The sequence below is a fragment of the Parvularcula oceani genome, from assembly GCF_000733125.1.
Lineage (GTDB): Bacteria > Pseudomonadota > Alphaproteobacteria > Caulobacterales > Parvularculaceae > Parvularcula > Parvularcula oceani.
Genome location: NZ_JPHU01000003.1, coordinates 1 through 110237, shown reverse-complemented (window position 1 = coordinate 110237; position 110237 = coordinate 1). Strand labels below are relative to the sequence as shown.

Here is a 110237-nt window from a genome sequence, read left to right as displayed (position 1 = left end):
CTCGGCGACGCGGTCGTCGTCGAAGACCGACACGGCCACGGGAACGTCCTGAAGCGACTCGGCGCGCCGCCGCGCGGTGACCACGATCTCGTCGATCTCGATCTCGTCATCCGGCGCTGCGTAAGGATCTCCGCGTTCCTGCGCCGCGGCGTTCCCCGGAACGCTCAGCAGGAGCGCGAGCACACCCCATGATACGCTTCGCGCCAGTTTGCTGCCGCGTCCGCTCTGCCTTGATCCCCTCATCATGCCCTCCCTGGAGCGGCCTCTGCCGGGCCGCTTGACCGAAGGGGAATGCTAGGCACGAGAGGAGAGCCGGGTCGATGACGCCTTGGCGCAAACTGAATGGACAGTTTCGCTCAGGCGCGGCAGCCTCGCTGATAGCGCCCGGGGCTCGTCCCGTACCAGGCCTTGAAGGCGCGGTTGAAGCTGCGAAGATCGGCGTAGTGGAGTTGCAGCGCGACCTCTTCGGCGTGCAGTCCCTGCTCCAGCAGGCGCAGCGCGTGGCGGCCCAGCACCTCGTTCCGGAGCGCGCGGAACGACGTGCCGCGTTCGCAGAGGCGCCGCCTCAGCGTGGCGATGCTCATGCCCCTGTCCCGAGCGATCTCCGCCTGGCTGCGTCCTTCGCCGAGGAGGAGGCGCACCCGTTCGACGAGATCGACCTGGCGGCTCTGCCGTTCCCGCCTCGCTATCAGCGCATCGATCGTGTCGAAGACCTCGCGCAGGCGCAAGCCGCGCCGGACCGGGCGCTGCGCGGCGGCGGCATCGTATTCGAGCGCATAGGCCTGCGCGCCCCTGCGCACGGGACAGTCCCAGAAATCCAGGAGGCCGTCCCGTGCGCAGGCGCGTGCGCGCACGAGGCGAAGATCCCGTGTGAGCTCTTCGCCGCAGGCCGTCGCGAGAACGCCGTGAACGAAGATCAGAAGGCTCTTCATCACCGCCTGCTTGACCGCTTCGTCGGCGGTAGGCGCGTAGGGGAAGCTGCTGTCGTCGATCTCGAAGACGAGATGCGCGCCGCGCTCATGGACGGTGTTGAAGCGGCCATTGTGGACGAGGTTGTAGACCCGCGCGAGCGTGCGCAGCGCCTCCTCGAAGCTCCTGGCCTGCGCGAGGGTCTCGACCACGAAGGCGCTGGTGCCCTGCGCTATGGGACGGGCGGAGAGAGAAAAGGCCTCGTCGTCGGCATCCAGGCTCCGCCGACCCATCATCCGGAAATGTTCGGCCAGGCAGACGGTGTCATCGGGCCGGAAAGCCGTGGGGTCCTCGCCAAGCAGGGCAGCGGACAGCCCTCGGCGGATCTGAAGAGCGTCATGGATGGAAACGGAGTCCACTCGCCGAACACCTCAGTCGATAGGAGCGGCAGGATAATGCTCTTCTGTGTTTCCGAGCAAGAGCGCCAGGCGAGGCTTGCCCGGTGCGCGTCGCCCTCTTTCCCTGGCGGCACCTGTTTCAGCCGGCAGCGAGCATAGCAGGCTTTGCGCAGGTGCCGGGCCCCGCGGCGCCTTGCTCGCGCCGGGCATCGCGGAGGCGGACCGCGCGGGATGAGGCTTCGGCTTGGCGAACCGCTGGCGGCAGCGCTGTCAGGACGCTTCTCTCGTCCGGCCCGATGCCGCTTTCTTGCGTCCGCTCCAGGCCGTCAGCGTCTCGGTCAACACGTCCCGCCGAATAGGCTTGGTCAGGAAATCGTCCATGCCGGCAGCGAGACACTCCTCCCTTTGCCCGCCGATCGCATGGGCCGTCAGGGCAATGATCGGTGTCCGCTCTATGCCGTTCGCCTCCTCATAGGCCCGCAGGCGCTTCGTCGCCTTCAGGCCGTCGAGGTGCGGCATCGAGACATCCATGAGAACGAGATCGAATGACGCCGTCTTGAACGCCTCGCAGGCTTGCAGGCCGTCCTCGGCAAAGGTGAGCGCGTATCGATCCCGGTCGATGAAGTTCTCGACGATCATCTGGTTCACCTTGTTGTCCTCGGCGACGAGGACGCGAAGGCGGTTTCCCACGGCCGCTTCCACCGCCTGCGGTTCGGCCGGTTCTGTCCGCCGAGCGGCCGGTCGATCGTCGAGGGCGGCCGCAATGCTGTCGTGAAGGGTGCGCGCCCGGACGGGCTTGACCAGGCAGTCGCTGGCTCCGAGCGCCCTGAACGCTGCGAAGGCGTCGTCGCGGTCGACCGACGACAGAACGACGATCCCAGCCGGAGCCACCCTGAAGGACGCGGCGATATGCTCTGCGACCGCGAGGCCGTCCACCTCCGGCATGTGGTAGTCGAGAACGACGACGTCGTAAGGGTTTCCTTCCCTCGCCGCATCGTCGAGCGCCGCGATCGCTTCCGCCCCGCCCGCCGCCCGGTCCGTCCGCAAGCCCCATTCCCGGCACTGCTCTTCGAGGATCACGAGGTTCACCTCGGTGTCATCGACGAGAAGGATGCGCCCGGCCCCGATCGGCTCGAGGGCGCCGCGCCTGTCCGCTTGCCGGTCCGAGACGTCCAGCGGAAGCTCGAACCAGAATGTGGAGCCGCGTCCGACCTCGGAAGCGACCTCGATCTTGCCGCCCATGCTCTCGATGAGGCGGCTCGAAATGGTGAGGCCGAGGCCCGTTCCCCCGAACTGCCTCGTGGTCGCCTGTTCGGCCTGGCTGAATTCGTCGAAGATTAGCGCGAGCTTGTCCGGCGCTATGCCGATGCCGGTATCGGACACCTCGAAGCGCCAATGCCCGTTCCCGCCGGGCTTCACCTCGATCAGAACGTGTCCTGCAGCGGTGAACTTCACGGCATTGCCGGCGAGGTTCGTGACGACCTGCCGCAGACGATGCGCATCGCCGATCAGCGCAGGGGGCAGGTCGGGGCTGCACCGCACGGCGATCTCGACGTTCTTCTCGTGAGCTCTATTGGCCAGAAGCGACGCCACGTCCTCGCAAAGGTCGCGCGGGGCGAAGGGTTCGGCGAAGAGTTCGAGCTTGCCTGCCTCGATCTTCGAGAAATCGAGGATGTCGTTGATGATGGTCAGGAGGCCCTCGCCCGACCGGTTGATCGTTTCGACGAAGGCGCGCTCGCGCGGCGGCAGATCGCTCGCCAGCAGGAGTTCCGACATGCCGAGGACGCCGTTCATCGGCGTCCTGATTTCATGGCTCATATTCGCAAGGAAAGCCGACTTGGACCGGCTGGCCGCCTGGGCGACCGCCACGGCGTTCCGGGCGGTGTCGAGCTCTCGCTCCGTCCGCACCGCGTTCCGCAGGCGGGACAGCATGGCGTTCTGCCGATAGACCATCGTGACGGTGAGCGTGACCATCAGCCCGATCATCAGGGTCATCCAGCCCGCTTCGGGCGTCCCCTGGACGAACATGCCGATGCAGAAGGGGATCGCCGCGAGAAGCACCGACGCGACGCCGACACGCGGCATCCAGCTGAGGGTCAGCGCAGTCGTCATCGATGAGACGCCGACGGCGAAGGCCAGGAAAAGCAGGTCCTCCGTGGTCGTGTAGGAGAGGTTGATCCAGTTGGCGATCCCGCACCCGAGCCCGATCAGGGGCACCACGTAGCGCATGTAGCCGAACTGGGCCTTCGCGGCGTCATGATCGCCGCCGGCGTGCCAGATCTTGAGAAGCTTGGGGACGCGAACGGCGAAGATGAGGAGCACGAGTGCGGTCGGCCCGACCGACACGGCTTTGGGGGCCGTATCCCACAAGCGGATCGACACCGCGCAGAAGCAGACGACGATCATGGCATAGGCCACGAAGAGGTCCTGTGCGACGCGCAGATAGCCCGAAGGTTCGGTCCGGGACCCGGATCGCTCGTCGGTCGCCTGATCCATCACCATGCCTCCCCCCCCGGCCGCTCTACGAGCGAGTGCTTTGTGATCCTCAGAGATTAAGATTGCATCCGGGAATTATCGGCGCGCTGGCCCGCTGGCTTCGGGAAATCTTTACGGCTTTCGCTGTCGCTGACCGACGAAAGGCAGGGCGGGATTCCGCGTCGCCTGGAGCGAAGCGACCGATCAAGCTTTTTGGCACGTTGCGGGTGGCGGAGGGTTGGCGCGAAGTTCGAATGAAAGACTGCCGCACTAGGGTGTCGCGAAAGACATCGAATAGGCTAAAGATTGTTCTATGACAGAATTAAGAGAGATCGATGGACCGGTCATAGAGTAATGTGATTTATATTTTTCGATTAATTCACTAGTTTAATCAAGAATACTGCACAGCCTAATACGCCTACGGCAGCAAATATAAAGAAAATAGCAGCTAAGGCGATGCGGGTGCCGTCGCCGGGCCGCTGAGCCACGATCTCAGACTCGCTAGCATATTCGAGGCCGGAAGCGTTTTCGTCTGTCATCATAATGAGGAAAAACAAAGACATGGCCAATATCGATACGACACTAGAAACCACTATCACTGCTGTGAGGATAGAAGACATCCCGAATCCAATCTAAATTTTTCTGTGCGCTGACTAATGGGCCGCGGTGCTATAGATCGCTTCAAGCTTCTTCGAGGCTTGATCGATGCCGTAGAGCTTGGACATTTGAGTTGCCGCTCTTGCTCCCATTTTGGAAAGCTCTCCATGGTCGAGGCAGGGCTCGATCGAATTGCAGATTTCCTCCGCAATGAAGGACTGAAGGTCGTCCCACTCTTCAGGGCCAGCACGACCAAGTGAGGACCAGCGACGCGAATCGTTTACGTCGATAGGTATAGTCCACCCATCTACTCTGTTACGTATTAGCTCCCGTGTAGCGAAAACGTCGAGAGCTAGTCTCGGCAGGCCTTGCAACCCAGCTTCAACGACAACCCAGCCTAAAGACTCGTCGATAGAGGGGTGAAGGAAGAGATGAGATTGTGCCATGAGGAATTTGACTTGATGGTTAGGAATTTTTCCATGGAAAGTTATCCAGTCACTCTCACTAAATTGGGCTATCTGCTCATCCGGATTGGGCACGAAACCAGGAGCTGCATACATCCGATTACGCCGGAACCCGCCAACTACGTCCAGATGGATGTTTGCTCCCCGTGCACGTAGCCGTTCTACTGCCCGAACCACTCCTTGTATGCCTTTATGAAACAGGTGATTGCCGACAATCAGGAACCGAAATTGTCCCTGTTGTGGACGATCTTCAGCAGGGGGGTACTGACTGATCCCGCCGCGAAAGACCTGAATTTTGTTTGCCACGTCACCTCTGCCGAACTGGCGGGCGCGCCGAACCGCGACCTCACGGGCAATTTCGCTCAAGGCGAATATTCCTAAGCACCTCTGAGAATCCAAGCAGTCATACGCAAACGACATTGCTGAATTTGTTGGGTTCCCTAGTAGGCGGGGGAATTCCGACTCAAAGCTTACAATAAATCGTCCATTCAAAGGTATCTGATTAAATGTGTGTACAAAATCAGATTTGCTAGGTGCTACAAGTGGGAATTGATGGAGGTTCTTTGACGATCGAAATAACTTAGATCCATTGATCGACATGCATTTAGAAAAGGATGCGTTCCTTGCTAGGAGCCCGTAGCTAACCTTTTCTAAGCCATAATCTTCATATAGAACCCCCGCCTTTACGCGTTGTGTGTCAGTAACTGTTCCTATCGAGAATTTGGTCATGCCCCCTCATTTCACTCGTTCTATGCCGTGGCGCAGCAATGCAGCGAGGACTGAGACGCTCAAGACGAGCGCAATGGTCAGCATCGTCCCATGAGACTTGACCATTTCGCATTGCCCCTTGCCCTGCCGCATTGGTGTCACAATCGCGCGACGCCGGACAATGACAGTTCAGCTCAGCCCCAACGGACAGTTTCGCTCACGGTCGGGCCATGGTTCGGGAAAACTCACTCAAGCCGCGCGCCCCTCCGTGTTCTACGTCCGTTCTCATGAGCGGAAGGCGCGGAACCTACAGCCCATCGAACAAGAGGGAGCTTCCTCAGCAGCCCGCCTGCCAGCGCACCCTTGCGGGGGTCGACAGATGGTGGATCGCTCGAGGCCGCGCCCTCCTGCGCGCCGCTATGGCGAAGCACGTGAAGAGCGCGGCCGAGCGGAAGGCCCTTTGCCGCTTTATTGAGGCCGAGCTGATGCGGATGCGCGGCGAGGTGCTGGCGTCGGGCGTTTAGGCGAACTCGCTGAAGGAGCGGGAGCGGTAAGCTTGATGAGGGTGCGGACGATACAGGAAGAGCCCGGGGTCCACTTGAGGCCAAACGCGTAGACGGGCTGGGAGACGTCTAACTATGCAGTGTTCATATAGAGCATGGCGGAGGAGGAGGGATTCGAACCCCCGGGACGCGTGAACGCCCAACGGTTTTCAAGACCGCCGCTTTCGACCGCTCAGCCACTCCTCCGGCGGGAGCGCTCTAGCCTTTGGGCGCGCGCTTCGCAATCAGCCGCCATAGAGGCGCCCGGGCAGCCAGGTGGCGAGGCCAGGGGCGGCGGCGAGGAGGGCGAGCATGACGATCTGGATGGCGACGAAGGGCAGCGCGCCCTTATAGATCGCGGTGGTCGGCAGCTCGGGCGGGGCCACGCCGCGCAGGTAGAAGAGGGCGAAGCCGAAGGGCGGGGTGAGGAAGCTCGTCTGGAGGTTCACCGCCATCATCACGCCGAGCCAGACCGGATCGAGCCCGAGGGTGAGAAGCGCCGGGGCGACAAGCGGGACGACGACCAGCGTGATCTCGATGAAGTCTAGGAAGAAGCCGAGCACGAACATGACGAGCATGACCGCGATCACCGCCCCGACGACGCCGCCGGGCGTCGCGGCGAGAGCGTTCGCCACCGTCTCGTCGCCGCCGAGCCCCCGGAAGACCAGCGTGAAGAGGGCCGCGCCGATCAGGATCGTGAAGACCATGGCCGTCACCTCGGTCGTCTTGACGAGGACCGGGCGGAGGAGCCCGCGCGCAAAGAGGGCAAAGATCGCGGCGAGAACGCCGATGGCGAGGCCCGCGCAGGCGATCATCGCGACGGCGATCGCGAGCGTGTTGACGTCCTGGCTCTCGTCCCGCCCGAGGCGCAGGTCGAAGAGGAAAGGCATGACGGCGAGGACGCCGAAAGCCAGAAGCCCCAGGCGCGAGAGCTGCTTTGGCAGGCCTTCGGCGACCTGCGTGCCCGAGCCCGCGATGAGGAGGGCGCCGACGGCGCCGACGGCCGCCGCCTCGGTCGCTGTCGCGACGCCTGCCAGGATCGAGCCGAGCACGACGACGATGAGGATCAGCGGCGCGGGAAGCGTGCGCAGCGCAGCCGCAATGCCCTGCCTGAATGCGAAGCGGTCCTCCGGCGGCACGGCCGGCGTCTTCTCGCCCCTGAAGATGGCGAGCCCGATCAGATAGAGCATGTAGAACCCGACCAGGACGAGGCCGGGCAGGAGGGCGCCCGCGAAGAGGTCGCCGACCGACACGGTTTCCGGCGCGAAGACGCCCTGGCGCAGCTGGCTCTCCTGATAGGCGTTGGACATGACGTCGCCGAGCAGGATGAGCACGATCGAGGGCGGGATGATCTGTCCGAGGGTGCCCGCAGCCGCGATCGAGCCTGCCGCGACCGAAGGGGCATAGCCCCGGCGCAGCATGGTCGGCAGGCTGAGAAGGCCCATTGTGACGACGGTCGCCCCGACAATGCCGGTCGAGGCGGCCAGAAGCGCCCCCACCACCATGACCGAGAGGCCGAGCCCGCCGCGCAGAGACCCGAAGAGGCGCGCCATGGTGTCGAGAAGGCGCTCGGCGATGCCGGACCGCTCGAGGATGACGCCCATCAGGATGAAGAGGGGGACGGCGAGAAGGACCTGGTTCCTGACGATGCCGAAGATCCGTATGGGGAAGGGCTCGGCGATGAAGGCGGCGTCGAAGGCGCCGATGGAGAGCCCCAGAAGGCCGTAGAGCAGCGCGACGCCCGCAAGCGTGAAGGCCGCCGGGAAGCCCATCAGCAGCAGGGCGCAGAGCGTGATCACCATGGCGATGTCGAGCCAGGTCGCGCAGGCGCAGAGGCACAGGATCAGCTCATCGAACATCAGCGCGCCTTCAGCGCCCGGACGAGCGCCTCCATCCGGACGAAGGCGGCGAGGGCGAGGACAATCCCGAAGGCGGGAATGAGCGTCTTGAGGAGGTAGACGAGATGGATGCCGGAGGGCTCCGGCGAGCGTTCGAGTTCGGCCCAGCTCGCCGCGACGTAAGGGCCCGCCGCGATGACGATCAGCGCGCAGACCGGCAGGACGAAGACCGTAAGGCCCGCAAGGTCGACCAGCGCCCGCCGCCGCGCGCCCCAGCGGGTATAGAAGACGTCGACCCGCACATGTTCGTCCGCGAGGAGCGCCGCGCCGCCTGCGAGCAGGAACATGGCACCGAAGAGGTAGAGCGTGCTCTCCTGCAGGGCGATGACGCTGAGCGCGAAGACCGATTGCAGGACCACGACCGCCATCTGCACGAGGGCGAGGAGGAGGGCGGCGGCGCAGGAGATCCAGAAGGCGCCCGTCACCACGGCGCGGGCGGGCCCCGCCAGCTGATGCGCGAGCCTTGCCGCGGCGCCGGATCGCAGCGCCGCGAGCGGCAGCGCGGCGAGGAGACCGGCGAAGAGGACCATGAGCGCGATCAGCATGCCGCCCCCCGGCTAGAGGTCGAAGCTGCGCCGCCGCGCGGCGAGATAGGCCTCGTCGGCGACCGTGTTCCAGGCCGCGCTCCGGCGCATGCTCGACCGGTAGCTCTCGGCGATCCGGCCCGCGATTTCGGAAGACGCGGCGACTTCGTCCAGAACCTCCCGCGTCGCCTGCGCCAGGGCGTCGAGCACGTCTCGGGGCATGCGGCGCAGCTTCACGCCGTGCTCCTCGACGAGCACTTCGAGCGCACGGGCATTTCGGGTGGCGTATTCGGCGAGGCTGAGATGGTTCGCCGCGCGGGCCGCGTTCTCGATGATGGCGCGTTCCTGGAGGGTCATGTCCTCCCAGACATCGAGGTTCAGCCCGATCGAGAGCTGCGCCGAGGGTTCGTGAAAGCCCGGCCAGTAGTAATATTCCGCTTCGCGGTAGAAGCCGAAGGCGAGGTCGTTCCACGGCCCGACCCATTCGGTCGCGTCGATCCGTCCGGACTGGAGCGACTGGTAGAGGTCGCCGCCGGGAATGTTGACGGGCGAGGCGCCGGCGCGGCGCATGACCTCGCCGCCAAGGCCCGGCATGCGGATGACGAGGCCGCGCAGATCGTCGAGGGTCTCGATCTCCTCGCGGAACCAGCCGCCCATCTGATGGCCGGTATTGCCCGCTGCGAAGGGCTTGATGCGGAACTGCGCGGCCAGCTCGTCCCACAATTGCTGGCCGCCGCCCGCCTCGGTCCAACCCATCTGCTCGACCGCGGTCATGCCGAAGGGGACGGCGGTGAAGAAGGGATAGGCCCGGCTCTTACCCGTCCAGTAATAGTCCGCGCCATGATAGAGGTCGGCTGCGCCGCCCGACACCGTGTCGAAGGCGTCGAAGGCGCCGACGAGCTCTCCTGCCGCGAAGACCCGCACCCTGAGGGCACCGCCCGACATCTGGGTGATGAATTCGGCCGTCCGCTCGGCCGCGTCGCCGAGGCCGGGGAAATCCTTGGGCCAGGTCGTGACCATCTTCAGCTCGCGCGAGCGGACGGCGCGGCCGGTGATGGCGGGCGCCGCGGCGCCGCAGCGCTCGGCGCAGTCGCAGCCCGCCAGCGCCAGCGGCGCGGCCAGCGCGCCCGTCTTGAGCAGCTTTCTGCGGCTGAGCTGCGGGCCGGTTTCTCGGCCCTTCGCGCTCTCGGTCATTTCCTGCCCTCGATTCTTTGGCGAAAGCCTAGCACGGCTTTCCGGGGCGGGAATGGCGCGTCAGTCGCGGCGGGCGGCGAACTGGCGCCGGTCGGTCTTGCTGAGATGCTGGGCCCTGTTCCGGGTCAGGGCATCCTTGACCCGCTCCGCCTTGCCCGGGCCGCGTAGATAGCCCGCCGCGCGCCCCGCGCCTTCGGACATCATGCCGAGGAGGACGGCGCGGCCATGGGTCTTGGGATTGACCGAGACGTCGCCGCCGAGGAACAGCCGCGTCTTCTCCCGGCGATAGCGGGGATAGGGCGAGAACAGCGCCGGCAGCGCCTTGGCGATGCGTTTGGCGCCGCTCATCCGGTGCCCCTCGCTGGCGGCGGCAAGGCGGCCCTCGGCGAAGCGGGCTTTCAAGGTGGCGTTGAAGGTCGAGGGGTTGAGGATGCCGATCAGCGCCTCGTCCTCCATCTTCAGCGGCTGGCCGCTCTCTCTCAGATGCCGGACCAGCGCGCCCTCCTTGCGCAGAAGGCGGGGCAGCTCGTCGCTGAGCGGGGCGAGGGCGTCGCGCCGGAAGACGAGGTTCCGCGCCGGCAGCGCATCCACCTCGCCCCCATGCATTCCCTCGCGCCACCGCCCGTTCTCCAGCAGCATGTTCGCCCAGGAATAGCGCGAGCGGGGATTGGCGTTGGACAGGGACGAGCCGAGGGCGGCGAAGCGATCGTTCTGGTGGGTGAGCACGTGTTCGGCCCAGTCGCGGGCAGGAAAGGCGTAATCGTCGAGCAGCGCGACGAGCTGGCCATTCGCGGCCAGGAGTCCCGCTGCCGCCGCGTCCGCCCAGGAGACGCCCCTGTCGAGGACGAGCGTGCGGACGGCGGCGAATTCCTCTCCCGCCTCGGCATCCGTCAGCGCATTGATGCCGACGGCGATCAGTTCGATCCGCCCCGCCTGCGTCTGCGCCCGCAGCGCTTCGAGCGTGCGGCGGGCCGCCGCCCAGCCGGACAGGGCCAATACGACGCAGGACAAGGTGGCGGTGCCCGTCCGGGCCGCCGGGGCGGGCGAGGGGCGGGCGGGCGCCTCCTGCGGGGCTGCCGGCGTCACCGGGAAGGGCTCGCTCGGCTCTGGCTGGGGCGTGAGGACGGGGTTCGAGACGCCCTCGATCGTCGGCACGGACGGCTCGGCACCGGCTGTCCCGCTGTCGGACGGCGCTTCGGTCTCTCGCTGCGGCGTCTTTTCCTCTTCGGGCATTCCGAAGAGGTTCTGCAGCCCGTGCTTGGTCTCGGTCATGCTGTCCTGCGTCCTCGCCGCCCCTGCCAGGGCGGCATGTTAGCTGTCTTCCCGCAACAGGGTCACTGCCAAGTGCAGCGACACCTCGCGAACGGCGGAAGTTCCGTTACCCGGCCAGGCCGGGCGCCGTGGGCAGGAGCAAGGCAAGGATCGCGCCGCCGATCGCTCCGCCGAGATGCGCCTCGTGCGCGACGCGGCCCTTCCCGCCCATGGCGAAGGAGGAATAGGCGATATAGCCCGCGCCGAAGAGGAAAGCCGGAACGGGGATGGCGAAGAACAGGTAGAGGTTCGCCAGCGGGGCATAGATGCAGAAGGCGAGAACGATGCCCGACACCGCGCCCGAGGCCCCGAGCGCGTTGTAGTCGGGATCGGACCCCTTGCGGCTGAGCGTGTAGCCCTGCGCCGCGAGCTGGCTGCCGAGATAGAGGAGGGCGAACCCGCCCGTTCCGTAGATCACCTCGACGGCGGGCCCGAAGAAGTAGAGGGTCAGCATGTTGACCAGCAGATGCCCGAGATCGGCATGCAGGAATGCCGGCGTGACCATGCGATGCCACTGTCCGCGCCGGACCGCCCCGACATTGAAGATGCCGCCGCGGATGAAGCTCTGATCGACCATCAGGCCGTAGAGGCTCGCCAGCGTGGTGACGAGGAGAAGCGTCCAGGCGAGAGGGGCCGCCTCGGGTCCTATGCCCATCAGGCGCCCGTCCGGAAATGCATCACGTCCCCGTCGCGGACCTCGTAATCCTTGCCCTCGATGCGCTGCTTGCCCGCTTCCTTGGCGCCGGCCTCGCCGCCGAGCGAGACGTAGTCGTCATAGGAGATGGTTTCGGCGCGAATGAACTTCTTCTCGAAATCGGTGTGGATCACGCCTGCGGCCTCGGGCGCGCGGGCGCCTCTGCGCACGGTCCAGGCGCGCGCCTCCTTGGGCCCTGCGGTGAAATAGGTCTGAAGCCCCAGAAGGTCGTAGCCCGCGCGGATCAGTCGGTTGAGGCCCGGCTCCTCGAGGCCGATCTCGGAGAGGTATTCGGCCGCTTCCTCGTCGTCGAGGGTGGCGAGTTCGGCCTCGATCTTGGCGCTGATCGTGACGGCGACGGCATGCTCCTCGCCCGCGCGTTCCTCGACGCGCTGCGAATAGGCATTGCCCTCCCCGGCGCTTTCCTCATCGACATTGGCGACGAAGAGGACCGGCTTGCTGGTCAGGAGCTGCAGGCCCTTGAAGGCGCGTTCCTGGTCCTCGGGCACGTCGGCGGCGCGGGCGGGGCGCCCTTCGCGCAGCTCGGCGAGGGCGAGGTCGACGAGGACGAGCGTCTCCTTCGCCTCCTTGTCCTGGCCCTTGGCGCGCTTTTCGAGGTTCGCCCGGCGCTTTTCGAGGCTTTCGAGGTCGGCGAGCATCAGCTCGGTCTCGACCGTCTCGTAATCGGCGATGGGATCGACCCGGCCTTCGACATGGGTGACGTCGTCATCCTCGAAGCAGCGCAGCACATAGGCCACGGCGTCAACCTCGCGGATATTGGCGAGGAACTGGTTGCCGAGGCCCTCGCCCTTGGACGCGCCCTTCACAAGGCCCGCAATGTCGACGAATTGCAGGCGCGAGGGAATGATCTCGGCGCTGCCCGCGATCTCGGCGAGCTTGCCAAGGCGCGGCTCGGGCACCGCGACATCGCCCACATTCGGCTCGATCGTGCAGAAGGGGTAATTCGCCGCCTGCGCCGCAGCCGTCTTGGTCAGCGCGTTGAACAGGGTGGACTTGCCCACATTGGGCAGGCCGACGATCCCGCACTTGAACCCCATGACGCGCTACTCCTTCTTGCCGGTCAGGGCGCGTAGCGCCTCGCTGAAGGGGTTGGAAGGGGCTGTCTTCGCTTCGCGCTTCGGCATCTCGGCCTTGGGTTCCGGCGCCTTCTTCGCGGGCTCCTCCCTGCCGCCGGGCTGGTGGACTGCGGAAGCGAAGCGGGCGGCGTTGTCCTTGGACAGAGGCACGAGATGCGGCGCGGCGCGGCCGATGCCGTCCAGCATGTCGGCGAGCCAGCCCTCGCGCTCTTCCTTGGCGAAATCCTTGAGGACATGCGCCGTCACCGCGCGCTTGTCGCCGGGATGGCCGACGCCGATGCGCACGCGCCAGACATCGGGGCTGAGCTGCGCCGCGATCGAGCGCAGCCCGTTATTGCCGGCGAGGCCGCCGCCCTGCTTCACGCGCAGCTTGGCGGGGGCGAGGTCGATCTCGTCATGGAAGACGACGATGTCCTCCGGCGCGAGCTTGTAGAACTGCGCCGCCTCGCCGACCGAGCGGCCGCTTTCATTGTAGTAGGTCAGCGGCTTGAGGATCAGCGCCTTCTCGGTGCCAAGGCGCCCCTCCCGCAGGAGGCCGCGGAATTTCTTGCGCTCGGGCCCGAAGCCCTGGCGCTCCGCGATGGCATCGACGGCCATGAAGCCGGCATTGTGCCGGTTGCCCGCATATTTCGCGTCAGGATTGCCGAGGCCGACGAGGAGGATCATGGCGCGCGCTTACGGAGGAGGGGGCCGTCGTTCAAGCGGCAAGCCGGATCGGAGGCGGCGGAACGCAAAGGGCGCGGCGGAAGACCGCCGCGCCCTTCGGGGAGTCATCTCGCAGCGCCGCGATGGCGCTGAGGAACGATTTACTCGTCGTCGGTGTCGATCTCGGCGCCTTCGGGGCCCTCGATCACTTCGGTGGTCTCGTCCTCGTCGCCTTCGTCCTCATCGCTCTCGGCGGCTTCGACGGCCGGGGCGGCGATGGTCGCGACGGTGAAGTCGCGGTCCGTGATCGTCAGCTCGACGCCCTTGGGCAGGGTGACCGCGGAGATATGGATCGCGTCGCCGACCTCGGCGTCCTTGAGGTCGACTTCCAGCGCCTCGGGAATGCGGGTGGCGGGCGCTTCGACCTCGACTTCGAAGCGGACGACGTTGAGGACGCCGCCGGCATTGAGGCCCGGGCAGTCTTCTTCGTTGAGGAAGCGGACGGGCACGTTGACCGTGACGCGCGTGCGTTCGGAAACGCGCATCATGTCGACATGCATCGGCAGGTCCTTGACCGGGTCGACCTGGATGTCGCGGCCGATCACCTGCTGGTCCTTGCCGTCGACCTGGATCTTCGACAGCACGTCGATCAGGCGGCCCGTCTGATAGGCCTTCAGGACCTCGTTATAGCGCAGCTTGATGTTGGCGGGCTCTTCGCCGCCGCCATAGAGCACGGCCGGAACCCAGCCATCGCGGCGCACTGCGCGGCTGCCGCCCGTGCCCGCGCGCTTGCGCAGTTCGCATTCGAAGATAAAGGGATCGCTCATGGCCAGAACTCCTCTCGTTACGCCGCAAGCGGTTCCGCCGCCCTCGACGCAAGAGGCGCGGCCGACTGGCGATCGGCGGCGCCCCGGTTGCACCTGAAAGCGCGGCTCATAGAGGCGGGTTTCGCATCGGGCAAGGGCCTTGCGGCGGCAGGCGCTGGACGGGCCGCCGGCGTCCTCTACTCTGGCGGGCAGGACGAGCAGAGCGCAGGGAGCGACCGCGCATGGCCCATTTCCTTCTCATCTACGATCTCGCCGAGGATTACATGGACCGGCGCGAGGCCTTCCGCGCCGAGCATCTCGCGCTGGCGGGGGCCGCCGCCGATGCGGGCGAACTCCTCCTCGGCGGCGCGCTGACCGGTCCCAGCGATACCGCGCTGCTCGTCTTCACGACGGCGGAACGCGCCGAAGCCTTCGCGCGGTCGGACCCTTACGTGGCCGAAGGGCTGGTCCGGCGCTTCAGTATCCGGGAGTGGCAGACCGTCGTCGGGAGCGCGGCAAGCGAGCCTCTGGGACAGGGCCTCGCCTGAGCCGCGAAGATCAGACCTTCTGGCAGATCCGGATCGCCGCGTGGCAGCCCGCCTTGATGACGCCGCTGAGGAGGCGATAGCCCGGCGCGTCCTCCGCGCCTTCCTCGATCGCCGTGTCGTGATGCTCGAGCTCGTCCTCGCGGAACTGGGCGAAGGTCGCTGACAGTTCCGGCTCGCGCGGGCCGAGTTCGTCGACCTGCTCCTGATAGTGGCCTTCGATTACGCTTTCGACGGCCGAGGTGCAGGCCATGGCCGCCTTCTCGCCCATCAGCGCCGTGCCCGCGCCGAGCGCGTATCCCGCGGCATTCCAGAGAGGGCCGAGCAGGGTGGGGCGGACCCGCCGCTCCGTCAGCAGGCGGTCGAAGGCGGCGAGATGGTGCTGCTCGCCGTCCTCCATCTCTTCGAGGAGGGCCGCGAGGCGGGCCTTGTGCGGAAGCCGAGCGAAGACCGCGCGCTGGCCCTTATAGATCGCGACCGCGCCGTATTCGCCGGCATGGTCGACGCGCAGCATCTCCTCGGTGCGGCGGTCCGTGGGCCCTGCGGGGGCGGGCGGGTTCAGCGTATCCATGGCTTCCGAGCTAGGCTGCGACGTGCCGCGCGTCCAGACCCATGCCCCGCGCGAAGACAGCGCAGGCCCCGGCCGTGAGCCCAGCGAGCACGAGCGATATCAGCGCGTTGTATCCTGCCATCGAGATGCCGAAGAGCCGCCAGGCCGCCTCGGAGCAGGCGGGGCCCGAACCGGGGGCCGAAAGGCCTGCGATGAGCTGGTCCGGCGTGAAGGCCGCGGGCGCATTGCCCGCCGCGCAGCCCGCGGGACCCGGCCAGAAGTCCCATTCGACGCCGGCGTGATAGCCCGCGAGGCCGGCCGAGAAGAGATAGATCAGCGCGAGGCCGCCAAGGCCCGCGGCCACGGCCCGCCGGGCGCCCATCTGCGCCAGCACGAGCAGGCCGAGCGCCACCGTCGCCGCTGTCCAGTGCACTTCGCGCTGATCGAGGCAGAGGAGGCAGGGGGCGAGCCCGCCGAACCGCTCGAAGGCGTGCGCCCCCGCGAGCAGCATGGCGCTCGCCACGAGGCTCAGGACCGAGGCCCGCTTCGGGACGGTCAACGACATCAGCAAACGCTCCATAGGCTCAGGCTGCGCGGCGAGGCGCCAGCGGAGAAGACGGTGTCCCGTCGCAGCGCGCTATGGTCGCAGTCAGGGCGTGCCGAAGACAAGCCCCTTGGCGAAGGCGATGGCCTCGGCCCCGAGAAACACGAGGAGCATCACCCAGGCGAGGCCGAAGAGGAGGCCGAGGAGAACGAGGAGGCCATCGCGTTCCAGAAGGCCGACCGACGCGATCGCGACCCCTATGCCTGGGGCGGTATTTGTCGAGGGAAGCGGCACGAGGATCGAGGCCGTCGGGATCAGGAGGAGGAACCCGACAATGCGCAGGCCCACCCCTTCGGTCAGCCGGTTCAGGCGCGGCCTCGCCAGCCTCTCGGCCCAGCCGAGATAGCGCTGGGCCCGCCGCACCACGCCGTGCATGCCCGACACGGCAAAGCGGCGCTGCCGCAAGGCTTCGGGCAGCCAGGGATGCTCTCGCCCCCGCGCGATCTGGAAGGCGATGGCGAGCATTGGCAGGGCGACGATCTGGGGAATGCCCCACAGGAGCGGGATGCAGCAGGGCAGGGCCAGGACGAGGAGAAGGAGCCCGAAGGCCCGCTCGTCGAGCTCGTCGAGCAAGGTGCCGAGACTGACTTCGCCGTCCTCTCCGCGCCGCTGCGCCAGCCGGTCGAGCGTGGCGTCGAGCAGCGCCGTCACGCCGCCGTCGCGGTGCCCGGCCTGGTCCTGCTGATCGGTCTTCGTGCTCATGGAGCTTTTCCTCGGGGCGCCGGATCCGCCCGCCTCCGCCTAGAGCGGCCGCAGGATCCTTTCAATCGGCGTGCCGCCTGTTCCCTCCGCGCGCCGAAGCCTCTAAAGCGGGCGCGTATGCGGGTGTGGCGGAATTGGTAGACGCGCCGGACTCAAAATCCGGTTCTGGAGACAGAGTGTCGGTTCGATCCCGACCACCCGTACCATTCCCTAGGGCTTCGGCGACCAGATCTTCGGGCGGCGGGCCAGCAGGGCCAGAGGCGACCAGGTGAGGGTATGGGCGATCCGCGCCTTTTCTCCCCGCGCCTCGCGATGCAGCTCCCGCCGCTCTTCGAGGAAGGGCTTCATCCCGCGCACGGCGTCCCGCAGAGCCCGCAGATAGGGCTGAAGCTGCCCCGCCAGCGCGAGGCGGGGCACGAGGTAGAGATTGGCTGCGAGATGGAAGGGCAGGCTCGCCAGGAGCAGCCCCCGCGGCATGTCCCGCAGATAGGTCCAGACCCTGTTGCGATGCCCGTGATAGGTCGTGAAATCGCTTCTGCGGCCGGAAATGCCGGAACCCTCATGCCGGACCTTCGCGCTGCCGACCTGCACGGCCCGGCCCCCCGAAAGCCTGTGGCGGAAGGCGAGGTCGACATCCTCCCCGTAGCAGAAGAAGCGCTCCTCGAAGCCGCCGAGCTCGAGGAAGCGCGATTTCCGCCACAGCGCGGCCGCGGCGCAGGGACCGAAGACCTCTCCTTCGCCGGGATCGCCGCGCAGCGGACGCCCGAACCCCGCGCGATAGGGGAGCCCGGCGAAGAAATAGCCGTCGCCGAGGCCGTCGAGGCGCGAGGGGTCATGCGCATCCACCTGCGTCGACCCGAAGGCATCCACGCCGGGGTGGCGCTCGGTCGCGGCGAGGAGCCTGTCGAGCCAGTCGGGTTCGGGATAGGCATCCGGATTGAGGAGAGCGATCCACTCGCCGCGCGCCTGCTTCGCAGCGAGATTGTTCGCGGCAGCGAAGCCGAGGTTCTTGTCCGAGCGGATGAGCGTCACCGCCAGAGGATGGTCCGCTGCGATGTCCACGGAACCGTCGATCGACGCATTGTCGACGACAATCACGTCGAAGCCGGTGGCGGTCTGCACGGAGAGCGCGTCGAGGCAGCGCGGGAGTTGCGCCGCTGCGTTATAGCTGACGATGACCACGGTCACCGCAGCGCGTTCGTCTTTATCCACGCCTCGGCGCCTCCAGCCGCATTAGCCGTCCGCGCCTATGCAAGCGGCGAGGCGGGATCAATTCCTCGGCAGGGTAAATTTCGGCCCTGTCCTCGCAATTAAAATCCCGCCAGCACCGTCGGAAGGTGAGGGAAAGGCCGTTCAGACGGCCCCGCCATCATCGGCGGTCGCTGGATCGCCGCCCGGCATGGAGGAGCTGGCAGAGCCCCCATCGCCGATCAGCAGATCATTGCCGGCGCCGCCTTCGATCACGTCGGACCCGTCATCGCCGTAGATCGTGTCGTCGCCGTCCTGACCGTAGAGCGAATCGTCGCCGTCGCCGCCGAAGATGGTGTCGCTGCCGCCTGTGCCGCTTCCATCTTCCATGTCGCCAAAGATCACATCATTGCCGGCATCGCCTCTGAGGCGGTCATTGTTCGCGCCGCCTTCGAGGAAGTCCGCGCTTCCCCCGCCGAAGATACCGTCATTGCCATCGCCGCCGAAAAGGCTGTCGGCCCCGCCTTCGCCCTGAAGCACGTCGCTGCCGTCGCCGCCGCGCAGCACGTCGTTCTGCGTGCCGCCCCAGAGCTCGTCGTTCCCGATGCCGCCGTCGAGCTCGTCATTGCCGGCGCCGCCATAGAGCTCATCGCTCCCGCTGCCGCCGAGCAGCGTGTCTGCATCGAGCCCGCCGAAGAGGAAGTCCTGGTCCGCGCCGCCCTCGAGCAGGTCGTTGCCGGCGCCGCCCTCGACGACGTCCACGCCGCCTTCTCCCGACAGGGTGTCATTGCCGCCAAGGCCGATCAGCGTGTCGCTTCCCGCGCCTCCATCGGTCGCATTGGCGGCGTCGGTGCCGAAAACGAGGTCATCGCCCGCCGTGCCCGCGCCCGAGCCGCCTTCGGGGGCGAGGAGGATACGGGTCGTGTCGTAGGAGAAGATCGTCTCGTCGAAGATATTGGGATTGATCACGGCGCTGGTGACCAGCTGCCCCTCGAGCGGGCCGGTGAAGGTGACCGCCGTGTCGAGCGTGCCGTTCCCGTCCGTGTCGATCTCGAGCAGCGTGTCGCCGCCGACGGTGGAGATCGTCAGGGCCTCGCCGTTGAACCGCCGGCCGCCGAGGAAGAAGATCTCGTCCTCGAGTGCGAAATCGGTGATGACGTCGCCGGTCTCGCCCGTGCTGAGCTGGAAGACATCCGCGCCGTTCCCGCCCGTCAGGACGTCCGCGCCAGCGCCGCCATTGAGAGTATCGTCGCCGTCCTCGCCGCGGAGCGTGTCATTGCCGCCTTCGCCGGTGAGGATGTCGGCCTCTGCGGTGCCGATGAGTTCTTCGTCGCCCGGGGTGCCATTGATCGTCGCCATCGCAATTCTATCCTCGCTGCCCTCGTCACCCGGTGGGCCGGGCGCCATCCAAAGAAAACACGTTCAAGTTCAACCGTGTTCCGGGTCTCTGCAAGAACCGGTCACAGTACCCCCAATTCGCCGGCGGCGGTGACGGTGCGGCTTGGCGTTTGCGCCCCGCGCGCCATCTGAGCGTTTCGACGGAGGATTTGATGACCACAACTGACGAAGAGAAGAAAGAGGCGCCCGCTGACGCCGAGGCCATCCGGAACGTCATCCGCGCCACGGTCTCCGCATCGGGGGAGCCCGATCCCGAAACGCTTCCCCACCTCGTCCGGGAACGGCTGAAGGGCACGGATACGGGAGATATGGATATCGACGCCTACGTCTCCGAGGTGCTCGAGGAGATGCGGTCGGCGAAGTGAGGGCACGCTGCCGGAACTGGTGCCTCGCGAAAAATTGACCGGCATTCACACTTTCTCCACCTTCCGTCGCGCGGCCCGCTGGTTGCAACTGCCGGGGCGTGACATTCGGAGGATGGGGAATGGCCTTGACGACCTCGACGCCGATCGGACGCATACTCGCTGCGGCGCTGCTGCTCGTGATCTGCGGCGCAGGAGCCAGCAGCGTCCCCTCCGACTCGAAGGCGCCTTCGCTGTCCGGCTCCGAGCTGCGCGCAGAGGCCGCCGAGCGCCTCTTCGAAGATCCGCCGGAGCGGGAGGCGGGGCTGTTCGCCCGCTACGCGCTCCTCCGCGAGGCCGCGCGAGAGGAGGCGGCCTTTAGGACTGTCCTCGTCGAGAAGGGCGGCTCTCTTGCAGGCGCGCTGGCGCAGGAGGGCTTCGCCGAGGGCCAGATCGCGCAGGCGGTCGATGCGCTGTCGGAGGTTCTCGATCCCGGCGCGATCGCGCCGGGCGCGGCGGTGGAGGTCGCCGCGACCCCCGTGCCCCTGACCGTCTATCAGCGCGCCGCGGGCGACAGGGCGGAGCGGCTCGCCCGGATCCGGCTCTTCCCCGAAGCCGGGCGCCGCGTCCTTGCCTGGCGCACGGGCGAGGGGTGGAAGGCCCGCGCCGAGACGGTCGACGTGCGCACGCGCTATGCCTTCGCGGCGAGCGTGATCGAGGACAGCCTCTTCGCATCGGGCCGCCGGGCGGGAGTGCCGCGGGAGGTGACCGCGCGGTTCGCGAACCTCTTTCTCTACGACGTCGATTTCGGGCGGGACATTCGCCGCGGCGACCGGTTCGAAGTGGTCTACGAGGTCTTCGTGGACGAGGCCGGGCGGCCTCTTGGAACGGGAGACATCCTCTTCGCCGGGCTGACCTGGCGCGGCGAGCGCGACGCCAGGGGATATTACCGCTTCGAGGGGTCGGGCGAGCCCCGCTATTTCGATGCCGGCGGCGAAAGCGCCGAGCGCCTCCTGATGAAGACGCCTATCGAAGGCGCGCGCGTCACCTCCGCCTTCGGGCGCCGCCGGCACCCGATCTCGGGCTATACGCGGCAGCACAAGGGCATCGATTTCGGGGCCCGCCCGGGCACGCCGATCATGGCGGCGGGCGACGGCGTGATCGTCCGGGCCGACTGGTTCGGGTCCTTCGGCAACTATGTCCGCATCCGGCATCGCGGCGGCTTCGAGACCGCCTATGCGCATCTTCAGGGGTTCGGGCCCGGCATCCGCGAGGGCGCGACGGTTCGGCAGGGGCAGGTGATCGCCTATGTCGGCAGCACGGGCCGCTCCACCGGGCCGCATCTGCACTACGAGGTGCTCAAGGGCGCGAAGGCCCTCAACCCGATGACGATCGAGGTCGCGACGGGCCGGGTTCTGGACGAGGCGATGCTGGAGGCCTTCCGGGCGCGCAGGGACGAGATCGACGCGCTGCGGATGCAGCCCCTGACGATCGCGGCGGCAACGAATGGTTAACCATCGCGGCACAAGCAGGCGCCGTTCGACCCATCGGAGCCTTCCATGACCGACTCCCGCGAGATCGTCCTCGTCGCTTCGCTGCTTGCATCCCGCCTCTGTCACGATCTCGTGAACCCGGTCGGCGCGCTCAACACCGGCATCGAGGTGCTGGACGGCGAGCAGGACGCCGAGATGCGCGAGCACGCGATGAGTCTCATCCGCGAGAGCACGCAGAAGACGGTCGCGCTCCTCACCTTCGCCCGCAGCGCGTTCGGCGCCTCGGGCTCTTGGGAGGGGCAGATCGAGATGCGCGAGGCGCGCGAGCTGGCGGAGGGCTTCTATGCCCATGTGAAGGCCGAACTCGACTGGCAGGTTTCCGAGCCCGCTCTCGACAAGCCGATGGCGCGGGTCCTCCTGAACCTTCTCCTGATCGCAGAGCGCTGCGTGCCGCGGGCGGGCAGCCAGGTGACCGCCGAAGCCGGCCCCGACCGGGTGCAGGTGACGGCCCGCGGGCGCCGCGCCAAGCTCGGCGAGGATCTGTCGGCGGCGCTCGGGCGCCGGCTGGACGATCTCGAAGCCAAGGCGTCCCCGGCCTATCTCGCCGCCCTGCTGATGGAGGCGATCGGCGGCAGCATTACCGCCGAGCAGGCCGATGAGGAGACGGTCGTCTTCACCGCGCAGCGCTGAGCCGGAGGCCGGATAGGGCGCATTCGACGCTCCCGCTTAACGGCCTCTTCAGCGGGAAGGACTAGCCCTGTGAGGCAGGTCGGGGAGAGGCCTCGCGCTGTAGGACAAAGGGGAATCCTTGATGGCTTCATGCCTCGTCGTCGATGATTCGGCAGTCGTTTGCGGCATCGCCGCGGACATCCTTCGCGCCTTCGGTCACGAAGTCACCGAAGCGCGAACTGCCGAGGCCGCCATCACCCGCTGTAAGGACGGCGTGGACGTGGTGCTTCTCGACTGGGACCTGCCGTCGCTGGGGGCGCTCGATTTCCTGCGGGAGGCCGCTCTTCTGGCGGAGGAGCGCAGGCCCGCCATCATCCTCTGCGCGAGCGAGAACGACCCGCGCCAGTTCTCGCTCGCCCGCGCGGCGGGAGCTGCCTATCACGTGCTCAAGCCCTTCGACCGCGACGATCTTGCCGAGGTGATGCGGAAGGCCGGGTTCGACGCGCCCAAGAGAAGCGTCGCCTGACGGCACGCGCTACCGTCAGACGGTCCTGACCGTCTGCAGCAGGAAGCGCAGGGCCGTCTCGACGCTGCGCTCGCGCACGAAGCGCCGGTCGCCGCCCGCAAAGACCCTGCGCTCGAGCCGGATGCCCTGCGGGCCAGACATTCCGAACCAGACGAGGCCGACGGGCTTGCCCGGACTGCCCCCGCCGGGACCTGCGATGCCGGTGACCGAGACGCCCACCGTCACCGCCGATCGCGGCAGGGGCGGCGTGCGGGCGCAAAGACCCGCCACCATGGCCTCCGCCACCTCCGCGCTGACGGCGCCATGCCGCGCGATGAGAGCGGCGGGCACGCCGAGGAGATCCGTCTTCGCCTCATTGGCATAGGACACGATGCCCTGGCGCAGGACGGCCGATGCGCCTGCGACATCGGTGATCGCCGCGGCGACGAGCCCTCCGGTACAGGATTCAGCGGTCGCGACGGTCGCGCGGCGCGTCCGCGCTTCCCGCACCACCTTCTGCGCAAGAGAATTCGTCATCAGGATACGGGTACACTGATCGTGCAGACGGCCTGCGCGGCGATGCCCTCGCGGCGGCCGGTGAAGCCGAGGCCCTCGCTCGTCGTCGCCTTGACCGAAATCCGCGACACCTCGCAGCCGAGCGCCTGCGCGAGGGATTCGCGCATCGCCTCGGCATGGGGCGCGATCTTGGGCGCCTCGCAGATCAGGGTGATGTCCGCGCTGGTCAGGCGCCCGCCGCGATCGGCGAGAAGGCCTGCCGCATGGCGCAGGAAGACATCCGATGGCGCGCCCCGCCATTGCTCGTCGGTGGGTGGGAAATGCCGGCCGATATCCCCCTCCGACAAGGCGCCGTAGAGCGCGTCCGTCAGGGCGTGCATGGCCACGTCGGCGTCCGAATGCCCCTTCAGGCTATGCGTATGCGGTATCCGGATCCCCCCGAGAATGACCGCCTCCCCCTCGTCGAACGCATGGACGTCATAGCCGAAGCCCGTTCGAGTTTCTCTTTGCACAAGCAGTTCGGCCAGAGCGAAATCTCCCGGATAGGTCAGTTTGATGTTGGTCGGGTCGTCGGGCACCAGCGCCACCGGGCGGCCCGCCGCTTCGAGCAGGCTCGCATCGTCCGTGGCGCTGCCGGAGGGGGCGCTGCGATGGGCGGCCAGGATCGTCGCGAAGCGAAAACCCTGTGGGGTCTGGGCCCGCCACAGGCCGTCGCGCGGCATGGTGGCCGCAGCGGCGCCGTTCCCGTCTTCCCGCTTCAGCGTATCAGTGACGGGCAGGGCGGCGAGGGCGCCCTCGTGCCGGTCGAGGGCGTCGATCACCGCGCCGATCGTCGCTGGCCCGACAAAGGGCCGCGCGCCGTCATGGATCAGCACGCGGTCGGGCGGATCACCGGCGAGCGCCTCCAGCCCCAGGCGGACGGAGGCCTGGCGGTCCGCCCCGCCGTGAACGTAGTCCGCGCCCGGGCAGGCGGCCTCGAAGGCCGCCTCGTCCTCCGGATGGATGACGGCGAGAACCCGGTCGATGCGCGGGTGGCGCGCGAAGAGCTCCATCGTGCGCGTCAGCACGGGCCGGCCGTCGAGCAGGCGGTACTGCTTGGGGCCGCCTCCTCCTGCGCGGGCCCCCCGGCCGGCGGCGACGATCAGAGCGGCTGTGGTCAAGACGGTCCTCCCATGGTGCTGTGTCTTCGTCGCCACTCCGTGCGCCTTAGGCAAGAGCGGCCCGTTCATGGACTTGTGTCTGGACAAAGACGCGCCACCTTTCGAGCAAGATCTCGCGTTAACCAAGACGATCGGTCCGACCGATGCTCGGGAGGGACGTGTGAGGATGCCGCCTGCCTTGAACGAATTGTCTGCCAGCATGTTGAGCGCCGTCCACGATGCGGCGACGACCGGCCTCGTCGTTTCCGTGACGCTGGCCGCGCTCTTCGCGCTCGCCGCCACGGCGACGACCGGGGAACGCGACCGCAGGCAGGAACTCGCGCTCGCCGAGGCGAACGAGGTCGCCGAAGATGCCCGCTTCGCGCTCGGCAGGCTCGAATCCGCCTCCGAATCGGCACTTCGCGAAGCGGAAGATGCCCGCTGGGAGGCGGAGGCCGTGCGCCGGCAGAACGCCGCCCTCGAACGGCAGCTCGCACGGGCCCGCAGCCGCGAGGTGCCTGCGCCTCTCGCAGACGCCTCGGACGCTGAGGCGGCCGAGACGCCCGCGCCCGCCACCGCGCGGCAGGCGCGCGCGATGCCGGCGCTGCGGGCCGAACAGGCCGTCACCATCGCCGAGGGCCTGCGGGCGCAGGAGGAGAGCTTCAGCATCGAAGTCACCTCCGCGCCCAATGAGGAAGCGCGTCTCTATGCGGCGCAGATGGTCGACGCCCTGCGCCGCAGCGGCATGCCGGTCGAAGGCCCCTACGGGATCCTGACCGTCGCGCCGAATGCGCGCGACGGCCTCTTCGTGAGCGTGGACGGGCACGGCGCGGCGCTGCTCGAGGTCCTGCAGAACGCCGGCCTCTTCGCGCAGGCGGCGCCGAACCGCCCGCCCGAGGCGGACTTCTTCGTCCCCGACCGGGCCGATGTCCGGCTCTTCGTCGCCGCCGAGCCCGGCGCCTGACGCTGCCGAGCGGGGGTGACGGCGGGGGACGCACGCGCTTTGATCCCCGGATGAAACGATACCTCCTCACCGCCGCAGCCGTTCTCTTTCCCACTCTCGCCGCCGCGCAGGACGTGCACCTCGTGCATGCCGGCACGCTTCTGGCGGTCCCGGGCGAGGCGCCGCTCGAAGAGCGCACCGTCGTGATCCGGGGCGACCTGATCGAGGCCGTCTCCGAGGGCTATCTTTCCGCGGACGATGTCGAGGCGGGGGAGGGCGAGGTGGTCGTCCACGACCTGCGGGACATGGTCGTGATGCCGGGCCTGATCGACGGGCATGTGCACCTCACCTCCGAGAACAATCCGCAGCAGCGTCTCCAAGCCGTCGAGATGTCCGAGGGCGACCGGGCCATGTACGGCGCGAAGCACGCCCGTGACACGCTGATGGCCGGCTTCACCACCGTCCGCGATGTCGGCGCCCGCGGCGGCGACGCGATCTTCGCGCTGCGCGAGGCGGTCGAGCAGGGCTGGGTCGACGGGCCGCGCATCTATGCTTCGGGCTCCACCATCTCGGTGACGGGCGGCCATGGGGACGGCACGCAGGGCTATCGCGACGATGTCGCAGCGCTGATGCATTCGACCGGCGTGTGCGACGGCCCCGACGCTTGCCGCGCAGCCGTGCGCGAGCAGGTCCGGCGCGGCGCCGACCACATCAAGCTGACGGCGACGGGCGGCGTCCTCTCCAACACGGCGACGGGCACCGAGCAGCAATTCACGGACGAGGAACTGACGGCGATCATGGATGCCGCCCATGCGATGGGCCGCAAGGTGACGGCGCATGCGCATGGCAAGGCCGGCATCGAGGCGGCCCTGCGCGCCGGCGTCGATTCGATCGAGCACGGCACCTATCTCGACCGCGACACGGCGCGCGAGTTCCGGCGGCAGGACGCCTATCTCGTGCCGACCATCCTGGCCGGCGTCACCGTCGCCGAGTGGGCGGAGGATCCGGACACCTTCCTGACCGAGTTCCAGCGCGCCAAATCGCGCGAAGTCGGCCCGCGCATGCTCGACATGGCGCGCCGCGCCCACGAGGCGGGCGTGCCCATCGCCTTCGGCACCGATTCGGGCGTGTCGAGACATGGCGAGAATGCCCGCGAGTTCGAGCTTCTGGTCGAGGCCGGCCTGACGCCGATGGAGGCGCTGCGCAGCGCGACCGTCGAGGGCGCGGAAAACCTGGGCAAATCCGACATGCTCGGTACGGTCGAGGCCGGCAAGAAAGCCGACCTCGTCGGGGTGGACGAGGACCCGCTCGAGGACATCTCGGCCATGCTGGACGTGGATTTCGTCATGAAGGACGGCGAGGTCTTCAAGTCGCCCGAAGGCCCGCGGGGCTGAGGCGGCCCCGCCGCGCAAGGGGGGTGGACAAAGCTCCGCCCTTCTGCCACACGCGCGCCCTCTAGCGGGAGAGATCCCGCGCCCGTCCGAGACCGCAGGCATCCCATAAGCCCTGTGCAGACGAGGTGAGCGGCATGAATGCGCCCGGAGCGTCCGCTCCGCCGCACGCTCGTTCTCATCTGTCCTCGAACGGTTCGTCGCCCGCGCAAGCGGGCAAGTGCAGCCCAAGGCGGGTCGTCGGCCCGCCCTCAAGGACCGAACGCCTATGCCTCTATCGAGAGCCCAGAAGGCCGATCAGGTCGAGTGGATGAAGGGCGTCCTCAACGACAACGAGGTCCTGGTCGTGATGCAGAATCACGGCCTTTCGGTGGCCCAGGTGTCGCAGCTTCGCAATGAGATGCGCGAAGCGGGCGGCGGCGTGAAGGTGGTGAAGAACCGCCTCGCCCGGATCGCTCTGAAGGACCTGCCCGGCGGCGACGTCGCCGACCTCTTCACCGGCCCGACGGTCATCGCCTATTCCGAAGACCCCGTCACCGCGCCCAAGGTCATCGTCAAGTTCACCAAGGACAACGACAAGCTGACCATCCTGGGCGGCCGGATGGGCGAAGAGACCATGGACGAAGGCGGCATCAAAGCCCTTTCCGACATGCCGAGCCGCGAGGAGATCATCGCTTCCATCGTGGGTCAGATCATCGCCCCGGCCTCCAACCTCATCAACGCCGTCACCGCGCCGGCGTCGAACCTCGCCTCCATCGCAAAGACGCTCGAAGAGCGCGAAGACGCGTAAGCACAAGGACAGATTATCATGGCAGACATCAAAGCCCTCGCCGAACAGCTGGTCGGCCTCACCCTGCTCGAAGCCAATGAGCTGAAGAACCTCCTCAAGGACGAATACGGCATCGAGCCCGCCGCCGGCGGCGCGGTCATGATGGCCGGCCCGGGCGGCGGCGACGCCGGTGCCGCGGCCGAGGAGCAGACCGAATTCGACGTCGTTCTGACCGCCGCCGGCGACAAGAAGATCAACGTCATCAAGGAAGTCCGCGCGATCACCGGCCTTGGCCTCAAGGAAGCCAAGGAAATGGTCGAAGGCGCGCCGAAAACCGTCAAGGAGCAGGTCTCCAAGGACGAAGCCAACGAGCTCAAGGAAAAGCTCGAAGCGGCCGGCGCGAGCGTCGAACTCAAGTAAGCTTCGCGGCTTTCCGCAAAGTCGAAGCCCCCGCCATTGGCGGGGGCTTCTTCATGTCCGGAACTGTGTAGCAAGCCGCTTGCATTCGGTTCTGCCGGGCGCTATCTGCTCGCTTCACTCCCGGGTGCGGCCCCCGGGTGACTGGCTGTGCACGTGCGACGACAAATCGTTAAGACAAACTAATTCGGTGTGATGCGACGGCGCGCTCCTGCCTTGCCGGCACGGGCGCCGTTCGCCGTTTCGGGGAGCCCGCGATCGGGCCCTGCTTTCTGCGGAAGGAAGCGCCCGGACCGGCTCGCCCACCCCGCGAAAGGGACCTTTGATGGCTCAGAGCTTCGTCGAGAAGAAACGCATCCGCAAGGGCTTCGGCAGGATCGGCGATGCCGCCGAAATGCCGAACCTCATTCAGGTTCAAAAGGAGAGCTACGAGGCCTTCCTCCAGCGCTTCGTCAAGCCCGACGACCGTCGTCGCGACGGCCTGGAAGCGGTGTTCAAATCGGTCTTCCCGATCACCGACTTCACCGAGACGGCTTACCTGCAATACGTTTCCTACGAGTTCGAAGAGCCCAAATTCGACACCGAAGAATGCATGCAGCGCGACATGACTTATGCCGCGCCGCTGAAGGTCAAGCTCCAGCTCGCCGTGTTCGAGGTCGACGAGGACACGGAGTCCAAGTCGATCAAGGACATCAAGGAGCAGGAAGTCTACATGGGCGACATGCCGCTCATGACGGACAACGGCACCTTCATCATCAACGGCACCGAGCGGGTCATCGTCAGCCAGATGCACCGGTCCCCGGGCGTCTTCTTCGACCACGACAAGGGCAAGACGCACAGCTCGGGCAAGCTGCTCTTCGCCGCGCGGATCATTCCCTATCGCGGCTCCTGGCTCGATTTCGAGTTCGATCCCAAGGACATCGTCAATGTCCGCATCGACCGCCGCCGCAAGCTGCCGGCGACGACGCTGCTCTATGCCCTCGGCATGGATCAGGAGGACATCCTCGAGGTCTTCTACAAGCGCGTCACGCATGAGGCGCAGGGCAACGGCTATACCGTGCCTTTCGACGCCGAGGCGATCAAAGGCACCAAGCCCGAGGCCGGTCTCGTCGACGCCAGGTCGGGCGAGGTCGTGGTCGAAGGCGGCAAGAAGGTCACCGCCCGCACGGTCAAGCAGCTCGAGGAGCAGGGCGTCGAAGCCTTCTTCCTGACCCGCGAGCAGATGATCGGCCGCTATTTCGCGCGCGACATCGTCAACACCGAAACCGGCGAGATCTATGCCGAGGCCGGCGACGAGGTGACCGAGGACATTCTCGACCAGCTCGCCGAGCTGAACATCACGCGCTTCGAGACGCTGGACATCGACCACGTCAACACCGGCGCCTACATGCGCAACACGCTCGCGGCGGACAAGAACACCAATCGCGAGACGGCGCTCATCGACATCTACCGCATCATGCGTCCCGGCGAGCCGCCGACGCTGGAGACGGCTGAGTCGCTCTTCGGCGGGCTGTTCTTCGATGCGGAGCGCTACGACCTCTCCGCCGTGGGCCGCGTGAAGATGAACATGCGCCTGGGCTTCGACAATGCCGAGGTCACGGACGAGCAGCGCACGCTGCGCAAGGAGGACATTCTCGAAGTCCTCAAGGTCCTCAACGGCCTGCGCGACGGCAAGGGCGAGATCGACGACATCGACAATCTCGGCAATCGCCGGGTGCGTTCGGTCGGCGAGCTGATGGAGAACCAGTACCGCATCGGCCTTCTGCGGATGGAGCGGGCGATCAAGGAGCGCATGTCGTCGGTCGAGATCGACAACATCATGCCGAACGACCTGATCAACGCGAAGCCGGCAGCCGCGGCGGTGCGGGAATTCTTCGGCTCCTCGCAGCTCAGCCAGTTCATGGACCAGACGAACCCGCTCAGCGAGATCACGCACAAGCGCCGCATGTCCGCCCTCGGGCCGGGCGGCCTGACGCGCGAACGCGCGGGCTTCGAGGTGCGCGACGTCCACCCGACGCATTATGGCCGGATCTGCCCGATCGAGACGCCGGAAGGCCCGAATATCGGCCTCATCAACTCGCTCGCCACCCATGCGCAGGTGAACAAATACGGCTTCATCGAGAGCCCCTATCGCCGCGTCACCGACGGCAAGGTCACCGATGAGGTGGTCTATCTGTCGGCGATGGAGGAGCAGCGCTTCGCGATCGCCCAGGCGAACGCCGACCTCAACGAAGACGGCAGCTTCGCCAACGAGTTCGTCAACTGCCGGATCGCCGGCGACGCGACGCTCGTCCCGCGCGAGGACGTCGCCTATATCGACGTTTCGCCCAAGCAGCTCGTTTCGGTGGCCGCGGCGCTCATCCCCTTCCTCGAGAACGATGACGCCAACCGCGCCCTGATGGGTTCGAACATGCAGCGCCAGGCGGTGCCGCTGATCGAGGCCGAGGCGCCCTATGTCGGCACCGGCATGGAAGCGATCGTCGCGCGCGATTCGGGCGCGGCCATCGCGGCGCGCCGTCCGGGCTTCGTCGAGCAGGTCGATGCCCAGCGCATCGTGATCCGCGCGACAGAAGAGACCGACCCCACCAAGTCGGGCGTCGACATCTATAACCTGCGCAAGTTCCAGCGCTCGAACCAGAACACCTGCATCAACCAGCGTCCGCTCGTGAAGATCGGCGACACGGTGCAGGCGGGCGACATCGTCGCCGACGGTCCGTCCACGGACCTCGGAGAGCTGGCGCTCGGCAAGAACGTGCTCGTCGCGTTCATGCCGTGGAACGGCTACAACTTCGAGGACTCGATCCTGATCTCCGAGCGCATCGTGCGCGACGACGTCTTCACCTCGATCCACCTCGAGGAGTTCGAGGTCGCGGCCCGCGACACCAAGCTCGGCCCCGAAGAGATCACGCGGGACATCCCCAACGTCTCCGAAGAGGCGCTGCGGAACCTCGATGAGGCCGGCATCGTCGCGATCGGCGCCGAAGTGCATCCGGGCGACATCCTGGTCGGCAAGATCACGCCCAAGGGCGAAAGCCCGATGACGCCGGAAGAGAAGCTCCTGCGCGCGATCTTCGGCGAGAAGGCGGCGGATGTTCGCGACACCTCGCTGAAGCTGCCGCCGGGCGTGTCCGGCACGGTGGTCGAGGTGCGCGTCTTCAACCGCCACGGGGTCGACAAGGACGAGCGGGCCCAGGCGATCGAGCGCGACGAGGTCGACCGCCTCGCGCAGGACCGCGACGCCGAACTCGCCATTCTCGAGCGGAACATCTATGGCCGTCTCGCCGACATGCTGGCGGGCGCCGAGGCCGTGTCCGGACCCAAGGGCTTCAAGAAGGGCACGATCGAGCGCAGCCAGCTCGACGACCTGCAAAAGGGCCTGTGGTGGAAGATCGGCCTCGCCAATGAAGCGGCGATGGGCGAGATCGAGGGCCTGAAGAAGCAATATGACGAGAGCCGCGCGCGGCTCGAGGCGCGCTTCGAGGACAAGGTCGACAAGCTGCAACGCGGCGACGAGCTGCCCCCGGGCGTGATGAAGATGGTCAAGGTCTTCGTCGCGGTGAAGCGCAAGCTCCAGCCGGGTGACAAGATGGCCGGCCGTCACGGCAACAAGGGCGTCATCTCCAAGATCGCTCCGATGGAGGACATGCCCTTCCTCGAGGACGGCACGCCCGTCGACATCGTCCTGAACCCGCTCGGCGTGCCCTCGCGTATGAATGTCGGGCAGATCCTCGAGACTCACTTGGGCTTCGCCTGCCGCGGCCTCGGCCGCCAGATCGGCGATGCGCTCGAGGAGTACAATCGCGACGATGCCAAGAAGGCCGAGTACCTTCAGAAGCTGAAGGACGTGTACGGCGAGGACCAGGAGCTGCCCGAGGACGAGTACGAGCTCAAAGAGCTCGGCAAGAACCTCATCAAGGGCGTTCCGATCGGCACGCCGGTCTTCGACGGCGCGCGCGAGGCCGAGATCGTCGAGATGCTGAAGAAGGCGGGTCTGTCCGAGACCGGCCAGGTGACGCTGCATGACGGGCGCACGGGCGACAGGTTCGCCCGGCCGGTCACGGTGGGGTACAAATACCTCCTCAAGCTGCACCACCTGGTGGACGACAAGATCCACGCCCGCTCGATCGGCCCGTACAGCCTGGTCACCCAGCAGCCGCTGGGCGGCAAGGCGCAGTTCGGCGGCCAGCGCTTCGGCGAGATGGAGGTCTGGGCCCTCGAAGCCTATGGCGCCGCCTACACGCTGCAGGAGATGCTGACGGTGAAGTCGGACGACGTCGCCGGCCGGACCAAGGTCTATGAGGCCATCGTCCGCGGCGATGACAGCTTCGAGGCCGGCATCCCCGAGAGCTTCAACGTTCTCGTCAAGGAAATGCGCAGCCTCGGCCTGAACGTCGAGCTGCAGAACCGATAAGGAAGAGGGCGGGGCGACCGGCCCCGCCCCTTCTTCGCAAACGGATACTCGCGGGTGCTCACGCCCGCACCGCCTGAAAGGACACCGCATGTCTCAGGAACTCGCGAACGTCTTCAATCCGCTGGCCCAGCCGCAGACGTTCAACCAGATCCGCATCTCGCTCGCCTCGCCGGAGAAGATTCTCTCCTGGTCGTTCGGCGAGATCAAAAAGCCCGAGACGATCAACTACCGCACGTTCAAGCCCGAACGGGACGGCCTGTTCTGCGCCCGGATCTTCGGTCCGGTGAAGGACTACGAGTGCCTGTGTGGCAAGTACAAGCGCATGAAGTACAAGGGCGTCGTCTGCGAGAAATGCGGCGTCGAGGTCACCCTGTCCAAGGTGCGCCGCGAACGCATGGGCCATATCGAGCTGGCCTCGCCGGTCGCCCATATCTGGTTCTTGAAATCGCTGCCCTCGCGCATCGCGACCTTCCTCGACATGACGCTCAAGGACGTCGAGCGGGTTCTCTATTTCGAGAACTACATCGTCATCGAGCCCGGCCTGACGCCCCTCGAGCAGCACCAGCTGCTGACCGAGGAGGAGTATATCGAGGCGCAGGAGCAGTACGGTGATGACAGCTTCACCGCCGGCATCGGCGCGGAAGCCATTCGCGACATTCTCGGCAGCATGGACCTCGAGGCCGTGACCGAGCAGCTGCGCGTCGAGATCGCCGAATCGACCTCGGAGCTGAAGCCCAAGAAGCTCGCCAAGCGCCTCAAGCTGATCGAGGCCTTCATGACCTCGGGCAACAAGCCCGAGTGGATGATCATGACGGTCATTCCGGTGATCCCGCCGGAACTGCGTCCGCTCGTCCCGCTCGATGGCGGCCGCTTCGCGACGTCCGACCTCAACGACCTGTATCGCCGGGTCATCAACCGGAACAACCGCCTCAAGCGCCTGATGGAGCTGCGCGCGCCCGACATCATCGTGCGCAACGAGAAGCGCATGCTGCAGGAGTCGGTCGACGCCCTGTTCGACAATGGACGCCGCGGCCGGGTCATCACGGGCACGAACAAGCGTCCGCTGAAATCGCTCTCCGACATGCTCAAGGGCAAGCAGGGCCGGTTCCGCCAGAACCTGCTCGGCAAGCGCGTGGACTATTCGGGCCGTTCGGTCATCGTTGTCGGCCCCGAGCTGAAGCTGCACGAATGCGGCCTGCCCAAGAAGATGGCGCTCGAGCTGTTCAAGCCGTTCATCTATTCGCGCCTCGATGCGAAGGGCCTCAGCGCGACCGTCAAACAGGCGAAGAAGCTCGTCGAGAAGGAGCGCCCCGAGGTCTGGGACATCCTCGACGAGGTGATCCGCGAGCACCCGGTCATGCTGAACCGGGCGCCGACGCTGCACCGCCTCGGCATCCAGGCCTTCGAGCCCAAGCTGATCGAGGGCAAGGCGATCCAGCTCCACCCGCTGGTCTGCACGGCGTTCAACGCCGACTTCGACGGCGACCAGATGGCTGTGCACGTTCCGCTGTCGCTCGAAGCGCAGCTCGAAGCGCGCGTTCTGATGATGTCGACCAACAACATCCTCAGCCCCGCCAACGGCAAGCCGATCATCGTGCCGAGCCAGGACATCGTGCTCGGCCTCTACTACATCACCATCGAGAAAGAGGGTGAGCCGGGCGAGGGCATGGTCTTCGCCGACCTGGCCGAGATCGATCACGCTCTCGAAGCGGGCGCGGTGACGCTGCATGCCAAGGTCAAGGCGCTGTGGCGCTCGGTCGATGCCGAAGGCAACGAGACGCGCGAGCTGGTCGAGACGACGCCGGGCCGGATGAAGGTCGCGGGCGTCCTGCCCAAGGACCACAACGTGCCCTTCCAGGCCGTGAACCAGCTCCTGACCAAGAAGACGATCCAGGGCCTGATCGACACGGTCTATCGCCATACCGGCCAGAAGAAGACCGTGATCTTCGCCGACAAGGTGATGGAGCTCGGCTTCAAGGAAGCGGCCAAGGCCGGCATCTCCTTCGGCAAGGACGACATGGTCATCCCCGAGACGAAGGCGGGGATCGTCGAGGAGACGCGCGCACTCGCCTCCGAATACGAACAACAATATGCGGACGGCCTGATCACGCGCGGCGAGAAGTACAACAAGGTCGTCGACGCCTGGGCCAAGTGCACGGACCGGATCGCCGACGAGATGATGGGCGAGATCAGCCGGACCAAATACGATCCCGAGACCGGCCGCATGATGGAGCCGAACTCGGTCTACATGATGAGCCATTCGGGCGCGCGGGGCTCACCCACGCAGATGCGCCAGCTCGCCGCCATGCGCGGCCTGATGGCCAAGCCGTCCGGCGAGATCATCGAGACGCCGATCGTCTCGAACTTCAAGGAAGGCCTTACCGTGCTGGAGTACTTCAACTCCACCCACGGCGCGCGGAAAGGCCTCGCCGACACGGCGCTCAAGACGGCGAACTCGGGCTACCTGACCCGCCGGCTGGTCGACGTCGCGCAGGACTGCATCGTCAAGGAGCAGGACTGCGGGACCGAGAAGGGCATCACGCACGAGGCCGTCGTCGATTCGGGCGAGATCGTCCTGCCGCTGGCCGAACGCATTCTCGGCCGCACGATCCTCGAGGACATCGTCGAGCCCGATAGCGGTGAAGTCATGGCGAAGGCGGGCACGCAGCTCGACGAGCCGACCGCCGAAGCGATCGAGATGGCCGGCATCCAGAAGGTCAAGGTCCGCAGCCCGCTGACCTGCGAGACGCCGATCGGCGTCTGCGCGACCTGCTATGGCCGCGACCTCGCCCGCGGCGAGCCGGTGAATATCGGCGAAGCCGTCGGCGTCATCGCGGCGCAGTCCATCGGCGAGCCCGGCACGCAGCTGACCATGCGGACCTTCCACGTGGGCGGCACCGCGCAGGTCGGCGACGTGTCGCTGATCGAGGCGACGCATGCCGGCAGGATCAAGCTCGAGAACCGCAACGTGGTTCGCGACTCGAGCGGCGATCTCGTCGTCATGGGCCGGAACACGCTGGTCAAGATCGTCGACAAGGACGGCTCGGACCTTGCGTCCTTCAAGGTCACCTACGGCACCAAGCTGCGGGTGGACGAAGGCGACGACGTCGCGCGCGGCCAGCGCCTCGCGGACTGGGACCCCTATACCCTGCCGATCCTCACCGAGGCGGCCGGCAAGGTGTCCTATGAGGACCTCGTCGAGAGCGTGTCGTTCCAGAACGTCGCCGACGAGGCGACGGGCCTGTCCTCCAAGGTGGTGCAGGACTGGCGTTCGAACCCCCGCGGTTCGGACCTCAAGCCCGCGCTCGCCATTCGCGGCGAAGACGGCGAGATGGTCACGGGCGAGCAGGGGGGCGAGCTTCGCTACCTCCTGCCGGTCGAGGCGATCCTGTCGGTCGAGGACGGTGCGGATGTCCAGCCCGGCGACGTTCTCGCGCGGATCCCGACCGAGGGCGCCAAGACCCGCGACATCACGGGCGGTCTGCCCCGCGTCGCGGAACTGTTCGAGGCCCGCCGCCCGAAGGACCACGCCATCATCGCCGAGATCGATGGCCGCGTGGAGTTCGGGCGCGACTACAAGAACAAGCGCCGCATCTCGATCGTGCCGGTGGACGAGGATCAGCCTCCTGCGGAATATCTCGTTCCGAAGGGCAAGCACATCGCGGTCCAGGAAGGCGACTTCATCGCCAAGGGCGAATATCTGCTCGACGGCAACCCCGCGCCGCACGACATCCTCGACGTCATGGGCATCGAGGCGCTGGCCGACTACCTGATCAACGAGATCCAGGAGGTCTACCGGCTCCAGGGCGTGCCCATCAACGACAAGCACATCGAGGTCATCGTCCGGCAGATGCTGCAAAAGGTCGAGGTCAGCGATCCCGGCGAGTCGCGCTTCCTGAAGGACGAGCAGGTCGACAAGGTCGAGTTCGACGAGGAGAATGCGCGGCTCGAGGAGCAGGGCAAGACGCTCGCCGAAGGCCAGCCGGTTCTTCTGGGGATCACCAAGGCTTCGCTCCAGACGCGCAGCTTCATCTCGGCGGCCTCGTTCCAGGAGACGACCCGCGTCCTCACCGACGCGGCCGTCAACGGCAAGATCGACACGCTGGACGGCCTCAAGGAGAACGTCATCGTCGGCCGCCTCATCCCGGCGGGCACGGGCGGTCAGATGGCCAAGCACCAGATCGAGGCCGATCGCCGCGACGAGCAGCTCATCGAGGAGCGTGAGGCCCGCGAGGCCACTGCGCTTCCGGCGCCCGATGCGGTCTTCGACCTGCCCGAGGGCGACGAAGGGTCGGCCGCGGCCGAGTAACGGTATCGCGACTGTTGTTGCGATGCGGAATATGAAAGGCCCTGCCGCACCGGCAGGGCCTTTTTCTTGCACGGCAGGGGGCAATTCAGGTGCGGGACCGAGGGAATGATGCCGACCAGTGACAATATCGCCGTGGTCGTTATCGGCAGGAACGAGGGCCAGCGGCTGGAGGAATCGCTGCGGTCGATCCGGCAGTCGTCCGAGCGCATCGTCTATGTCGATTCCGGATCGACCGATGGCTCGCCGGAGGCGGCGGAGCGCCTCGGTGCCAGGGTCCACCGGCTGAGCGCCGACAGGCCGTTTTCGGCGGCACGCGGACGGAATGAAGGCTTCGCGCTCGCCACCGAGATCTGGCCTACGGTCCGCTACGTCCAGTTCGTCGACGGCGATTGCACCCTCGATCCGGCGTGGCTGGCCGCCGGCGCCGCCCATCTGGAGGAGCATGAGGACGTGGCCGTCGTCACCGGCCGCAACCGGGAACGCTTTCCCGAGGCGTCGGTCTACAATGCGCTCTGCGACATCGAGTGGGACGGGCCTCTCGGCGATCAGGCCGCCTGCGGAGGCAATGCCATGTACCGCGCCGCGCCCTTCGCCGCGGCCGGAGGGTTTGACGCCTCGGTCAAGGCTGGCGAGGAGCCCGAGCTCTGCCTGAGGCTGCGGCGCGAAGGCTTCCGCATCGTGCGGATCGGCCATGAGATGACCGTGCACGACGCGGACATGCATCGCTTCGGAGAATGGTGGAAGAGGGCGGTCCGATCGGGAACCGCCTATTGCACCGGTGCGTTGATGCATGGCCGCGGACCCGAACGCTACAATGTCCGCGAGACGCTCCGGGCCGTGATCTGGGGCGGCATCCTGCCGGCCGTCGCGCTCGTCGCGCTCTTCGGCGCCCCGCTGCTGACGTTGGGCATCCTCGCGCTCTATGCCGTCAAGCTTCTGCGGATCGGGCTGCGCCATCGCGGGCGCATCGACCGCCCCTTCCGGTATGGCGCCTTCATGATCTTGCTCAATATCGCCGAGTTCGTCGGCGTCACGAAATGCCTGGCCAGGAGATGACAATGCAGGGCTCCCCCTCCCGAGCGCCCGAAGGGGCGGATTATTCCGACCTCATCTTCCTGTGCGGGCCGCTGCGGAGCGGCACGACGTTGACGCGCCTCCTCCTCCAGCAGCACAGCCAGATCTCGACCCGCGGCGAGAGCGACTACTATTTCGACGAGAGCGCGGCGGCCCTGCGGGCAGGAGACGATACGCCGGAGGCGCGGGAGCGCTTCGCAGAGGACCTCGCCACCCAGCGCATCACGCGGGACCAGAAGGTGACGCCGCCGCCGGTCGGTCCGCTCCGCGACATGATCGAGAGCCTCCTCGAGCAGGAGCGGCCAAAGGGGGGAGGGCGCCTCCTCCTCACTCTCCACCGGCATGCCGATCTTGCCGCCGAGCTCTTCCCGAACGCCCGCTTCATCCGCCTGCGCCGCGATCCCCGCGATGTCGCCATCTCGGCGATGAAGATGGGCTGGAGCGGGAATCCCTATCACGGCGTCGATGTCTGGCGGATCTCGGAGCGGCATTGGCAGGCCGCTCTCCCCAAGCTGGCGGAGGAGCAGGTGACCGATCTGTCCTTCGAATCACTGGTGAACGCGCCGGAGACCACCCTGCGCCGCGTTCTGGAGGAGCTGGACCTGCCTTTCGAGGAGGCCGTGCTCACGCCGTCCGGATCGACATATTCCGCGCCGAGCGGCTCGCGGGCCAAGGCCTGGCAATCGACATTGACGACGAGGGAGGCCGCCGAGATCAACGACAAGATCGGCACCCTTGGCGAGAATGCCGGCTATGACTGCACCCAGCGGCGCAGGCCGAGCCTCCTGCGCAAGCTCGCTCTGCGCCTTGGCAACCGCGTCGGCATCTGGCGCCATGACGTGGGGCGCTATGGCCCCCGGCTCTTCGCCGAGAAGCTTCTCGCGCATCGGCTGGGCAGCGGACCCTATCGCCGCAGCGTGGGCGAGCGGATCCAGGCGCGTGATCGCCTGTTCCTGAAGTAGGACGGTGGAACCACTGCCGAGGTGTTGACGGGGCGTTACGCACCTAGTATGGGCCGCGCTACGCCGGATGGGGCGCTGTCGAAAGCCGGGTTCTGAACCATTTGGTTCCGGGGCCGGGCCGGAGAAACAACCCCGGGCAAGACGACATCGGTGAGTTGCCCCGGCGGCGCGCTTTCCACGTGGGAGGAGCGCCGCCTCGTGGTTTGGGCGAATCCTTCTCCGAAGTCAGCCAGCCGGCACAGTGTTCTAACGGATGACGGGACCCGGATGCCGACGATTCAACAGCTAATCCGCAAGCCGCGAAAGCCGAAGCGGAAGATCAACAAGGTGCCGCACCTGCAGGGCAACCCGCAGAAGCGTGGCGTGTGCACGCGCGTCTACACGACGACGCCGAAGAAGCCGAACTCGGCTCTTCGGAAAGTCGCGAAGGTGCGTCTGACCAATGGCTATGAGGTCATCAGCTACATCCCCGGTGAGGGGCACAACCTTCAGGAGCACTCCGTGGTCCTGATCCGCGGCGGCCGTGTGAAGGACCTTCCGGGCGTCCGCTATCACATCCTCCGCGGCGTGCTCGACACGCAAGGGGTGAAGGACCGTCGTCAGCGCCGGTCGAAGTACGGCGCCAAGCGGCCCAAGTAAGGAGAAGCGTCGATGTCACGTCGCAGGCGCGCAGAAAAACGCCCGATCAACCCCGATCCGAAGTTCGGCGACCAGACGGTCTCGAAGTTCATGAACTACGTCATGCTGGACGGCAAAAAGTCCGCGGCCGAGAAAATCGTCTACGGCGCGATGGACCGTCTGGAAGAGCGCATGAAGCGTCCGCCCGTGGATATCTTCCACGAAGCGCTCGAGAACGTGACGCCGGCCGTCGAGGTCCGCTCCCGCCGGGTCGGCGGCGCGACCTACCAGGTGCCGGTCGAGGTTCGTCCGGACCGCAAGAACGCGCTCGCCATGCGCTGGCTGATCGCCGCCGCCCGCAAGCGCAATGAGACGACGATGGTCGACCGCCTCTCCGGCGAGATCATGGATGCCGCGCAGAACCGCGGCACCGCCGTCAAGAAACGCGAAGACACGCACAAGATGGCCGAGGCCAACCGCGCGTTCTCGCACTACCGCTGGTAACGAGACACACAGGTTAGGCGCCGAGCAGGCGCCGGAAGGAATTCACCGATGGCCCGCGATTACAAGATCGAGGACTACCGCAACTTCGGGATCATGGCCCACATCGACGCGGGCAAGACGACCACGACCGAGCGGATCCTCTATTACACCGGCAAGTCGTACAAGATCGGCGAAGTCCATGACGGCGCCGCGACGATGGACTGGATGGAGCAGGAGCAGGAGCGGGGGATCACGATCACCTCGGCTGCGACCACGACCTTCTGGGAAGGCCGTGACGGCAAGAAGCGCCGCCTGAACATCATCGACACGCCCGGCCACGTGGACTTCACCATCGAGGTGGAGCGCTCCCTCCGCGTGCTCGACGGCGCGGTCGCGCTTCTCGACGGGAATGCCGGCGTCGAGCCGCAGACCGAGACGGTCTGGCGCCAGGGCGACAAGTACAACGTCCCCCGGATGTTCTTCATCAACAAGATGGACAAGATCGGCGCCGACTTTTACGCGAGCGTCGCCTCGATCCATGATCGCCTCGCCGCGAAGACCGCCATTCTCCAGCTGCCGATCGGCATGGAGAGCGATTTCGAAGGCGTCGTCGACCTGATCGAGATGAACGCCATCGTCTGGCGGGGCGAGGATCTCGGTGCGTCCTTCGACGTGATCGACATTCCCGACGACCTCAAGGAGAAGGCCGAGGAGTACCGCGAGAAGCTCATCGAGACGATCGTCGAGATCGATGACGACGCGATGAACGCCTATCTCGAAGGCGACATGCCCGACAAGGATACGATGCGCCGCCTGATCCGTCAGGGGACCATCAATGTCGACTTCCATCCGGTGATGTGCGGCACGGCGTTCAAGAACAAGGGCGTGCAGCCGCTCCTCGACGCGGTCGTCGACTACCTGCCGAGCCCGCTCGACGTTCCGTCGATCAAGGGCGTCCTTCCGGACTCCGACGAGGAGGTGAAGCGTCACGCCGATGACGACGAGCCGTTCTCGGCGCTGGCCTTCAAGATCATGAACGACCCGTTCGTGGGTACGCTGACCTTCTGCCGGATCTATTCGGGTCACCTCGAGCAGGGCACGAGCGTCCTGAACACGGTGAAGGGCAAGAAAGAGCGCGTGGGCCGGATGCTGCTCATGCATTCGAACACCCAGGAAGAGATCAAGAACGCCTATGCCGGCGACATCGTCGCCATTGCGGGCCTCAAGGACACGACGACCGGCGACACGCTTTGCGCGTCGAACAAGCCGGTGATCCTCGAGCGGATGGAATTCCCCGAGCCTGTCATCGAGCTCGCGGTCGAGCCGAAGACGAAGGCCGACCAGGAGAAGATGGGCGTCGCGCTGCAGAAGCTCGCGGCCGAGGATCCCTCCTTCCGCGTCGCGTCCGACGAAGAGTCCGGGCAGACGATCATCAAGGGCATGGGCGAGCTTCACCTCGACATCCTGGTCGACCGCATGAAGCGGGAGTTCAAGGTCGAGGCGAATGTCGGCGCGCCGCAGGTGGCCTATCGCGAGACGATCACGAAGCGGGTCGATATCGACTACACGCACAAGAAGCAGACCGGCGGTACGGGTCAGTTCGCGCGCGTGAAGATGATCATCGAGCCGAACGAGCCGGGTGCCGGTTACGAGTTCGAGAACAATATCGTGGGCGGCAACATCCCCCGCGAATATATTCCGGGCGTCGAAAAGGGCATCGACTCGGTCCGCGAGAACGGCCTGCTGGTCGGCTTCCCGCTGCTCGACTTCAAGGTGAACCTCTATGACGGCGCCTTCCACGACGTCGACTCGAGCGTCCTCGCCTTCGAGATCGCGGCGCGGGGTGCGATGCGCGAGCACAAGAGCGAGCTCGGCCTCGCGCTGCTCGAGCCCGTGATGAAGGTCGAGGTGGTCACGCCGGACGAGTATACCGGTACGGTGATCGGCGACCTCAACTCCCGCCGGGGTCAGATCCAGGGGCAGGAGATCCGTGGCAACGCCACCGTGGTGAACGCTATGGTGCCGCTGGCCAACATGTTCGGCTACGTCAACAATCTGCGCTCCTCCACTCAAGGTCGGGCACAGTACACGATGCAGTTCGATCACTACGAGAAGGTGCCGAACGCGGTCGCCGAGGAAGTCAAAGCGAAGCTGGCCGGCTAAGGCGAGCTTCTTCAGTTCAACCACGATCGTCAGAAGACGGAGAGACGAGACATGGCCAAGGAAAAGTTTGAACGTAACAAGCCGCACGCCAATATCGGCACGGTCGGCCACGTTGACCACGGCAAGACGACGCTGACGGCGGCGATCACCAAGTATTTCGGTGACTTCAAGGCCTACGATCAGATCGACGCCGCCCCCGAAGAGCGTGAGCGCGGGATCACGATCTCGACCGCGCACGTCGAGTACGAGACCGACAACCGCCACTACGCGCATGTCGACTGCCCCGGGCACGCCGACTACGTGAAGAACATGATCACGGGCGCGGCGCAGATGGACGGCGCGATCCTGGTCGTGAACGCGGCCGACGGCCCCATGCCCCAGACGCGCGAGCACATCCTGCTCGCTCGCCAGGTCGGCGTTCCCGCGATCGTCGTGTTCCTCAACAAGGTCGACCAGGTCGACGACGAGGAGCTCCTCGAGCTCGTCGAGATGGAAGTTCGCGAACTCCTCTCCTCCTACGAGTTCCCGGGCGACGACATTCCGATCATCGCCGGCTCGGCGCTTGCCGCGCTCGAAGGCCGTGATCCGGAAATCGGCGAGAACAAGATCAAGGAACTGATGGAAGCTGTCGACAGCTACATCCCGACGCCCGAGCGTCCGGTCGACCAGTCCTTCCTGATGCCGATCGAAGACGTCTTCTCGATCTCGGGCCGCGGCACCGTGGTGACCGGCCGTGTCGAGCGTGGCGTGATCAATGTCGGTGACGAGATCGAAATCGTCGGCATCCGCGACACGAAGAAGACGACCTGCACGGGCGTCGAGATGTTCCGCAAGCTGCTTGACCGCGGCGAAGCGGGCGACAATGTCGGCGTGCTGCTGCGCGGCGTGGAACGTGAAGGCGTCGAACGCGGCCAGGTTCTCTGCAAGCCGGGTTCGGTGACCCCGCACACGAAATTCGTGGCGGAAGCCTACATCCTGACGAAAGACGAAGGCGGCCGCCACACGCCGTTCTTCAACAATTATCGTCCGCAGTTCTACTTCCGTACGACGGACGTGACCGGCATCTGCACGCTGCCCGAGGGCACCGAGATGGTCATGCCCGGCGACAACGTGAACCTCAATGTCGAGCTGATCGTCCCGATCGCGATGGAAGAGAAGCTCCGCTTCGCCATCCGTGAAGGCGGCCGCACCGTCGGTGCCGGTATCGTCTCCTCGATCATCGAGTAACACGCCTCTTGACGACCGGGCGGGCCGCGTGCATGCGGCCCGCCCGTTTCTTTCGCTGGCTCCTCTGGGCCCGACCCCACGAGCCGAACTGGACACCCTGAGATGCAACAGAACATCCGCATCCGCCTGAAGGCGTTCGACCACCGCGTGCTGGACAGCTCCGCGGTCGAGATCGTGAACACGGCGAAGCGTACTGGCGCGCAGGTTCGTGGACCTATTCCGCTGCCGACGCATATCGACCGCTACACCGTGCTGCGCAGCCCGCACGTCAACAAGAAGTCTCGCGAGCAGTTCGAGATGCGCACGCATAAGCGCGTCCTCGACATCGTCGAGCCGACCCCGCAGACGATCGACGCGCTGATGAAGCTCGATCTCTCCGCGGGCGTTGACGTCGAGATCAAGCTGGGAGCGTAAGCACATGGCACACACTCCCCAACCTCTTCCCGCCCAGGCGCAGGTCCGCACCGGCGTGATCGGCAAGAAGCTCGGCATGACCCGGCTCTACACCGCGGAAGGCACCCATGTGCCCTGCACGGTGGTCAGCCTCGAGGACTGCCAGGTGGTCGATCATCGCACGCAGGAACGCGACGGCTACACCGCGCTTCAGCTCGGTGCCGGCGCGGCCAAGACCAACCGCACGACCAAGCCGATGCGCGGTCATTTCGCGAAGGCCAAAGTCGCGCCCAAGCGCAAGCTGGCCGAGTTCCGCGTGCCCGAGGATGCGCTGATCGAAGTGGGTGCGACGCTCACTGCGGATCATTTCGTTGCGGGCCAGCGGGTCGACGTGACCGGCACTTCGATCGGTAAAGGCTTCGCTGGCGGCATGAAGCGGCACAATTTCGGCGGTCTGCGGGCCTCTCACGGCGTGTCGATCAGCCACCGCTCGCACGGCTCGACCGGCCAGTGCCAGGACCCCGGCAAGGTGTTCAAAGGCAAGAAGATGGCCGGCCATATGGGTGACGTCCGCGTCACCACGCAGAACCTGGAAGTCATCCGCACGGACGTCGCGCGCGGCCTCATCCTCGTCAAAGGCGCCGTTCCGGGCTCCAAGGGCGGCTGGGTGATGATCAAGGATGCGATCAAGCGTCCGCTGCCCGAAGACGCTCCGCGTCCCGGCGCTTTCGTTGCGCGCGGCGACGACGTCGAGGCGGAAGAGACCGAGAGCACGCTGGCAGAAGCCGGCGACAAGCAGCCCGTGGGTGCCCACGACGCGCCGATCCCGTCCGAGGCCGATGCCAAGGACGAGACCGTCGCTGTCGAGCAGCCCGAGCCGAATGCGGCTGGCGATAATTCGCCCGACGCCAAGGCGGCCGGCGAAGCCGACGGCGCTGAGAAAGACGGCTCTGGCGGCGGCGCCGATGCCGGTTCCGGAGGGAAAGAATAATGCAAGTTGATGTATTGACCCTCGACGCGGAAAAATCCGGTACGGTCGAGCTCAAGGACGAGGTGTTCGGCCTCGATCCGCGGCGCGACATTCTGCACCGCTGCGTGACCTGGCAGCTGGCCAAGCGCCAGCAGGGAACCCACAAGACGAAGGAGCGCGGCGAGGTCGCAGGATCGACCCGCAAGATCGTTCGCCAGAAGGGTTCGGGCGGAGCGCGGCACGGCAACCGCAAGGCGCCGCAATTCGTCGGCGGCGGCGTTGCCCATGGCCCGCGTCCCCGCAGCCACGCGATCAGCCTGCCCAAGAAGGTGCGGGCGCTCGCTCTGCGGCACGCTCTGTCCGCAAAGCAGAACGCGGCCGAGCTGATCGTCATCGACGATGCGGTGATGAGCGAATCCAAGACGAAGACGCTCGCGGCCAAGCTTGCGAAGCTGGGCCTCAGCAACGCGCTTTTCGTGGACGCGTCGGTGAACGAGGAGTTCGCCCGCGCGGCGCGCAACATCAAAGACGTGGACGTCCTGCCGGTCGTCGGCGCGAATGTTTACGACATTCTGCGTCGCGAGAAGCTCGTCCTCACCAAATCGGCCGTTGAAGGCCTGGAAGCGAGGCTGTCATGAGCGAGGCGAAGGAACGCCATTACGACGCCATCGTGGCGCCGGTGATCACCGAGAAATCGACGATCGCCGCCGAAAACAACCAGCACGTCTTCCGCGTCAGCGGCGAGGCCACGAAGCCGCAGATCAAGGAAGCGGTCGAAGCGCTGTTCGACGTCAAGGTGCGCAGCGTGAACACGCTCGTCACCAAGGGCAAGAACAAGCGCTTCCGCGGCCGTCCCTACAAGCGGTCGGACGTGAAGAAGGCGGTCGTCACTCTCGAGGACGGCCACACCATCGACGTGACGACGGGGCTCTAGGATCATGGCACTCAAGACCTACAACCCGACATCGCCCGGCCGGCGCCAGCTGGTGACGGTCGACCGCAAGGACCTCTATAAGGGGCGTCCCGAGAAGCAGCTGACCGAGGGCCTGACGAAGTCCGGCGGTCGGAACAATAAGGGCCGGATCACGGCCCGGCGGATCGGCGGCGGCACGAAGAAGCTGTACCGCGTGGTCGACTTCAAGCGCGACCGCTTCGACGCCATCGCGACCGTCGAGCGTCTGGAATACGACCCGAACCGGTCGGCCTTCATCGCTCTGATCGCCTATGGCGACGGCAAGAAGTCCTACATCCTGGCGCCTCAGCGGATCTCCGTCGGCGACAAGGTCGTCTCCGCGGATCGTGCGGACGTGAAACCCGGCAATGCCATGCCGCTGAGGAACATTCCTGTCGGTACCATCGTCCACAACGTGGAGATGAAGCCTGGCAAGGGTGGTCAGATGGCACGCGCTGCGGGGACCTATGTCCAGCTCGTCGGCCGTCAGGGCGACTATGCGCAGGTCCGGCTGAAATCCGGCGAGGTCCGCCTCGTCCACGGCGAATGCCGTGCCACGATCGGCGCGGTCTCGAACCCGGATCACGCCAACATCAATATCGGCAAGGCCGGTCGGAAGCGTCACATGGGCAAGCGTCCCGCCGTTCGCGGCGTCGCGATGAACCCGATCGACCACCCGCATGGTGGTGGTGAAGGCCGTACGTCCGGTGGCCGCCATCCCGTCACCCCCTGGGGCAAGCCGACCAAAGGCAAGCGCACCCGGAACAACAAGGAGACCGACCGCCTCATCATCCGCTCTCGCCACGCGAAGCGTAAGGGCCAGTAGGAGACACGCACATGCCACGTTCAGTCTGGAAAGGCCCCTTCGTCGATCGCTACCTCCTGAAAAAGGCGGAAGAAGCGCAAGGCGGCGGCCACAAAGGCGGCATCAAGACCTGGTCGCGTCGCTCGACCATCCTGCCGCAATTCATCGGCCTGACGTTCAACGTCTATAACGGCCAGAAATTCGTGCCCGTCCACGTCACTGAAGACATGGTCGGCCACAAGCTCGGTGAGTTCTCCCCGTCGCGGACCTATTACGGCCATGGCGCGGACAAGAAGGCGAGGAGGCGGTAATGAGCCAGAAGGCCAATGCACGGCGCCTCGGCGACGATGCCGCGATGGCGAAGGCGCGCATGCTGCGCACCAGCCCGCAGAAGCTGAACCTCGTCGCGCAGTCGATCCGCGGCATGCAGGTCGAGCGCGCGCTCAACGAGCTCGAGTTCAGCCGCAAGCGGATCGCGCGCGACGTCAAGAAAGTGCTCGAAAGCGCCATTGCGAACGCTGAGAACAATCATGATCTCGACATTGACAGCCTGGTCGTCGACCAGGCCTTTGTCGGCAAGAACCTGGTCATGAAGCGCTACAAGCCGCGTGCGCGCGGGCGGATGGGCAAGATCCTGAAGCCGTTCGCCGAGATCACCATCGTGGTGCGCGAACAAGAGGAGGCCGCATAATGGGTCAGAAGGTCAACCCGATCGGTCTCCGTTTGGGGATCAACCGGACTTGGGACAGCCGCTGGTATGCCGACAAGAAGGCGTATGGCGACCTGCTGCACGAGGATCTCAAGATCCGCGACTACCTGCTGCAGAAGCTCAAGAATGCCGGCGTCAGCAAGATCGTCATCGAGCGTCCGCACAAGAAGTGCCGCGTCACGATTTACACGGCCCGTCCGGGCGTGGTGATCGGCAAGAAGGGCGCCGACATCGAAAAGCTTCGTCAGAAGCTGTCCGAGATGTCGTCGTCCGAGACGGTTCTGAACATCGTCGAGATCCGCAAGCCGGAAACCGATGCGACGCTCGTCGCCGAGAATATCGCTCAGCAGCTCGAGCGCCGGGCCTCGTTCCGCCGCGCGATGAAGCGGGCGATGCAGACGGCGATGCGTATGGGTGCGCTCGGCATCCGCGTGAACTGCTCGGGCCGCCTCGGCGGCGCGGAAATCGCGCGGATGGAATGGTATCGCGAGGGCCGCGTGCCGCTTCACACGCTGCGTGCGGACATCGATTACGGAACGGCGACGGCGCGCACGACCTATGGCGCGATCGGCATCAAGGTCTGGGTCTTCAAGGGCGAGATCCTGGAGCACGATCCGATGGCCCATGAGCGGCGCTTGATGGAGAACCAGACCGGCGCCCCGCAGGCCGGCCGCGAGCGCCGTCCGCGCCGCGAGAACGCGTAAGGGTTACGAGCCATGATGCAACCGAAGCGGACCAAGTTCCGCAAGCAGCACAAGGGCCGGATCAAGGGACTCGCCAAAGGCGGGACCGAGCTGAACTTCGGCACCTACGGCCTGAAGGCCGTTGAGCCCGAGCGGGTCACCGCTCGGCAGATCGAAGCGACCCGCCGTGCCATCACCCGGCACATGAAGCGGGCAGGGCGCGTGTGGATCCGGATCTTCCCGGATGTGCCGGTCACCAAGAAGCCGACGGAAGTCCGGATGGGCAAGGGCAAGGGTTCGGTCGAATACTGGGCCGCCCGCGTCAAACCCGGCCGGGTCATGTTCGAGATCGACGGTGTGCCCGAAACGGTGGCGCGCGAAGCGCTGGCGCTGGGCGCGGCGAAGCTGCCGATCAAGACCCGCATCGTCAAACGGATCGGGGAGTAAGCCATGAACGCGACCGAAGTGCGCGATCTGAGCGATGACGAGCTGTCCTCGCGCCTGCTGGACCTCAAGCGGGAGCAGTTCAACCTGCGTTTCCAGAAGGCGTCCGGCCAGCTGGAGAAGACGGCGCGGATCAAAGAGATCCGCCGGGACATCGCCCGCATCAAGACCGTGATGACCGAGCGTCGTCCCGCCACGTCAACGAATGACGCCCCGGCGAAGCCGGCGGCGGAAGCCAATCAGGAGCCGACCGATGCCTAAACGCATCCTGCAGGGCCCCGTTATTTCCGATAAGGGCGACAAGACGGTTGTCGTCCGGATCGATCGGGCCTACAGCCACCCGCTCCTCAAAAAGGTCGTGCGGCGCTCCAAGCGTTATCACGCCCATGATGAGGGCAACCAGTTCAAGACGGGCGACGTGGTGCAAATCCGCGAATGCCCCCCGAAGTCGAAGCTGAAGCGTTGGGAGGTCATCTCGGCCGCCGATGCTGCCGCGGCGGCGGACGGCGAGAAGACGAGCGCCTGAGAGGGCGCTCACCCTGCAACACCCTAACCGGGCCCGAGGCTGGGCCAAGGAGGATTCATGATCCAGATGCAGACGAACCTGGACGTGGCGGACAATTCCGGCGCGAAGCGGGTCCAGTGCATCAAGGTGCTGGGCGGCGCGAAGCGGAAATACGCTTCGGTCGGCGACATCATCGTCGTCTCCGTCAAGGAGGCCATGCCCCGTGGCCGCGTCAAAAAAGGCCAGGTGATGAAGGCCGTGGTGGTTCGCACCGCCAAGGACATCAAGCGCCGTGACGGGTCGGTCATCCGCTTCGACGGAAATGCGGCCGTGCTCATCAACAACAACTCTGAACCCGTTGGCACGCGGATCTTCGGCCCGGTGACGCGCGAACTGCGCCGCGCCAAGCACATGAAGATCGTCAGCCTCGCGCCGGAGGTGCTGTAACCATGGCTGCCAAGATCAAGAAGGGCGACACGGTCATCGTGCTCACCGGCAAGGATCGCGGTCAGGAGGGCCAGGTCCTGAAGGTCATGCCGAAGGACGATCGCTGCATCGTCCAGGGCGTGAACCGCATCAAGCGCCACACCCGTCCGAGCCAGACCAGCGCCGGTGGCATCATCGAGCGCGAAGCGTCCATCCACATCTCCAACGTCGCGATGAAGGACCCCAAGGACGGCAAGCCGACCCGCGTGGGCTTCGAGATGCGTGACGGCAAGAAGGTCCGGATCGCCAAACGGTCCGGGGAGGTCATCGATGTCTGAGACCGCTGCTGAAGCCGAGAGCTACACGCCGCGTCTGCGGAAGAAGTACCGGGAAGAAATCCGCGGCAAGCTGAGGGAGCAGTTCTCCTACGGCAATGAGATGCAGATCCCGCGGATCGAGAAGGTCGTCCTGAACATGGGCGTCGGCGATGCGGTCAACGATCGCAAAGTCATCGACAATGCCTTCGAGGAGATGCAGGCCATTGCCGGTCAGAAGCCGGTCGTGACCTCTGCCAAGAAGTCGATTGCCGGCTTCAAGGTCCGCGAGGAGATGGCGCTCGGGGTCAAGGTGACGCTGCGCCAGGACCGGATGTACGAGTTCCTGGACCGTCTGGTGACGATCGCTCTGCCCCGCGTCCGCGACTTCCGCGGCTTGAATCCGAAGAGCTTCGATGGCCGCGGCAATTTCGCGATGGGCCTCAAGGAGCACACGGTGTTCCCCGAGATCGACTACGACAAGGTCGAAGGTCAGCGCGGGATGGACATCATCGTGACGACCAGTGCCAAGACCGACGAGGAAGCGCGCGCGCTCCTCAAGGAGTTCAACTTCCCGTTCCGCCAATAGGCGGTCCGGTAACTAAGGTCAGGTCCGGGCGACCGGAAACCGGCCGTAGGAGAGACGACAAACGATATGGCTAAGAAGTCGATGATCGAACGGGACGTGAAGCGGCGCAAGCTCGCGGCTCGTTACGAGAACAAGCGGAGTGCCCTCAAAGCGGTCATGCGCGACGAGGATGCGAGCCCGGAAGACAAGTTCAAGGCAGCGATGAAGCTGGCGGAACTGCCCCGGAACTCGTCGCCGACCCGCATCCGCAACCGCTGCCTGGTGACCGGGCGGCCCCGCGGCTACTACCGCAAGCTGAAAATGTCGCGGATCGCGCTGCGCGATCTCGGATCCACCGGCCGCATCCCCGGCCTGGTGAAATCGAGCTGGTAAGGGGAGCAGTCGAATGGCGATCAACGATCCTGTCGGCGATATGCTGACCCGTATCCGGAACGCGCAGATGCGCGGCATGAGCAAGACGAACACGCCCGCTTCCAAGCTGCGTGGACGCGTGCTCGACGTGCTCGAGGCCGAGGGTTACATCCGCGGCTACACGAAGCTCGAGCATCCGAACAACAAGCGCGAGTTCGAGATCGAACTCAAATATTTCGACGGCCAGCCGGTCATCTCGAAGATGAAGCGCGTGTCCAAGCCGGGCCGCCGCGTCTACTCTTCGGTTCGTGACATCTCGCCGGTGCGCAACGGTCTGGGCATCTCGATCCTGTCCACGCCGAAGGGTGTCATGTCCGACGCGGCCGCGCGCGAACACAATGTGGGCGGCGAAGTCCTCTGCCAGGTGTATTGATATGTCTCGCATCGGAAAACGACCCGTTCCCGTTCCCTCCGGCGTCACGGCGAGTGTCGACGGCCAAGCCGTCTCCGCCAAGGGGCCGAAGGGCGAAATGAATTTCGTCGTCAACGACCTCTGCCTCGTCGAAATGGGCGATGGCGGCGTGGAGATCCGTCCCGTGGACTCGTCGAAAGAGGCGCGGTCCATGTGGGGCATGTCCCGCACCATGGTCTCGAACGTCTTCGAAGGCGTGGCCAACGGCTTCACCCGCCGCCTCGAGCTGGTCGGCGTCGGCTATCGGGCGCAGATGAAGGGCAAGACGCTCGTCCTCGCGCTCGGCTACAGCCACGACATCGAGTTCGAGCCGCCCGCCGGCATCGACATCAAGGTCGGCCGTCCGACCGAGATCGAGATCACCGGTATCGACAAGCAGGCCGTCGGCCAGACCGCAGCCAAGATTCGCGGCTTCCGTCCGCCCGAACCCTACAAAGGCAAAGGCGTGAAGTACGAAGGCGAATACATCTTCCGGAAGGAGGGCAAGAAGAAGTAAGGCCTCAGGTCTTTCTTCGATTGCGTTATCGATATGCCTCTTACCAGAATCCAGAAACAGAAACTGCGCGCAGGCCGCACCCGTGCGGCGCTGGCGCGCAAGTCGAACGGCAAAGCCCGTCTGTCGGTCTTCCGTTCCGCCAAGAACATCTCCGCCCAGGTCATCGACGACCAGGGCGGGCGCACGCTGGTCTCCGCCTCCTCTTTGGAGAAGGATCTGCGCGAGCAGAAGATCGGCGGCGGTCTCGAAGCCGCGGCCAAGGTCGGTGAGCTCCTCGCGGAGCGCGCCAAGAAGGCGGGCGTCGAGGACGTCGTCTTCGATCGCGGCGGCTACATCTATCACGGCCGGGTGAAAGCCCTGGCGGACGCTGCCCGCGAGGGCGGCCTCAAATTCTGAAGGGCTGAGCTATGGCTAGAGAACCCAGAGGCGGCCGCGGCGGCCGCGACGGGCGCCGGGGCGGCCGGCGCGAGGAAGAGCGGGACGAGTTTTCGGATCGTCTCGTTGCGATCAACCGCGTGTCCAAGACGGTCAAGGGCGGCAAGAACTTCGGTTTCGCCGCGCTAGTCGTCGTCGGTGATCAGAAGGGCCGTGTCGGCTTCGGCAAGGGCAAGGCCCGCGAAGTGCCCGAGGCGATCCGCAAGGCCGCTCAGGAAGCCAAGCGGAACATGATCCGCGTGCCGCTTCGCGACGGCCGGACGCTTCATCACGATGCCCAAGGCCGTCACGGCGCTGGCCGCGTGGTGCTGCGCACGGCGCCTCCCGGGACCGGCGTGATCGCCGGCGGTCCGATGCGGGCCGTGTTCGAGATGCTGGGCGTCCAGGACGTCGTCGCCAAATCGGTCGGCACTTCGAACCCGTACAACATGGTCCGTGCGACCGTGGACGCTCTGAAGAACCAGTCCAACCCGCGTGCCATCGCGGCCAAGCGCGGTCTCAAAGTGTCGGAGATCATCAATCGCCGGGCAGCCGTCCAGCAGGATGCCACCTCCGCGGACGCGGCGTAAGGAGGGATCGAGATGGCTCAGACAATCAAGGTCCGTCAGACCGGTTCGCCGATCCGGCGCCCCAAGGATCAGCATGCGACGCTGAAGGGGCTCGGCCTCGGCAAGATCGGCCGCGAGCGCGAGCTCGAGGACACGCCTTCGGTCCGCGGCATGATCCGGAAGGTCTCCCATATGGTCGAAATCGTCGGCGAGTAAGCCGGCGATCGGGCAGGGGCTTGCCTTGGGTGGGCTCCTGCCGTCATAGAGACCGAATATCTTCTATCCTGATCGGCCGGAGGCGAAAACGTCTGCGGCCGATCCTTCTTAGTCGCTGCCTCAAACCAGGCAGCAGTCAGGCGAGGCGGCCGGTCGGGCCGCCGCTAGTCGAAAGGAATGGACATGCGCCTCAACGATCTTCGTGACAATCCCGGTGCCCGCAAGCCCCGCAAACGCGTCGGACGCGGTATCGGTTCGGGCAGCGGCAAGACCGGCGGCCGTGGCGTCAAGGGCCAGAAATCCCGTTCCGGCGTCGCGATCAAAGGCTTCGAGGGCGGCCAGATGCCGCTTCACATGCGTCTGCCCAAGCGCGGCTTCAACGCGCCGAACGCCAAGGACTACGTTGAGATCAATCTCGACACGCTGCAAAAAGCGGCGGATGCCGGTCAGTCGAGCGTAACCGAGGACGGGCTGGTCGAGGCTGGCCTGATCCGGCGCAAGCATGACGGCCTGCGCCTGCTCGGCTCGGGCGAGCTGAACGCGAAGCTGGACGTGACGGTGACCTACGCGACCAAGGGTGCGCGCGAGGCCATCGAGAAGGCCGGCGGATCGGTGACGATGACGCGGACGGAGAAGCGTCAGCGCCTGCGCGGGCCGCACAAGGCGAAAGCATAACGCTTCGTCAGCCGGGGCAGCGGGTTGCGCCCGCGCCCCGGCGGGTCCAACTGGCCCGCAGTCCCTCGCTTCTAACAGACGGGTCCACCCATGACCTCAGCTGCCGAGCAGTTCGCTTCCAACCTTTCATTCGGGTCGTTCGCCAGGGCGGAAGAGCTCAAGAAGCGGCTCCTCTTCACCCTGGGCGCGTTGATCGTCTATCGGATCGGGACGTTCATTCCGATCCCGGGCGTCAATCCCGGCGCCTTCTCCGAACTCTTCCAGACGCAGACGGGCGGCCTTCTCGGCACGTTCAACCTGTTCTCCGGCGGCGCGACGGAGCGCATGGCGATCTTCGCGCTCAACATCATGCCGTATATTTCGGCGTCCATCATCATGCAGATGATGGCGGCGATCATTCCCTCGCTGGAAGCCGTCAAGAAAGAGGGCGAGAGCGGCCGGCGGCAGATCAACCAGTATACGCGCTATCTGACGGTGGTGCTCGCGCTGGTGCAGGGCTTCTTCATCGCGACGACCGTGGCCGGGCAGACCAGCCCTTCCGGCGTGCCGATCGTTGGCGAGGCGGGGACCGTGTTCCTCGTGACGACGACGATCACGCTCCTCGGCGGCGTTATGTTCCTGGTCTGGCTCGGTGAGCAGATCACGGCGCGGGGCATCGGCAACGGCATCAGCCTGATCATCTTCGCCGGTATCATCGCGGAGCTGCCGCGGGCCGCGGCGGGCCTTTTCGCGTCCGGCCGCTCGGGCGCTCTGCCCCCGGTGATCGTCGTGGCGGTGATCCTGATCGCGATCAGCCTGATCGCCTTCGTGGTCTTCATGGAACGGGCGCAGCGCCGACTTCTAGTGCAGTATCCGCGTCGCCAGCAGGGCAACCGGATGACGCAGGGCGAGAAGTCCCACCTGCCGCTCAAGCTGAACACGTCCGGCGTCATTCCGCCGATCTTCGCGAGCTCGCTCCTGTTCCTGCCGGCGACGGCGGCGAGCGCGATCGGCAATGACGCGCCGATCTGGCTGCAGAACCTGACCGGATCGATCGGGCCGGGCTCCTGGGCCTATATCCTGATCTACGGGGCGGGGATCGTGTTCTTCTGCTTCCTCTACACCTCGATCGTGTTCAATCCCGAAGACACGGCCGACAACCTCAAGAAGTATGGCGGCTACATCCAGGGCTATCGTCCCGGCGCGCGGACGGCGGAATATATCGACTACGTCCTCACCCGGATCACGGTGATCGGGGCTGCCTATCTCGCCTTCGTCTGCCTGATGCCGGAGTTCCTCCGGATGAACTACTCGGCGATTCCGGTCTATCTCGGCGGCACGTCGCTGCTGATCGTCGTGACGGTGACGCTTGATACGGTGCAGCAGATCCAGGGTCATCTTCTGGCCCAGCAATACGAATCGCTGATCAAGAAGTCGAAACTGAGGGGTGCCCGCCGATGATCGTTGTCTTTCTGGGGCCGCCGGGCGCGGGCAAGGGCACGCAGGCGGCGTATATCTCGGCGAAGCGGGACATTCCCCAGCTTTCCACCGGCGACATGCTGAGAGCGGCGATCGCTGCGGGCTCCGATGTCGGCAGGCAGGCGAAGGCCATCATCGATCGCGGGGACCTCGTCTCCGACGAGATCGTGGCCGGCATCGTCTCCGAGCGGATCGACATGTCGGACTGCGAGAGCGGCTTCCTGCTGGACGGGTTCCCGAGGACGATCGAGCAGGCGCACATGCTAGACAGGATTCTCGCCGGCAAGGGGCGGGACATCAGCTGCGTGCTCGAACTCGTCGTGGACGAGGGGGCGCTCGTGGATCGGCTCAACAGCCGAATCAGCGAAGCCAAGGCGCGGGGCGACGAGGTCCGGTCGGACGACAATGTCGAGACGTTCCAGAAGCGGCTCGGCGTCTATCAGGAACAGACCGCGCCGCTCGTGCCCTTCTACGAGGCGAAGGGCGTGTTGAAGAAGATCGACGGCATGCAGCCGGTGGAGGCCGTGAGCGCCGACATCGATCGCATCCTCGATGAATGCTGAAGGCTGCGGATCACATTCGCAGGCCTGTTGACGCGGGCGGGCGCGGGTTTATAAGTCGCGCCTTCGCCTGAAACATGGACGAAGCCGGATCGCGCCGTCGCGCGGTCTCGTTAGATCACCGCCCGTTCAGGGGCGACCGAAAGAAGAGGCATATTCGTGGCTCGTATCGCTGGGGTGAACATCCCGAACAACAAGCGCGTCCACGTCGCGCTGACCTATATTCACGGTATCGGCGACTCCAAGGCGAAGGAAATCGTCGAGAAGGTCGGCATCGATACCTCTCGCCGTGTCCAGGACCTGACGGACGCCGAGGTTCTGCGGATCCGCGAGACGATCGACGGCGACTACACGGTCGAGGGCGACCTGCGCCGTGAGAACGCTCAGAACATCAAGCGCCTGATGGATCTCGGCTGCTATCGCGGCCTCCGTCACCGCCGCGGCCTTCCGGTCCGCGGTCAGCGCACCCACACCAATGCGCGCACCCGCAAAGGGCCCGCGCGTCCGATCGCCGGGAAGAAGAAGTAATGGCACGTCAACCGCAACGCGGACAGAGCCGCGCACCCCGTCGTCGCGAGCGCAAGAACATCGTGAACGGTGTCGTTCACGTGAACGCCTCCTTCAACAACACGATGGTCACCATCTCCGACGAGCAGGGGAACGCCGTTTCCTGGTCCTCTGCCGGGATGATGGGCTTCAAGGGCTCGCGCAAGTCGACCCCCTTCGCCGCGCAGATGGCGGCCGAAGACGCGGCGAAGAAGGCGATGGAGCACGGTCTCCGCTCGGTCGACGTGCTGGTCCGCGGGCCGGGCTCCGGCCGGGAAAGCGCTCTGCGGGCTCTGCAGGCCGCCGGCCTGACCGTCACGAACATCAAGGACGTCACGCCGATCCCGCATAACGGCGTTCGCCCCCGCAAGCGTCGTCGGGTCTAAACAGTCTTGGAAGAGGCCGCGCGGCAGCCGCGCGGCCGAAGGAATCCTATGCTCGAGAAGAATTGGCAGGAACTGATCAAGCCGAACAAGCTCGAGGTCCAGGCGGGCTTCGACCCGCAGCGCAAGGCGACGATCGTCGCGCAGCCGCTGGAACGCGGCTTCGGCCTCACGCTCGGCAATTCGCTGCGCCGCATTCTGATGTCGTCGCTGCAGGGTGCTGCCGTGACCGCCGTTCAGATCGACGGCGTCGTGCACGAGTTCAGCTCGATCCAGGGCGTCCGCGAGGACGTGACGATCATCGTCCTGAACCTCAAGCAGCTCGCCATCCGCATGCATGTGGACGGGCCGAAGCGCCTCACCCTGCACAAGCAGGGACCGGGCGTCGTCACCGCCGGTGACATCCAGGAGACCGCGGATATCGAGATCCTGGACAAGGATCACGTGATCTGCACGCTGGACGAGGGCGCCGACCTCCGCATGGAGCTGACGGTCCAGACCGGCAAGGGCTATGTGCCGGCCGATCGCAACCGCCCCGAAGATGCACCGATCGGCCTGATTCCGGTCGACAGCCTCTACAGCCCCGTCCGCCGTGTTTCCTACCGTGTCGAGAACACGCGGGAAGGGCAGGTCCTGGACTATGACCGGCTGCTGCTCGAGATCGAGACCAATGGCGCGGTCACTCCCGACGATGCGGCCGCTTACGCTGCCCGCATCCTTCAGGACCAGCTCCAAGTCTTCGTCAACTTCGACGAGCCCAAGCGCGAGGAAGGCGCCGGACAGGAAGAAGAGCTTCTCTTCAACGCCGCTCTCCTGCGCAAGGTGGACGAGCTCGAGCTGTCCGTGCGTTCGGCCAACTGCCTGAAGAACGACAATATCGTCTATATTGGCGACCTGATCCAGAAGACCGAGGGCGAGATGCTCCGGACGCCGAATTTCGGCCGGAAATCGCTCAACGAGATCAAGGAAGTCCTCGCGACCCTCGGCCTGCATCTCGGCATGGACGTGCCGGACTGGCCGCCGGACAATATCGAGGAACTGGCCCGCAAGTTCGAGGATCAGTCCTGAGTTTTCCTGCCTGCCGCAGCTGAAACGGCCTGCGGCGGGCAAATCCTTCGGGCGGGCGTCACGGCGTCCCGTTCATCGTTGGCGGCAGGGCCGTCGGCACCGTCAAGACAACCATCCAAACCGTCCGGCGTCGCCGGAGTAGTGGAGAGATACCCATGCGCCACGGCTTCGCGCACCGTAAACTCAACCGTACCGCCAGCCACCGCAAGGCGATGTTCGCCAATATGGCGGCGAGCCTGATCAAGCACGAGCAGATCGTCACGACCCTGCCCAAGGCGAAGGAGCTCAAGCCCATCGCCGACAAGCTGATCACGCTGGCCAAGAAGGGCGACCTGCCCGCTCGCCGTCAGGCGATCAGCCAGATCCGCGACGTGGCGATGGTCGGCAAGCTCTTCGACACGCTCGGCCCGCGCTATGCGGAGCGGCAGGGCGGCTATACCCGCGTCATGAAGGCGGGCTTCCGCCACGGCGACAATGCGCCCCGCGCGGTGATCGAATTCGTCGATCGCGACGAGACCGCCAAGGGGCAGGACTCTGGTCCGACCGCCGAGGTGATGCTCGAAGACGAAGAGGCCTGAGCGCGAAGCGCGAGAGCCTCTCACCGGTGAAGACCAGAACGGCCCGCTCGCGCGGGCCGTTCGTCGTTCCGGGGGGCATGCGGCCCGGAAAGGGTTCTCGCTCTGCGGGCGGGGCGCTATCTAGCGGGCATGCGCAACCTGCTCCTCCTGACCGCCCTCCTCGTCGTCCTTTCGCCGGTATCGGCCTGCGCGCAGACGGTGGCGCCGCCCACCGACGCGGCGCTCCGCGCCTCCTACGCGCCCGTGGTGAAGGTCGCGGCGCCTGCCGTGGTGAACGTCTACACGCAGCGGACCGTCCGCACGCAGGCCCGAAGCGTCTTCGACGATCCGTTCTTCCGCGAGTTCTTCGGCAATAGGGGCATGGCCGGCAGAACGCGGGAGCGGGTGCAGTCCTCCCTCGGCTCAGGGGTGATCGTCGATCCGGGCGGTCTCATCGTGACGAACAATCACGTCGTCGAGGGGACCGACGCCATCAAGGTCGTTCTGGCCGACCGCAGGGAGTTCACCGCGGAGGTCCTGCTCACCGATCCCCAGACCGACATCGCCGTCCTCAAGGTCGAGGCGCAGGACCTGCCCGCCCTCGAATTCGCCGATTCGGACGCGGCGCAGGTCGGCGACGTCGTCCTCGCGATCGGCAATCCCTTCGGCGTGGGCCAGACAGTGACCAGCGGGATCGTCTCGGCTGTGTCGCGCAATGCCGCCTCGGCGACGGATTATCAGTTCTTCATCCAGACCGATGCCGCGATCAATCCGGGCAATTCCGGCGGCGCGCTGGTCGATGCGAGCGGCAAGCTCCTCGGCGTGAACACCGCGATCTACTCGCGCTCGGGCGGGTCGAACGGCATCGGCTTCGCGATCCCCGGCAATCTCGTGCAGCGTGTGGTCGCCTCGGCGGCCGGGGGAGAGGCGATGGTCCGGCGGCCCTGGCTCGGGGTAAGGGCGGAGCGGGTGGACAGCCGCATCGCCCAGGCCGTCGGCCTCGACCGGCCCCGCGGCGCCTTGATCGCCGATGTGTATCCGGACGGACCCGCGGACGAGGCGGGGCTGGAGCCCGGCGACGTCGTCCTCTCGATCGCGGGAACCGAAATCTACGAGCCAGAAGCGCTGCGCTACCGCCCGGCGACCCTCGAAGCCGGAGAGCGCGTGGCGCTTGTCGTCCTGCGCGGAGGCGAGGAGCGTGATCTGACGGCGCGCCTGTCCTATCCGCCGGAGCGGCCCGCCCGCAACGAGGCGGTCCTGGCCGGCAACAGCCCCCTGTCCGGCGCGCAGGTCGCCAATCTTTCGCCGGCACTGGCGGAGGCTCTGGGGCGCGATCCCTTCGAGGCCGGCGTGGTGGTTCTCGACGTCGCGGCCCGCTCTTTGGCGGCGCGCTACGGCTTCGGGCGCGGAACGGTGATCCTCGCGATCAACGGGCAGCTGACGCCCACTGTCGAAGCGGTGCAGGCCGCGCTCCGGCGGCCCGCCTCCTTCTATACCATGCGCCTGCGGACACCTGACGGCCGGGTGACCACGCTGCGGATCGGACGATGAGGGAAGAGGAGCAGAACCTGTTCGGCAATGCCGGCCTCGAGCAGGAGGCTCCGCGTCCGCTCGCCGACCGGCTCCGACCGGCATCGCTCGGCGAGGTGGCGGGGCAGCAGCATCTGTTGGGCGGGGACGGCGCGCTGACGCGGATGCTTGCGAGCGGCCAGTTGCCCTCGCTCATCCTCTGGGGGCCGCCGGGCACCGGCAAGACGACGATCGCGCGCCTGCTCGCGGCGGAAACGAAGCTCGCCTTCGTCCAGCTATCGGCGATCCTCTCCGGCGTTCAGGATCTGCGGAAGGCGTTCGCCGAAGCCGAAGCGCGCCGGTCGAGCGGGAAGGGGACATTGCTCTTCGTCGACGAGGTCCACCGCTTCGACCGGCGCCAGCAGGACGCCTTCCTGCCCCATGTGGAGGCGGGCACGGTGACGCTGGTCGGCGCGACGACCGAGAATCCGAGCTTCGCGCTCAACCCCGCGCTTCTGTCGCGCACGCAGGTGCTGACGCTGAAGCGCCTCGCCGACGATGCGCTCGAAGCGCTTCTGAGCCGCGCCGAGGCGTTGGTGCGGCCGCTGCCTTTGACCGAGGCGGGCCGCGCGGCGCTGATCGGGCTGGCCGATGGCGATGGCCGCGCCCTCCTGACCCTGACGGAGACATTGCTGAGCCTGCCCGAGCCCGATGCGCCGCTCGGCCCGGATGCATTGGCGTCGGTCCTGCAGCGCCGCGCGCCGAGCTTCGACAAGGAGGCGCATTACGATCTCGCCTCGGTCCTGCAGAAGTCCATCCGCGGGTCGGACACGGATGCCGCGCTTTATTGGTGCGCGCGGATGCTGGAGGGGGGCGAGGATCCCCGCTTCGTCCTGCGCCGGCTGACGGTCATCGCGTCGGAGGATGTGGGCAATGCCGATCCGGCCGCGCTGCCGCTCGTGATCGCCGCGCGGCAGGCCTATGAGGCGCTCGGCGATCCCGAAGGCCATCACGCCATCGGCCAGGCCGTCGCCTATCTCGCCAGCGCCCCCAAATCGAATGCCGCCTACAAGGCGCTCAAGGCCGCAAGGCGGGTGGTCCGCGAGGAGGGGAGCCTGCCGCCGCCCAAGCACGCTCTCAACGCCCCGACCCGCCTGATGAAGGCCGAAGGCTACGGGGCAGGCTATGAATACGACCACGACGCACAGGGCGGCCATGCCGGGCTGGGCTATCTGCCAGACGGGATGGAGCGGCGGACCTTCTACGACCCGGCGGGGCGGGGCGCAGAAGGCAAGATCAAGGAACGCCTGGCCTGGTACGCCGCGCGCCGCGCAGCCCGGGAGCAGGGCTGAGCGGTCCTCCGCTGCCAGCCGCGAGGAACAGGACCGGCCTCCGCCCTGTTACAAGCCGGAAGGACAACCCGGAGACCTCGATGTTCCGCCTTGCCGGCGCCGCCGCGTTATTCGCCCTCATGGCCTGCTCGCAGGATGCGCGCCTGCCCCCGCTGCAGGACGAGACCCTGCCTCCCGTCGAGCAGTCGCCCGACTGGGAAGGCTGGGGCGAGGACCGTACCGACCTTCCTCCCGGCGGACGCATAGGGGAAGGAGACGTCATCGGCGTCATCCTCGATGGTGACGAGATCCGTGCCGCGCTCGCCGGAACCACGCTGCAGGGCTGCTATCCGAACGGCCAGACCTTCGCGGAACGGCTGGCGGCGGATGGCCGGTTCTTCGATGCGGCCGATGACCGGCTCCTCGGACAGTGGTCCGTGAGCGAGGACACCCTCTGCTTCAGCTACGCGGAGGCGCAGCAGGCCGGGGCGGCGGATAGCTGCTTCGCCGTCAGCCGCCTCGATGACGACCTGCATTTCTATGCGCCGGACTATTCCACCTATGTCGCCTCGACGCGCTGCCCGATGCGGCTCGGAGAATGACCATGAAAGCGCTTCTTGTCCCCGCATGCCTGCTCGCCCTATCGGGCGAGGCGGCGGCGCAGCTCGGCGGCACCATCGAGAAGATCGACCGCAGCGTCACGAGGGCCGCTGGCGACGCGACCGTGATCGCAGGCGCCGGGATCGGCGTGGCGACGCTTCCCTACCGCGATCTCGACGATCCCACGCGCGTCTTTCCGCTACCCGTCATCTCCTTCGAATCCGGCCGCTACAGGCTGGTCGGCAAGACGGCCTCGGCCCGGCTCGCCGATTACGAGGCGCTGAGTTTCGATGCCGTGGCGGATATCCGCTTCCTGAACTTCGACGAGGATGACAGCCCCTATCTGCGGGGCATGGACGACCGAGACGGAACGCTGGAGCTGGGGGGCCGCTTGTCGGCCGAACTGGGGCCGGTGGAGCTCTGGGTGACGGGCCTCGCCGATGCGCTGTCGCGCCATGGCGGCTACGAGATCAGCGCCCAGGCGCAGGTCGAGCTGTCGAACTGGCGCCCGCTCTCGGTCCGTCCGAATGCGGGCCTCCGCTATCAGTCCTCGAGCCTGACCGACTATTATTTCGGCGTGGACCGGGACGAGGCGCTGGCCGTGAACTGCATCACCGGCGATTGCGGCGAAATCTTCCGCCCGGCCTATGAAGTCGACGATGCGGTGCTGCCCTTTGTCGGGATCAGCGCGCGCCAGGCCTTCAGCTACAAGATCGCCGCCTTCGCGCAGGCCTCCTACGAATTCCTGCCCGACACGATCGCGGACAGCCCCATCGTCGAGGATGAGGGCCGCTTCACCGTCTTCGGCGGGCTCGTCTATATTTTCGGTGATGCCGGGCGCCGGATGGAGCAGGGGCGCTAGAGAAAGCGGAAGGCTTTCGAACGGGCGCGGGTCGTCCTAGGGCTTGCCGTCCGGGCCCGAGCGCCGCATCACGCGCCAGACCCACAATCACGGAAGCTTCTCATGTCCCGCGTCCTCGTCACTTCGGCGCTGCCCTATATCAACGGCATCAAGCATCTGGGCAATCTCGTCGGCTCGATGCTGCCTGCCGATGTCTATGCCCGCTTCATGCGGGCGAGGGGGCATGAGGTCGCCTTCGTCTGCGCAACCGACGAGCACGGCACTCCGGCCGAGCTTGCCGCGGCGGCGGCAGGGCAGGAGGTCGCCGCCTATTGCGCCGAGCAGCACGAGGTGCAGCGTGCCGCCTGCGAGGGCTTCGGGCTGAGCTTCGATGTGTTCGGCCGCTCCTCGAGCGCCCAGAACCGGGCGCTGACCCAGCATTTCGCGAAGACGCTCGAAGAGAACGGCTATATCGAGGAGCGCTCGGAGCGGCAGGTCTACTCGCCGCAGGACGGACGCTTCCTCCCGGACCGCTATGTCGAGGGCACCTGCCCCAATTGCGGCTTCGAACGGGCGCGCGGCGATCAGTGCGACAATTGCGGCAAGCTTCTCGACCCGGTCGATTTGATCGATCCCTATTCGGCGATCTCGGGCTCGAAGGATGTCGAGCTGCGCGAGACCAAGCACCTCTATCTGTTGCAGTCCAAGCTGGAGCCGGAGGTGCGCGCCTGGGTCGACGCGCATCCCGACTGGCCGCAGCTGACGCGGTCCATCGCCTATAAATGGCTGGACGAGGGCCTGCGCGACCGCGCGATCACGCGCGACCTCTCTTGGGGCATCCCGGTCGCCTATGACGGCGCGGTGCGCGAAGGCTTCGAGGACAAGGTCTTCTATGTCTGGTTCGACGCGCCCATCGCTTATATCGCCGCCACACAGGAGCTCGACCCCGAGGGCTGGGAGCGCTGGTGGCGCACCGACCAAGGCGCCGACGAGACGCGCTATGTCCAGTTCATGGGCAAGGACAATGTCGCCTTCCACACGGTCAGCTTCCCGGCGACCCTGCTCGGCTCGCAGGAGCCATGGAAGACCGTCGACACGCTCAAATCGCTCAACTGGCTGACCTGGTATGGCGGCAAGTTCTCGACCAGCCAGAACCGCGGCGTCTTCATGGACCAGGCGCTCGAAATCATGCCGGCCGATGCCTGGCGCTGGTACCTGATGGCGAATGCGCCGGAATCGGACGATACGGCCTTTACGCTGGAGGCGTTCCAGGCGGCGGTGAACAAGGACCTCGCGGACGTCCTCGGCAATCTCGTCAACCGCGTCACGCGCTTTGCGAGCTCGCGCTTCGACGGCGTCGTGCCCGAAGGCGGGCAGGCGGGAGACACCGAAGAGGCGCTCTTCGCGGAGATCGACAAGCGCCTTCCTGCCTATACGGAGCATCTCGAACGGATGGAGTTCCGCAAGGCCTTCGCCGAGCTGCGCGCGATCTGGGCGGCGGGCAATGAATACCTTCAGGCGGCGGCGCCGTGGACGGCATTCAAGGAAGACAAGGCCCGCGCGGCTGCCTCGGTGCGGACTGGGCTCAACCTGATCCGTCTCATCGCGGAGCTGTCAGCGCCGGTCATTCCCTTCACGGCGGCAGCGATGCTGAAGATCTTCGGCCCGGACGCTGATCAGGCCTGGCCGGAGGGGCGGGCGCGGGATCTGCTGGACCGCCTGGAGCCCGGTCGCGCCTTCGAGGCGCCGGCCGTCCTGTTCCGCAAGATCGAGGATGACCAGCTCGCGGAATGGGCGGAGCGTTTCGGCGCTCCTTGAGGGGCGCTATTTCTTGCGGAAGCGGTCGAGGCTGACGACGTCGGCACCGCCGCCCCCGGGGCCGTCATCGTCCGGCCCCTCTTCGTCCGAGCCCTCTTCGTCCTTGCCGGTCCCCGCGTCCTTCTGGTCGACGGGCCGCAGGGGCGCGACGTCCGCGCCCGGTCCTTCGGGCATGGCGGGCTCGATCGGGGCGGCGAATTGCAGAGCGAAATTGGCCGAAGGATCGGCGAACTGCGTCACGGCGGCGTAGGGAACGACCAGCCGGTCCGGCACGCCCTTGAAATGCAGCGTGACGGCGAAGCCTTCCTCGTCGACGTCGAGATCGTCGAACTGGTGCTGGAGGACGATCGTCATGCGCTCGGGATATTGCGCGCGCAGGCGGTCCGAGATCTGCACGTTGGGCGCGGTCGTCGCGAATTCGACGTAGAAATGATGCTCTCCGGGAGGCGCGCCGAGAGCGGCCGTGACCGACAGGACCTCCCGGACGACGCCGCGCAGCGCCTCCTGCGTCAGATAGGCGTAATCGAGCTCGGCGTCGTCGTTTTCCATGCCTCGGCCTTACTGCGCGCTGGGCGCCCGGTCCAGCGAACCGGCGGCCTTTTCCAGCGCCTCCACCACGGGTTGAAGATGCGCCTCGCCGAGCGCGCCGCCCTCCGCGGGCAGGGCGCCGAGCGCCGCCTCGAGCGGCAGGCGCGCCAGCCGGCCGAGGCCGAGCGCCGCCAGTTCCGCCTCGCCGAGGCCGGGTCCGAAGGGCGTCTGGCCATCGGGCGTCTGCGCCATGTTCTCGATCAGGCCGAGCACCGGCACGTTCATCTTCTCGAAGAGCTGGCGGCCCCGCCGCACATCGGCCATGGCCAGCGGGCTCGGCGTCGTCACCAGCAGCGCCGCGTCGATCACCAGGCGCTGGATCATGGTGAGATGCGCATCGCCCGTGCCGGGCGGCGTGTCCACGATCAGCCAGTCGAGTTCGCCCCAATCGGTCTCCTCGATCAGCTGCCGGGCGGCGCCCATGACCATGGGGCCGCGCCATGCGAGGGCCTGCTCGTCGGAGACGAGGAAGCCGATCGAGTTCAGCGCCAGCCCGCATCGCTCGATCGGTTGCATGCGGCTCTCCGCGACCGCCGGCTTTTCGTGGACGTCGAACAGCATGGGAAGGGAGGGGCCGTAGATGTCGAGATCCAGAAGGCCCGTCCTGTAGCCCTTCGCTCCGAGAGCGAGCGCGAGGCGGCTCGCCACGGTGCTCTTGCCGACCCCGCCCTTGCCCGAGGCGACTGCGACGACCCGCCGCACCCCCTCCGGCCGCCTCTTCTCGGGCTTCTGTTCGCGCATGCGGCGGGGCGCGGTATTGCCCAGCGACAGGGGATCGGCATGGCCGCCACGGGCGGACGCCGGGCGCGAAGGGGCCTCCTGCGCCGTGCCGGTTCCGACGACCAGCACCTCCGCCGCGCCGGCGGCCTTCAGCGCCGCTTCCGCCGCGGCATGCGCTTCGCCGGGCGCGCCTTCGGGCAGGACCACGGTCGCGGCGAGGCCGTCTTCGCGCTCGCGCCACCTGACGGATGCGCCCGGAACGGCCTGCGCGAGCGCCTTCTCGCCCTGGCTCTGCGTTCTGGCCTTACGCGCGGCCTGCTTCATTCTGTCCAGCAAGACTGTCCCTTCGGTCACGAGCCGCCCATTTGCGCGGCCCCTCGGCGTTCACATATGGCTGATAAGCCCCTACGCCAGACATACGGAAGACCGCACGGTGATCCCGCAGCTGGCGGACGAGACGAAGGATTACGACGCTTCATGCCTTGGACAGACAAACCCGGTTCCGGCGGCAATGGTTCAGGGGGCAACGGCCCCTGGGGCCGTCCTGCCAACAATCCCGGCGGCAGGGACGGCAGGCCCGGCCAGCCTGCGCCCGATCTCGAAGAACTGCTGCGCACGGGGCGTGAACGCTTCCGGCGCGGCGGGGGGCAGGGCGGCGGCCGCGACCCGATGAAGATGCCGTCCGGCCGCATGCTCGCGATCGGCGCTGCGGCGGTTGGCCTGCTCTATCTCGCCTCCGGCTTCTATCAGGTGCAGCCGGGCGAGCGCGGCGTCGTGACGACCTTCGGCGATTTCGGCGGCCTGACATCCTCCGGCCTCAACTGGCACGCGCCCTGGCCGTTCCAGGACGTGCGCGTCGTCGACGTGCAGTCGGACCGCGCCGTCACGATCGGCCGCGGGCAGGGCGGGCGCACCTCCATGCTGACCTCCGACCTCAACATCGTCGATGTCGACATGCAGGTGAACTACCGCATCAAGGACGATGCCGACACCTCGCCCGGCGAGCTGCCCAATGCCGCCAAATACGTCTTCAACATCGAGGAGCCGCAGGCCCTGGTGCGGGCGGCGGCCGAGGCGGCCCTGCGCGAAGTGGTCGGCGCGAACGAATTCGGTCCCATCATCTCCCGCGGCCGGAACATCGTGAACGAGCGCACCGCCGCCATCCTGCAGGAGACGCTCGACAGCTATGACAGCGGCATCGAGATCCTGCGCGTGAACTTCGGCGAGGCGACGCCTCCCGACGAGGTCCGGCCAGCCCAGCTCGACGTGGTCGATGCCCGGTCCGAGGCCGAGCGCAAGGTCAACGTCGCCATCGGCTATGCGAACCAGCAGGTGCCCGTCGCGCAGGGTCAGGCGCGGCAGACCGTGCTCGACGCCGAAGCCTATGCCGCGCGCGTGGTCGCCGAGGCGCGCGGTGACGCCGCCCGCTTCAACGACGTCTATGTCGAATATGCCAAGGCGCCCGAAGTCACTCGTCGCCGCCTCTATCTCGAGACGATGGAGGATGTGCTGGGCGACATGAACAAGGTCGTCATCGACGACGATGCCGGCGGTACGCTGCCTTATCTCAACGTCAACGAGCTGGCGCGCGAAGGACAGGCGCGCCGCAGTGCCCGTCAGGAGAACGAATAGCCATGACTCCGACCCGTATCGCCCTTCTCGCTCTGGGCGTGATCGTCCTGATCGCGCTCGGCATGGTCTTCTTCACCGTCCGCGAGGACCAGCAGGCCATCGTGCTGCAATTCGGTGACCCGGTGCGCGTTCTCAACGACGACGATGCCGGCCTCCACGCCAAGCTGCCGATCGCGCAGGACGTCGTCTATCTCGACTCCCGCAACCTCGAATTCGACCTGTCGCGGCCGATCGAGATCATCGTCGCCAACGAAGAACGCCTGCTCGTCGACGCCTTCGTACGTTACGAGATCACCGACCCGCTGCAATACTTCCAGCGCTTCAGCCAGGGCGCCCGCGACGCCGAGACCATGCGGCAGAGCTTCAACAACCGCCTGACCAACGTCCTGGGCGAAGCGATGCGGCAGGTGCTCGGCGAGGTGCAGATCCGCGACATCATCACCGAGCGCCGGGTCGAGCTGATGACGGCGATCCAGCAGGCTGTCGCCGAGGAAGCCCGGCAGTTCGGCGTCCGGATCATCGATGTCCGCATCCGCCAGGCGGACTTCCCGCAGGAGAACGCGGTCAACGTCTATCAGCGCATGATCTCGGACTATAACCAGCAGGCAGAGCGCATCCGCGCCAACGGCACGCGCCGGGCGCAGGAAATCCGGGCCGAAGCCGACAAGCAGGTCACCACGATCCTCGCCGAGGCGGAGGAGCAGGCGCAGATCACCCGCGGTCAGGCGGACGGCCAGCGCAACGCGATCTTCGCCGAGGCCTATACCCGCGACCCGGAATTCTTCGCCTTCTACCGCTCGCTCGACGCCTATCAGCAGGCGCTGCGCGACGGGGAGACGACGATCATCCTGTCGCCCGACTCCGAGTTCTTCCAGTATTTCGGCAATGCGGGCAGCCAGCCGGCGCAGTAATTCGCAGGGCGAAACTCCGTTATGCGAGGGGCGGCGCTGGACCGGCGCCGCCCCTCGCGTCATTCTTGGCTGACAGTTCGGCCGCTTCGCGCCTCGAGCCGGAGCGACGAGCACGAACGGGGAGTGACGACGTGACCGAGGCGACCCTCGAAGACGCCCGCATGCCGACGCCGCTGCCGCGCAACTATCCGCGCGCCTTCAAGCGGATGTACGATCTGACCCGGAACAAGGAGGACACGACCTTCGTCTTCGACGTCATCCGGGCGGTCAACGGCGACAGCATGGTGCCTGCCTTCAGGCGGTTCTGCGCGTCGGACGTGGCGCGCCGCTACATGGCGGACAGGCCCTACCTCCTGCGGGCGCTCGATGACCGGACGGCGCTGCTCGCTCTGCCCGTCGGCACGCTCGGCCGGACCTATGCCGAGTTCATGCAGGCCGAGGGCCTCGACACGAACGGCGTGCAGGAGGCGGCGATCGCCGCGGGCGTGGATTACGACCTGTTCGCGCGCGAATATCCCGCCTTCTACGCCTTTTCCTGGGCCAACAATCTCAGCCACGACCTGCATCACATCGTCAGCGGCTATGGCCGCGACGGCCTCGGCGAAACGGCGCTCCTCGCCTTCAACCACAAGCAGACGGGCTCTGCGGGCGCGGCCTTCATCGCGCATTTCGGCGGCCTCAAGGCGCGCCTCGACGCGCCCCGCGTGCCGGTGGGCCGCATCATCGCGGAGGCCAAGCGCAATGGCCGCGATGCGGAGGATTTCGTGACCACCGACTGGGTGCCGCTTCTCGAGCGGCCCCTTCAGGAGGTGCGCGAGCGGCTCAAGGTACGACGCCCCGCCCTCTACGAAGCGGTGCCCAAGGAAACGCTCGATTTGATCGGCCAGCCCGAGCCCGCTTAAAGCGGTGTCGTGACCCCAGCTCTCTATCTTCTCACGCCGAGCGGGATCGGTCCCGATTTCGCCGATCCTCTCGCCGCCGCGCTCGATGCGGGGCTCGGCAGCCCCGCCGAGGTGGCCTGCGTCCAGCTCCGGATGAAGGATGCTCCCGACGACGCGATCCTGCGCACGGCGGAGGCGCTGCTGCCGGTCTGCGCGGCGCGCGGTGTCGGCCTCTTCGTCAATGACCGGGCGGATCTTGCGAAGAAGGCGGGCGCCGACGGCGTCCATCTCGGCCAGTCCGACGGCAGCGTGGGGGAGGCGCGGCACCTCTTGGGCGAAGACGCCGAGATCGGCGTGACCTGCCATGACAGCTATCACCTCGCCATGCAGGCGGGAGAGGCGGGCGCGGACTATGTGGCGTTCGGCGCTTTCTACCCGAGCGGCACGAAGGACGCGGCCTATAAAGCGGAGCCCGAGCTCCTGACGACTTGGCAGGCGATGACGGTCCTGCCCTGCGTCGCGATCGGCGGCATCACGCCGCAGACGGCGCCGCTCCTCCTGCGCGCGGGCGCGGATTTCCTCGCCGTCTGCGGCGCGGTCTGGAACCATGCCGAGGGGCCGGAGGCTGCGATCGCGGCATTCGCGCGCGCCTTGCAACCTCAAGGCGACGCCCTCTAAGACCTGAAGCGGGTTCCGGGAGGGGCGCGATGCCGCGCTTGCTGACCAGTCTTGCCGTCTGCTGCCTGCTTCTGGGCACGCTCGCCTTCGCGCAGGAGGCCCCGACCGAGGCTGCGCTCGATGCCCTCCGCCGCGGCGCGTATGACGAGGCGCGGGCGCTGCTCGAGCCGCTGGCATCCTCCGATCCCGAGGCGGGCTACATGCTCGGCTTCCTCGCTGCCCGCGGCCTCGGCATGGAAAAGGACGCGGCTGCCGCGCGCCGCCTGTTCACCGAAGCGGCCATGGCCGGGCAACCCGATGCGCAGCATGCCCTCGGCCAGCTCGCCTATACCGGGCAGGGCGTGCGCCTCGACTGGCAGCGCGCCTATGGCTGGTTCGACCGCGCGGCGGCGCAGGGACACGTCAAGGCGCTCTACATGCTCGGCCTGATGCATGCCGAAGGCCAGCACGTGCCGCAGGACCTCGGACGGGCCGCGGATCTCTATGAGCGGGCGGCGCAGGCGGGGCATGCCGATGCGCAGCACCAGCTCGGCTCGCTCTATCTTCGGGGAAAGGGGCGTCCCCGCGACCCGCAGGAGGCGGCGCGCTGGTTCCGGGCGGCGGCGAGGGCGGGCCATGCGGAGAGCCAGTACGATCTCGCCCTGCTGCTCGAAGCCGAGCGCCTGCCGGGGCCGCCCGATCTCGAAGAGGCGGTGGTGTGGATGAACGCGGCCGCGGAGGCGGGACTGCCCCGGGCGAAGCTCTCCCTGGCGCTCCTGCACCTCAATGGCAGGGGCGTGCCGCAATCGGACCGCGAGGCCCTGCGATGGTTCCGCGCCGCGGCGGATGACGGCGAAGGCGAGGCCATGTTCTACTACGCCGCCGCCATCGCCGACGGCCTGGACGGCGCTCCTGACTATCACGCTGCGCTCCTCTGGGCGGAGCGGGCTCTGGCGGCGGCCGGGGGCGAGCTGCCCGAGATCGTCGCCGAACGCAGGCTCCTGCGCGATCAGCTGGCCGCGCAGATCGCGGCGCTCGCGGCCGCGCGGAAGCCGCCGGAGCCGCAAAGGGAAGAGCGGGTGGCGGAGGCCGCGCCGGAGCGGGAAGCGCCGCCCGCCCGAGAAGAGCGCCGCAGCGGCGGCCTGCGATGGTGAACAGGCCCGGCAAGGCTACCGGCTGCCCCAGAGACCTGCTTTAACGCGCCGATGCAGCACAATTTCCGTATCCTGGGAATCGATCCCGGCCTTCGCCATGCCGGGTGGGGCGTTCTGGACTCTCTCGGCTCGCGCCTGCGTTTCGTCGCCTGCGGCGTCGTCAAGCCGCCGCAGAGCGGCGATCTGCCGAGCCGGCTCGCCGCTCTCGCAGAAGGTCTCGAAGAGGTTCTCGCCGCCTACGCGCCGCAGGCGGCCGCCGTCGAGGAGACGGTGGTGAACGCCGGCGCGCGCTCCGCTCTCAAGCTCGGCCAGGCGCGAGGCGTCTGCGTCCTCGTGCCCGCGCGCGCAGGGCTGCCGGTCGCCGAATATACCGCGACGCGGATCAAGAAATCCGTCGTCGGCACGGGGCGGGCGGACAAGACGCAGGTCGCGGCCATGGTCAGCCGCCTCCTGCCCGGCGCGAGGCTCGACAGCGCCGATGCCGCCGATGCGCTCGCCATCGCGATCTGCCATGCGAGCCATGCCCAGACCGCCGTGAGGATGGAGGCCGCATCGTGATCGGACATCTGTCGGGCAGGGTCCTCAGCGTGGCCGAGGACAGCGCCATCATCGTGGCGGGCGGCGTCGGCTACGAGGTGTCCGGCACGCCGCGCCTCCTGATGCGCCTGTCGCCGGGCGAGCCTGCGGCGCTCGCGATCGAGACGCTGGTCGCCGAGACCTATATCCGCCTTGTCGGCTTCGAGACCGAGGCGGAGCGGCGCTGCTTCCGCCTGCTTCAGACCGTGCAGGGCGTCGGGGCCAAGGCGGCGCTGTCGATCCTCCAGGTTCTGAGCCCGGCGGGCCTTCTCGACGCCATCGCGGTCGGGGACAAGGCGGCCGTGGCGCGCGCACAGGGGGTGGGGCCGAAACTCGCCCAGAGGATCGTCACCGAACTCAAGGACAAGACGGCCGGCATCGCGATGAGCGTGCCGCACGCCGATCTCGCCGAGCGGCTGGACGGCGAGCCCGCGCAGGACGGCGCATCGCCGGGGGCGGGTATCAAGGCCGACGCCGTCACCGCGTTGATCGGGCTGGGCTTCGATGACAGCCTCGCCCGCGAAGCCGTCATCGCGGCGCAGGATGCGGCCGATCAGGGCCTCGAAGCGCTGATCACCGCCGCGCTCAAGGGGCTTTCGAAATGAGCGAGACCCGAATCACCAGCGGCGCGGCGAACGCCGAGGACGCCGATGCCGCGCTGCGCCCGCGCTCGCTGGCTGACTTCACCGGCCAGGCCAAGGCCAAGGACAACCTTTCGGTTTTCGTGCAGGCCGCGCGCCAGCGGGACGAGGCGATGGACCATGTCCTGCTCTCGGGGCCGCCCGGCCTCGGCAAGACGACGCTGGCGCAGATCGTCGCGAACGAGCTCGGCGTCGGCTTCCGCCAGACCTCGGGGCCGATCATCTCCAAGGCGGGCGACCTCGCAGCGCTCCTCACCAATCTCGAGCCGCGCGACGTCCTCTTCATCGACGAGATCCACCGCCTGACCCCGACGGTGGAGGAGGTGCTTTATCCTGCGATGGAGGACTATTCCCTCGACATCCTGATCGGGGAGGGGCCGTCTGCGCGGTCGGTGAAGATCGACCTGCCGCGCTTCACCCTGATTGGGGCGACCACGCGCTCTGGCCTCCTGACAAAGCCGCTTCTCGACCGCTTCGGCATTCCCCTCCGGCTCGACTTCTATACCGAAGAAGAGCTGATGCGGATCGTCTCGCGCGGGGCGGGCAAGCTCGACGTGCCGATCGAGGAGGACGGGGCGAGAGAGATCGCCCGCCGCTCGCGCGGCACGCCGCGCGTCGCGGGCCGCCTTCTGCGCCGGGTGCGCGACGTGGCGGCGGTCGAGGACACGCTGCCGATCACCGCGGCGGTGGCGGACAAGGCGCTTCGGCGCCTCGATGTCGACGCGCTCGGGCTCGAGACGCTGGACCGGCGCTATCTGACCAAGATCGCGGAGGATTTCGGCGGGGGTCCGGTCGGCGTCGAGACCATTGCCGCGAGCCTTGCCGAAGCCCGCGACGCGGTCGAGGATGTGATCGAGCCCTTCTTGCTCCAGCAGGGCCTGATCCAGCGCACGCCGCGCGGGCGGATGCTCACCGACAGGGCCTACCGGCATATCGGCCTCGCCGTGCCGCAGCGGGCGGGGAGCCTGTTCGAATGACGCATGAACTCCAGGTGCGCGTCTATTACGAGGACACCGACTTCTCCGGCGTCGTCTATCACGCCAACTACTTACGCTTCTTCGAGCGGGGGCGGACCGAGGCCATGCGCGCCGCCGGCGGCAGCCATGCGGAGATGCTGGAGGCCGACGAGCCGCTCGCCTTCACCGTGCGGAGCCTCTCCATGGACTACATGCGCCCGGCGCGAATCGACGATCTCCTCACGGTGCGCACGACCCTCTCGGAGGTGCGGGGCGCGCGCATGGTCTTTGGCCAGGCGGTGCTGCGGGGCGAAGAGGTGCTGGCGGCCGGCGAGGTGACGGTCGCCTGCATGACGATGGAGGGGCGCCCGCGCCGCCTTCCGCCCGCGCTCAGGCGCCTCTTCGAACGGACATTGTCGCCGCCCGGGAACTAACGCGCAAAACCCGTCTCCAGCAGGCAGCGCGCGCGTTGCGCGGGGCAAACCCGTGTGCTACCCGCCCGCCGATATCCGGCGCCCTCGCGCCGTTCGCTCAATTCCATCCGTCGCCGGGTCCGCCCCGCGCCCCCGCCAACCGGGAGCTTTCCATGTCCGACGACCGGTCCGAAGTCGCACAGCGTTACGCCAGCGCCTTCTTCGACCTCGCCAAGGAGCAGGATGTCGTCCCTGCGCTCGAAAGCGACATGCGCGGCCTGCGCGGCGCGCTCTCGCAGTCCGATGACCTGCGGCGTCTTGTCGCATCCCCCGTCTTCGATGCCGACGAGAAGACGCGCGGCATGAAGGCCGTCCTTGACAAGATGGGCGCGCATGCGCTGACCCAGAACCTGGTCGGGCTTCTTGCCCGCAATGGCCGCCTGTTCGCGCTCGACGGCATTGCACGCGCCTTCCTCGATCAGGCTGCCAAGAGCCGGGGCGAAGTCTCGGCCGAGGCCGTCTCCGCCCATCCGCTCAGCGCCGATCAGACCACGGCGCTGCGCGCACAGATCGAAGCGGCCGTCGGCAAGGCCGTGAATCTCGAAACGAAGACCGATCCGTCTCTTCTGGGCGGCCTTATCGTCAAGGTCGGCAGCCGGATGATGGATTCTTCCCTGCGTACCAAACTGAGCCGGCTGCATGGCCGACTGAAAGAGGCATAAGTCATGGAACTGAACGCCGCTGAGATCAGCTCGATCCTCAAGCAGCAGATCAAGGACTTCGGCAAGGAGGCCGAAGTCTCCGAGATCGGGCAGGTGCTGTCCGTCGGTGACGGCATCGCGCGCGTCTATGGTCTCGACAATGTCCAGGCCGGCGAGATGGTCGAGTTCGAAGGCGGCGTGCGCGGCATGGCGCTGAACCTCGAAGCCGACAATGTGGGCGTCGTCATCTTCGGCGACGACACCGGCATCAAGGAAGGCCAGACGGTCAAGCGGACCGGCGCCATCGTGGACGTCCCCGTCGGCAAGGGCCTTCTGGGCCGCGTCGTCGACCCGCTGGGCAATCCGATCGACGGCAAGGGCCCGATCGAATCGACCGAGCGCCGCCTCGTCGACGTGAAGGCGCCGGGCATCCTGCCGCGGAAATCCGTGCACGAGCCCGTCCAGACCGGCATCAAGTCGATCGACGCCATGATCCCGATCGGCCGCGGCCAGCGGGAACTCGTCATCGGCGACCGCCAGACCGGCAAGTCCGCGATCTGCGTCGACGCCATGCTGAACCAGCGCGAGCCCAATGCCGCCGCGGCGGACGACAAGGGCAAGATGTTCTGCATCTATGTCGCCATCGGCCAGAAGCGCTCGACGGTCGCCCAGATCGTCAAGACGCTCGAGGACAATGGCGCGCTCGACTATACGATCGTCGTCGCCGCCACGGCCTCCGAGCCTGCGCCGCTCCAGTTCATCGCGCCCTTCGCCGGTTGCGCCATGGGCGAGTATTTCCGCGACAACGGCATGCATGCCACGATCGTCTATGACGACCTGTCCAAGCAGGCCGTGGCCTATCGCCAGATGTCGCTCCTCCTGCGCCGTCCGCCGGGACGCGAAGCCTATCCGGGCGATGTCTTCTACCTGCACTCCCGCCTGCTCGAGCGCGCGGCGAAGCTGAACGAGGATCATGGTTCGGGCTCGCTGACGGCGCTGCCGATCATCGAGACGCAGGCGAACGACGTGTCCGCCTATATTCCGACCAACGTGATTTCGATCACGGACGGCCAGATCTTCCTCGAGACCGACCTCTTCAATCAGGGCATCCGCCCGGCCGTGAATGTCGGCCTGTCGGTGTCGCGCGTCGGCTCGGCCGCGCAGATCAAGGCGATGAAGCAGGTCGCGGGCAAGATCAAAGGCGACCTCGCCCAGTACCGCGAGCTTGCGGCCTTCGCCCAGTTCGGCTCCGACCTCGACCCGGCCACGCAGGCGACGCTGAACCGCGGCGCCCGCATGACCGAGCTCCTCAAGCAGCCGCAATACTCGCCGCTGCTGGTCGAGGAGCAGGTGGTCGTCCTCTTCGCCGGCACGCGCGGCTATCTCGACAAGGTCGAGACGTCAAAGGTGCAGGAGTTCGAGGCCGAATTCCTCCGCCACATGCACGCCAAGCATGCCGATCTGCTGACGACGATCCGCACCGAGAAGAAGCTCTCGGACGAGACCGACGCCAAGCTGACGAAGATCCTCGACGAGTTCGTGAAGAGCTTCGCATAACGACCGGTCGGAGGGCGGCAGAGCCGTCCTCCGGATCGGCCACCGGCCGGGGCGGGAGCGCTGTGAGGCGCTCCGGGCCGGTTCGAAGACATCAAAGGGCGAATTGCTGTGCCTAGCCTCAAAGACCTCAAGGACCGCATCGGTTCGGTCAAATCCACGCAGAAGATCACCAAGGCCATGCAGATGGTCGCGGCGGCGAAGCTGCGCCGGGCCGAAGAGGCAGCGACGGCTGCGCGGCCCTATGCCGATCGCATCGAGACCGTGCTGTCGAACCTCGCCGCCGGCATGACGCCGGGCGCGCCGGGACCGAAGCTTTTGACCGGGACCGGCTCGCAGCGCACGCATCTCCTCGTCGTCGCCACGGCCGATCGCGGCCTCTGCGGCGGCTTCAACTCCTCCATCGTGCGCCAGGCGCGCGAGCGGATCGTCGAGCTTCAGAGCCAGGGCAAGGAGGTCAAGCTCTTCCTGGTCGGCAAGAAGGGCTATGACCAGCTCAAGCGCCTCTATGGCGATCTGATCCTCGAGCGCTTCGACACCTCCGAGGAAAAGCGGGTCACCTTCGAGCAGGCCAAGGGCATCGCCGACCGCCTCCTGACCCTCTACGAGGACGGCGCCTTCGACGTGGCGACGATCTTCTATGCCCGCTACCAGTCGGTCATCTCGCAGGTGCCGACGGCGACGCAGATCCTGCCGGCGAGCCCCCCCGAGCGGGCCGACGCATCGGCGCCCAAGGCGCCTTACGAATACGAGCCGGACGAGGAAGCGATTCTCGAAACCCTGCTGCCGCGCTACGTGGCGGTGCAGGTCTTCCGCGCCCTGCTCGAGAACGCGGCCTCCGAAGAGGGCGCGCGCATGACGGCGATGGACAACGCCACGCGCAATGCGGGCGATCTCATCGACAGCCTGAACCTATCCTACAACCGCGCTCGCCAGGCGCAGATCACGACGGAGCTGGTGGAAATCATCGCCGGCGCCGAGAGCGTCTAGACGCTCGACCGAACGAAAGGGACCGAAAGCATGGCACAGGGACGCATCGCGCAGGTGATCGGGGCGGTCGTGGACGTCGAGTTCGACGACCACCTGCCGTCGATCTTGAGCGCGCTCGAAACCGACAATCACGGCAACCGCCTCGTCCTCGAGGTCGCCCAGCACCTCGGCGAGAACACGGTGCGCACCATCGCGATGGACTCGACCGAAGGCCTCATCCGCGGCCAGGCCGTGACCGATACGGGCGAGGCCATCCAGGTCCCCGTGGGCGAGGGCACGCTCGGCCGCATCATGAACGTCATCGGCGAGCCGGTGGACGAGCTGGGCCCGATCCCCTCGGATATCCGCCGCCCGATCCACGCCTCCGCGCCGCCCTTCGTCGAGCAGTCGACCGAGGCCGAAGTGCTGGCGACCGGCATCAAGGTCATCGACCTTCTCTGCCCCTACGCCCGGGGCGGCAAGATCGGCCTGTTCGGCGGCGCCGGTGTCGGCAAGACGGTTCTCATCCAGGAACTGATCAACAACATCGCCAAGGTGCATGGCGGCTACTCGGTCTTCGCCGGCGTCGGCGAGCGGACCCGTGAGGGCAACGACCTCTACTGGGAAATGATCGAGTCCAACGTGAACAAGGACCCGAGCAAGAACAACGGCTCGGCCGAAGGCTCGAAAGCCTCCCTCATCTACGGCCAGATGAACGAGCCGCCGGGCGCCCGCGCCCGCGTCGCGCTGACCGGCCTGACCGTCGCCGAGCATTTCCGCGACCAGGGCCAGGACGTCCTCTTCTTCGTCGACAACATCTTCCGCTTCACGCAGGCGGGCTCCGAGGTGTCGGCGCTTCTCGGCCGCATCCCCTCGGCCGTGGGCTATCAGCCGACCCTGTCCACCGACATGGGCGCGATGCAGGAGCGGATCACGACGACCACCAAGGGCTCGATCACCTCGGTCCAGGCCGTCTATGTGCCGGCCGACGACCTGACAGACCCCGCGCCGGCGACGACCTTCGCCCACCTCGACGCGACGACGGTTCTGAACCGCTCGATCGCCGAGAAGGGCATCTATCCGGCCGTCGACCCGCTCGATTCCACGAGCCGGATCCTCGATCCGCGCATCGTCGGCGAAGAGCACTACAACGTGGCGCGCGGCGTTCAGCAGATCCTCCAGCGCTACAAGTCGCTGCAGGACATCATCGCCATTCTCGGCATGGATGAGCTGTCCGAAGAGGACAAGCTGACGGTCTCCCGCGCGCGGAAGGTCGAGCGCTTCCTGTCGCAGCCCTTCGACGTTGCCGAGGTCTTCACCGGCAGCCCGGGTATTCAGGTGCCGCTCGAAGAGACCGTGAAGGGCTTCAAGGCCCTGATCGCGGGCGAGTACGACCACCTGCCCGAGCAGGCCTTCTACCTGGTCGGCGGCATCGACGATGCCATCGCCAAGGCCGAGAAGATGGCCGAAGCGGCTTAAGCCCGCTTTTCTTCACGACAGGCCGCGGCGGCGAAAATGCCGCTGCGGCCCAGCCGTCCTTAGCGGCGGCAAGCATGATGACGCGGAGCGTGCCTCCGCACGCAGCAAGGCGACGACGCGATGCCCAAGCTTTCCTTCTCTCTCGTCTCTCCCGAGCGCGAGCTGTTCTCGGGCGAAGCGGATTCCGTCTCGATCCCGGGCACCGAAGGCGTGTTCGAGGTCCAGGCGGGACACAGCCCGCTCATGTCGACGCTCAGCCCCGGCATGCTGACCATCCGCGACGGCAGCCGCGAGCGGAAGCTCTATGTCCGCGGCGGCTTCGCGGATGTCTCTCCGGACGGTCTGACCGTGCTGGCCGAGACGGCGATTCCCGAGGACGAGCTCAAGGGCGATGTCCTCGGCGCCCAGAAGCAGGCCGCCCAGAAAGCGCTATCTGCGGATTTGAGCCCCGAGCAGCAGCTCGAGGCCCAGCGCGCGGTCGACGTCCTCTCGACCTATTGAGCCTCGCCGGCCTCCCGCTCGCGCTTGAAGCGGGAGAAGCCGGACTCTATCTCCGTCTCGCTCGACCTGGCGGCGTCGGCTCTCCGCTCGCAATCGCGTCGCTCATCGCCCACCAGCGTGTTTCCCGCATAGCTGTGACCGGAATACCGGTCTTGGCTCTCCGCGATCTCGCAGGTCATGCGATGCGTGTTGGCGCAGGATGCGCAGGCGAGAAGAGCAAGCAGCGTGGCGCTTGGAAGGATGAGGCGGATCATGGAGGTCCCGGACTGGCGGCAGCGCGAGGCTAGCCCGCGCCGCGCGTCCGGCGCCAGTGCGCGGCAGCCGACGGTTCGGTAAGGTGGTCTACTCCGCCAGGACGAAGGTCACCTTCATGGCGACCCGGTACTCCTTGATCCCGCCATTGCCGTCGCATTCGACCTTCATGTCCTGGACCCAGGCGCCCTGGACGTTCTTGAGCGTCTTGTTCGCTCTCTCGATGCCGAGCTTAACCGCCTCGTCGAAGCTGTTCGGCGAGGCGGCGATGATGTCGGTGACGCGGGCTACGCTCATGGTCTCTCTCCCGAATGAATGCAGGGAGTGGAGTCTCCGCGCGGGGCCCGGTCAAGCGGGAGCCTCAGCGCCCCGCTTCTCGCGCCGCCTGCGGGCGAAGATGTTGAGCATCTCCACGAAGGCCGAGAACGCCATGGCGGCATAGATATACCCCTTGGGCACATGGAAGCCGAACCCGTCCGCCATCAGCGTCGTGCCGATCAGCAGGAGGAAGCCCAGCGCCAGCATTACGACGGTCGGGTTCCTGGCGATGAAATCGCCCAAGGGATCTGCCGCGAAGAGCATGACGGCGACAGCGACGATCACGGCCACGAACATCACCGGCACGAAATCGGTCATGCCGATGGCGGTGAGGATCGAGTCGATCGAGAAGACCATGTCGAGGAGCAGGATCTGCACGATCACGGCGCCGGCGGCCCGGGTGCCCTTGTCGGCCACGCCGCCTGCATGATCGACATCCGGGTCCATGGTCTCGTGGATCTCCCGCGTCGCCTTCCAGACGAGGAACAGGCCGCCCGCGATCAGGATGAGGTCGCGCACCGAGAAGCCATGCCCGAACGCCTCGAAGAGCGGATCGGTCAGCTGGACGATCACGGTGATCAGCGACAGGAGCGCGAGGCGCAGGACGAGCGCCCCGGCAATGCCGATCCGCCGCACCCGGCTCCGCTGCGCTTCGGGCAGCTTGTTGGTGAGGACCGAGATGAAGATGAGGTTGTCGATCCCCAGGACGACTTCCATCACGATCAGGGTCGCGAGCGCGGCCCAGGCGGCGGGGTTGGACAGAAGATCGATCAAACCGGACACTCCTTCGGCAGGTCGATGCGGAACGCCGCGGCAGGGCTTCGGGTTCCGAAGGCGCGGCGAAGCCTGCACAATCCATTTCTCCCGCCGCTAGCGGTTGACGAATCGCGGCTTTCGCCCCAGATGCCGCGCTTGCGTCACACAGGATTCGCATGGCCAAGGAAGAGCTGCTCGAGTTTTCCGGTACGGTGGAAGAACTTCTGCCGAACGCGACCTTTCGCGTGAAACTCGAGAACGACCACGAGATCATCGCCCACACCGCCGGCAAGATGCGCAAGAACCGCATCCGCGTCCTGGCAGGGGACAAGGTCCTCGTGGAAATGACGCCCTATGATTTGACCAAGGGCCGGATCACCTATCGCTTCAAGTAGAGGCGGGGCGGGGTGTCCGTCATGACGCGTCCGCCGCTGATCCTCGCCAGCGCCTCGCCGCGCCGCCGCGACCTTCTCGCGCAGATCGGCGTCACGCCCGAGGCCATCGACCCAGCCGACATCGACGAGACCGAGCGCGACGGCGAACTGCCGGCGCCGCTGGCGGTGCGCCTCGCCGCCGAGAAGGCGAGGGCGGTCGCGCCGCGTCATGAAGGGGCGATCATACTCGCCTCGGACACCGTCGTCGCGGCCGGACGGCGCATCCTCCCCAAGGCCGAGGACGAGGCGACGGCGGAACGCTGCCTGCGCCTTCTTTCCGGCCGGTCGCACCGCGTGCATACGGGGCTGGCCGTTCTCGGCGCGGACGGCGTCGAGCGGACGCGCCGGGTGGAAACGCGGGTGAAGGTCAAGCGGCTGAGCGATGCCGAGATCGCGGGCTATCTCGCTTCGGGCGAATGGCACGGCAAGGCCGGCGGCTATGCCATCCAAGGCGCTTTCGCCGCCTTCATCCCCTCCATCATCGGTTCTTATCCGGGCGTCGTCGGCCTGCCGCTCTACGAGACGGCGAACCTCCTGCGGGCGAGCGGCTATGTGACAGGCGGTGCCTCGTGAGCGTTCTTCTCGTCGATCGAACCCCTCTGGAGCTGCGCATCGGCCTGCTCGAAGAGGACCGCGTCGTCCGGCTGCATCACGAATATCCGCAGCGGGTAGAGCCTCGCCTCGGCGCGCTCTACCAGGGCAGGGTCCACTCGAAGGATAACCGCCTCGGCGGCGTCTTCGTCGATCTGGGAAGCGCGCAGGGCTTTCTTCCCGCCGAAGGCCGCGCAATGCCGCCGCTCGGCGCCTCGCTGACCGTCGGCATCCGGCGCGAGGCCATCGGCGACAAGGCGGCGCAGCTGGTCGCGAATCCCGCCCTGCGGCTTCCCCTTGCGACCGTGCGGCGAAGGGATGGCGAGCTCGCCTGCGCGCCGGGGCCGATCGGGGCGCCCGAAGACGGCGAGGAGGATGCGCTGCGTCTGGCGGGCGAAGCCTTCGCGGAGGGCGAGGCTGGCCCGCGTTCCGTGCCGGCGCCGCTCATCCGCGCGGTGACGGGCCTTCTGACGCGGGAGATCGAGGAGATCCACGTGACGGATGCCGATGCGGCCGCCGCGCTCCGCGAGGCCCTCGGCCCCGAAGCGGACCGGGTCGCGCTTGCCGAACCCGCTGCCCTGCGGGCCGTGCTGGACGAGGCGGAGGAGGAGGCGCTCTGGCGGATCGTTCCGCTGCCGGGCGGCGGACGGCTCGTCTTCGACGAGGCCGAGGCGCTGACCGCCATCGATGTCGATCTCGGCCGCCAGGAGGGACGCTCGGCGAAGGGCGCGGCGGAGCGGGCCTTTGCGGCTCTCCTGCCCGTGCTCGGGCGGCAGGGGGCGCTGCGCTCGCTTGGGGGGCAGATCGTGATCGACCTTCCGCGCCGCGCCGCCCCTTCGCCGAAGATCCTGCGCGACCGCCTGACAAAGGCGCTTTCGCCGCTCGGCCGCGTCAGCATTCCGGCGGTGACGGGGGAGGGGATCTGCGTGGTCATCGCGCCGCGCCCGGTGCCGGGCCTTCTCGAACGCCTGACCGAGCCCGGCGAGGGGAGCGTACTGCCGGGCCGCCGCCTGAGGGCCGACGTGCTCGCCGCCCGCAGCTACCGGCTGCTCGAAGCGCGCCTTCTCGCCGACAGGTCCGGCTCGTGCACTTTGTCTTGCCCGGAGCGGGCGCTTCCCCATCTTGAAGGAGAAGCGGCAGAGGCGCTGCGCGCCCGCTACGGCGCCCGCTTCACCCTCTCCGCAACGTCATCCGAGGAGCCGCATGTCCGCTGACGCGCGAAAGTCAGGTCCCCGCTGCCCGATCTGCAAGAAGCCGAGCGAGAAGGCCTATGCGCCCTTCTGCTCGCGCCGCTGCGCGGACGTGGATCTCAATCGCTGGCTGTCCGACGGCTACGCCATCCCGGGCGCGGCGGACGAAAGCGCGCGGGAGCCGGACTAGCCGTCTTCCCGCTCTGCGCTGTCCTGCGTCGCGCCGACTTCGTCCTCGGCGATGGGGTCGATGCGCAGGATGAGGACCGGCTCGACCGGCACTTCGGCATCGAGGCCCGTGCCCGCGGGGCCGGGACCCGTTTCCACTGCTCCGATCGCGTCTGCGACCGCCATGCCCGCGACGACATGGCCGAAGACGGTGTAGCCCGCATCCATGTCGTAGGTGTCGCCGGTCCGGTCGAGATCGGGATTGTCGCGCAGGTTGACGAAGAACTGGCTCGTCGCGCTGTCGGGGTCGCTATAGCGCGCCATGGCGATCGTGCCGCGCTCGTTCCTGAGCCCGTTCGACGCTTCGTTGACGATCGGATCCCGCGTCGCCCGCTCATAGAACTGCGCGCTGAAGCCGCCGCCCTGGATGAGCGTGTCCGGAATGACCCTGTGGAAGATCAGCCGGTCGTAATAGCCGCTGGTGGCGTATTCGAGAAAGTTCTCGGTCGTGACGGGAGCGGCCTCCCGTTCGAGCGCCACGTCGATATCGCCCATCGACGTCTGGATCCGCGCGAACTGCGCCGCCTCCTGATCGTCCTGCGCGGCAGCCGGCGCGATGGCGACGACAAGCCCGAAAAGCGCGGCGAGAGCGGTTCTCATGCGATGATGTCCGGCAGGATCTCTTCGTGAAGAGCCGTGATCTGATCCTTCAGCGCGAGCTTGCGTTTCTTGAGGCGCTGGATCGTGAGGCGGTCATAGGGCATCCGCTCTTCCATCGTCGTGATGGCCTGATCGAGATCGCGATGCTCCTCCTCGAGCTGGGCGATCTTCATGCGGATCGCCTCGTCATTGGCCGCTTCGACCTCGTCCGACGCGGGAGGCGAATCGTCGGCCGGGTTCCGGCCATCGCCGTCGATCGCTTTCAGCTTCGGGGTATCGTCATCGGTCATTCGGCATCCTGCGCGAGCGTTTGCGGGCCAGAACGGGTGGACCGTGCTCGATCGAGAAGCGTCTCGAACAGCGCGACCGGGCTCTCCGGGCCAAGGTCATCGGCCAAGACGACCGGCATTTCAAGGTGGGCGCGGCTTATGGAGAACAGCCGCCGCGCCTCGTGCCCGGCTTCCGCGCCGCCGCGCAGGCCCGGCGGCCCGGCGAGCATGCGGGTCGCCGCTTCGAGGCGGAGCTGGACCAGCCGCTCTCCGGCGAGTTCCGCTTCATAGGTTTCCCGCCGGAGCCTCACCAGCTCTACGAGCGGATAGCCGGGGTGGGGCGCGGAGAGATAGCGGCGGACCTCCCGCAGCCTGCGCACGACATAGGCGTCCATCGGCTCGATATGGTCGAGGATGCGCCTGGCCTCCTCCTCCTCGAGCACATAACCGGAATGGGCGGTCCAGACGCACCAGAGCGCGACATTGGCGTTGATCGAGTAGCGATCCTGCAGGGCGAGGGAGACCCGGCGCGCTTCGGCGTCGCGCAGCAGCGCGGTCGACCAGGTCCAGAACCTGTCGTGAAGCTGAACCCCGGCTTGCCGAGGCGCGGACGCCGAGATCTGTTCGCTCACCCTGCCCATCTAGCGCTCCGGCGGCGGAACGGAAAGCGGCGCAACAGCCCGCGGCTGCGGGGCATGCGGCCTGAGCTCCGAATCACGGTTTCAGGCGGAACCGCCATCAGTTCGTGACAGGACGGCGAAGAAAATGGTCATCTGTCAGGCGTCACTCGAAAGGAGACTCTTCATGTCGATAGACGCTCGTCTGGATACCCTCGGCCGCCGCCACCAGGAGCTCGAGTCCGCGCTGCACGAGGAGCTGCGTCATCCCGCCTTCGACGACAAGAAGGTGCACGACATCAAGAGACGGAAGCTCGCCATCAAGGACGAGATACAGACCCTTCAGACCAAGCGATTGTCGAGCTAAGGCCCATGCGTTCGGCTCGTCCGGGATCGATATCCCGGACGGGCCCCAAAAAAGGCAGGCGAGGTAGAGACATGGCCGGCAGATCGGTGATCGTGACGGGAGCCGGCGGCGGCATAGGGCGCGCAGTGGCGCTCCGCTTCGCCCGCTCCCACGATAAGCTCATCCTCACCGACGAAAGCGCGGCCAAGGGCGACGCGCTCCGGATCGAGATCGAAGAGGCGGGCGGCACCGCGTCCTTCATCGAAGCGGACCTGCACAAGAAGCTCGACGTGCACAACATCCTGGCCGAGGCGCTCGACGTCTATGGCGAGGTCAACGTGCTCGCCCACTGCGCGAGCCATTTCTACGCGGCCCCCTTCCTCGAGACGACGAATGAGGATTTCGACCGCGTGCTGGACCGGAACCTTCGGGCGGCCTTCCTTCTCAACCGCGCGGTCGCCAAGCAGATCATCCGGCAGGCTGGCGCGGTGACCGATGGCGGCGTCGATACCGCCCGCTCCGGCGCCATCGTCAACGTGGTCTCGACCGAGGCGGTGACCGCGAGCGCGGATCACGCGCTCTTCGCGGCGAGCCAGGGGGGCATCCTGCAGATGACGCGCGCGGTGGCGATGACGCTGTCCCCCTATGGCGCGCGCGCCAATGCCGTCGGTGTCGCGGCCATCAAGGAGGAACTCGAGGAGACGGAGATCGTCACCAGCCAGGAAAAGAAGGACGCCATCGCCGCGACGCCGCTCGCCCGCCGGGGCGAGCCGGAGGAGGCGGCGGGCGCCGTGCATTTTCTCGCGGCGGGAGAAGCCTCCTTCATCACGGGACAGACGCTGTTCGTCGATGGCGGGCGCCTGGCCAGCCATGTGGGGCCCAAGAAGGAACATTGACCGGCGCCGAGGCGTTCGTTGCCGCATGAGGCAGTGACAGAGCGGGAGGACGCCGGCATGGCAGGATCGGACAGGGGCCAGCGCGCGCGCAAACCGTGGCAGATTCCGGCCCGGGGCTGGATCTCGGTCTTCGGCCGCGTCCGCAAGGAGATGGGCCGGGACCATATCGGGCTCGTCGCGGCCGGATGCGCCTTCTACGCGCTTCTCGCCCTGTTCCCGGCGATCGGCGCCGGGGTCTCGATCTGGGGACTGGTGGCCGATCCCGACCAGATCGTGCAGCAGATCGACGGTTTCACCTCGACCATGCCGTCCGAGGCCGCCGAGATCATCCACGCTCAGGCGGCCGATGCGGCAAGCGAGGATACCGGCGCCGCGGTCGGTGCCATCATCGGCATCCTCCTGGCGGTCTTCAGCGCATCGAAGGGCGTGAAATCGCTGACCGAAGGCATGAACATCGCCTATGACGAGGATGATCAGCGCGGCTTCCTGCGTCAGACGCTAGTCAATATCACCCTCACCATCACCGCGATCGTCGGCATCGTCATGGGCTGTCTTCTGGTGATCGCTCTGCCGGCGGCGCTGGGCAGCCTCGGCCTGCCCGCCTATGCGAATGTCCTCGCCGTCGTGGTGCAGTGGCTGGTCCTGATCGGCGGTGCCTTTTTCGGCTTCGGCGTGCTCTACCGCTTCGGCCCCGCGCGGGAGGACGCCCGCTGGGAATGGGCGAGCGGCGGCGCTCTGGTCGCCGTGATCCTCTGGATCGCCGGGTCGGCCCTGTTCACCGTCTATGTCGCGAATTTCGCATCCTACAACGCCACCTATGGCGCGATGGGCGCTGTCGTCATCCTCCTGATGTGGCTCTATTTGACCGCCTTCGCGACGCTTCTGGGCGCCGAGGTGAACTGCGAACTCGAGCGTCAGACCCGCCGCGACACCACGACCGGTCCCGCCCAGCCCATGGGCGAGCGGGGCGCGCATGCCGCCGACACCGTGGCGGAACCGGCGGGCTGAGGATCAGGCGAATTCGTCGAGCCAGCGCAGGAAGAGCGTCTCGTTGCGCGAGAGCTTCTTGCGCGCGCTGATCTTCGGCCGGAGCGTCCGGATCTCGCCGACCAGCCGCTCCTCCCTGACCGCCTCGATGATGGCCGGGTGGACATAGGCCTTGCGGGCCACGGCGGTCGTGTTGCGAAGCCGCTCGGCGGCGGCCTCCACGACGTCGCCGATGCCCGCATCCTCCGAGAAGCCCGCCTCGAAGGCGGCGAGGCTGCCGGCCCATGTGCGGAACTGCTTGGCCGTCACCGCCTCGCCGAAGACCTCTTCGAGATAGGCGTTCACATCGGCGCTGTTCAGATGGTGCAGCTCGCCGTCCTGCTCGTACTGGAAGAGCGGCTGGCCGGGCAGGTCGTGCAGCTTGTGGACGAGGCGGGTGAAGCGCCGGTCCGTCAGCGGCAGGTGGACTTCCCGCCCGCCCTTGGCCGTGAAGACGAAGCTGTCCGCCTCGAGGTGTTCGTGGCGCAGCGTGGTCGCGCCGAAGCTCTCATTCTCTTCGGCATAGGCCTCGTTCCCCACGCGCAGCGCGTGCGTGTCGAGAAGGTAGAAGACCGCCGCCAGCAGGCGTTTCTTCTTGAGGCCATGGGTGTGCCACGCCTCCTCGTTGCGGGCGCGGGCCCGGCCGAGATGGTTTCCGAAATCGGCCAGTTCCGCGAATTTCAGCTCGTCGCGGAAGCGGCGCCATTCGTCATGATAGCGATAGGTCTTGCGCGACCGGCTGTCCCGGCCCGTCGCCTGGAGGTGTCCATTGGCATCCGCGCAGATCCACACATCCGTATAGGCCGGCGGAATGGCCAGCGCCTCGCACCGCTCCCGCAGGGGCCCGCTCGTGATCAGGCTCTCATCGGGAGCGTGATAGGAAAAGCCCCTGCCGCGCCGGACCCGGGTAATGCCAGGCTCCTCGTCGGTCGAGTAGCGCAGGCCCGCCTTGCGCGCATGCAGCTCGGCCTCGGCATGGGCGTCGCGATCGGTGCTCATGGACCCACTCCTTCCTCGAGCCTCGAGATCCGCAGCGTGCCCGCGCCGCGTTCCGAAGCGGCGCGCCGGCGCAGCCGCGCCATCGCTTCGGCGATGTCCTGGCGTTTTCCCTCGGTCGAGAGCTGGTCGGCGCAGGCCTTCGCGAAGGTTTCCGCCGAGCGGAGCAGCCGCTCGCGGTGATCCTCGTCGGAGAGCCGGATGAGCAGGTCGTCATAGACCTCCAGCATGATGGGCGCGACCGTGGGGTTCCTGGCCGCGTCGGTCGCCAGCCGGTCGAGGGTGAGCCTCACCACGTCTCCGAAGCTCAGGACAGGCCGCCGGATGCGCGGCACCCCCTCCTCGTCGGAGTGGATCGACTGGCGGCACTTGCCGCTGCTCGCCCGCTCGATGATGGCGGTCAGGTGGCGCAGCACGTCCGTGGCCGTGAACGGATCGTTGATGCCCGGAGAAAGCGCCCGGAAGGCGATGGTGCAGAGTTCGTCGAGAGTGAAGGCGACGTCCTCGTCGGGCGTGCGGCGCCGTCCCCAGGCGAAGGCATGGCGCAGGGCCGTCTGCGCTTCCTCATCGGGCAGGGCCGGGGTGAGCCGCGCGAGGACCGAGAGGGGCGTCACGAAATCGCCGGGGCGGACGAGGATATCGGCCTGCAGATCGTGCTCCTTGGCGAGTTCGACCAGCTTCTGGGTTCCGATCGTCGAGATATAGCCGCGGCCTTCCCCGCAGAGCAGGGGATCGCCCTCTCCGGTGAGGAACTCCGTCTTCCGGCCGGTCCCGCTCGCCGCGGCGTCCCGCGGCGGGTTGAGCGGCATCTCGTCATCGAGGAGGTGCAGCGTCTGCTCGGCGATGCGGGCGACGATGTTGGAGATGTGCAGCATCGCCAGCATGTGCGCGATGAAGGCGATCAGCATGCCGATCGCGGCAGCGGCGAGGGCAAGGGCGCCGAGGATCGCGAGCGCGGGAACGAAATCCTTCTCCCCCGCCTGCACCGTGAAGAGGGCCGTCGTGCAATAGGCGAAGGCCGCCAGCATGAGCCCCAGCGTCGCCTGGGCCTGCCGGTCGCGCTGATATTGCGGCAGGACATGGGGGCCGTACTGCCCCGAGGCGAAGACGATCGTCGCCAGCGTCACCGAGAACACCACGCCGGCGACCGACAGCATGGAGCCGCCGATCGTGCTCAGGAGCGTCCGGGCGCCTTCGGGCGTGGTCGGCCCCAGGAGGAGGTCCTGGGGCAGGAGGCCCTCGCCGACGAACTGGTCGAGCAGGGTGAGGCCGATCGCGAGGAGGACGCCGCCCAGGATCAGGGTCAGGGGCAGGAACCAGTAGCTCGAAATGACCGCTCGATAGGTGGCCAGGACCCGTCCTGAAAACACGCATTGCTCCTTTTGGGCTTCGCGTGGCAACGCCCCGTGCCGCCGGGTCGTTCCCCGGCTGCGGCCGACGGTCCTACCAAAGCTTGTGCGAACTCCCCGCTCTTCCCATTGTTACTATAAGAGAACACACCAAGGAGGCGCCCGTGCATCCCAAGGCTGGCGGAAGACGATCTGTGAAGGCGGCGGCGCTTGCTGCCGCGCTATCCTTGGGCGTAGCCGGCTGCGCCTATAACGAAGAACTCGGCCGCAACCAGCTGATGTTCGGCGTGGGCGAGGATTCGATGGCCGAGGCCGGCTCCGCCGCCTGGCAGGACATCAAGGAACAGCAGACGATCAGCCGCGATTCGCGCTATACGGAGCGCCTGAACCGCGTCGCGCCGCGCCTTCTGCGCGCCTCCGGCGAAGATCCCGCGGAATGGGAATATCTCGTCTTCGAGGATCCGACGCTCAACGCCTTCGCGCTGCCCGGCAAGAAGATCGGCATCCATACCGGGATCATGGACATCATGCAGAACGACGCGCAGCTCGCTGCGGTCGTCGGCCATGAGATTGCCCATGTCGAGTACAACCACGCCGGCGAGCGATCGAGCCAGAACCTTCTCGCCCAGCTCGGCCTCGTGGGGACGTCGATCGCGCTCGGTTCGCGCTGCGGCGACAATCCGCGGGCCGGTACAGACTGCTCGCAGAACGCGCAGCAACTGGCGCAGGTCCTGGGTGTGGGGGCCATGTACGGCCTGATCCTGCCTTACAGCCGCAAGCACGAGCTCGAGGCCGATGCGGGCGGCGTCCGCTATATGGCGCGGGCCGGCTATGATGCGAGCGAGGCGCTCGAATTCTGGACGCGCATGGCGCAGGCGAGCGCCAATCAGGAGCGTCCGGCGGAATTCGCCAGCACGCACCCCGCGACCGAAACCCGCATCGAGAACCTCCGCCGAGAGATCGCGCAGCTCGGCCAGGGCACCTGATCGGCGCTTGAAACCCATAGCCGCGAGGTCTAAGGCCTCGCGGCGTGCCGCCTTAGCTCAGTAGGTTAGAGCGCTTGATTGTGGATCAAGAGGTCCCCCGTTCGAACCGGGGAGGCGGTACCATCCGACAGTCTAGTTCGAGCGCGGTGTGTTACCGCGATAACATCGGACAGTGGCGTCCGCCCGCGAACTCGTCGAAGCCCGGACGGAAGCCCCCGTTCGCTCATGCAGTCCTGGCGGGCCCCGCCCGGCCTCGCCTGGTGGAGGGGCCGCGCCGGTCAAAGCGTTTGGTTTCGGTGTTTCAGGGCGTTAGAGAGCGCGCGAACCGATCCCTCGGGCTTAGGCATGAGTTTCGACAAAACGCGAGCGAACGACACCGGTGAAGAGACGCAGGCGAATGCCAATGAGCGCCTGCGGGCGATGGACCTGCTCGGCGATTACGGCAAGATCCGCCTCTGGAAGGCGCTCTGCGAGAACGCGACCCTGGCCATGTTCGTCATGGATGAGCAGCAGCACTGCATCTACATGAACGGCTCGGCCGAGCGCCTCACCGGCTACACGCTGGCCGAGACCTTGGGGCGCCCGCTGCACGACGTCCTTCATCACACCCGGCCCGACGGCTCGCCCTTCCCGCTCGAGGAATGCCCGATCGACCGGGCTTTCCCGGAGAAGCACCGGGAGCAGGGCGAGGAGGTTTTCGTTCACAAGGACGGAAGCTTCTATCCGGTCGCCTACACCGCAAGTCCGCTCGAAGACGATGAGGGGCGCCCGATCGGCACGATCATCGAGGTGCGGTCCATCGCAGAGGAGAAAGCCACCGCCGAGCGGCTGACCCAGACAGAACGCCGCCTGCAATTCGCTCTGGCGGCCGGGCGGGCGATCGGGACATGGGAATGGGACATCCAGGCCGATACCATGCGGACGGATGCGCGGTTCGCCAGGATGTTCGGCATCGACAAGGGGAGGGCGGGAGAGGGGATGCCGCTCGCATCCTTCCTGGCTGCGATCCACGAGGAGGATCGGCCGCGGGTCGAAGCCGCCATCGCGGAGGCGGTGGAGAGCGGAGAGGAATTCGAGGAAGAGTATCGCGTCACCACCGCCGACGGCGAGGAGGCGTGGCTTTTGGCGCGCGGCAAGTGCTTCCGCGATGCCGATGGCGGGCCGGACCGCTTTCCCGGCGTGGCTGTCGACATCACGACACAGCGGGCCCATCTCGCCCGGCTTCAGCTGCTCGCCGATGAACTCAACCACCGCGTCAAGAACACGCTCCAGACCGTCCAGGCCATCGCGGTTCATTCCCTGCGCGGCCGAGATGGGGATGCATCGCGCCATGACGACTTCGTCGCGCGCATTCAGGCCTTGTCCGCCCTGCACAACCTCCTGACCGAAAGCCAGTGGGAGAAGACGGACCTCGAATCGGTCCTGGAGATGGCGCTGGCACCCTATCGGCAGGACGAGGAACGCGGAGGCGGCGACCGCTTCGCCTGCGAGGGGCCCTTTGTCCCGCTGACCCCGCAGCGCTCGCAGGTCTTCTCCATGGCGCTTCACGAGCTTGCGACGAATGCCGCGAAATACGGCGCGCTCCTCGTCCGGACCGGCTCGGTGAGCGTGCGCTGGTCCTTCGACGCCGATACCCGGGAGCTCCGCCTCGTCTGGCGGGAGAGCGGAGGGCCGGAGGTCGCGCGGCCGGAGCGCGAAGGCTTCGGTACGCTCATGCTGACGCGCATCCTCGCCCGCGACATCCAGGGCGCGATCAAGATCGAGTATCCGCCCGAAGGAGTGGTCTGCGAGATCACCGGGACGGTATAGGATCGTCCGGATGATCGAGAGCCCCAAGACAGCCTTTCTGGTCGAGGACGAGTCGCTGCTGCTCATGATGCTCGAGCAGACGATGATGGATCTCGGCTATGAAGTCGGCGCGACCGCGTCGAGCGTCGCGGGCGGGCTGGAGGCCCTAGCCGGCCCGGCGAAATACGACGTGGCCGTTCTCGACGTGAACCTCGCCGGAGATCAGTCCTTCCCGCTCGCGCGCAAGCTTCTCGAACGGCGCATCCCCGTGGTCTTCGTGACGGGCTATGGCCGACGGGGCATCCCCGAGGAATTCGGCGACTGTCCGGTTCTGCAGAAGCCCTATACCACGGCGATCATGGAGCGGGCCTTGCGAGAGCTGGCATAGCCGCTCCGCCCGCTCCCGGCCCGCAGGAGGAGGGGGCACGGCACCGCCGGAGGGGGCGTCACCGCCCGTCTGCGACCGCTGCGCTGCCGTCCCGGGTGAAGACGAGCGTCGTGCCGGCTTCTCCGTAGCGCGGCCATTCGGGCAGGTCTTGCGTGTTCGGATCGCCGGTCTTCACGAAGCTGGCGAGATAGCCGAGCGCCGTCCCGCTCGCGCTTCGGTCGAGATCGGTCGCGGCCTCCCCGTATTTGGCGGCCACGGTGCCGAAGAAGAACGGGATTTCCGAGGCATGGGGCGCGCCTGCCGTGCCGCCGCTCCGCTCGCTCTCTGCCACATAGTCGTAGACGTAGTGCCAGACCGGCATGTCCTGCGCGGTCATGAGCGCGGCGAGCTGCCTTGCGCCCCGCAGCATCACGCCGTCCGGCCCGCCGATATCGGCCGATGTCGCGCCGATCATCACCGGCATGCCCGCCAAGCGGCCGCTGCGATAGGCCTCCGCCGTGTCCACCACGGCGACGTCGTCGAGCACCGGCATGTGGAAGTCCGGCGGCGCATCGCTGCCGCGCTCGAAGAGGACCGAGAGGTTCAGCCCGTCCACGACGGCGTCCTCTTCGAGCGCGCGCAGGGCTTTCGCCGCGCCGGGTCCGGTGCCGGTGATCCCCTTGCCTTCGGCGAAGGCGAGAGCGGCCTCGCGCGCGGCGTCGAGCGAAGCGGACATCGCGCTGCCGCCATCGCCGCCGGACTGGATCACTGCCCGCTGCACCATGCCTTCAGTCAGGGGAGAGGTGAGCATCAGGTGCACCGAGCGGCCCCCCGCGCTTTCGCCCATCACAGTAACCTGCGCGGGATTTCCGCCGAAGGCGGCGATGTTGTCCTGCACCCAGGACAGCGCCATGGCCTGGTCGAGAATGCCGTAATTGCCGCCGCGCTCCTCGTCGGTGGCGTCCGCGGACAGGGCCGGATGGGCGAAGAATCCGAAGCGGCCGAGGCGGTAGTTCAGGCTGACCACGACCATGCCCTCGCGGGCCAGCGCCGCGCCGTCATAGACGTCGGGCGACGCGCCGCCATTGATGAACCCGCCGCCGTGAATCCACACCATGACCGGCAGGCGGTCCCCGCTGCTGGCCCCTTCGGGCCGCCAGACATTGAGATAGAGGCAGTCTTCGGACGGCTCGGTCCCGAGCGGCGCGGCATCCGAGGGGAAGGGCTTCTGCGCGCAGTCATTGGCGAAGCGCGTCGCCTCGAAGGGGCGGGACCAGCCATCCGCCGGCTGCGGGGCTCTCCAGCGCAGATCGCCGACCGGGGGCCGGGCATAGGGCAGGCCGAGAAACGCCTCCGCGCCATTCTCCACCTTGCCCGTCACGGGGCCTTGCGGGATCGTCGCGGCCGGGGGCGCCATCGCCGCACCCCCCGCAAGGACCAGTCCGAGGACCGCCAGGCCCGCATGTCTCAATGTCCGCATTCGGCTTTCTCTCCTCTGGCCGGCAGGCCCCCCATAGCGCCTTCGGCTGCGCCTGTTCCACAGATGCTGCCAGCTGCGCGCGGTGCGAGCAGAGCCGGACACTGGACGGGCGGAGGGCCTAGAGCATCGTCCACTGCGTCACCCATTGTGACAGCAGGAGCGCCGAGGCGAAGCCGAGGACGGGAACGATCAGGATGCGCAGCCTTGTGCCGCGAAGGGCCGTCGCGGCGACGAGGCTCGTAAACGCGAAGGACAGAAGCGCGACGAGGCCGATCTCGACCGCCAGTTCCGTCGTCAGCCAGTCGAGAACCTCCCCGCCACGGCGCTGCTGGTAGATCAGCAGGGTGATCGCGACGAAGAGGAGATAGCGGAAGACGAGGCCGAGCACCGTCTTCAGCACGGCCGCGAGGATGAACAGGCCGACGACGATCCCCAGGAGGACGATCCACTGTTCCAAGACAGGCTTTCCTTCGGCGGAGGCTGGAGGGCGACCCTAGCGCCCCGATCACGTCCTGTCCTGCGCCTTTGCGGGGCTCAGCTTTCCATCTGGGCGATGAAGCGGTTCGCCTCGGCGATGGCCGCGTCCATCTCGGCGATCAGATCCTCGACGCGCCGCTCGATCGCCAGCCGCTCCGTATCGAGCGCGGCGACGGCGCGGGCATTGAGGTTGTGCTTCAGGTAGAGAACCTGATCCTGATAGATCTCGAGGACCGGATCCATCTTCGCGGCGGCGCGGTTCATCGCCGCGACGACCTGATCGTATTGGGCGCGCGTCTCGCGGAGCTGTACCGCCGAGCTGCGCCGCAGCTCATTGGAGCTGTACTGGTCGAGCTCGTCCTCCCACTCCCGGAACAGCGCCCGGCCGACATCCTCGATGGCGCCGATCCGGTCGCGCACCTGATCGGCCTCGTTCTCCATGCTGTCATAGGAGCGGGACAGCCGGTCGTATTTCTTCTCGAGCTCGCCCCCGTCAATGTCGACCAGGCTGCGGAACTGCTCGAGCGCGTCCTTGAATTCTTCCTGCGCGTCGGCCTGCGCCTCGCGCCCGTCCTTGACCCGGTCGACGAGGATGTCCCGCTTCTCGAAGCCGAGATTCTCCATCGCGTCGTAATAGACCGAGGAGCAGCCCGGAACCGCGACGCAGAGCGCAAGGGCCGCCAGAAGGTGCCGCAGAGGAGGAATCATCGGAAGCCCCTGATTTGTCTCATCTCCCAGTGAGGTAGGGTGTTTCGCCCGCTTTCGGAAGAGCAAGGGGAGCCAAAGAGCAGGGGCTGCCTTTTCAGACGAGCTTGGCGCGCACGGCCTTGTTCGCCTTCGAGAAGTCCATCTTGCCGGCGTAGCGGGATTTCAGCTCGCCCATGCAGCGGCCCATATCCTTGAGGCCATCGGCATCGACATCGGCGATGACGGCCTCGACGGCGCTGTCGATCTCGGCGTCGTCGAGCTGGCGCGGGAGATATTCGGAGACGATCGCCTGTTCCTGCCGCTCCTGCTCGGCCAGTTCGATGCGGCCCGCGTCCTCATAGGTCTTCGCGCTGTCCTCGCGCTGCTTGACCATCTTGCTGAGGACGGCCGTCACTTCCTCGTCCGACAGGCCGCAACAGCGGTCCTCGGCCCGCGCGGCGATGTCGCGATCCTTGATGGCGGCGGAGATGAGCCGCAGCGTGGCCACGCGAAGCTTGTCGTTGCGCGCCTTCATCGCCGTTTTGAGATCGTCGTTGATCTGCTTGACCAGGGTCGATGTCATGAATTTCCTCGGGAGCCGCGCTCCGGCGGCGATCGTTCAACAGTCGTCTTTTACGATGCGGGCGCTGCGCCCTTCCCAGCGCGGGCAGCGCACCTTATATGCCTGACCGTTTGGCCCGCCATCTGGACCGTCAGTATCCGACGAGATATCTATTCATGCGCCTCTGTCAAGACAGCTCCTCCACGCCCGCAACCGCCAGGCTGATCCTGGCAGACGGAACCGTCCTGCATGGAGAGGGCCTCGGCGCGACGGGCGCCGCGGTGGGGGAGCTCTGCTTCAACACCGCGATGACCGGCTATCAGGAGATCCTGACCGATCCGTCCTATGCCGGTCAGATCGTCACCTTCACCTTCCCGCATATCGGCAATACCGGCGTAAACGACGAGGATGTGGAGAACGCCAGCACGTCGTCCTCGGCGGCGGCGCGCGGGGCTGTCCTGCGGGCGACGGCGACCTCGCCGTCCAATCACCGCGCGCGCCTCGACCTTTCCGCCTGGATGCGCCGCCGCGGCATTATCGGCGTGACGGGCGTGGACACGCGCATGCTGACCGCCCGCATCCGCGAGGAAGGCGTGATGAGCGCCGTCGTAGCGCATAACGCCGCGGGATCGTTCGACGAGGAGGCGCTGATCCGCAAGGCGCAGGACTGGCCGGGCCTGCTCGGGCGCGATCTCGCAAAAGGCGTCGCCACGCCGTCGGCCTTCTCGGCCACGGAAAGCGACTGGCGCCTGGCGGAGGGTTTCGGCACCGGCGATCCGAACGGCCCCCACGCCGTCGTCATCGACTATGGCGTCAAGCGCAACATCCTGCGCCGGCTCGTCGGCGCGGGATGCCGCGTTTCGGTCGTGCCCGCCGCGGCGAGCTTCGACGAGATCATGGCGCATGAGCCCGACGGGGTCGTGCTCGGCAACGGGCCGGGCGATCCGGCCGCCACGGCCGAATATGCCGTTCCGGTCATCCGGAAGCTGCTCGAGGCGAAGGTCCCGCTCTTCGGCATCTGCCTTGGCCATCAGCTGCTCGCCCTCGCCGTCGGCGCCCGCACGATGAAGATGCCGCAGGGCCATCACGGCGCGAACCACCCCGTGCGCGACCATGCGACCGGCAAGGTCGAGATCGTCTCGATGAATCACGGCTTCGCGGTCGACGAGGCGAGCCTCCCCGACACGGTCGAGGCAACGCATACGAGCCTGTTCGACGGCACCAATGCGGGCCTGCGCCTCAAGAACGCGCCCGCCGTCTCGGTCCAGCACCACCCAGAGGCGAGCCCGGGCCCGCAGGACAGCTTCGCCGTCTTCGAACGGTTCGTGGAGACGATGCGGCGGGAGAAGGCGGCGGCTTGAAGCGGAGGGTTGCCAGCGCTCAGCGTTTCTTGGCCGGTCCCTTGCGCGGTGCCTTCTTGCCGGCGCTCTGACGCGGCGACGTCTTGCCCGCCGATTTGCGCGGGCGCCGCCGCAGGGTGATCTCTTCTTCCTGCTGCGGCTTTCCGGCGGCCTTCGGGCGCGGCGGCTTCTTCTTGCGCGGCGCTTCTGAGACCGGCTCGTCGCGGCGGCGGGGGTTGTCGCTCTTGGTCCTGACGACGGGCCGGCCCTTGCGCGTCGTCTTCGGCTTTCCGCCCTTCTTGCGCCGGTCCGGTTTCTCGCCCGCCTCGGGTTCGGTCAGCATCTCGAAGCGCAGGCCGCCCTGCAGCGGTGTGACCTCGAGCAGGCGCACCCGCACGCGCTGGCCGAGGCGATAGCGCCCGCCGCTCTCCCGGCCGATCAGCGCGTTGCGCGCCTCGTCATGCTCGAAATATTCCCAGCCCAGGGTCCGGGCGGGGACGAAGCCGTCCGCGCCGGTCTCGTCCAGCGTGACGAACAGGCCCGCGCCCGTGACGCCGTTGACCCGCGCCTCGAATTCGCCGCCGACCTTGTCCTGAAGAAACGCCGCCAGGAAGCGGTCCTGCGTCTCCCGCTCGGCCGAGACCGCCCGGCGCTCGGTGTCGGAAATCGCCTCGGCGATCTTCTGCAGCTCCTTTGCGACCTCCGAACGCTCGCCCCCCGGCCCGAGCTTGAGGACGGAGACCAGCCCGCGATGCACGGTCAGGTCGGCATAGCGGCGGATGGGCGAGGTGAAATGGGCGTAGCGGGCGAGGTTCAGCCCGAAATGCCCGATATTGGCCGTGTCATAGGCCGCCTGGCTCTGCGTGCGCAGGACCGCCATCGAGACCATGTCCATCTCGTCGCGCTCGCTCGCCATGGACAGGACGCGGTTGAAGCCCTCGGGCTTGAGGACCTGACCCTTGGGCAGGGAATAATCCATCGTTGAAAGGTACTGGCGCAGCCCGTCCAGGCGCTCCGGATCGGGCGCGTCGTGGACGCGGTAGATGAGGGTGGAGCGGTGCTCCTCCAGCGTCTCGGCGGCGCAGACATTGGCCGCGACCATGAAGGCCTCGATCAGCTTGTGGGCGTCGAAGCGCTGCTTGAGGACGACATCTGCGACCGCGCGGTCCTCGCCCAGCACGATCTTCCGCTCGGGCAGCTCCAGCTCGAGCGGCGAGCGGTCCGCCCGCGCCTTCATGACCGCCTCATAGGCGCCGAAGAGCGGTTCGATCACCCGCTTGAGGAGAGGCTTCGCCCGCTCGTTCGGAGAGCCGTCGGCCGCGGCCTGCGCCTCCTCATAGGACAGGCTCGCCGCAGAGCGCATCATGCCGCGGAAGAAGCGGTGCTTGGTCTTCTGTCCCGTCTTCGAGAAGTGCATCTCACAGATGAGGGCGGGGCGGTCCTCGCCTTCGTGAAGCGAGCAGAGCCCGTTCGACAGCGCCTCGGGCAGCATGGGCACGACCCGGTCGACGAGATAGACCGAGTTGCCGCGCCGTTGCGCCTCCTCGTCGAGGGCGCTGCCCGGGCGGACGAACCAGCTCACATCGGCGATCGCGACGAGGACGCGCCAGCCGCTCTTCGTCTTTTCGGCGAAGACCGCGTCGTCATGGTCCTTCGCATCGGCCGGGTCGATGGTGACGAGGGGCGTCTCGCGGATGTCTTCGTGGTGGTCGAGGTCGGGCAGGCTGCGCGTCTCGGCCTCGCGGATCGCCTCCTGCGGAAACTGCGTCGGGATGTCCTGATTGGCGAGCGCGATCAGAGACCAGTTGGCGCTCTCGCCGAAAGCGCCGACGACCTCGGCGATGCGCGCGCGGCGGGGGCCGTAGCCGCGTCCGTTCATCGGCTCGGCCCAGACGAGGGCGCCGTCCTCCGCCCCGTTCTCGTCGCCGCGCTCGATCAGGAGGGGCTTTCCGGCCTTGCGGCTGACCGGATCGACCGTGCCGCCGCCGCGCCGCGCCCGCTCGAAGACGCCGAGAACCCGCTCCGCGCGCTGTCCGAGCCGCTTGATCGGCTCTGCCTCGAAGCGGCCCTGGCCGCGCGGGTGGAGGCGTCCGAGGAAGCGGTCGCCGACGCCGAGCGGCGGGGTGATGGTGGAGGCGCCCTTTTCCGTCAGCACGACCTGCGGCGGCTCGCCCTCCCATTTCAGGGGCAGGGCGAGGAGATCGCCTTCGGCGTCCGTGCCGGTGAGGTCCATCACCGTCACCTTGGGGAGCTGGCCCTTCACCTTCGCCTTCCTGCCTTCGAGCGTGATGAGGCCTTCTTCTTCCATCTCGCCCAGAAGGCGGCGAAGCGCGGCGCGATCCGGGCCCTTCGCCTTGAAGGCCTTGGCGATGTCCCGCCGCGCGGGCGGTCCCTCGCCCCTGTCCGTGAAGGTCCGGACATAGTCGACGATCTGCTGGGGGGAGGGAAGTTCTGCCATGATACAGGCATTGGCACGGTTTGCCGGCTTTTGTCACTTCACGGGACGCGAGCGCGCCTCCGTTAGGCCTTTTTTAAGCCAGCCGGGCGATTCTGGTTCCAAAGCCTTAACCCATCTTACCCGGTCCCGAACTGGCTCCGCCCGGAGGCTCCTCATGCGCTCACACTCCCTCGCCGCCGTCTCCAGCTTCGTCCTCGCAACGCTCGCTGCCGCAGGCGCGGGCGCTCAGGCGCAGACGGTGCCGGTCACCTTCGGCACCGATCCGGGGGCGGCGCATCCGCGCTATGCGCAGAACATCGCCTACAGCTCGAAAAGCGCGCCGCAGGCATTGCAGTTCGGCGCCGCCGCGACGGCCTCGTCCGCTGCCGCGACGCGCACGGTGACGATCGCGCCTGGCGACACCGTCTATGGCATCGGCCGCCGCTACGGGGTTCATCCTTCCGAGATCATCGCGGCCAACCGCCTCGCCGCGCCCTATGAACTCAAGATCGGTCAGACGCTGACACTGCCGGGCGCATCAACCGGCGGTGAGGCCGCTTCGCCTGCCATCGCCGCCGCGGCGCCCGAGGCCGCTCCCGCGCCCGCAATCCCCGCGCCTCAGGCGGTGCCCGTCGCGGCCACCCCGACGCGGCCGCTCGCTTCTGACACCAAGAGCCAGCTCGTCGAGCGGATCGAGCCGATCGACGAGCCCGCGGACATGCGGGACCGCGTGGATGCGGTCTACACGGTCCGTCCGGGCGACACGCTGTTCAGCCTGGCGCGCAAGTTCGGGATTTCCGTCGGCGAACTCGCCGAGGCGAACGGGATCGGCGCGCCCTACACGCTGTCGCTGAACCAGAACCTGATCATCCCCGCCGCCGTTCCGGCCACGCCCGCCGAGCGGGTGGTCGAAACCGTTCCGGCGGCGCCGCGCGAGCCGCAGGCCGATGCCGTGCTCGTCAACCGCGCCGCCAGCTCCCGGTTCTCCTGGCCGATCAAGGGGGCGGTGGTGCGCAGCTATGGCACGAGCATGGACGGCGTGCGCAATGACGGCATCAACATCGCCGCGCCGGTGGGCGCGCCGATCCGCGCCGCTGCGGACGGGGAGGTCGTCTATACGGGCGCCGAGCTGGCCGGTTACGGCAACCTCCTCCTCGTCAAGCATGACGATGGCTGGGTCTCCGCCTATGCCCACACCGACGCGATTCTCGTGAAGAAGGGCGACCGGGTCCAGCAGGGGCAGGTGGTCGCCAAGGTCGGCGCCTCGGGCGATGTCGACGGGCCCCAGCTCCACTTCGAGTTGCGGCACGACCTCAAGCCGCAGGACCCGATCGCCGCTCTCAACGGCGCGCTGGCCACCGCCGCCCTGCCGGCGAGCTACCAATAGGCGAGCGCCTTCAGCCGCAAGGGACCTCGCGGGCTGAAGGCGCCTAGCCCGGTTTATCCCGCCGATGCCTGCTCCGCCCGGAAGGGGTTCGGCTTCTGCTCCGGCATGCTGCCGCCGTCGATCGATTCGACCTGCGCCTTCGGCTTGGCATTGGCCTTCTGCTTGTCGAGCAGATAGCGCATCAGCATGAGGTGGTGCGGCTCCATGTTCATGGCGGCATCGACCCAGTCATCGATGACGAGCTGCATCTCCTCGAGCATGATCGGCGCGACGCGGCGGCGCGCCCGCACCGTCGTCAGATAGGTGTTGAAGCGGGGCGCGATGGTGTCCTTGAGGCGCGCCAGCGCCTTGTCCATCTCTCCGTCCTCGGCGAGCTCGTCGACGATGCCGAGCTCATAGGCCTCTTCGCCGGTGAAATAGGCGCCGGCCGTGATCAGGCGCTCGGTCTCCCGCCGCCCGATCTTGCGGGTCAGCATGGAATAGGCGCCAGCACCGGGGAACATGCCGATATTCGCTTCGGGCAGGCCGAGCTTCACCGACTTCTCCGCGACCACGTAATCGCAGGCGAGCGCTCCTTCGAGGCCGCCGCCCAGACAGGTGCCGTCGACGGCGGCGATGCTGATCATCCGGTCGCCGACGCCCGACAGGACCTTGTGGATCGACTGGATGCAGACCTCCCCATATTTGCGGAGGGTCGCCGAGTCCTTGCGCTCGATGACGTCCAGAAGCAGCGAGAAGTCGCCGCCGTAAGACCAGATGCGCTCGTGCTTGGTGCGCATCACATAGAAGCGGAACCAGTCGTCGCCCGCCCAGGAACAGGCCTTCAGGCCCGCATAGAGCGAATCGCAGGACCGCATGACTTCCGGTGTCATGTTGGGACGCTGCGCGTGGTTCCACCACGAGGTCACTGTCCTGTCGTCGCAGTCATAGGTGAGTTCGACGCCGAGGCCGCTCCAGCCGTTCAGGAAAGCCAGAGTGGCTTCCGTCGGGCCGGATCCGTTATCGGTGGCGGCCGTCTGCGAGGCGGTTTGTCCGAAGGCCATGCTGTTCCCCTCTGAATGCCCTGTCCCCTCGGACAAGGTTACGAAAACGTGAACGGAACCGCAAGAATCCTGCCGGTGTTATTCCCGGTTCTGGATAAATCGCATGTTTTTTCCTGCGCGCCTGTCCGGGCCTGAGACCGCTTGACGGTCGCCGGGCTTGGGAGTATCCGCCCCGTTCGTCTGCGCCCCTGCGCTCCATAGATTTTCTCCGAGGCCAATCATGTCCCGTGTCTGCGAGTTCACCGGCAAGCGTCCCGTGACCGGCAACAACGTCTCTCACGCGAACAACCGCACCAAGCGCCGCTTCGTCCCGAACCTGTGCAAGGTCACGCTTCTGAGCGACCGTCTCGACCGCAGCTTCAAATTCCGCATCTCGGCACACGCCTTGCGTTCCGTCGACCATGTGGGCGGTCTCGACACGTTCCTCCTCAAGTCGAAGGACGAGGTTCTGTCGGACAATGCCCGCAAGGTGAAGCGAGAGATCGCCGCGGCCGGCTAAACCGGAGGCTCACGTGCCGAAGGGACCGCCGCCAGGCGAGCCGGAGGACAGCGTGAGCAGCACGACGATCAACGCCTTCGCGGAAGATGCGGTCTTCCGCCAGAGCCCAGTCAGCGACGTCGTCATCGGCGAGCGCTTCCATGTCGACGAACGCAGTGCGCGCGAGCGCCTCGCACACAAAGCGAGGGCGGTCCTGCGGCGCTGTCTCGCCGTGCTGGGCCTGTCCACGCTCGTCCTGCCGCTGTTCCTGATCGCCCTGATCACGCTCGATCTGCCGCTCGGCTGGTTCGACGGCTGGGCCGGGCGGGGGGACCTCGCGGCCAGCAACTGGATGAGCCGGGGCGAGGCCCTGCTCGCCGGCTCCGTCTTCCTTCTCCTCTTCATGACCCGCCGTCACGGCGGCATCCTCGTGTCGCGGGCGCAGAGCCTGTCCTGGCTGCTGGCGATCTGCGCCGCTGCGGCCATGCTGGCCTATCTGGCCCCCCAGCTCACACAGGATGACCTGCCGGGCGGCCGCTACGTGATCGGCATCATCCTGAGCTGGTATGTCGGTCAGCAGGTGGCGATCCACATCTATGACGCCACGCGGGGCGGCCAATGGTGGCGCGCGCCGTTCTACGGGGCTCTGTTCGGCTTCGGGGTCCAGGTCCTCCTGTTCTTCCCCGTCGCCTATGGCGCGACGAGCGCGCCCTGGGCCTCATGGATGTTTCTCGATTTCAGCCTGAAGATCCTGGCTTCAGCCGCCTTCCTGCTCGTCTACCACCTCCTGCGCCGGCGCATCCGTCCCCGCCCGGGCCTGGGCGGCCGGTGAGCCGCAGCCGGGCGGGATCGCCAGGGTGAGCAGGACCGTCCGCTGCAGGGCCGAATAGTTGTCGTCGGATACGAGATAGGCGCGCAGGGAGCCGTCGGTGCGGGCCACGAGGCTGAGCCCTTCCATGTTGTCGATGCCCTGCAACAGGCCGAGCCGCGCGACCTCTTCTCCTTCGAGGACCTCGGCGCCGAGCCGCGCCCCGTCGACCCGCTTGAGGCGGGCCCTCGGCCCCTGAAGCGGCGAGAAGGCCCGCTCGAGGACGAAGAGGTCGCCGCTCAGCGGGTCGAGATCGGCGGCGGTGACCGCGAAGTCCTTGGTGGGCCGATAGGCGGTGCGGGCCCATTCGGACATTGGCCGCCCCAGCCGCCCGCGCCGGACGATGGCGAGGCCATCCTCGTCGGCGCCCTCGGACACGGCCATCAGAGTGCCGTCGCCCATCGCGACGAGTGCCTCGAAGCCGGAATTCCTCTTGAGGATCGGCCGGTCCTCCTCGGCAGGAGGCGTGGGCGGGGCGAGCTGGCGGACATCGCCGTTCACCGAGACGATCTGGTTGCGCCCTTCATAGCTGATGGCGAGCTCGTCTCCGAGAAGCGCCATGGCTTCGGCATCTCCGCTCATCTTGTTCAGCGGGCGGCCCTGCCGGTCGTGGAGCTTGAAGGACTGGACACCGCGCAGGGCCGCGACGGCGCCATCGGGCCGCGTCTCGACATCGGCGGAGAACAGCCAGGCCGCGTCCGACAGGGCGAGAAGGGCGTCTCCGTCCACGTCGACCGTCAGCGCGGACAATCCTCCGAAGGCTTCGGGGCCGCGAAGGATCACGCCGCCGATCAGTTCCGCGCATCCCACGCTGACTGGCTGTTCGAGGCCCGGGAAGGGCTCGGCCGTCACGGACAAAGGCGCCAGAAGAGCGATGAGGGCGCCGATCACGCGCGCCTCCTCGGCAGGGACACCTCGTCTTCGAACAGGGCGGCGAGCTGTTCGATCATCGCGCCGGCGAGCTGCTCGACATCGCCGATCGTCACGGCACGGCGATAGAAGCGGGTGACGTCGTGGCCGATCCCGATCGCGAGGAGTTCGACCGGAGAGCCGGTCTCGATGAAGGCGATCACCTCCCGCAGATGGCGTTCGAGATAGGCGCCGCCATTGGCCGACGAGGTGGCGTCGTCCACAGGCGCGCCATCCGAGATCACCATGAGGATGCGGCGCGCCTCGGGCCGCGCGAGCAGGCGGTCATGGGCCCACAGAAGCGCCTCGCCGTCGATATTCTCCTTGAGAAGCCCTTCCTTGAGCATGAGGCCGAGATTGTCGCGGCCGCGCCGCCATGGGACGGAGGCGGGCTTGTAGACGATGTGGCGAAGATCGTTGAGACGGCCCGGATTGCGGGGACGCCCGTCCGCGACCCATTTCTCTCTCGACTGGCCTCCCTTCCACGCCTTCGTCGTGAAGCCGAGGATCTCGACGCTGACCCCGCAGCGCTCCAGCGTCCGCGCGAGGATGTCGGCGCAGATCGCCGCAACCGTGATCGGCCGCCCGCGCATGGAGCCTGAGTTGTCGAGGAGCAGGGTGACGGTGGTGTCCTTGAACTCCTGTTCCTTCTCCTGCTTGAAGCTCAGCGGCTGCATCGGGTCGGCGACCACGCGAGCGAGGCGGGCCGCGTCGAGAACGCCCTCGTCCAGATCGAACTGCCAGGCGCGGTTCTGCTGCGCGAGCAGGCGGCGGTGCAGGCGGTTGGCGAGGCGGGAGACGACGGCCTGCATCTGCTCGAGCTGACCGTCGAGGGTCGCCCGCAGGCGCGACAGCTCGTTCGGGTCGCAAAGATCGGCGGCATTCGCCACCTGATCGAATTCCGTGGTGTAGGCGCCGTAGCGCAGGCCGCTATCGCCGGAGAAGTCCGGGCGGGACACGCCGGCCTGGGTCTCGTCGCCCTCGGCAGGGTCGGGGCTTTCCTGCGCGTCCTGCGGCTGGTCCGAGAGGTCGGCCTCGCCCTCCGGCGCATCGCCGGTGTCGGGCATCTGGTCCTCGGGTTCGTCCTCGCCGGGGCCCTGCTCGTCGCTCTCCTGATCCTGAGGCTCCTGCTCCTCGTTCTGCTGGGTGCCTTCGTCCTCGGAGCGGTCTTCCTCGTCGGCATCCTCTCCCTTCTCGTCGCCGAGATCGAGGTCGTCGATCAGGCGGCGGGCGAGGCGGGCGAAGGCGTCCTGGTCCTCGTGGCTCTCTCTTTCCGCCAGCGCGTCGAGCGCCGCCTTGGCCTTGTCCTCGACCTCGTCGCGCCAGAGATCGACCAGCTTCGCCGCCGATTTGGGCACCGGGCGGCCGGTCATCTTCTCGCGGGCGAGGAGGCGGACGATATCGGAGAGGGGGACGTCCTGCCGGTCTTCCATCCGGCGATAGCCCTTCTCCTCCAGCTCCCGCTCCAGCGCGGCGTCGAGATTGTTCCCGATACCCGAAAGGGCGTTCGCGCCCAGCGCCTCGACCCGCACCTCCTCGAGCGCGGCGAAAAGGGCGCGGCCTTCTCCGTTCTGCGGCGCGAGGCGGGCATGCAGCCCCGCATCGTGGTGGGCGAGGCGCAGCGCGGCCGCATCGGCATGGCCGCGGCTGATCGCGACCTTGCGGCGATCGAGCTTGCGCGGAGGCAGAGGCAGGCGGGCGCTCGTCCCTTCGACGGAGGGGCTGTCCCCGCCATAGCGCACCTCGACATCCTGCTCTGCCGAGAGCGCGCGCGTGGTCTGGGCGAGGACTCTCTTGAAGCGTTCGAGAGGAGTTTCGGAAGGTGTGGACATGATGCGGAGTTAGACACCCGCCGGTCGTCTGGCCAGCGGGCGCCGGTGTCGCGGATCAGCCGGCGGGCTGCCGTTCCCCCGCGCCGTGGTCCTCCTCGGCGTGGCGGGCGGAGAGGAAGTCGCCGAAGCCGCGCAGCTGAGGGATGTGCTCGGAGAAGGCGCGCACCGCGATCAGGATCGGCATGGCGACCAGCATCCCGATGACCGACCACATCCACCCCCAGAAGGCGACGGCGATGAAGACCACCACCGTGTTGAGCTTGAGGCTGCGCCCGACCGCGTAGGGAGTGACGAACTGCCCCTCGAAGGATGTCAGCGCGAAATAGATGAAGCCCGCGAGGAACGCCGTGCCGATCTGATCGAAGGTCACGATCCCGATCAGCGTGGCGAGCAGAACGCCCGCGATCGCGCCCACATAGGGAATGAAATTGAAGACGAAGGCGAAGACCGCGAACAGGTAAGGGTGCGGCATGCCCATCGCCCACATGGCGATGCCGATGGCTGCGCCCAGCCCCGCATTGATGACGGTGATGGTGAAGAAGTAGTGCGCGAGCTTGGTCTCGATGTCGCGGATGATCCGGACCGCCCGGCGCTTGTCCTTGAAGCGCCCGATGGAGTGGACGATCTTTTCGGCGAACATGTCGCCCGATGCCAGGATGAAGAAGAGCAGGACCAGCGTCAGAACGGTCTGGGCGAGAATGAAGGGCGCGATGCCCGCCACCTTGCCGGCCACACCGGGCTCTGCGACCTCGACCTTGGTGGGAGCGTCCGCGTCGCGGGTGACCTCCTCGATCTTCTCGCCAGCCTCGGCGACGCTGGAAACCGTCTGGCTCAGCGAGCGGACTTTCCCTTCGGCCTCCTGGATCAGATAGGGGGCGTCCTCGATATAGCCGGTGAGGGGGGCGGAGATCGCGGCGACCGTGGCGACGAGCCCGGCCAGAAGGCCGACGACGACCAGCGCCGCCGTGACGCCCGAGGGAATGCGCAGGCGGTTCGCCGCGCGCCGGACCGGCGTGAAGGTGATGGCGAGGAGGAAGGCGAGCACGACCGGCATCAAGAAGGCCTGGGCGTAGATGAAGGCGGCGGTGGCGAGGAGGAGGAACACGCCGATCATCGCCCAGCTCGGCTTCTGCCGCGCAGGTCGCGCGACGTCGGCCGGCTGGGAGCCGCGCGCCAGCGGGTGGCCTGCGACCTCGCTGGTCGGGACCGGGCTCGAAGGAAGTGTCGTACCGTCTGCCATGACCTGTCTCTGTCCGCTCCTTCAGGCGCCTGGAAGAAGCCGTTGAAGGAACACCTTAACGGCGTTTCCGTGCGCAGCGAACAGGCAGATCGCGCTGTGCCGCCCGGCACGCTTCATTCATCGATCATGTCCTCGAGGCCGCCCAGGCGGAACCAGCGATAGCCGTAGGGGTAGAGGGCGACGTCATAGTGCCCCTTCTCGGGGTGATTGGCCGTGTCGGTCTGAAGGCAGGTCAGCGGCTTGCCGGTCCCGCCGAGCGCCTCGACGGGCAGGCGGACCGAGGCATCCTCGTCGGTGAAGTTGTGCACGAAGACGGCGCGACGATCCTGCCAGGCATAGCTGATGGCGAGCGTGCCGTCCTGCGTGTCGATTATGTCGAATTCGCCCCAGCCGATCTCCGGCAGCTCGAGCCGCATCCGGAGCATGCGCTCGGTCCAGCTGAGGAGGGACTCCGCCTCGGTCCGCTGCCTCGCCACGTTGACGCACTCATAGGCATAGTCGCCCTCGTCGATCACCGGCCTCACCGGATCCTTCGACGAGGTGAAGCCGGCATTGCGCTCTCCCGACCACTGCATCGGCGTCCGGCAGGAGAACCTGCCCTCGAGCGAGAGGTCGTCTCCCATGCCGATTTCATCGCCATATCGCAGGACCGGCGTGCCCGGCAGGGTGAGCATGAGGGAATTGGCAAGCTCGATGCGGCGCCGGTCGCCGCCGAGCATGGGCGGCAGGCGCCGCCTTATTCCGCGATCGAAGATGCGCATGTCCTCGTCCGGCGCGAAGGCCTCGAAGACGCGGGACCGCTGCTCTTCGGTCAGCTTGTCGAGCGACAGCTCGTCATGATTGCGCAGGAAGTGCGCCCACTGCGCCGTGTCCGGCACGCCGCGCAGGGCCTCGACCGCTTCGCGCAGGAGGGCCGTCTCCCCCGTCGCCAGCGCATAGAACAGCGCCTGGTTCACTGGGAAGCCGAAGATCATGTGCAGGCGGTCGCCGTCCTCGCCGAAATAAGCCTTGGCGGTCTTCGGCTCGACATTGGCCTCGGCGAGGAGGACCACATCCCCGTTGCGCCACTGGGCGAAGGCGCGCAGCTCCCTCAGGAACTCGTAGGCGGGCTCGGGGGCCTCCGTGTCCACGCCGTCCCGGGCGATCAGGAAGGGCACCGCATCCATCCGGAAGCCCGACACGCCGAGCGCGAGCCAATACCCCATGATCTTGCGCAGCTCGTCCCGCACCTCCGGATTGGCGATGTTGAGATCGGGCTGGAACTCGTAGAACTTGTGGAAATAGTAGGCGCCGACCTTCTCGTCGCGGGTCCAGGTCGTCTCCTGGACGCCGGGAAAGACGACGCCGTCATCCGCGTCCTTGGGCTTTTCGTCCGCCCAGATATAGTAGTCGCGATATTTCGACGAGGGATCGTCCCGGGCCGCCTGGAACCAGGGGTGCTGGTCCGAGGTATGATTGATGACGAGGTCCACGAGCACGCGCATGCCCCGCTGACGCGCCGCATGGGTGAAGGCGACGAAGTCCCCGAGGCTGCCATAGCGGGGGTCGACGCCGTAATAGTCCTCGATATCGTAGCCATTGTCCCGCCGCGGGCTCGGATAGAAGGGCGCGAGCCAGATCGCCGTGACGCCGAGCCCGCGCAGATAGTCGAGCCTGCGCATCAGACCGTCGAAATCGCCGATCCCGTCGCCGTCGGAATCGAGGAAGCTCTCGAGCGAGAGGTTGTAGAGGACGGCGTTCTTGTACCAGAGGTCCGGGATCATGCCCGCCTGCCTTTCCTTCGCTGACGGGCCGCTCCGGGATCGCGGCGCTCCCCGGTCACACCGTCACCTCAACTGGGGCAGGACGCGGTCGCCGAAGGCGTCGATGAAGTCCGCCTGATTGGTGGCGACGTTGTGGAAGATCAGTTCGTCCACGCCGCATTCGGCGTATTCCCGCGCCCACGCCGCGTGCTGGTCGAGGTCGGTCGAGACCCGCACCGTCCGGTCGAGGTCCTCTGTCGTCATATAGGCGGCCGCCTCCTCGAACTGTTTCGGGGTGGGGATTTCCCAGACGACCTGACCGACGACGAGATTGGTGCCCCAGGTGTGAAGGGCGTCCTCGCGCAGGGCCTTTTCGTCCGTGCCCCAGGCGAGCTTCATCTGGCAGACGACGGGCTTGCCCTCGCCGCCGCCCTCGCGGAACGCCTCGATCACCGCTCTGAGGTCGTCGTCGGGGCCGCCGCAGAGCGTCAGGAGGCCATCCGCCCATGAGCCGAGCCAGCGCGCCGTGCCCGGCGTGACGGCCGCGCCGAATATCTTCGGCGGCGTCTTGGGGCGGGTATAGAGCTTCACCTCCTCCATCACGACGCGGCCGTGATGGGTGACCGTCTCGCCTTCCCAGAGGCGCCGCATCAGCTCGCAGCACTCCTGGAGCTTGGCGTTGCGCTCGGCCTTCACGGGCCAGGCCATGCCCATCGTCGCTTCGTTCAGCCGCTCGCCGGAGCCGAGGCAGCAGTCGAGGCGGCCGGGAAACATGTGCCGGGTCGTCGCCATCGCCTGGGCCAGGATCGCCGGATGGTAGCGGTAGCCGGGGCAGGAGACCGACCGGAACTCGCCCTTGGTCACCTGCATCGCGGCGCCGAGCCAGGTCCAGAGAAAGCCCGCATGCCCCGGCCGCTCGTTCCAGGGGTGCAGGTGATCGGAGGCGGTGAACACCTCGAACCCCGCGCTCTCGGCCCGCTGGACCCAGGCGAGCAGGTCATTCGGATCGAACTGCTCGTGGCTGACATGGTAGCCGTAGCGGGTCATGGGGCCTCCGGCGCATCGTCTCGTGGCGCTGAAGGGAAGGAACAGAAAAAGAGGTTCAGCGTTCCGCAGCCATCGCGGCGTTCGGCAGGTGTCCTCCCATCGGCAGGGCAGCGGGATCAGCGCCGCTCGGCGAGCATCCGAACTGGAGGCGCGGGGATTGTCTTCGCAGATGACGGTGCCGCGAGCAGCGGTGCTGTTCGCGGGGGTAAGAGGACGGGGCGGGGATAGCCGGCGGGCGGGCGCCCTCGTCCGGCTGCAACCCGGCTTGTCGGAACCGGGCTCTCAAGGAGGGGGAGGCTGCCTTCTATCGTCTCCCTGCGGCGCTCTCCGTCGTGAAGGCGCCACGCGATCAGCACGTTCCTGCCGTCTCCGTCCGGGCCGGACCGGCAGTCGGGGCCCGAGGGCCTCAAGGCCGTCGCGGGCGAAACGGACTTCCTCGCGGCCGAGACAGCAGGTCCCCTCTTGGCTGTGCCAATAGCGATGCACGGCCTCCGCCGCCTCCGCGATGTCGCGCGTAAAGGCGCAGCCGGTGAGGAGGCAGAACCAGACGAGCGTGCCGCGTTCGTGCGGGCGGTGGCGATGGGTGATGAGATAGGCGACCCGCCGCTCGATCCGCGCCAGGAGCTCGGGCGTCAGGCCGAGCTCGGCGCGGCGCGCATCGTCCATATCGGCGAGGGTTTCGCCGTGGCGGTCGGGGAAGGTGTCGCCGCGGCAGGAGGGCCGGGGGCGTTTGCGGGGCATAACGCCTCCTTTCGCGCAAGCTGAAGCGCCCGCCTGTCGCGGGGGACGAGAAAAGCAGGGGACCCGCGCGCGGACGCGCCGCAGCGAAAGGGTTTTTTGAACTGTGCTCCGGCGTTCGGGGGCCCCAAGCCCCTCGCCCGCGCGCAGCCGCGATCCTTGACCCCTCCCGGCCCGATGAGCTCGCGGGAAAGGCGGGCCGTCGGAGGGCTGCTTTTGTCGCCCCGTTTTGGGGCGGGCGCCGCTCGGGGCAGAGCCCCTCACGCGCGCCGCAGACCTCTCGCCTGAGATCACGGGCGGCCCTCCTCACAGATGACGGTACCTGTCAGCCCCGGTGAGGGTCGCCTTGGCAGGGTAGGGGGCGGAGAGGGTGGTGGGGATAAGTGGCGGGCAGTGCTCGCGAGCGGCCGCTGTTCCGAGATGGGCCCCGGCGCGGGGGCCGGGGTGACAGCGGCTAAAGCTGGGCGTCACCCCGGCCGGAGCGCAGCGGAGAGCCGGGGCCCATCTCGGGAAGAGGGAAAGGGTGCAACGGCAGGCTGCGCACACAGCTGGCGAAGCAACCCGAACACAGCCACCGCATCCTCGTGACCTACTACGTCTACATCCTCGCCAACCGGAAACGCGGCACGCTCTATACCGGCGTCACCAACGACCTCTCCCGGCGCATCGCCGAACACCGCGAAGGGCGCGGCGCGACTTTCCCGGCGCAGCACGGCTGCACCAAGCTCGTCTGGTTCGCCCGGTTCGAGAGCGTCGACGCCGCCATCACCCACGAGAAGCGCGTGAAGAAATGGCGGCGGGCATGGAAGGAAGAGGAGATCGAAAAGACGAACCCGGATTGGCGGGACCTCTTCCACGACATGGGCGGCTGGACGGGGTGATCGCCGCTGGGCGAGGAGGTGGTGAACAGACCGCTCCCTCCGCTGTCACCCCGGCTGGAGCGCAGCGGAACGCCGGGGCCCATCACGGAACATCCGGCGCTGTGAGGAGTGGTCGGCCATTGCGCGAGCGGCCCGGCCACTGCGCCCGGCCGTTCTTCCCGAGATGGGCCCCGGCTCGGGGGCCGGGGTGACGCCTGTTGTCGGCGGTGCGCGAGAGGACGGAGCGATGGCTGGTTGAAGGGCAAAGCGGAGCGATGCTCGATCCTCACCGCTTGGCGAGAGGGTCGCCGATTGCCCGCTCTCTCCGCTGTCACCCCGGCTGAAGCGAAGCGGAGCGCCGGGGCCCATCACGGAACATCCGGCGCTGTGAGGAGTGGTCGGCCAGTGCGCGAGCGGCCCGGCCACTGCGCCCGG

General features: G+C 67.1%; 120 protein-coding genes and 3 tRNA genes (1 of these 123 running past the window's edge). 80 read left to right on the top strand and 43 right to left on the bottom strand.

Going from position 1 to position 110237, the window contains the following annotated elements; translation table 11 throughout:
* From IE88_RS0104745 to IE88_RS0104680, 14 genes are all read right to left on the bottom strand, one after another.
* Positions 1–246, bottom strand: the 5' end (the start) of a protein-coding gene (locus tag IE88_RS0104745) for a TonB-dependent receptor (protein WP_156032376.1). It extends 2064 nt beyond the left edge of the window; 246 of the gene's 2310 nt are visible here — the first part of the coding sequence; its start codon is at positions 244–246; its stop codon lies off the left edge, out of view.
* A gap of 110 nt (positions 247–356) precedes the next feature.
* Positions 357–1328 (bottom strand): helix-turn-helix domain-containing protein, encoded by a 972-nt coding sequence (locus IE88_RS0104740; protein ID WP_031550917.1) that lies wholly within the window; start codon positions 1326–1328, stop codon positions 357–359.
* A gap of 249 nt (positions 1329–1577) precedes the next feature.
* Positions 1578–3803 carry a response regulator gene (locus IE88_RS0104735; RefSeq protein WP_162178298.1) on the bottom strand — a complete coding sequence of 742 codons (2226 nt, stop codon included), beginning with the start codon at positions 3801–3803 and terminating at the stop codon, positions 1578–1580.
* A gap of 353 nt (positions 3804–4156) precedes the next feature.
* Positions 4157–4402, bottom strand: a complete 246-nt coding sequence (locus IE88_RS0104730; protein ID WP_031550911.1) for a hypothetical protein — start codon at positions 4400–4402, stop codon at positions 4157–4159.
* A gap of 33 nt (positions 4403–4435) precedes the next feature.
* A complete protein-coding gene (locus IE88_RS17785; RefSeq protein ID WP_162178297.1) occupies positions 4436–5209 on the bottom strand; it encodes a glycosyltransferase family 4 protein in 774 nt (257 codons plus the stop codon).
* A 1001-nt stretch (positions 5210–6210) separates the two neighbouring features.
* Positions 6211–6300, bottom strand: a tRNA-Ser gene (locus tag IE88_RS0104720).
* A gap of 38 nt (positions 6301–6338) precedes the next feature.
* Positions 6339–7952 carry a TRAP transporter large permease gene (locus IE88_RS0104715; protein WP_051881512.1) on the bottom strand — a complete coding sequence of 538 codons (1614 nt, stop codon included), beginning with the start codon at positions 7950–7952 and terminating at the stop codon, positions 6339–6341.
* The gene (locus tag IE88_RS0104710) at positions 7952–8536 is read right to left on the bottom strand and encodes a TRAP transporter small permease subunit (protein ID WP_051881511.1); all 585 of its coding nucleotides are present in this window, start codon (positions 8534–8536) and stop codon (positions 7952–7954) included. The genes IE88_RS0104715 and IE88_RS0104710 overlap by 1 nt, the downstream gene beginning before the upstream one ends.
* 12 nt (positions 8537–8548) lie before the next feature.
* Positions 8549–9709: a TRAP transporter substrate-binding protein gene (locus IE88_RS0104705; RefSeq protein ID WP_051881510.1), complete on the bottom strand. Its 1161-nt coding sequence runs from the start codon at positions 9707–9709 to the stop codon at positions 8549–8551.
* A gap of 60 nt (positions 9710–9769) precedes the next feature.
* Positions 9770–10981 (bottom strand): glycosyltransferase, encoded by a 1212-nt coding sequence (locus tag IE88_RS16305; RefSeq protein ID WP_036766613.1) that lies wholly within the window; start codon positions 10979–10981, stop codon positions 9770–9772.
* 106 nt (positions 10982–11087) lie between these two features.
* Complete coding sequence (locus IE88_RS0104695) at positions 11088–11675, bottom strand: rhomboid family intramembrane serine protease (RefSeq protein ID WP_036766611.1); 588 nt, start codon at positions 11673–11675, stop codon at positions 11088–11090.
* On the bottom strand, positions 11675–12772 hold the full coding sequence (ychF, locus tag IE88_RS0104690) for a redox-regulated ATPase YchF (RefSeq protein ID WP_031550894.1): 1098 nt from the start codon (positions 12770–12772) through the stop codon (positions 11675–11677). The genes IE88_RS0104695 and ychF overlap by 1 nt, the downstream gene beginning before the upstream one ends.
* A 6-nt stretch (positions 12773–12778) precedes the next feature.
* The gene (gene pth / locus IE88_RS0104685; protein WP_031550891.1) at positions 12779–13477 is read right to left on the bottom strand and encodes an aminoacyl-tRNA hydrolase; all 699 of its coding nucleotides are present in this window, start codon (positions 13475–13477) and stop codon (positions 12779–12781) included.
* Positions 13478–13617: 140 nt separating this feature from the next.
* Positions 13618–14283 carry a 50S ribosomal protein L25/general stress protein Ctc gene (locus IE88_RS0104680; protein ID WP_031550888.1) on the bottom strand — a complete coding sequence of 222 codons (666 nt, stop codon included), beginning with the start codon at positions 14281–14283 and terminating at the stop codon, positions 13618–13620.
* 221 nt (positions 14284–14504) lie between these two features.
* On the opposite strand from IE88_RS0104680, the gene IE88_RS0104675 reads away from it, so the two are divergent.
* A complete protein-coding gene (locus tag IE88_RS0104675; protein WP_031550886.1) occupies positions 14505–14810 on the top strand; it encodes a YciI-like protein in 306 nt (101 codons plus the stop codon).
* A 10-nt stretch (positions 14811–14820) separates the two neighbouring features.
* Here IE88_RS0104675 and IE88_RS0104670 read toward each other — a convergent pair whose 3' ends face one another.
* The 3 genes from IE88_RS0104670 to IE88_RS0104660 form a co-directional block, all read right to left on the bottom strand.
* A complete protein-coding gene (locus IE88_RS0104670; RefSeq protein ID WP_031550884.1) occupies positions 14821–15378 on the bottom strand; it encodes a demethoxyubiquinone hydroxylase family protein in 558 nt (185 codons plus the stop codon).
* Positions 15379–15388: 10 nt separating this feature from the next.
* Positions 15389–15922 carry a disulfide bond formation protein B gene (locus IE88_RS0104665; protein WP_162178296.1) on the bottom strand — a complete coding sequence of 178 codons (534 nt, stop codon included), beginning with the start codon at positions 15920–15922 and terminating at the stop codon, positions 15389–15391.
* Between the two features lie 84 nt (positions 15923–16006).
* Positions 16007–16663: an exopolysaccharide biosynthesis protein gene (locus IE88_RS0104660; protein ID WP_081871439.1), complete on the bottom strand. Its 657-nt coding sequence runs from the start codon at positions 16661–16663 to the stop codon at positions 16007–16009.
* Between the two features lie 119 nt (positions 16664–16782).
* Between IE88_RS0104660 and IE88_RS0104655 the strand changes: the two genes are divergently transcribed.
* Positions 16783–16869 (top strand) — tRNA-Leu (locus IE88_RS0104655).
* A gap of 4 nt (positions 16870–16873) precedes the next feature.
* Here the strand turns inward: IE88_RS0104655 and IE88_RS0104650 are convergent.
* Both IE88_RS0104650 and IE88_RS0104645 read right to left on the bottom strand, forming a co-directional pair.
* Positions 16874–17875: a glycosyltransferase family 2 protein gene (locus IE88_RS0104650; protein WP_036766607.1), complete on the bottom strand. Its 1002-nt coding sequence runs from the start codon at positions 17873–17875 to the stop codon at positions 16874–16876.
* Positions 17876–18016: 141 nt separating this feature from the next.
* Entirely contained in the window at positions 18017–19210 is a 1194-nt protein-coding gene (locus IE88_RS0104645) for a calcium-binding protein (protein WP_051881509.1), read from the bottom strand.
* Positions 19211–19401: 191 nt separating this feature from the next.
* Between IE88_RS0104645 and IE88_RS0104640 the strand changes: the two genes are divergently transcribed.
* The 4 genes from IE88_RS0104640 to IE88_RS0104625 all read left to right on the top strand — a co-directional run bounded on the left by IE88_RS0104640 (position 19402) and on the right by IE88_RS0104625 (position 22278).
* Complete coding sequence (locus tag IE88_RS0104640; protein ID WP_031550869.1) at positions 19402–19614, top strand: hypothetical protein; 213 nt, start codon at positions 19402–19404, stop codon at positions 19612–19614.
* A 119-nt stretch (positions 19615–19733) separates the two neighbouring features.
* A complete protein-coding gene (locus tag IE88_RS0104635) occupies positions 19734–21104 on the top strand; it encodes a M23 family metallopeptidase (RefSeq protein ID WP_051881508.1) in 1371 nt (456 codons plus the stop codon).
* A 45-nt stretch (positions 21105–21149) separates the two neighbouring features.
* On the top strand, positions 21150–21773 hold the full coding sequence (locus tag IE88_RS0104630) for a histidine phosphotransferase family protein (RefSeq protein ID WP_031550862.1): 624 nt from the start codon (positions 21150–21152) through the stop codon (positions 21771–21773).
* Between the two features lie 121 nt (positions 21774–21894).
* Positions 21895–22278 carry a response regulator gene (locus tag IE88_RS0104625; protein WP_036766605.1) on the top strand — a complete coding sequence of 128 codons (384 nt, stop codon included), beginning with the start codon at positions 21895–21897 and terminating at the stop codon, positions 22276–22278.
* 15 nt (positions 22279–22293) lie between these two features.
* Here IE88_RS0104625 and IE88_RS0104620 read toward each other — a convergent pair whose 3' ends face one another.
* Positions 22294–22794, bottom strand: coding sequence for a CinA family protein (locus tag IE88_RS0104620; RefSeq protein WP_031550856.1), 501 nt, complete (start codon positions 22792–22794; stop codon positions 22294–22296).
* Positions 22794–23933, bottom strand: a complete 1140-nt coding sequence (locus IE88_RS0104615) for a bifunctional 2-C-methyl-D-erythritol 4-phosphate cytidylyltransferase/2-C-methyl-D-erythritol 2,4-cyclodiphosphate synthase (protein WP_031550853.1) — start codon at positions 23931–23933, stop codon at positions 22794–22796. The genes IE88_RS0104620 and IE88_RS0104615 overlap by 1 nt, the downstream gene beginning before the upstream one ends.
* 178 nt (positions 23934–24111) lie before the next feature.
* Here IE88_RS0104615 and IE88_RS0104610 point away from each other — a divergent pair, with 178 nt between their 5' ends.
* The 44 genes from IE88_RS0104610 to metG all read left to right on the top strand — a co-directional run bounded on the left by IE88_RS0104610 (position 24112) and on the right by metG (position 63333).
* Positions 24112–24876, top strand: coding sequence for a hypothetical protein (locus IE88_RS0104610; RefSeq protein ID WP_156032372.1), 765 nt, complete (start codon positions 24112–24114; stop codon positions 24874–24876).
* Positions 24877–24926: 50 nt separating this feature from the next.
* Entirely contained in the window at positions 24927–26249 is a 1323-nt protein-coding gene (locus IE88_RS0104605) for a metal-dependent hydrolase family protein (protein WP_031550847.1), read from the top strand.
* 265 nt (positions 26250–26514) lie between these two features.
* Positions 26515–27036: a 50S ribosomal protein L10 gene (gene rplJ, locus IE88_RS0104600; RefSeq protein ID WP_031550844.1), complete on the top strand. Its 522-nt coding sequence runs from the start codon at positions 26515–26517 to the stop codon at positions 27034–27036.
* Positions 27037–27054: 18 nt separating this feature from the next.
* Entirely contained in the window at positions 27055–27435 is a 381-nt protein-coding gene (rplL, locus tag IE88_RS0104595) for a 50S ribosomal protein L7/L12 (protein WP_031550841.1), read from the top strand.
* A gap of 322 nt (positions 27436–27757) precedes the next feature.
* On the top strand, positions 27758–31843 hold the full coding sequence (gene rpoB / locus IE88_RS0104590) for a DNA-directed RNA polymerase subunit beta (RefSeq protein WP_031550838.1): 4086 nt from the start codon (positions 27758–27760) through the stop codon (positions 31841–31843).
* Between the two features lie 88 nt (positions 31844–31931).
* Positions 31932–36152 (top strand): DNA-directed RNA polymerase subunit beta', encoded by a 4221-nt coding sequence (gene rpoC, locus IE88_RS0104585; RefSeq protein ID WP_031550834.1) that lies wholly within the window; start codon positions 31932–31934, stop codon positions 36150–36152.
* A 105-nt stretch (positions 36153–36257) separates the two neighbouring features.
* On the top strand, positions 36258–37208 hold the full coding sequence (locus IE88_RS0104580) for a glycosyltransferase family 2 protein (protein ID WP_051881507.1): 951 nt from the start codon (positions 36258–36260) through the stop codon (positions 37206–37208).
* Between the two features lie 2 nt (positions 37209–37210).
* On the top strand, positions 37211–38188 hold the full coding sequence (locus tag IE88_RS0104575; RefSeq protein WP_031550825.1) for a sulfotransferase family protein: 978 nt from the start codon (positions 37211–37213) through the stop codon (positions 38186–38188).
* 267 nt (positions 38189–38455) lie between these two features.
* Positions 38456–38827, top strand: coding sequence for a 30S ribosomal protein S12 (gene rpsL / locus IE88_RS0104570; protein ID WP_031550822.1), 372 nt, complete (start codon positions 38456–38458; stop codon positions 38825–38827).
* 12 nt (positions 38828–38839) lie between these two features.
* Positions 38840–39310 (top strand): 30S ribosomal protein S7, encoded by a 471-nt coding sequence (rpsG, locus tag IE88_RS0104565; RefSeq protein WP_031550819.1) that lies wholly within the window; start codon positions 38840–38842, stop codon positions 39308–39310.
* A gap of 48 nt (positions 39311–39358) precedes the next feature.
* Positions 39359–41452, top strand: a complete 2094-nt coding sequence (gene fusA, locus IE88_RS0104560; RefSeq protein WP_031550816.1) for an elongation factor G — start codon at positions 39359–39361, stop codon at positions 41450–41452.
* 51 nt (positions 41453–41503) lie between these two features.
* On the top strand, positions 41504–42679 hold the full coding sequence (tuf, locus tag IE88_RS0104555; RefSeq protein ID WP_031550813.1) for an elongation factor Tu: 1176 nt from the start codon (positions 41504–41506) through the stop codon (positions 42677–42679).
* Positions 42680–42781: 102 nt separating this feature from the next.
* Entirely contained in the window at positions 42782–43093 is a 312-nt protein-coding gene (rpsJ, locus tag IE88_RS0104550) for a 30S ribosomal protein S10 (RefSeq protein ID WP_031550810.1), read from the top strand.
* A 4-nt stretch (positions 43094–43097) separates the two neighbouring features.
* Positions 43098–44063, top strand: a complete 966-nt coding sequence (rplC, locus tag IE88_RS16300) for a 50S ribosomal protein L3 (RefSeq protein ID WP_051881506.1) — start codon at positions 43098–43100, stop codon at positions 44061–44063.
* Positions 44063–44680, top strand: coding sequence for a 50S ribosomal protein L4 (gene rplD / locus IE88_RS0104540; RefSeq protein WP_031550804.1), 618 nt, complete (start codon positions 44063–44065; stop codon positions 44678–44680). The genes rplC and rplD overlap by 1 nt, the downstream gene beginning before the upstream one ends.
* The gene (locus IE88_RS0104535; RefSeq protein WP_031550801.1) at positions 44677–44976 is read left to right on the top strand and encodes a 50S ribosomal protein L23; all 300 of its coding nucleotides are present in this window, start codon (positions 44677–44679) and stop codon (positions 44974–44976) included. Before rplD ends, IE88_RS0104535 begins: the two co-directional genes overlap by 4 nt.
* Before the next feature lie 4 nt (positions 44977–44980).
* Positions 44981–45820, top strand: coding sequence for a 50S ribosomal protein L2 (gene rplB / locus IE88_RS0104530; protein ID WP_031550798.1), 840 nt, complete (start codon positions 44981–44983; stop codon positions 45818–45820).
* A gap of 11 nt (positions 45821–45831) precedes the next feature.
* Positions 45832–46110, top strand: coding sequence for a 30S ribosomal protein S19 (gene rpsS, locus IE88_RS0104525; RefSeq protein WP_031550795.1), 279 nt, complete (start codon positions 45832–45834; stop codon positions 46108–46110).
* Positions 46110–46490 carry a 50S ribosomal protein L22 gene (gene rplV / locus IE88_RS0104520; RefSeq protein ID WP_036766597.1) on the top strand — a complete coding sequence of 127 codons (381 nt, stop codon included), beginning with the start codon at positions 46110–46112 and terminating at the stop codon, positions 46488–46490. Before rpsS ends, rplV begins: the two co-directional genes overlap by 1 nt.
* Positions 46490–47212 (top strand): 30S ribosomal protein S3, encoded by a 723-nt coding sequence (gene rpsC / locus IE88_RS0104515; protein WP_031550789.1) that lies wholly within the window; start codon positions 46490–46492, stop codon positions 47210–47212. The genes rplV and rpsC overlap by 1 nt, the downstream gene beginning before the upstream one ends.
* 12 nt (positions 47213–47224) lie before the next feature.
* Complete coding sequence (gene rplP, locus IE88_RS0104510) at positions 47225–47638, top strand: 50S ribosomal protein L16 (protein WP_031550786.1); 414 nt, start codon at positions 47225–47227, stop codon at positions 47636–47638.
* A gap of 3 nt (positions 47639–47641) precedes the next feature.
* Positions 47642–47896: a 50S ribosomal protein L29 gene (gene rpmC / locus IE88_RS0104505; RefSeq protein ID WP_051881505.1), complete on the top strand. Its 255-nt coding sequence runs from the start codon at positions 47642–47644 to the stop codon at positions 47894–47896.
* Entirely contained in the window at positions 47889–48161 is a 273-nt protein-coding gene (gene rpsQ, locus IE88_RS0104500) for a 30S ribosomal protein S17 (RefSeq protein ID WP_031550780.1), read from the top strand. Before rpmC ends, rpsQ begins: the two co-directional genes overlap by 8 nt.
* Before the next feature lie 57 nt (positions 48162–48218).
* The gene (rplN, locus tag IE88_RS0104495; protein ID WP_031550777.1) at positions 48219–48587 is read left to right on the top strand and encodes a 50S ribosomal protein L14; all 369 of its coding nucleotides are present in this window, start codon (positions 48219–48221) and stop codon (positions 48585–48587) included.
* A 2-nt stretch (positions 48588–48589) separates the two neighbouring features.
* Complete coding sequence (gene rplX / locus IE88_RS0104490; protein ID WP_031550774.1) at positions 48590–48904, top strand: 50S ribosomal protein L24; 315 nt, start codon at positions 48590–48592, stop codon at positions 48902–48904.
* The gene (gene rplE / locus IE88_RS0104485; RefSeq protein ID WP_036766596.1) at positions 48897–49469 is read left to right on the top strand and encodes a 50S ribosomal protein L5; all 573 of its coding nucleotides are present in this window, start codon (positions 48897–48899) and stop codon (positions 49467–49469) included. Before rplX ends, rplE begins: the two co-directional genes overlap by 8 nt.
* A gap of 66 nt (positions 49470–49535) precedes the next feature.
* A complete protein-coding gene (gene rpsN / locus IE88_RS0104480; protein ID WP_031550768.1) occupies positions 49536–49841 on the top strand; it encodes a 30S ribosomal protein S14 in 306 nt (101 codons plus the stop codon).
* A 13-nt stretch (positions 49842–49854) separates the two neighbouring features.
* Entirely contained in the window at positions 49855–50253 is a 399-nt protein-coding gene (gene rpsH, locus IE88_RS0104475; protein ID WP_031550765.1) for a 30S ribosomal protein S8, read from the top strand.
* Position 50254: 1 nt separating this feature from the next.
* Positions 50255–50788 carry a 50S ribosomal protein L6 gene (rplF, locus tag IE88_RS0104470; protein ID WP_031550763.1) on the top strand — a complete coding sequence of 178 codons (534 nt, stop codon included), beginning with the start codon at positions 50255–50257 and terminating at the stop codon, positions 50786–50788.
* 33 nt (positions 50789–50821) lie between these two features.
* A complete protein-coding gene (rplR, locus tag IE88_RS0104465) occupies positions 50822–51184 on the top strand; it encodes a 50S ribosomal protein L18 (RefSeq protein WP_031550760.1) in 363 nt (120 codons plus the stop codon).
* Positions 51185–51195: 11 nt separating this feature from the next.
* A complete protein-coding gene (rpsE, locus tag IE88_RS0104460) occupies positions 51196–51792 on the top strand; it encodes a 30S ribosomal protein S5 (RefSeq protein ID WP_031550757.1) in 597 nt (198 codons plus the stop codon).
* A 12-nt stretch (positions 51793–51804) separates the two neighbouring features.
* Complete coding sequence (gene rpmD, locus IE88_RS0104455; protein ID WP_031550754.1) at positions 51805–51987, top strand: 50S ribosomal protein L30; 183 nt, start codon at positions 51805–51807, stop codon at positions 51985–51987.
* 183 nt (positions 51988–52170) lie between these two features.
* The gene (rplO, locus tag IE88_RS0104450) at positions 52171–52662 is read left to right on the top strand and encodes a 50S ribosomal protein L15 (protein WP_031550751.1); all 492 of its coding nucleotides are present in this window, start codon (positions 52171–52173) and stop codon (positions 52660–52662) included.
* Between the two features lie 90 nt (positions 52663–52752).
* Positions 52753–54102, top strand: a complete 1350-nt coding sequence (gene secY, locus IE88_RS0104445) for a preprotein translocase subunit SecY (protein WP_031550749.1) — start codon at positions 52753–52755, stop codon at positions 54100–54102.
* A complete protein-coding gene (locus tag IE88_RS0104440; RefSeq protein ID WP_031550745.1) occupies positions 54099–54683 on the top strand; it encodes an adenylate kinase in 585 nt (194 codons plus the stop codon). The genes secY and IE88_RS0104440 overlap by 4 nt, the downstream gene beginning before the upstream one ends.
* Before the next feature lie 156 nt (positions 54684–54839).
* Positions 54840–55208 carry a 30S ribosomal protein S13 gene (rpsM, locus tag IE88_RS0104435; RefSeq protein ID WP_031550742.1) on the top strand — a complete coding sequence of 123 codons (369 nt, stop codon included), beginning with the start codon at positions 54840–54842 and terminating at the stop codon, positions 55206–55208.
* Positions 55208–55612 carry a 30S ribosomal protein S11 gene (rpsK, locus tag IE88_RS0104430; RefSeq protein WP_031550739.1) on the top strand — a complete coding sequence of 135 codons (405 nt, stop codon included), beginning with the start codon at positions 55208–55210 and terminating at the stop codon, positions 55610–55612. The genes rpsM and rpsK overlap by 1 nt, the downstream gene beginning before the upstream one ends.
* 48 nt (positions 55613–55660) lie before the next feature.
* Positions 55661–56677: a DNA-directed RNA polymerase subunit alpha gene (locus IE88_RS0104425; RefSeq protein WP_031550736.1), complete on the top strand. Its 1017-nt coding sequence runs from the start codon at positions 55661–55663 to the stop codon at positions 56675–56677.
* Positions 56678–56832: 155 nt separating this feature from the next.
* Positions 56833–57255: a 50S ribosomal protein L17 gene (gene rplQ, locus IE88_RS0104420; protein ID WP_031550734.1), complete on the top strand. Its 423-nt coding sequence runs from the start codon at positions 56833–56835 to the stop codon at positions 57253–57255.
* 129 nt (positions 57256–57384) lie between these two features.
* The gene (locus IE88_RS0104415; protein WP_031550731.1) at positions 57385–58785 is read left to right on the top strand and encodes a Do family serine endopeptidase; all 1401 of its coding nucleotides are present in this window, start codon (positions 57385–57387) and stop codon (positions 58783–58785) included.
* A complete protein-coding gene (locus IE88_RS0104410; protein WP_031550729.1) occupies positions 58782–60095 on the top strand; it encodes a replication-associated recombination protein A in 1314 nt (437 codons plus the stop codon). Before IE88_RS0104415 ends, IE88_RS0104410 begins: the two co-directional genes overlap by 4 nt.
* Before the next feature lie 80 nt (positions 60096–60175).
* The gene (locus IE88_RS17130) at positions 60176–60676 is read left to right on the top strand and encodes a hypothetical protein (RefSeq protein WP_051881504.1); all 501 of its coding nucleotides are present in this window, start codon (positions 60176–60178) and stop codon (positions 60674–60676) included.
* Positions 60677–60678: 2 nt separating this feature from the next.
* Entirely contained in the window at positions 60679–61536 is an 858-nt protein-coding gene (locus IE88_RS0104400; RefSeq protein ID WP_031550723.1) for a MipA/OmpV family protein, read from the top strand.
* 102 nt (positions 61537–61638) lie between these two features.
* Entirely contained in the window at positions 61639–63333 is a 1695-nt protein-coding gene (gene metG, locus IE88_RS0104395; protein WP_031550720.1) for a methionine--tRNA ligase, read from the top strand.
* Between the two features lie 6 nt (positions 63334–63339).
* On the opposite strand, the gene IE88_RS0104390 is transcribed toward metG, so the two are convergent.
* Together IE88_RS0104390 and IE88_RS18050 are read right to left on the bottom strand one after the other, a co-directional pair.
* Positions 63340–63882 (bottom strand): SspB family protein, encoded by a 543-nt coding sequence (locus IE88_RS0104390; protein ID WP_031550718.1) that lies wholly within the window; start codon positions 63880–63882, stop codon positions 63340–63342.
* A 9-nt stretch (positions 63883–63891) separates the two neighbouring features.
* A complete protein-coding gene (locus IE88_RS18050; protein ID WP_162178295.1) occupies positions 63892–64995 on the bottom strand; it encodes an Mrp/NBP35 family ATP-binding protein in 1104 nt (367 codons plus the stop codon).
* Between the two features lie 123 nt (positions 64996–65118).
* Here IE88_RS18050 and hflK point away from each other — a divergent pair, with 123 nt between their 5' ends.
* The 14 genes from hflK to atpC all read left to right on the top strand — a co-directional run bounded on the left by hflK (position 65119) and on the right by atpC (position 77666).
* Positions 65119–66273, top strand: coding sequence for an FtsH protease activity modulator HflK (gene hflK / locus IE88_RS17780; RefSeq protein ID WP_031550712.1), 1155 nt, complete (start codon positions 65119–65121; stop codon positions 66271–66273).
* Between the two features lie 2 nt (positions 66274–66275).
* A complete protein-coding gene (gene hflC, locus IE88_RS0104375; protein WP_031550708.1) occupies positions 66276–67184 on the top strand; it encodes a protease modulator HflC in 909 nt (302 codons plus the stop codon).
* A gap of 131 nt (positions 67185–67315) precedes the next feature.
* On the top strand, positions 67316–68086 hold the full coding sequence (locus IE88_RS0104370) for a Coq4 family protein (RefSeq protein ID WP_051881502.1): 771 nt from the start codon (positions 67316–67318) through the stop codon (positions 68084–68086).
* Between the two features lie 9 nt (positions 68087–68095).
* Positions 68096–68743, top strand: coding sequence for a thiamine phosphate synthase (thiE, locus tag IE88_RS0104365; protein WP_031550703.1), 648 nt, complete (start codon positions 68096–68098; stop codon positions 68741–68743).
* Between the two features lie 29 nt (positions 68744–68772).
* Positions 68773–69876 carry a tetratricopeptide repeat protein gene (locus IE88_RS17125; protein ID WP_051881501.1) on the top strand — a complete coding sequence of 368 codons (1104 nt, stop codon included), beginning with the start codon at positions 68773–68775 and terminating at the stop codon, positions 69874–69876.
* 51 nt (positions 69877–69927) lie between these two features.
* Positions 69928–70434 (top strand): crossover junction endodeoxyribonuclease RuvC, encoded by a 507-nt coding sequence (gene ruvC, locus IE88_RS0104355; protein WP_031550697.1) that lies wholly within the window; start codon positions 69928–69930, stop codon positions 70432–70434.
* Positions 70431–71057 (top strand): Holliday junction branch migration protein RuvA, encoded by a 627-nt coding sequence (gene ruvA / locus IE88_RS0104350; RefSeq protein WP_031550694.1) that lies wholly within the window; start codon positions 70431–70433, stop codon positions 71055–71057. Before ruvC ends, ruvA begins: the two co-directional genes overlap by 4 nt.
* Entirely contained in the window at positions 71054–72070 is a 1017-nt protein-coding gene (gene ruvB / locus IE88_RS0104345) for a Holliday junction branch migration DNA helicase RuvB (RefSeq protein WP_031550691.1), read from the top strand. Before ruvA ends, ruvB begins: the two co-directional genes overlap by 4 nt.
* A complete protein-coding gene (gene ybgC, locus IE88_RS0104340; RefSeq protein WP_051881500.1) occupies positions 72067–72483 on the top strand; it encodes a tol-pal system-associated acyl-CoA thioesterase in 417 nt (138 codons plus the stop codon). Before ruvB ends, ybgC begins: the two co-directional genes overlap by 4 nt.
* 152 nt (positions 72484–72635) lie before the next feature.
* Entirely contained in the window at positions 72636–73184 is a 549-nt protein-coding gene (locus IE88_RS0104335) for a F0F1 ATP synthase subunit delta (protein WP_031550684.1), read from the top strand.
* 3 nt (positions 73185–73187) lie between these two features.
* A complete protein-coding gene (gene atpA, locus IE88_RS0104330; protein WP_031550682.1) occupies positions 73188–74720 on the top strand; it encodes a F0F1 ATP synthase subunit alpha in 1533 nt (510 codons plus the stop codon).
* A 108-nt stretch (positions 74721–74828) separates the two neighbouring features.
* The gene (locus tag IE88_RS0104325) at positions 74829–75707 is read left to right on the top strand and encodes a F0F1 ATP synthase subunit gamma (RefSeq protein WP_031550678.1); all 879 of its coding nucleotides are present in this window, start codon (positions 74829–74831) and stop codon (positions 75705–75707) included.
* A gap of 30 nt (positions 75708–75737) precedes the next feature.
* Positions 75738–77165: a F0F1 ATP synthase subunit beta gene (atpD, locus tag IE88_RS0104320; RefSeq protein WP_031550675.1), complete on the top strand. Its 1428-nt coding sequence runs from the start codon at positions 75738–75740 to the stop codon at positions 77163–77165.
* 120 nt (positions 77166–77285) lie between these two features.
* The gene (atpC, locus tag IE88_RS0104315; RefSeq protein WP_031550672.1) at positions 77286–77666 is read left to right on the top strand and encodes an ATP synthase F1 subunit epsilon; all 381 of its coding nucleotides are present in this window, start codon (positions 77286–77288) and stop codon (positions 77664–77666) included.
* On the opposite strand, the gene IE88_RS0104310 is transcribed toward atpC, so the two are convergent.
* The 3 genes from IE88_RS0104310 to IE88_RS0104300 all read right to left on the bottom strand — a co-directional run bounded on the left by IE88_RS0104310 (position 77660) and on the right by IE88_RS0104300 (position 79019).
* On the bottom strand, positions 77660–77920 hold the full coding sequence (locus tag IE88_RS0104310) for a hypothetical protein (protein ID WP_031550668.1): 261 nt from the start codon (positions 77918–77920) through the stop codon (positions 77660–77662). The genes atpC and IE88_RS0104310 overlap by 7 nt on opposite strands.
* A gap of 88 nt (positions 77921–78008) precedes the next feature.
* Positions 78009–78215, bottom strand: a complete 207-nt coding sequence (locus IE88_RS0104305) for a dodecin family protein (protein ID WP_031550665.1) — start codon at positions 78213–78215, stop codon at positions 78009–78011.
* Positions 78216–78266: 51 nt separating this feature from the next.
* Positions 78267–79019 carry a TerC family protein gene (locus tag IE88_RS0104300; protein WP_031550662.1) on the bottom strand — a complete coding sequence of 251 codons (753 nt, stop codon included), beginning with the start codon at positions 79017–79019 and terminating at the stop codon, positions 78267–78269.
* Positions 79020–79168: 149 nt separating this feature from the next.
* Between IE88_RS0104300 and infA the strand changes: the two genes are divergently transcribed.
* The 4 genes from infA to IE88_RS0104280 are packed head-to-tail and all read left to right on the top strand — an operon-like array spanning position 79169 to position 81397.
* On the top strand, positions 79169–79387 hold the full coding sequence (gene infA, locus IE88_RS0104295) for a translation initiation factor IF-1 (protein WP_031550659.1): 219 nt from the start codon (positions 79169–79171) through the stop codon (positions 79385–79387).
* A gap of 21 nt (positions 79388–79408) precedes the next feature.
* A complete protein-coding gene (locus IE88_RS0104290; RefSeq protein ID WP_031550656.1) occupies positions 79409–79999 on the top strand; it encodes a Maf family protein in 591 nt (196 codons plus the stop codon).
* Positions 79996–81231, top strand: coding sequence for a ribonuclease E/G (locus IE88_RS0104285; protein ID WP_031550653.1), 1236 nt, complete (start codon positions 79996–79998; stop codon positions 81229–81231). The genes IE88_RS0104290 and IE88_RS0104285 overlap by 4 nt, the downstream gene beginning before the upstream one ends.
* A complete protein-coding gene (locus IE88_RS0104280; RefSeq protein ID WP_031550650.1) occupies positions 81221–81397 on the top strand; it encodes a DNA gyrase inhibitor YacG in 177 nt (58 codons plus the stop codon). Before IE88_RS0104285 ends, IE88_RS0104280 begins: the two co-directional genes overlap by 11 nt.
* Here the strand turns inward: IE88_RS0104280 and IE88_RS0104275 are convergent.
* The 3 genes from IE88_RS0104275 to IE88_RS17115 are packed head-to-tail and all read right to left on the bottom strand — an operon-like array spanning position 81394 to position 82936.
* On the bottom strand, positions 81394–82035 hold the full coding sequence (locus tag IE88_RS0104275; protein ID WP_081871433.1) for a peptidylprolyl isomerase: 642 nt from the start codon (positions 82033–82035) through the stop codon (positions 81394–81396). The genes IE88_RS0104280 and IE88_RS0104275 overlap by 4 nt on opposite strands.
* Positions 82032–82325: a YdcH family protein gene (locus IE88_RS17120; RefSeq protein ID WP_051881499.1), complete on the bottom strand. Its 294-nt coding sequence runs from the start codon at positions 82323–82325 to the stop codon at positions 82032–82034. Before IE88_RS17120 ends, IE88_RS0104275 begins: the two co-directional genes overlap by 4 nt.
* On the bottom strand, positions 82322–82936 hold the full coding sequence (locus IE88_RS17115) for a TIGR02444 family protein (protein ID WP_162178294.1): 615 nt from the start codon (positions 82934–82936) through the stop codon (positions 82322–82324). The genes IE88_RS17120 and IE88_RS17115 overlap by 4 nt, the downstream gene beginning before the upstream one ends.
* A gap of 172 nt (positions 82937–83108) precedes the next feature.
* Here IE88_RS17115 and IE88_RS0104260 point away from each other — a divergent pair, with 172 nt between their 5' ends.
* From IE88_RS0104260 to IE88_RS0104250, 3 genes are all read left to right on the top strand, one after another.
* A complete protein-coding gene (locus tag IE88_RS0104260; RefSeq protein WP_031550636.1) occupies positions 83109–83288 on the top strand; it encodes a YdcH family protein in 180 nt (59 codons plus the stop codon).
* Between the two features lie 71 nt (positions 83289–83359).
* Positions 83360–84163 (top strand): SDR family NAD(P)-dependent oxidoreductase, encoded by an 804-nt coding sequence (locus IE88_RS0104255; protein ID WP_031550634.1) that lies wholly within the window; start codon positions 83360–83362, stop codon positions 84161–84163.
* Positions 84164–84220: 57 nt separating this feature from the next.
* The gene (locus IE88_RS0104250; protein WP_031550631.1) at positions 84221–85171 is read left to right on the top strand and encodes a YihY/virulence factor BrkB family protein; all 951 of its coding nucleotides are present in this window, start codon (positions 84221–84223) and stop codon (positions 85169–85171) included.
* Between the two features lie 3 nt (positions 85172–85174).
* On the opposite strand, the gene IE88_RS0104245 is transcribed toward IE88_RS0104250, so the two are convergent.
* Together IE88_RS0104245 and IE88_RS0104240 are read right to left on the bottom strand one after the other, a co-directional pair.
* Positions 85175–86188 (bottom strand): DNA topoisomerase IB, encoded by a 1014-nt coding sequence (locus IE88_RS0104245; RefSeq protein ID WP_036766594.1) that lies wholly within the window; start codon positions 86186–86188, stop codon positions 85175–85177.
* A complete protein-coding gene (locus tag IE88_RS0104240; RefSeq protein WP_051881497.1) occupies positions 86185–87555 on the bottom strand; it encodes a DUF2254 domain-containing protein in 1371 nt (456 codons plus the stop codon). The genes IE88_RS0104245 and IE88_RS0104240 overlap by 4 nt, the downstream gene beginning before the upstream one ends.
* A 143-nt stretch (positions 87556–87698) precedes the next feature.
* Here IE88_RS0104240 and IE88_RS0104235 point away from each other — a divergent pair, with 143 nt between their 5' ends.
* From IE88_RS0104235 to IE88_RS0104220, 4 genes are all read left to right on the top strand, one after another.
* Positions 87699–88520 carry a M48 family metallopeptidase gene (locus tag IE88_RS0104235; RefSeq protein ID WP_036766593.1) on the top strand — a complete coding sequence of 274 codons (822 nt, stop codon included), beginning with the start codon at positions 87699–87701 and terminating at the stop codon, positions 88518–88520.
* Between the two features lie 46 nt (positions 88521–88566).
* A tRNA-His gene (locus IE88_RS0104230) sits at positions 88567–88643 on the top strand.
* A gap of 222 nt (positions 88644–88865) precedes the next feature.
* Entirely contained in the window at positions 88866–90329 is a 1464-nt protein-coding gene (locus IE88_RS16295) for a PAS domain S-box protein (RefSeq protein ID WP_031550620.1), read from the top strand.
* 10 nt (positions 90330–90339) lie between these two features.
* Complete coding sequence (locus tag IE88_RS0104220; protein WP_031550617.1) at positions 90340–90696, top strand: response regulator; 357 nt, start codon at positions 90340–90342, stop codon at positions 90694–90696.
* Between the two features lie 58 nt (positions 90697–90754).
* On the opposite strand, the gene IE88_RS0104215 is transcribed toward IE88_RS0104220, so the two are convergent.
* The 4 genes from IE88_RS0104215 to IE88_RS0104200 form a co-directional block, all read right to left on the bottom strand.
* Positions 90755–92155 (bottom strand): carboxylesterase/lipase family protein, encoded by a 1401-nt coding sequence (locus IE88_RS0104215; protein ID WP_031550614.1) that lies wholly within the window; start codon positions 92153–92155, stop codon positions 90755–90757.
* A 118-nt stretch (positions 92156–92273) separates the two neighbouring features.
* Positions 92274–92612, bottom strand: a complete 339-nt coding sequence (locus tag IE88_RS0104210; RefSeq protein WP_031550611.1) for a hypothetical protein — start codon at positions 92610–92612, stop codon at positions 92274–92276.
* 77 nt (positions 92613–92689) lie between these two features.
* Positions 92690–93340 carry a DUF2959 domain-containing protein gene (locus IE88_RS0104205; protein ID WP_031550608.1) on the bottom strand — a complete coding sequence of 217 codons (651 nt, stop codon included), beginning with the start codon at positions 93338–93340 and terminating at the stop codon, positions 92690–92692.
* Between the two features lie 94 nt (positions 93341–93434).
* Complete coding sequence (locus tag IE88_RS0104200) at positions 93435–93902, bottom strand: GatB/YqeY domain-containing protein (RefSeq protein WP_031550606.1); 468 nt, start codon at positions 93900–93902, stop codon at positions 93435–93437.
* A 155-nt stretch (positions 93903–94057) separates the two neighbouring features.
* On the opposite strand from IE88_RS0104200, the gene carA reads away from it, so the two are divergent.
* Positions 94058–95242 carry a glutamine-hydrolyzing carbamoyl-phosphate synthase small subunit gene (gene carA / locus IE88_RS0104195; protein WP_031550604.1) on the top strand — a complete coding sequence of 395 codons (1185 nt, stop codon included), beginning with the start codon at positions 94058–94060 and terminating at the stop codon, positions 95240–95242.
* Between the two features lie 19 nt (positions 95243–95261).
* Here the strand turns inward: carA and rnr are convergent, their stop codons facing one another.
* Entirely contained in the window at positions 95262–97679 is a 2418-nt protein-coding gene (gene rnr / locus IE88_RS0104190; protein ID WP_081871429.1) for a ribonuclease R, read from the bottom strand.
* A gap of 154 nt (positions 97680–97833) precedes the next feature.
* Here rnr and IE88_RS16290 point away from each other — a divergent pair, with 154 nt between their 5' ends.
* Positions 97834–99045 carry a LysM peptidoglycan-binding domain-containing M23 family metallopeptidase gene (locus IE88_RS16290; RefSeq protein WP_051881496.1) on the top strand — a complete coding sequence of 404 codons (1212 nt, stop codon included), beginning with the start codon at positions 97834–97836 and terminating at the stop codon, positions 99043–99045.
* 53 nt (positions 99046–99098) lie between these two features.
* Here the strand turns inward: IE88_RS16290 and IE88_RS17110 are convergent, their stop codons facing one another.
* Positions 99099–100088 carry a crotonase/enoyl-CoA hydratase family protein gene (locus tag IE88_RS17110; protein ID WP_051881495.1) on the bottom strand — a complete coding sequence of 330 codons (990 nt, stop codon included), beginning with the start codon at positions 100086–100088 and terminating at the stop codon, positions 99099–99101.
* A 220-nt stretch (positions 100089–100308) separates the two neighbouring features.
* Here IE88_RS17110 and rpmB point away from each other — a divergent pair, with 220 nt between their 5' ends.
* Together rpmB and IE88_RS0104170 are read left to right on the top strand one after the other, a co-directional pair.
* Positions 100309–100587 carry a 50S ribosomal protein L28 gene (rpmB, locus tag IE88_RS0104175; RefSeq protein ID WP_031550595.1) on the top strand — a complete coding sequence of 93 codons (279 nt, stop codon included), beginning with the start codon at positions 100309–100311 and terminating at the stop codon, positions 100585–100587.
* 52 nt (positions 100588–100639) lie between these two features.
* On the top strand, positions 100640–101398 hold the full coding sequence (locus tag IE88_RS0104170; RefSeq protein ID WP_156032369.1) for a 7-cyano-7-deazaguanine/7-aminomethyl-7-deazaguanine transporter: 759 nt from the start codon (positions 100640–100642) through the stop codon (positions 101396–101398).
* Here IE88_RS0104170 and IE88_RS0104165 read toward each other — a convergent pair.
* From IE88_RS0104165 to IE88_RS0104140, 6 genes are all read right to left on the bottom strand, one after another.
* The gene (locus tag IE88_RS0104165; protein WP_031550591.1) at positions 101324–102325 is read right to left on the bottom strand and encodes an esterase-like activity of phytase family protein; all 1002 of its coding nucleotides are present in this window, start codon (positions 102323–102325) and stop codon (positions 101324–101326) included. The two genes, IE88_RS0104170 and IE88_RS0104165, sit on opposite strands and share 75 nt — an antisense overlap.
* Positions 102322–104175: a cobaltochelatase subunit CobT gene (gene cobT, locus IE88_RS0104160; RefSeq protein ID WP_031550589.1), complete on the bottom strand. Its 1854-nt coding sequence runs from the start codon at positions 104173–104175 to the stop codon at positions 102322–102324. The genes IE88_RS0104165 and cobT overlap by 4 nt, the downstream gene beginning before the upstream one ends.
* A 55-nt stretch (positions 104176–104230) precedes the next feature.
* Positions 104231–105415: an AI-2E family transporter gene (locus tag IE88_RS0104155; protein WP_202900427.1), complete on the bottom strand. Its 1185-nt coding sequence runs from the start codon at positions 105413–105415 to the stop codon at positions 104231–104233.
* 113 nt (positions 105416–105528) lie between these two features.
* The gene (locus IE88_RS0104150; RefSeq protein WP_031550584.1) at positions 105529–107178 is read right to left on the bottom strand and encodes an alpha-amylase family protein; all 1650 of its coding nucleotides are present in this window, start codon (positions 107176–107178) and stop codon (positions 105529–105531) included.
* A gap of 63 nt (positions 107179–107241) precedes the next feature.
* Positions 107242–108204 (bottom strand): TIGR03885 family FMN-dependent LLM class oxidoreductase, encoded by a 963-nt coding sequence (locus IE88_RS0104145; RefSeq protein ID WP_031550582.1) that lies wholly within the window; start codon positions 108202–108204, stop codon positions 107242–107244.
* A gap of 282 nt (positions 108205–108486) precedes the next feature.
* Complete coding sequence (locus tag IE88_RS0104140; protein ID WP_031550579.1) at positions 108487–108945, bottom strand: hypothetical protein; 459 nt, start codon at positions 108943–108945, stop codon at positions 108487–108489.
* Between the two features lie 581 nt (positions 108946–109526).
* Between IE88_RS0104140 and IE88_RS0104135 the strand changes: the two genes are divergently transcribed.
* Positions 109527–109823 (top strand): GIY-YIG nuclease family protein, encoded by a 297-nt coding sequence (locus IE88_RS0104135; protein WP_031550577.1) that lies wholly within the window; start codon positions 109527–109529, stop codon positions 109821–109823.
* Positions 109824–110237: the final 414 nt, after the last annotated feature.

What these genes read in the sequence shown, in the direction of transcription:
- IE88_RS0104735 (WP_162178298.1), bottom strand. Translation starts at nt 3,803, where the DNA reads ATGGATCAGGCGACCGACGAGCGATCCGGGTCCCGGACCGAACCTTCG.
- IE88_RS0104730 (WP_031550911.1), bottom strand. Translation starts at nt 4,402, where the DNA reads ATGTCTTCTATCCTCACAGCAGTGATAGTGGTTTCTAGTGTCGTATCG.
- IE88_RS0104715 (WP_051881512.1), bottom strand. Translation starts at nt 7,952, where the DNA reads ATGTTCGATGAGCTGATCCTGTGCCTCTGCGCCTGCGCGACCTGGCTC.
- IE88_RS0104710 (WP_051881511.1), bottom strand. Translation starts at nt 8,536, where the DNA reads ATGCTGATCGCGCTCATGGTCCTCTTCGCCGGTCTCCTCGCCGCGCTG.
- IE88_RS0104705 (WP_051881510.1), bottom strand. Translation starts at nt 9,709, where the DNA reads ATGACCGAGAGCGCGAAGGGCCGAGAAACCGGCCCGCAGCTCAGCCGC.
- IE88_RS16305 (WP_036766613.1), bottom strand. Translation starts at nt 10,981, where the DNA reads ATGACCGAGACCAAGCACGGGCTGCAGAACCTCTTCGGAATGCCCGAA.
- IE88_RS0104695 (WP_036766611.1), bottom strand. Translation starts at nt 11,675, where the DNA reads ATGGGCATAGGACCCGAGGCGGCCCCTCTCGCCTGGACGCTTCTCCTC.
- ychF (WP_031550894.1), bottom strand. Translation starts at nt 12,772, where the DNA reads ATGGGGTTCAAGTGCGGGATCGTCGGCCTGCCCAATGTGGGCAAGTCC.
- pth (WP_031550891.1), bottom strand. Translation starts at nt 13,477, where the DNA reads ATGATCCTCCTCGTCGGCCTCGGCAATCCTGACGCGAAATATGCGGGC.
- IE88_RS0104680 (WP_031550888.1), bottom strand. Translation starts at nt 14,283, where the DNA reads ATGAGCGATCCCTTTATCTTCGAATGCGAACTGCGCAAGCGCGCGGGC.
- IE88_RS0104675 (WP_031550886.1), top strand. Translation starts at nt 14,505, where the DNA reads ATGGCCCATTTCCTTCTCATCTACGATCTCGCCGAGGATTACATGGAC.
- IE88_RS0104670 (WP_031550884.1), bottom strand. Translation starts at nt 15,378, where the DNA reads ATGGATACGCTGAACCCGCCCGCCCCCGCAGGGCCCACGGACCGCCGC.
- IE88_RS0104665 (WP_162178296.1), bottom strand. Translation starts at nt 15,922, where the DNA reads ATGTCGTTGACCGTCCCGAAGCGGGCCTCGGTCCTGAGCCTCGTGGCG.
- IE88_RS0104660 (WP_081871439.1), bottom strand. Translation starts at nt 16,663, where the DNA reads ATGAGCACGAAGACCGATCAGCAGGACCAGGCCGGGCACCGCGACGGC.
- IE88_RS0104645 (WP_051881509.1), bottom strand. Translation starts at nt 19,210, where the DNA reads ATGGCGACGATCAATGGCACCCCGGGCGACGAAGAACTCATCGGCACC.
- IE88_RS0104640 (WP_031550869.1), top strand. Translation starts at nt 19,402, where the DNA reads ATGACCACAACTGACGAAGAGAAGAAAGAGGCGCCCGCTGACGCCGAG.
- IE88_RS0104635 (WP_051881508.1), top strand. Translation starts at nt 19,734, where the DNA reads ATGGCCTTGACGACCTCGACGCCGATCGGACGCATACTCGCTGCGGCG.
- IE88_RS0104630 (WP_031550862.1), top strand. Translation starts at nt 21,150, where the DNA reads ATGACCGACTCCCGCGAGATCGTCCTCGTCGCTTCGCTGCTTGCATCC.
- IE88_RS0104625 (WP_036766605.1), top strand. Translation starts at nt 21,895, where the DNA reads ATGGCTTCATGCCTCGTCGTCGATGATTCGGCAGTCGTTTGCGGCATC.
- IE88_RS0104620 (WP_031550856.1), bottom strand. Translation starts at nt 22,794, where the DNA reads ATGACGAATTCTCTTGCGCAGAAGGTGGTGCGGGAAGCGCGGACGCGC.
- IE88_RS0104605 (WP_031550847.1), top strand. Translation starts at nt 24,927, where the DNA reads ATGAAACGATACCTCCTCACCGCCGCAGCCGTTCTCTTTCCCACTCTC.
- rplJ (WP_031550844.1), top strand. Translation starts at nt 26,515, where the DNA reads ATGCCTCTATCGAGAGCCCAGAAGGCCGATCAGGTCGAGTGGATGAAG.
- rplL (WP_031550841.1), top strand. Translation starts at nt 27,055, where the DNA reads ATGGCAGACATCAAAGCCCTCGCCGAACAGCTGGTCGGCCTCACCCTG.
- rpoB (WP_031550838.1), top strand. Translation starts at nt 27,758, where the DNA reads ATGGCTCAGAGCTTCGTCGAGAAGAAACGCATCCGCAAGGGCTTCGGC.
- rpoC (WP_031550834.1), top strand. Translation starts at nt 31,932, where the DNA reads ATGTCTCAGGAACTCGCGAACGTCTTCAATCCGCTGGCCCAGCCGCAG.
- IE88_RS0104580 (WP_051881507.1), top strand. Translation starts at nt 36,258, where the DNA reads ATGATGCCGACCAGTGACAATATCGCCGTGGTCGTTATCGGCAGGAAC.
- IE88_RS0104575 (WP_031550825.1), top strand. Translation starts at nt 37,211, where the DNA reads ATGCAGGGCTCCCCCTCCCGAGCGCCCGAAGGGGCGGATTATTCCGAC.
- rpsL (WP_031550822.1), top strand. Translation starts at nt 38,456, where the DNA reads ATGCCGACGATTCAACAGCTAATCCGCAAGCCGCGAAAGCCGAAGCGG.
- rpsG (WP_031550819.1), top strand. Translation starts at nt 38,840, where the DNA reads ATGTCACGTCGCAGGCGCGCAGAAAAACGCCCGATCAACCCCGATCCG.
- fusA (WP_031550816.1), top strand. Translation starts at nt 39,359, where the DNA reads ATGGCCCGCGATTACAAGATCGAGGACTACCGCAACTTCGGGATCATG.
- tuf (WP_031550813.1), top strand. Translation starts at nt 41,504, where the DNA reads ATGGCCAAGGAAAAGTTTGAACGTAACAAGCCGCACGCCAATATCGGC.
- rpsJ (WP_031550810.1), top strand. Translation starts at nt 42,782, where the DNA reads ATGCAACAGAACATCCGCATCCGCCTGAAGGCGTTCGACCACCGCGTG.
- rplC (WP_051881506.1), top strand. Translation starts at nt 43,098, where the DNA reads ATGGCACACACTCCCCAACCTCTTCCCGCCCAGGCGCAGGTCCGCACC.
- rplD (WP_031550804.1), top strand. Translation starts at nt 44,063, where the DNA reads ATGCAAGTTGATGTATTGACCCTCGACGCGGAAAAATCCGGTACGGTC.
- IE88_RS0104535 (WP_031550801.1), top strand. Translation starts at nt 44,677, where the DNA reads ATGAGCGAGGCGAAGGAACGCCATTACGACGCCATCGTGGCGCCGGTG.
- rplB (WP_031550798.1), top strand. Translation starts at nt 44,981, where the DNA reads ATGGCACTCAAGACCTACAACCCGACATCGCCCGGCCGGCGCCAGCTG.
- rpsS (WP_031550795.1), top strand. Translation starts at nt 45,832, where the DNA reads ATGCCACGTTCAGTCTGGAAAGGCCCCTTCGTCGATCGCTACCTCCTG.
- rplV (WP_036766597.1), top strand. Translation starts at nt 46,110, where the DNA reads ATGAGCCAGAAGGCCAATGCACGGCGCCTCGGCGACGATGCCGCGATG.
- rpsC (WP_031550789.1), top strand. Translation starts at nt 46,490, where the DNA reads ATGGGTCAGAAGGTCAACCCGATCGGTCTCCGTTTGGGGATCAACCGG.
- rplP (WP_031550786.1), top strand. Translation starts at nt 47,225, where the DNA reads ATGATGCAACCGAAGCGGACCAAGTTCCGCAAGCAGCACAAGGGCCGG.
- rpmC (WP_051881505.1), top strand. Translation starts at nt 47,642, where the DNA reads ATGAACGCGACCGAAGTGCGCGATCTGAGCGATGACGAGCTGTCCTCG.
- rpsQ (WP_031550780.1), top strand. Translation starts at nt 47,889, where the DNA reads ATGCCTAAACGCATCCTGCAGGGCCCCGTTATTTCCGATAAGGGCGAC.
- rplN (WP_031550777.1), top strand. Translation starts at nt 48,219, where the DNA reads ATGATCCAGATGCAGACGAACCTGGACGTGGCGGACAATTCCGGCGCG.
- rplX (WP_031550774.1), top strand. Translation starts at nt 48,590, where the DNA reads ATGGCTGCCAAGATCAAGAAGGGCGACACGGTCATCGTGCTCACCGGC.
- rplE (WP_036766596.1), top strand. Translation starts at nt 48,897, where the DNA reads ATGTCTGAGACCGCTGCTGAAGCCGAGAGCTACACGCCGCGTCTGCGG.
- rpsN (WP_031550768.1), top strand. Translation starts at nt 49,536, where the DNA reads ATGGCTAAGAAGTCGATGATCGAACGGGACGTGAAGCGGCGCAAGCTC.
- rpsH (WP_031550765.1), top strand. Translation starts at nt 49,855, where the DNA reads ATGGCGATCAACGATCCTGTCGGCGATATGCTGACCCGTATCCGGAAC.
- rplF (WP_031550763.1), top strand. Translation starts at nt 50,255, where the DNA reads ATGTCTCGCATCGGAAAACGACCCGTTCCCGTTCCCTCCGGCGTCACG.
- rplR (WP_031550760.1), top strand. Translation starts at nt 50,822, where the DNA reads ATGCCTCTTACCAGAATCCAGAAACAGAAACTGCGCGCAGGCCGCACC.
- rpsE (WP_031550757.1), top strand. Translation starts at nt 51,196, where the DNA reads ATGGCTAGAGAACCCAGAGGCGGCCGCGGCGGCCGCGACGGGCGCCGG.
- rpmD (WP_031550754.1), top strand. Translation starts at nt 51,805, where the DNA reads ATGGCTCAGACAATCAAGGTCCGTCAGACCGGTTCGCCGATCCGGCGC.
- rplO (WP_031550751.1), top strand. Translation starts at nt 52,171, where the DNA reads ATGCGCCTCAACGATCTTCGTGACAATCCCGGTGCCCGCAAGCCCCGC.
- secY (WP_031550749.1), top strand. Translation starts at nt 52,753, where the DNA reads ATGACCTCAGCTGCCGAGCAGTTCGCTTCCAACCTTTCATTCGGGTCG.
- IE88_RS0104440 (WP_031550745.1), top strand. Translation starts at nt 54,099, where the DNA reads ATGATCGTTGTCTTTCTGGGGCCGCCGGGCGCGGGCAAGGGCACGCAG.
- rpsK (WP_031550739.1), top strand. Translation starts at nt 55,208, where the DNA reads ATGGCACGTCAACCGCAACGCGGACAGAGCCGCGCACCCCGTCGTCGC.
- IE88_RS0104425 (WP_031550736.1), top strand. Translation starts at nt 55,661, where the DNA reads ATGCTCGAGAAGAATTGGCAGGAACTGATCAAGCCGAACAAGCTCGAG.
- rplQ (WP_031550734.1), top strand. Translation starts at nt 56,833, where the DNA reads ATGCGCCACGGCTTCGCGCACCGTAAACTCAACCGTACCGCCAGCCAC.
- IE88_RS0104415 (WP_031550731.1), top strand. Translation starts at nt 57,385, where the DNA reads ATGCGCAACCTGCTCCTCCTGACCGCCCTCCTCGTCGTCCTTTCGCCG.
- IE88_RS0104410 (WP_031550729.1), top strand. Translation starts at nt 58,782, where the DNA reads ATGAGGGAAGAGGAGCAGAACCTGTTCGGCAATGCCGGCCTCGAGCAG.
- IE88_RS17130 (WP_051881504.1), top strand. Translation starts at nt 60,176, where the DNA reads ATGTTCCGCCTTGCCGGCGCCGCCGCGTTATTCGCCCTCATGGCCTGC.
- IE88_RS0104400 (WP_031550723.1), top strand. Translation starts at nt 60,679, where the DNA reads ATGAAAGCGCTTCTTGTCCCCGCATGCCTGCTCGCCCTATCGGGCGAG.
- metG (WP_031550720.1), top strand. Translation starts at nt 61,639, where the DNA reads ATGTCCCGCGTCCTCGTCACTTCGGCGCTGCCCTATATCAACGGCATC.
- IE88_RS0104390 (WP_031550718.1), bottom strand. Translation starts at nt 63,882, where the DNA reads ATGGAAAACGACGACGCCGAGCTCGATTACGCCTATCTGACGCAGGAG.
- hflK (WP_031550712.1), top strand. Translation starts at nt 65,119, where the DNA reads ATGCCTTGGACAGACAAACCCGGTTCCGGCGGCAATGGTTCAGGGGGC.
- hflC (WP_031550708.1), top strand. Translation starts at nt 66,276, where the DNA reads ATGACTCCGACCCGTATCGCCCTTCTCGCTCTGGGCGTGATCGTCCTG.
- IE88_RS17125 (WP_051881501.1), top strand. Translation starts at nt 68,773, where the DNA reads ATGCCGCGCTTGCTGACCAGTCTTGCCGTCTGCTGCCTGCTTCTGGGC.
- ruvC (WP_031550697.1), top strand. Translation starts at nt 69,928, where the DNA reads ATGCAGCACAATTTCCGTATCCTGGGAATCGATCCCGGCCTTCGCCAT.
- ruvB (WP_031550691.1), top strand. Translation starts at nt 71,054, where the DNA reads ATGAGCGAGACCCGAATCACCAGCGGCGCGGCGAACGCCGAGGACGCC.
- ybgC (WP_051881500.1), top strand. Translation starts at nt 72,067, where the DNA reads ATGACGCATGAACTCCAGGTGCGCGTCTATTACGAGGACACCGACTTC.
- IE88_RS0104335 (WP_031550684.1), top strand. Translation starts at nt 72,636, where the DNA reads ATGTCCGACGACCGGTCCGAAGTCGCACAGCGTTACGCCAGCGCCTTC.
- atpA (WP_031550682.1), top strand. Translation starts at nt 73,188, where the DNA reads ATGGAACTGAACGCCGCTGAGATCAGCTCGATCCTCAAGCAGCAGATC.
- atpD (WP_031550675.1), top strand. Translation starts at nt 75,738, where the DNA reads ATGGCACAGGGACGCATCGCGCAGGTGATCGGGGCGGTCGTGGACGTC.
- atpC (WP_031550672.1), top strand. Translation starts at nt 77,286, where the DNA reads ATGCCCAAGCTTTCCTTCTCTCTCGTCTCTCCCGAGCGCGAGCTGTTC.
- IE88_RS0104310 (WP_031550668.1), bottom strand. Translation starts at nt 77,920, where the DNA reads ATGATCCGCCTCATCCTTCCAAGCGCCACGCTGCTTGCTCTTCTCGCC.
- IE88_RS0104305 (WP_031550665.1), bottom strand. Translation starts at nt 78,215, where the DNA reads ATGAGCGTAGCCCGCGTCACCGACATCATCGCCGCCTCGCCGAACAGC.
- infA (WP_031550659.1), top strand. Translation starts at nt 79,169, where the DNA reads ATGGCCAAGGAAGAGCTGCTCGAGTTTTCCGGTACGGTGGAAGAACTT.
- IE88_RS0104290 (WP_031550656.1), top strand. Translation starts at nt 79,409, where the DNA reads ATGACGCGTCCGCCGCTGATCCTCGCCAGCGCCTCGCCGCGCCGCCGC.
- IE88_RS0104280 (WP_031550650.1), top strand. Translation starts at nt 81,221, where the DNA reads ATGTCCGCTGACGCGCGAAAGTCAGGTCCCCGCTGCCCGATCTGCAAG.
- IE88_RS0104275 (WP_081871433.1), bottom strand. Translation starts at nt 82,035, where the DNA reads ATGAGAACCGCTCTCGCCGCGCTTTTCGGGCTTGTCGTCGCCATCGCG.
- IE88_RS17120 (WP_051881499.1), bottom strand. Translation starts at nt 82,325, where the DNA reads ATGACCGATGACGATACCCCGAAGCTGAAAGCGATCGACGGCGATGGC.
- IE88_RS0104260 (WP_031550636.1), top strand. Translation starts at nt 83,109, where the DNA reads ATGTCGATAGACGCTCGTCTGGATACCCTCGGCCGCCGCCACCAGGAG.
- IE88_RS0104255 (WP_031550634.1), top strand. Translation starts at nt 83,360, where the DNA reads ATGGCCGGCAGATCGGTGATCGTGACGGGAGCCGGCGGCGGCATAGGG.
- IE88_RS0104250 (WP_031550631.1), top strand. Translation starts at nt 84,221, where the DNA reads ATGGCAGGATCGGACAGGGGCCAGCGCGCGCGCAAACCGTGGCAGATT.
- IE88_RS0104245 (WP_036766594.1), bottom strand. Translation starts at nt 86,188, where the DNA reads ATGAGCACCGATCGCGACGCCCATGCCGAGGCCGAGCTGCATGCGCGC.
- IE88_RS16295 (WP_031550620.1), top strand. Translation starts at nt 88,866, where the DNA reads ATGAGTTTCGACAAAACGCGAGCGAACGACACCGGTGAAGAGACGCAG.
- IE88_RS0104220 (WP_031550617.1), top strand. Translation starts at nt 90,340, where the DNA reads ATGATCGAGAGCCCCAAGACAGCCTTTCTGGTCGAGGACGAGTCGCTG.
- IE88_RS0104215 (WP_031550614.1), bottom strand. Translation starts at nt 92,155, where the DNA reads ATGCGGACATTGAGACATGCGGGCCTGGCGGTCCTCGGACTGGTCCTT.
- IE88_RS0104205 (WP_031550608.1), bottom strand. Translation starts at nt 93,340, where the DNA reads ATGATTCCTCCTCTGCGGCACCTTCTGGCGGCCCTTGCGCTCTGCGTC.
- IE88_RS0104200 (WP_031550606.1), bottom strand. Translation starts at nt 93,902, where the DNA reads ATGACATCGACCCTGGTCAAGCAGATCAACGACGATCTCAAAACGGCG.
- carA (WP_031550604.1), top strand. Translation starts at nt 94,058, where the DNA reads ATGCGCCTCTGTCAAGACAGCTCCTCCACGCCCGCAACCGCCAGGCTG.
- rnr (WP_081871429.1), bottom strand. Translation starts at nt 97,679, where the DNA reads ATGGCAGAACTTCCCTCCCCCCAGCAGATCGTCGACTATGTCCGGACC.
- IE88_RS16290 (WP_051881496.1), top strand. Translation starts at nt 97,834, where the DNA reads ATGCGCTCACACTCCCTCGCCGCCGTCTCCAGCTTCGTCCTCGCAACG.
- IE88_RS17110 (WP_051881495.1), bottom strand. Translation starts at nt 100,088, where the DNA reads ATGGCCTTCGGACAAACCGCCTCGCAGACGGCCGCCACCGATAACGGA.
- rpmB (WP_031550595.1), top strand. Translation starts at nt 100,309, where the DNA reads ATGTCCCGTGTCTGCGAGTTCACCGGCAAGCGTCCCGTGACCGGCAAC.
- cobT (WP_031550589.1), bottom strand. Translation starts at nt 104,175, where the DNA reads ATGTCCACACCTTCCGAAACTCCTCTCGAACGCTTCAAGAGAGTCCTC.
- IE88_RS0104155 (WP_202900427.1), bottom strand. Translation starts at nt 105,415, where the DNA reads ATGGCAGACGGTACGACACTTCCTTCGAGCCCGGTCCCGACCAGCGAG.
- IE88_RS0104150 (WP_031550584.1), bottom strand. Translation starts at nt 107,178, where the DNA reads ATGATCCCGGACCTCTGGTACAAGAACGCCGTCCTCTACAACCTCTCG.
- IE88_RS0104145 (WP_031550582.1), bottom strand. Translation starts at nt 108,204, where the DNA reads ATGACCCGCTACGGCTACCATGTCAGCCACGAGCAGTTCGATCCGAAT.
- IE88_RS0104140 (WP_031550579.1), bottom strand. Translation starts at nt 108,945, where the DNA reads ATGCCCCGCAAACGCCCCCGGCCCTCCTGCCGCGGCGACACCTTCCCC.